This is a genomic window from Vibrio campbellii CAIM 519 = NBRC 15631 = ATCC 25920 (genome assembly GCF_002163755.1).
Taxonomy (GTDB): domain Bacteria; phylum Pseudomonadota; class Gammaproteobacteria; order Enterobacterales; family Vibrionaceae; genus Vibrio; species Vibrio campbellii.
This window is the reverse complement of the sequence record NZ_CP015863.1, coordinates 57,672-173,014: the sequence shown is the minus strand read 5'-3', so window position 1 is coordinate 173,014 and position 115,343 is coordinate 57,672. Positions and strand designations below refer to the sequence as shown.

At 47.0% G+C, this 115,343-nt stretch carries 96 protein-coding genes, 9 tRNA genes, 3 rRNA genes and 3 pseudogenes (2 of these 111 cut by a window edge); 46 read left to right on the top strand and 65 right to left on the bottom strand.

The window, feature by feature from the left end:
* Together uspA and A8140_RS00870 are read left to right on the top strand one after the other, a co-directional pair.
* Nucleotides 1–194 carry the 3' end of a universal stress protein UspA gene (uspA, locus tag A8140_RS00875; protein WP_005430021.1) on the top strand. It extends 232 nt beyond the left edge of the window, so 194 of the gene's 426 nt are visible here — the last part of the coding sequence; its start codon lies beyond the left edge, outside the window; the stop codon is at nucleotides 192–194.
* Between the two features lie 70 nt (nucleotides 195–264).
* On the top strand, nucleotides 265–1,143 hold the full coding sequence (locus A8140_RS00870) for a carboxylate/amino acid/amine transporter (RefSeq protein WP_005434580.1): 879 nt from the start codon (nucleotides 265–267) through the stop codon (nucleotides 1,141–1,143).
* A 66-nt stretch (nucleotides 1,144–1,209) separates the two neighbouring features.
* Here A8140_RS00870 and A8140_RS00865 read toward each other — a convergent pair whose 3' ends face one another.
* From A8140_RS00865 to A8140_RS00855, 3 genes are all read right to left on the bottom strand, one after another.
* On the bottom strand, nucleotides 1,210–1,809 hold the full coding sequence (locus tag A8140_RS00865) for a hypothetical protein (protein WP_005533531.1): 600 nt from the start codon (nucleotides 1,807–1,809) through the stop codon (nucleotides 1,210–1,212).
* A 206-nt stretch (nucleotides 1,810–2,015) separates the two neighbouring features.
* Nucleotides 2,016–2,795: a class I SAM-dependent methyltransferase gene (locus A8140_RS00860; RefSeq protein ID WP_005533528.1), complete on the bottom strand. Its 780-nt coding sequence runs from the start codon at nucleotides 2,793–2,795 to the stop codon at nucleotides 2,016–2,018.
* A gap of 64 nt (nucleotides 2,796–2,859) precedes the next feature.
* Nucleotides 2,860–6,024 carry an EAL domain-containing protein gene (locus A8140_RS00855; RefSeq protein ID WP_005533527.1) on the bottom strand — a complete coding sequence of 1,055 codons (3,165 nt, stop codon included), beginning with the start codon at nucleotides 6,022–6,024 and terminating at the stop codon, nucleotides 2,860–2,862.
* A 115-nt stretch (nucleotides 6,025–6,139) separates the two neighbouring features.
* Here A8140_RS00855 and asnC point away from each other — a divergent pair, with 115 nt between their 5' ends.
* Nucleotides 6,140–6,604, top strand: a complete 465-nt coding sequence (gene asnC, locus A8140_RS00850) for a transcriptional regulator AsnC (protein ID WP_005430014.1) — start codon at nucleotides 6,140–6,142, stop codon at nucleotides 6,602–6,604.
* Nucleotides 6,605–6,688: 84 nt separating this feature from the next.
* Here the strand turns inward: asnC and prlC are convergent, their stop codons facing one another.
* Entirely contained in the window at nucleotides 6,689–8,731 is a 2,043-nt protein-coding gene (prlC, locus tag A8140_RS00845; RefSeq protein ID WP_005533524.1) for an oligopeptidase A, read from the bottom strand.
* 424 nt (nucleotides 8,732–9,155) lie between these two features.
* Between prlC and A8140_RS00835 the strand changes: the two genes are divergently transcribed.
* The 3 genes and pseudogenes from A8140_RS00835 to gorA all read left to right on the top strand — a co-directional run bounded on the left by A8140_RS00835 (nucleotide 9,156) and on the right by gorA (nucleotide 11,994).
* Nucleotides 9,156–9,995, top strand: coding sequence for a 23S rRNA (adenine(2030)-N(6))-methyltransferase RlmJ (locus A8140_RS00835; RefSeq protein WP_005533522.1), 840 nt, complete (start codon nucleotides 9,156–9,158; stop codon nucleotides 9,993–9,995).
* Between the two features lie 189 nt (nucleotides 9,996–10,184).
* Nucleotides 10,185–10,397, top strand: a pseudogene (locus tag A8140_RS00830) (glutathione S-transferase family protein); the annotation flags it as partial.
* A 241-nt stretch (nucleotides 10,398–10,638) separates the two neighbouring features.
* Nucleotides 10,639–11,994 carry a glutathione-disulfide reductase gene (gorA, locus tag A8140_RS00825; RefSeq protein ID WP_005429991.1) on the top strand — a complete coding sequence of 452 codons (1,356 nt, stop codon included), beginning with the start codon at nucleotides 10,639–10,641 and terminating at the stop codon, nucleotides 11,992–11,994.
* Between the two features lie 122 nt (nucleotides 11,995–12,116).
* Here the strand turns inward: gorA and A8140_RS00820 are convergent, their stop codons facing one another.
* The 3 genes and pseudogenes from A8140_RS00820 to A8140_RS25490 form a co-directional block, all read right to left on the bottom strand.
* Nucleotides 12,117–12,728 (bottom strand): bifunctional 4-hydroxy-2-oxoglutarate aldolase/2-dehydro-3-deoxy-phosphogluconate aldolase, encoded by a 612-nt coding sequence (locus A8140_RS00820; protein WP_005533518.1) that lies wholly within the window; start codon nucleotides 12,726–12,728, stop codon nucleotides 12,117–12,119.
* Between the two features lie 9 nt (nucleotides 12,729–12,737).
* Nucleotides 12,738–13,379, bottom strand: a pseudogene (locus tag A8140_RS00815) (GntP family permease); the annotation flags it as partial.
* Nucleotides 13,380–13,741: 362 nt separating this feature from the next.
* A pseudogene (locus tag A8140_RS25490) lies at nucleotides 13,742–14,008 on the bottom strand (transcriptional regulator); the annotation flags it as partial.
* Between the two features lie 171 nt (nucleotides 14,009–14,179).
* On the opposite strand from A8140_RS25490, the gene A8140_RS00805 reads away from it, so the two are divergent.
* From A8140_RS00805 to A8140_RS00785, 5 genes are all read left to right on the top strand, one after another.
* A complete protein-coding gene (locus tag A8140_RS00805) occupies nucleotides 14,180–15,532 on the top strand; it encodes a serine/threonine-protein kinase (RefSeq protein ID WP_005533512.1) in 1,353 nt (450 codons plus the stop codon).
* Nucleotides 15,533–15,563: 31 nt separating this feature from the next.
* On the top strand, nucleotides 15,564–17,039 hold the full coding sequence (locus tag A8140_RS00800) for a hypothetical protein (RefSeq protein ID WP_005533507.1): 1,476 nt from the start codon (nucleotides 15,564–15,566) through the stop codon (nucleotides 17,037–17,039).
* A 2-nt stretch (nucleotides 17,040–17,041) separates the two neighbouring features.
* Complete coding sequence (locus A8140_RS00795) at nucleotides 17,042–17,614, top strand: sigma-70 family RNA polymerase sigma factor (protein ID WP_005533505.1); 573 nt, start codon at nucleotides 17,042–17,044, stop codon at nucleotides 17,612–17,614.
* A gap of 4 nt (nucleotides 17,615–17,618) precedes the next feature.
* A complete protein-coding gene (locus A8140_RS25345) occupies nucleotides 17,619–19,163 on the top strand; it encodes a hypothetical protein (RefSeq protein WP_005533503.1) in 1,545 nt (514 codons plus the stop codon).
* Nucleotides 19,164–19,407: 244 nt separating this feature from the next.
* Nucleotides 19,408–21,732 carry a hypothetical protein gene (locus tag A8140_RS00785; RefSeq protein WP_005533500.1) on the top strand — a complete coding sequence of 775 codons (2,325 nt, stop codon included), beginning with the start codon at nucleotides 19,408–19,410 and terminating at the stop codon, nucleotides 21,730–21,732.
* Nucleotides 21,733–21,939: 207 nt separating this feature from the next.
* Here the strand turns inward: A8140_RS00785 and A8140_RS00780 are convergent, their stop codons facing one another.
* From A8140_RS00780 to A8140_RS00760, 5 genes are all read right to left on the bottom strand, one after another.
* On the bottom strand, nucleotides 21,940–22,929 hold the full coding sequence (locus A8140_RS00780; RefSeq protein WP_005533499.1) for an SPOR domain-containing protein: 990 nt from the start codon (nucleotides 22,927–22,929) through the stop codon (nucleotides 21,940–21,942).
* Nucleotides 22,930–23,091: 162 nt separating this feature from the next.
* Nucleotides 23,092–24,048, bottom strand: coding sequence for an ABC transporter permease (locus A8140_RS00775; protein WP_005533496.1), 957 nt, complete (start codon nucleotides 24,046–24,048; stop codon nucleotides 23,092–23,094).
* Nucleotides 24,049–24,050: 2 nt separating this feature from the next.
* Nucleotides 24,051–25,028: an ABC transporter permease gene (locus tag A8140_RS00770; protein ID WP_005533495.1), complete on the bottom strand. Its 978-nt coding sequence runs from the start codon at nucleotides 25,026–25,028 to the stop codon at nucleotides 24,051–24,053.
* A 146-nt stretch (nucleotides 25,029–25,174) separates the two neighbouring features.
* On the bottom strand, nucleotides 25,175–26,728 hold the full coding sequence (locus A8140_RS00765) for an ABC transporter substrate-binding protein (RefSeq protein WP_005533493.1): 1,554 nt from the start codon (nucleotides 26,726–26,728) through the stop codon (nucleotides 25,175–25,177).
* Between the two features lie 105 nt (nucleotides 26,729–26,833).
* Complete coding sequence (locus A8140_RS00760) at nucleotides 26,834–28,549, bottom strand: ABC transporter ATP-binding protein (protein ID WP_005533491.1); 1,716 nt, start codon at nucleotides 28,547–28,549, stop codon at nucleotides 26,834–26,836.
* A gap of 685 nt (nucleotides 28,550–29,234) precedes the next feature.
* Here A8140_RS00760 and A8140_RS00750 point away from each other — a divergent pair.
* Nucleotides 29,235–29,960, top strand: coding sequence for an HAD family hydrolase (locus A8140_RS00750; RefSeq protein ID WP_005537301.1), 726 nt, complete (start codon nucleotides 29,235–29,237; stop codon nucleotides 29,958–29,960).
* Nucleotides 29,961–30,412: 452 nt separating this feature from the next.
* Here A8140_RS00750 and A8140_RS00745 read toward each other — a convergent pair.
* The 5 genes from A8140_RS00745 to A8140_RS00725 all read right to left on the bottom strand — a co-directional run bounded on the left by A8140_RS00745 (nucleotide 30,413) and on the right by A8140_RS00725 (nucleotide 31,016).
* Nucleotides 30,413–30,489: transfer RNA gene (locus tag A8140_RS00745), tRNA-Pro, on the bottom strand.
* A 64-nt stretch (nucleotides 30,490–30,553) separates the two neighbouring features.
* Nucleotides 30,554–30,629, bottom strand: a tRNA-His gene (locus tag A8140_RS00740).
* A gap of 46 nt (nucleotides 30,630–30,675) precedes the next feature.
* Nucleotides 30,676–30,752 (bottom strand) — tRNA-Pro (locus A8140_RS00735).
* 76 nt (nucleotides 30,753–30,828) lie between these two features.
* Nucleotides 30,829–30,904, bottom strand: a tRNA-His gene (locus tag A8140_RS00730).
* 35 nt (nucleotides 30,905–30,939) lie between these two features.
* Nucleotides 30,940–31,016 (bottom strand) — tRNA-Arg (locus tag A8140_RS00725).
* Between the two features lie 361 nt (nucleotides 31,017–31,377).
* On the opposite strand from A8140_RS00725, the gene A8140_RS00720 reads away from it, so the two are divergent.
* Complete coding sequence (locus tag A8140_RS00720) at nucleotides 31,378–31,791, top strand: c-type cytochrome (RefSeq protein WP_005536481.1); 414 nt, start codon at nucleotides 31,378–31,380, stop codon at nucleotides 31,789–31,791.
* A gap of 72 nt (nucleotides 31,792–31,863) precedes the next feature.
* Here A8140_RS00720 and rep read toward each other — a convergent pair whose 3' ends face one another.
* Nucleotides 31,864–33,879, bottom strand: a complete 2,016-nt coding sequence (gene rep, locus A8140_RS00715) for a DNA helicase Rep (RefSeq protein ID WP_005536480.1) — start codon at nucleotides 33,877–33,879, stop codon at nucleotides 31,864–31,866.
* Between the two features lie 170 nt (nucleotides 33,880–34,049).
* Here rep and A8140_RS00710 point away from each other — a divergent pair, with 170 nt between their 5' ends.
* From A8140_RS00710 to ubiK, 4 genes are all read left to right on the top strand, one after another.
* On the top strand, nucleotides 34,050–34,634 hold the full coding sequence (locus A8140_RS00710; protein WP_005536479.1) for a TetR/AcrR family transcriptional regulator: 585 nt from the start codon (nucleotides 34,050–34,052) through the stop codon (nucleotides 34,632–34,634).
* Between the two features lie 18 nt (nucleotides 34,635–34,652).
* A complete protein-coding gene (locus tag A8140_RS00705; protein ID WP_010650398.1) occupies nucleotides 34,653–35,759 on the top strand; it encodes an efflux RND transporter periplasmic adaptor subunit in 1,107 nt (368 codons plus the stop codon).
* An 11-nt stretch (nucleotides 35,760–35,770) separates the two neighbouring features.
* Entirely contained in the window at nucleotides 35,771–38,893 is a 3,123-nt protein-coding gene (vmeD, locus tag A8140_RS00700; RefSeq protein ID WP_005536477.1) for a multidrug efflux RND transporter permease subunit VmeD, read from the top strand.
* Nucleotides 38,894–39,024: 131 nt separating this feature from the next.
* Nucleotides 39,025–39,276 carry a ubiquinone biosynthesis accessory factor UbiK gene (gene ubiK, locus A8140_RS00690; protein ID WP_005427244.1) on the top strand — a complete coding sequence of 84 codons (252 nt, stop codon included), beginning with the start codon at nucleotides 39,025–39,027 and terminating at the stop codon, nucleotides 39,274–39,276.
* Nucleotides 39,277–39,739: 463 nt separating this feature from the next.
* Here ubiK and ilvC read toward each other — a convergent pair whose 3' ends face one another.
* Nucleotides 39,740–41,224 carry a ketol-acid reductoisomerase gene (ilvC, locus tag A8140_RS00685; protein WP_038863995.1) on the bottom strand — a complete coding sequence of 495 codons (1,485 nt, stop codon included), beginning with the start codon at nucleotides 41,222–41,224 and terminating at the stop codon, nucleotides 39,740–39,742.
* A gap of 142 nt (nucleotides 41,225–41,366) precedes the next feature.
* Between ilvC and ilvY the strand changes: the two genes are divergently transcribed.
* Nucleotides 41,367–42,257: an HTH-type transcriptional activator IlvY gene (gene ilvY / locus A8140_RS00680; RefSeq protein WP_005537245.1), complete on the top strand. Its 891-nt coding sequence runs from the start codon at nucleotides 41,367–41,369 to the stop codon at nucleotides 42,255–42,257.
* Nucleotides 42,258–42,684: 427 nt separating this feature from the next.
* Here the strand turns inward: ilvY and A8140_RS00675 are convergent.
* The 7 genes from A8140_RS00675 to A8140_RS00640 all read right to left on the bottom strand — a co-directional run bounded on the left by A8140_RS00675 (nucleotide 42,685) and on the right by A8140_RS00640 (nucleotide 48,105).
* A tRNA-Asp gene (locus A8140_RS00675) sits at nucleotides 42,685–42,761 on the bottom strand.
* Nucleotides 42,762–42,792: 31 nt separating this feature from the next.
* Nucleotides 42,793–42,909: ribosomal RNA gene (rrf, locus tag A8140_RS00670) — 5S ribosomal RNA — on the bottom strand.
* Between the two features lie 87 nt (nucleotides 42,910–42,996).
* Nucleotides 42,997–45,886 (bottom strand): 23S ribosomal RNA (locus A8140_RS00665).
* Nucleotides 45,887–46,201: 315 nt separating this feature from the next.
* Nucleotides 46,202–46,277, bottom strand: a tRNA-Val gene (locus tag A8140_RS00655).
* Nucleotides 46,278–46,307: 30 nt separating this feature from the next.
* Nucleotides 46,308–46,383, bottom strand: a tRNA-Lys gene (locus tag A8140_RS00650).
* A gap of 2 nt (nucleotides 46,384–46,385) precedes the next feature.
* Nucleotides 46,386–46,461: transfer RNA gene (locus tag A8140_RS00645), tRNA-Glu, on the bottom strand.
* 91 nt (nucleotides 46,462–46,552) lie between these two features.
* Nucleotides 46,553–48,105 (bottom strand): 16S ribosomal RNA (locus A8140_RS00640).
* Together the 16S, 23S and 5S rRNA genes with 4 tRNA genes alongside form the textbook arrangement of a ribosomal RNA operon.
* A 492-nt stretch (nucleotides 48,106–48,597) precedes the next feature.
* Here A8140_RS00640 and A8140_RS00630 point away from each other — a divergent pair.
* Nucleotides 48,598–49,149 carry a gamma carbonic anhydrase family protein gene (locus tag A8140_RS00630; protein ID WP_005535485.1) on the top strand — a complete coding sequence of 184 codons (552 nt, stop codon included), beginning with the start codon at nucleotides 48,598–48,600 and terminating at the stop codon, nucleotides 49,147–49,149.
* A 14-nt stretch (nucleotides 49,150–49,163) separates the two neighbouring features.
* Here A8140_RS00630 and A8140_RS00625 read toward each other — a convergent pair whose 3' ends face one another.
* From A8140_RS00625 to tsaC, 4 genes are all read right to left on the bottom strand, one after another.
* Entirely contained in the window at nucleotides 49,164–49,427 is a 264-nt protein-coding gene (locus A8140_RS00625) for a DUF1488 family protein (protein WP_005535487.1), read from the bottom strand.
* Between the two features lie 3 nt (nucleotides 49,428–49,430).
* Nucleotides 49,431–50,264, bottom strand: coding sequence for a shikimate dehydrogenase (gene aroE, locus A8140_RS00620; protein ID WP_005535489.1), 834 nt, complete (start codon nucleotides 50,262–50,264; stop codon nucleotides 49,431–49,433).
* A 98-nt stretch (nucleotides 50,265–50,362) separates the two neighbouring features.
* Nucleotides 50,363–51,280 carry an oxygen-dependent coproporphyrinogen oxidase gene (gene hemF, locus A8140_RS00615; RefSeq protein ID WP_005535491.1) on the bottom strand — a complete coding sequence of 306 codons (918 nt, stop codon included), beginning with the start codon at nucleotides 51,278–51,280 and terminating at the stop codon, nucleotides 50,363–50,365.
* A 34-nt stretch (nucleotides 51,281–51,314) separates the two neighbouring features.
* On the bottom strand, nucleotides 51,315–51,872 hold the full coding sequence (gene tsaC / locus A8140_RS00610; protein WP_005535492.1) for an L-threonylcarbamoyladenylate synthase type 1 TsaC: 558 nt from the start codon (nucleotides 51,870–51,872) through the stop codon (nucleotides 51,315–51,317).
* A 199-nt stretch (nucleotides 51,873–52,071) separates the two neighbouring features.
* Here tsaC and purE point away from each other — a divergent pair, with 199 nt between their 5' ends.
* Nucleotides 52,072–52,563: a 5-(carboxyamino)imidazole ribonucleotide mutase gene (gene purE / locus A8140_RS00605; protein ID WP_005535494.1), complete on the top strand. Its 492-nt coding sequence runs from the start codon at nucleotides 52,072–52,074 to the stop codon at nucleotides 52,561–52,563.
* Nucleotides 52,564–52,567: 4 nt separating this feature from the next.
* Nucleotides 52,568–53,701, top strand: coding sequence for a 5-(carboxyamino)imidazole ribonucleotide synthase (locus tag A8140_RS00600; protein ID WP_005535497.1), 1,134 nt, complete (start codon nucleotides 52,568–52,570; stop codon nucleotides 53,699–53,701).
* Between the two features lie 64 nt (nucleotides 53,702–53,765).
* Here the strand turns inward: A8140_RS00600 and A8140_RS00595 are convergent, their stop codons facing one another.
* The 4 genes from A8140_RS00595 to A8140_RS00580 are packed head-to-tail and all read right to left on the bottom strand — an operon-like array spanning nucleotide 53,766 to nucleotide 57,027.
* Nucleotides 53,766–54,335, bottom strand: coding sequence for a DNA topoisomerase family protein (locus tag A8140_RS00595; protein WP_005535498.1), 570 nt, complete (start codon nucleotides 54,333–54,335; stop codon nucleotides 53,766–53,768).
* 22 nt (nucleotides 54,336–54,357) lie between these two features.
* Nucleotides 54,358–54,837 carry a DUF494 family protein gene (locus A8140_RS00590; protein WP_005429833.1) on the bottom strand — a complete coding sequence of 160 codons (480 nt, stop codon included), beginning with the start codon at nucleotides 54,835–54,837 and terminating at the stop codon, nucleotides 54,358–54,360.
* Between the two features lie 2 nt (nucleotides 54,838–54,839).
* Nucleotides 54,840–55,949 (bottom strand): DNA-processing protein DprA, encoded by a 1,110-nt coding sequence (dprA, locus tag A8140_RS00585; RefSeq protein ID WP_005535500.1) that lies wholly within the window; start codon nucleotides 55,947–55,949, stop codon nucleotides 54,840–54,842.
* Nucleotides 55,933–57,027, bottom strand: a complete 1,095-nt coding sequence (locus tag A8140_RS00580; protein WP_005535502.1) for a LysM peptidoglycan-binding domain-containing protein — start codon at nucleotides 57,025–57,027, stop codon at nucleotides 55,933–55,935. The genes dprA and A8140_RS00580 overlap by 17 nt, the downstream gene beginning before the upstream one ends.
* A gap of 138 nt (nucleotides 57,028–57,165) precedes the next feature.
* On the opposite strand from A8140_RS00580, the gene def reads away from it, so the two are divergent.
* From def to A8140_RS00550, 6 genes are all read left to right on the top strand, one after another.
* Nucleotides 57,166–57,684 (top strand): peptide deformylase, encoded by a 519-nt coding sequence (gene def, locus A8140_RS00575; RefSeq protein ID WP_005535504.1) that lies wholly within the window; start codon nucleotides 57,166–57,168, stop codon nucleotides 57,682–57,684.
* Between the two features lie 33 nt (nucleotides 57,685–57,717).
* Complete coding sequence (fmt, locus tag A8140_RS00570) at nucleotides 57,718–58,665, top strand: methionyl-tRNA formyltransferase (RefSeq protein ID WP_005535506.1); 948 nt, start codon at nucleotides 57,718–57,720, stop codon at nucleotides 58,663–58,665.
* An 81-nt stretch (nucleotides 58,666–58,746) separates the two neighbouring features.
* Complete coding sequence (rsmB, locus tag A8140_RS00565; RefSeq protein WP_005535508.1) at nucleotides 58,747–60,030, top strand: 16S rRNA (cytosine(967)-C(5))-methyltransferase RsmB; 1,284 nt, start codon at nucleotides 58,747–58,749, stop codon at nucleotides 60,028–60,030.
* Nucleotides 60,031–60,094: 64 nt separating this feature from the next.
* On the top strand, nucleotides 60,095–61,471 hold the full coding sequence (gene trkA / locus A8140_RS00560; protein WP_005535511.1) for a Trk system potassium transporter TrkA: 1,377 nt from the start codon (nucleotides 60,095–60,097) through the stop codon (nucleotides 61,469–61,471).
* A gap of 9 nt (nucleotides 61,472–61,480) precedes the next feature.
* A complete protein-coding gene (locus A8140_RS00555) occupies nucleotides 61,481–62,926 on the top strand; it encodes a TrkH family potassium uptake protein (protein WP_005535512.1) in 1,446 nt (481 codons plus the stop codon).
* Nucleotides 62,927–62,951: 25 nt separating this feature from the next.
* On the top strand, nucleotides 62,952–63,587 hold the full coding sequence (locus tag A8140_RS00550; protein WP_005535515.1) for a DUF3157 family protein: 636 nt from the start codon (nucleotides 62,952–62,954) through the stop codon (nucleotides 63,585–63,587).
* Nucleotides 63,588–63,625: 38 nt separating this feature from the next.
* On the opposite strand, the gene trhA is transcribed toward A8140_RS00550, so the two are convergent.
* Both trhA and A8140_RS00540 read right to left on the bottom strand, forming a co-directional pair.
* Nucleotides 63,626–64,279, bottom strand: coding sequence for a PAQR family membrane homeostasis protein TrhA (gene trhA / locus A8140_RS00545; RefSeq protein WP_005535516.1), 654 nt, complete (start codon nucleotides 64,277–64,279; stop codon nucleotides 63,626–63,628).
* Nucleotides 64,280–64,351: 72 nt separating this feature from the next.
* Nucleotides 64,352–65,158 (bottom strand): sporulation protein, encoded by an 807-nt coding sequence (locus tag A8140_RS00540; protein ID WP_038863570.1) that lies wholly within the window; start codon nucleotides 65,156–65,158, stop codon nucleotides 64,352–64,354.
* Between the two features lie 295 nt (nucleotides 65,159–65,453).
* Between A8140_RS00540 and A8140_RS00535 the strand changes: the two genes are divergently transcribed.
* The 5 genes from A8140_RS00535 (at nucleotide 65,454) to A8140_RS00515 (ending at nucleotide 69,416) form a co-directional block, all read left to right on the top strand.
* Nucleotides 65,454–65,621, top strand: a complete 168-nt coding sequence (locus A8140_RS00535; protein ID WP_005536917.1) for a hypothetical protein — start codon at nucleotides 65,454–65,456, stop codon at nucleotides 65,619–65,621.
* Between the two features lie 123 nt (nucleotides 65,622–65,744).
* Entirely contained in the window at nucleotides 65,745–66,011 is a 267-nt protein-coding gene (locus tag A8140_RS00530) for a YihD family protein (protein WP_005429763.1), read from the top strand.
* Between the two features lie 311 nt (nucleotides 66,012–66,322).
* Entirely contained in the window at nucleotides 66,323–67,744 is a 1,422-nt protein-coding gene (gene ccoG, locus A8140_RS00525) for a cytochrome c oxidase accessory protein CcoG (RefSeq protein ID WP_005536914.1), read from the top strand.
* Between the two features lie 48 nt (nucleotides 67,745–67,792).
* Entirely contained in the window at nucleotides 67,793–68,779 is a 987-nt protein-coding gene (locus A8140_RS00520) for a serine/threonine protein kinase (protein WP_005536913.1), read from the top strand.
* Nucleotides 68,780–68,813: 34 nt separating this feature from the next.
* Nucleotides 68,814–69,416 carry a thiol:disulfide interchange protein DsbA/DsbL gene (locus A8140_RS00515; protein WP_005429765.1) on the top strand — a complete coding sequence of 201 codons (603 nt, stop codon included), beginning with the start codon at nucleotides 68,814–68,816 and terminating at the stop codon, nucleotides 69,414–69,416.
* Between the two features lie 335 nt (nucleotides 69,417–69,751).
* Here A8140_RS00515 and A8140_RS00510 read toward each other — a convergent pair whose 3' ends face one another.
* Complete coding sequence (locus A8140_RS00510) at nucleotides 69,752–70,630, bottom strand: acyltransferase (RefSeq protein ID WP_005429796.1); 879 nt, start codon at nucleotides 70,628–70,630, stop codon at nucleotides 69,752–69,754.
* A gap of 169 nt (nucleotides 70,631–70,799) precedes the next feature.
* On the opposite strand from A8140_RS00510, the gene A8140_RS00505 reads away from it, so the two are divergent.
* Entirely contained in the window at nucleotides 70,800–71,756 is a 957-nt protein-coding gene (locus A8140_RS00505) for a DUF2860 domain-containing protein (protein ID WP_005535581.1), read from the top strand.
* 134 nt (nucleotides 71,757–71,890) lie between these two features.
* A complete protein-coding gene (locus A8140_RS00500) occupies nucleotides 71,891–72,724 on the top strand; it encodes a sensor domain-containing diguanylate cyclase (RefSeq protein ID WP_005535580.1) in 834 nt (277 codons plus the stop codon).
* Between the two features lie 10 nt (nucleotides 72,725–72,734).
* Here the strand turns inward: A8140_RS00500 and A8140_RS00495 are convergent, their stop codons facing one another.
* Nucleotides 72,735–74,258, bottom strand: coding sequence for a YifB family Mg chelatase-like AAA ATPase (locus tag A8140_RS00495; protein WP_005535577.1), 1,524 nt, complete (start codon nucleotides 74,256–74,258; stop codon nucleotides 72,735–72,737).
* A gap of 462 nt (nucleotides 74,259–74,720) precedes the next feature.
* Between A8140_RS00495 and ilvG the strand changes: the two genes are divergently transcribed.
* The 5 genes from ilvG to ilvA are packed head-to-tail and all read left to right on the top strand — an operon-like array spanning nucleotide 74,721 to nucleotide 81,021.
* Nucleotides 74,721–76,367, top strand: coding sequence for an acetolactate synthase 2 catalytic subunit (ilvG, locus tag A8140_RS00490; RefSeq protein ID WP_005535574.1), 1,647 nt, complete (start codon nucleotides 74,721–74,723; stop codon nucleotides 76,365–76,367).
* An 11-nt stretch (nucleotides 76,368–76,378) separates the two neighbouring features.
* Entirely contained in the window at nucleotides 76,379–76,663 is a 285-nt protein-coding gene (ilvM, locus tag A8140_RS00485) for an acetolactate synthase 2 small subunit (RefSeq protein WP_005429819.1), read from the top strand.
* A gap of 12 nt (nucleotides 76,664–76,675) precedes the next feature.
* Nucleotides 76,676–77,614, top strand: coding sequence for a branched-chain-amino-acid transaminase (ilvE, locus tag A8140_RS00480; RefSeq protein ID WP_005429790.1), 939 nt, complete (start codon nucleotides 76,676–76,678; stop codon nucleotides 77,612–77,614).
* A gap of 13 nt (nucleotides 77,615–77,627) precedes the next feature.
* Entirely contained in the window at nucleotides 77,628–79,469 is a 1,842-nt protein-coding gene (ilvD, locus tag A8140_RS00475) for a dihydroxy-acid dehydratase (protein WP_005535572.1), read from the top strand.
* 4 nt (nucleotides 79,470–79,473) lie between these two features.
* Complete coding sequence (ilvA, locus tag A8140_RS00470; RefSeq protein ID WP_005535570.1) at nucleotides 79,474–81,021, top strand: threonine ammonia-lyase, biosynthetic; 1,548 nt, start codon at nucleotides 79,474–79,476, stop codon at nucleotides 81,019–81,021.
* 37 nt (nucleotides 81,022–81,058) lie between these two features.
* On the opposite strand, the gene punR is transcribed toward ilvA, so the two are convergent.
* The gene (gene punR / locus A8140_RS00465) at nucleotides 81,059–81,961 is read right to left on the bottom strand and encodes a DNA-binding transcriptional activator PunR (protein ID WP_005535569.1); all 903 of its coding nucleotides are present in this window, start codon (nucleotides 81,959–81,961) and stop codon (nucleotides 81,059–81,061) included.
* A 153-nt stretch (nucleotides 81,962–82,114) separates the two neighbouring features.
* On the opposite strand from punR, the gene punC reads away from it, so the two are divergent.
* Nucleotides 82,115–83,320, top strand: a complete 1,206-nt coding sequence (gene punC, locus A8140_RS00460; protein ID WP_005535567.1) for a purine nucleoside transporter PunC — start codon at nucleotides 82,115–82,117, stop codon at nucleotides 83,318–83,320.
* 91 nt (nucleotides 83,321–83,411) lie between these two features.
* On the opposite strand, the gene A8140_RS00455 is transcribed toward punC, so the two are convergent.
* The gene (locus tag A8140_RS00455; RefSeq protein ID WP_005535566.1) at nucleotides 83,412–84,188 is read right to left on the bottom strand and encodes a transporter substrate-binding domain-containing protein; all 777 of its coding nucleotides are present in this window, start codon (nucleotides 84,186–84,188) and stop codon (nucleotides 83,412–83,414) included.
* A gap of 121 nt (nucleotides 84,189–84,309) precedes the next feature.
* Between A8140_RS00455 and A8140_RS00450 the strand changes: the two genes are divergently transcribed.
* Complete coding sequence (locus A8140_RS00450) at nucleotides 84,310–85,050, top strand: amino acid ABC transporter permease (protein WP_005535564.1); 741 nt, start codon at nucleotides 84,310–84,312, stop codon at nucleotides 85,048–85,050.
* A gap of 85 nt (nucleotides 85,051–85,135) precedes the next feature.
* Here A8140_RS00450 and glmU read toward each other — a convergent pair whose 3' ends face one another.
* From glmU to A8140_RS00335, 23 genes are all read right to left on the bottom strand, one after another.
* Entirely contained in the window at nucleotides 85,136–86,497 is a 1,362-nt protein-coding gene (glmU, locus tag A8140_RS00445; protein WP_010648453.1) for a bifunctional UDP-N-acetylglucosamine diphosphorylase/glucosamine-1-phosphate N-acetyltransferase GlmU, read from the bottom strand.
* Nucleotides 86,498–86,646: 149 nt separating this feature from the next.
* Complete coding sequence (locus tag A8140_RS00440; protein WP_005429758.1) at nucleotides 86,647–87,069, bottom strand: F0F1 ATP synthase subunit epsilon; 423 nt, start codon at nucleotides 87,067–87,069, stop codon at nucleotides 86,647–86,649.
* Nucleotides 87,070–87,087: 18 nt separating this feature from the next.
* A complete protein-coding gene (gene atpD, locus A8140_RS00435; protein ID WP_005532839.1) occupies nucleotides 87,088–88,491 on the bottom strand; it encodes a F0F1 ATP synthase subunit beta in 1,404 nt (467 codons plus the stop codon).
* 35 nt (nucleotides 88,492–88,526) lie between these two features.
* Complete coding sequence (gene atpG, locus A8140_RS00430) at nucleotides 88,527–89,393, bottom strand: F0F1 ATP synthase subunit gamma (RefSeq protein ID WP_005429827.1); 867 nt, start codon at nucleotides 89,391–89,393, stop codon at nucleotides 88,527–88,529.
* A 44-nt stretch (nucleotides 89,394–89,437) separates the two neighbouring features.
* On the bottom strand, nucleotides 89,438–90,979 hold the full coding sequence (atpA, locus tag A8140_RS00425; protein ID WP_005532840.1) for a F0F1 ATP synthase subunit alpha: 1,542 nt from the start codon (nucleotides 90,977–90,979) through the stop codon (nucleotides 89,438–89,440).
* Nucleotides 90,980–90,992: 13 nt separating this feature from the next.
* Nucleotides 90,993–91,526 carry a F0F1 ATP synthase subunit delta gene (gene atpH, locus A8140_RS00420; RefSeq protein WP_005429777.1) on the bottom strand — a complete coding sequence of 178 codons (534 nt, stop codon included), beginning with the start codon at nucleotides 91,524–91,526 and terminating at the stop codon, nucleotides 90,993–90,995.
* A gap of 14 nt (nucleotides 91,527–91,540) precedes the next feature.
* Entirely contained in the window at nucleotides 91,541–92,011 is a 471-nt protein-coding gene (atpF, locus tag A8140_RS00415) for a F0F1 ATP synthase subunit B (RefSeq protein WP_005429802.1), read from the bottom strand.
* Between the two features lie 71 nt (nucleotides 92,012–92,082).
* Nucleotides 92,083–92,337, bottom strand: a complete 255-nt coding sequence (gene atpE, locus A8140_RS00410; protein WP_002540812.1) for a F0F1 ATP synthase subunit C — start codon at nucleotides 92,335–92,337, stop codon at nucleotides 92,083–92,085.
* A 56-nt stretch (nucleotides 92,338–92,393) separates the two neighbouring features.
* Nucleotides 92,394–93,206, bottom strand: a complete 813-nt coding sequence (gene atpB / locus A8140_RS00405; protein ID WP_005429781.1) for a F0F1 ATP synthase subunit A — start codon at nucleotides 93,204–93,206, stop codon at nucleotides 92,394–92,396.
* Between the two features lie 8 nt (nucleotides 93,207–93,214).
* Complete coding sequence (locus A8140_RS00400; RefSeq protein ID WP_005532841.1) at nucleotides 93,215–93,604, bottom strand: F0F1 ATP synthase subunit I; 390 nt, start codon at nucleotides 93,602–93,604, stop codon at nucleotides 93,215–93,217.
* A 189-nt stretch (nucleotides 93,605–93,793) separates the two neighbouring features.
* Nucleotides 93,794–94,675: a ParB/RepB/Spo0J family partition protein gene (locus tag A8140_RS00395; protein WP_012126658.1), complete on the bottom strand. Its 882-nt coding sequence runs from the start codon at nucleotides 94,673–94,675 to the stop codon at nucleotides 93,794–93,796.
* 23 nt (nucleotides 94,676–94,698) lie between these two features.
* Nucleotides 94,699–95,454 (bottom strand): ParA family protein, encoded by a 756-nt coding sequence (locus A8140_RS00390; RefSeq protein ID WP_033000241.1) that lies wholly within the window; start codon nucleotides 95,452–95,454, stop codon nucleotides 94,699–94,701.
* Between the two features lie 27 nt (nucleotides 95,455–95,481).
* On the bottom strand, nucleotides 95,482–96,117 hold the full coding sequence (gene rsmG / locus A8140_RS00385) for a 16S rRNA (guanine(527)-N(7))-methyltransferase RsmG (RefSeq protein WP_005532843.1): 636 nt from the start codon (nucleotides 96,115–96,117) through the stop codon (nucleotides 95,482–95,484).
* Complete coding sequence (gene mnmG, locus A8140_RS00380; protein WP_005532845.1) at nucleotides 96,117–98,012, bottom strand: tRNA uridine-5-carboxymethylaminomethyl(34) synthesis enzyme MnmG; 1,896 nt, start codon at nucleotides 98,010–98,012, stop codon at nucleotides 96,117–96,119. The genes rsmG and mnmG overlap by 1 nt, the downstream gene beginning before the upstream one ends.
* A gap of 469 nt (nucleotides 98,013–98,481) precedes the next feature.
* Nucleotides 98,482–98,922 (bottom strand): FMN-binding protein MioC, encoded by a 441-nt coding sequence (mioC, locus tag A8140_RS00375; RefSeq protein WP_005532846.1) that lies wholly within the window; start codon nucleotides 98,920–98,922, stop codon nucleotides 98,482–98,484.
* A gap of 100 nt (nucleotides 98,923–99,022) precedes the next feature.
* Entirely contained in the window at nucleotides 99,023–100,384 is a 1,362-nt protein-coding gene (mnmE, locus tag A8140_RS00370) for a tRNA uridine-5-carboxymethylaminomethyl(34) synthesis GTPase MnmE (protein ID WP_005532847.1), read from the bottom strand.
* Between the two features lie 132 nt (nucleotides 100,385–100,516).
* On the bottom strand, nucleotides 100,517–102,139 hold the full coding sequence (gene yidC / locus A8140_RS00365) for a membrane protein insertase YidC (protein ID WP_005532848.1): 1,623 nt from the start codon (nucleotides 102,137–102,139) through the stop codon (nucleotides 100,517–100,519).
* A gap of 2 nt (nucleotides 102,140–102,141) precedes the next feature.
* Nucleotides 102,142–102,399: a membrane protein insertion efficiency factor YidD gene (gene yidD / locus A8140_RS00360; protein ID WP_005451046.1), complete on the bottom strand. Its 258-nt coding sequence runs from the start codon at nucleotides 102,397–102,399 to the stop codon at nucleotides 102,142–102,144.
* Entirely contained in the window at nucleotides 102,366–102,689 is a 324-nt protein-coding gene (gene rnpA / locus A8140_RS00355) for a ribonuclease P protein component (RefSeq protein WP_009699098.1), read from the bottom strand. Before rnpA ends, yidD begins: the two co-directional genes overlap by 34 nt.
* Nucleotides 102,690–102,735: 46 nt before the next feature.
* Nucleotides 102,736–102,870, bottom strand: a complete 135-nt coding sequence (gene rpmH / locus A8140_RS00350; protein WP_005378825.1) for a 50S ribosomal protein L34 — start codon at nucleotides 102,868–102,870, stop codon at nucleotides 102,736–102,738.
* Nucleotides 102,871–103,112: 242 nt separating this feature from the next.
* Entirely contained in the window at nucleotides 103,113–103,850 is a 738-nt protein-coding gene (locus A8140_RS00345; protein WP_005532849.1) for an amino acid ABC transporter ATP-binding protein, read from the bottom strand.
* A complete protein-coding gene (locus A8140_RS00340) occupies nucleotides 103,847–104,518 on the bottom strand; it encodes an amino acid ABC transporter permease (RefSeq protein ID WP_005440833.1) in 672 nt (223 codons plus the stop codon). The genes A8140_RS00345 and A8140_RS00340 overlap by 4 nt, the downstream gene beginning before the upstream one ends.
* Nucleotides 104,519–104,623: 105 nt before the next feature.
* Nucleotides 104,624–105,385: an amino acid ABC transporter substrate-binding protein gene (locus A8140_RS00335; RefSeq protein ID WP_005532850.1), complete on the bottom strand. Its 762-nt coding sequence runs from the start codon at nucleotides 105,383–105,385 to the stop codon at nucleotides 104,624–104,626.
* A gap of 430 nt (nucleotides 105,386–105,815) precedes the next feature.
* On the opposite strand from A8140_RS00335, the gene dnaA reads away from it, so the two are divergent.
* The 5 genes from dnaA to A8140_RS00305 all read left to right on the top strand — a co-directional run bounded on the left by dnaA (nucleotide 105,816) and on the right by A8140_RS00305 (nucleotide 112,812).
* Entirely contained in the window at nucleotides 105,816–107,222 is a 1,407-nt protein-coding gene (dnaA, locus tag A8140_RS00325; protein WP_005532851.1) for a chromosomal replication initiator protein DnaA, read from the top strand.
* Between the two features lie 63 nt (nucleotides 107,223–107,285).
* Nucleotides 107,286–108,386, top strand: coding sequence for a DNA polymerase III subunit beta (dnaN, locus tag A8140_RS00320; protein WP_005532852.1), 1,101 nt, complete (start codon nucleotides 107,286–107,288; stop codon nucleotides 108,384–108,386).
* A 9-nt stretch (nucleotides 108,387–108,395) separates the two neighbouring features.
* Nucleotides 108,396–109,475 carry a DNA replication/repair protein RecF gene (recF, locus tag A8140_RS00315; RefSeq protein WP_005532853.1) on the top strand — a complete coding sequence of 360 codons (1,080 nt, stop codon included), beginning with the start codon at nucleotides 108,396–108,398 and terminating at the stop codon, nucleotides 109,473–109,475.
* Between the two features lie 13 nt (nucleotides 109,476–109,488).
* The gene (gene gyrB, locus A8140_RS00310) at nucleotides 109,489–111,906 is read left to right on the top strand and encodes a DNA topoisomerase (ATP-hydrolyzing) subunit B (protein WP_005532855.1); all 2,418 of its coding nucleotides are present in this window, start codon (nucleotides 109,489–109,491) and stop codon (nucleotides 111,904–111,906) included.
* A gap of 468 nt (nucleotides 111,907–112,374) precedes the next feature.
* Nucleotides 112,375–112,812, top strand: coding sequence for an Hsp20 family protein (locus A8140_RS00305; protein WP_005426066.1), 438 nt, complete (start codon nucleotides 112,375–112,377; stop codon nucleotides 112,810–112,812).
* 140 nt (nucleotides 112,813–112,952) lie between these two features.
* On the opposite strand, the gene A8140_RS00300 is transcribed toward A8140_RS00305, so the two are convergent.
* Complete coding sequence (locus A8140_RS00300) at nucleotides 112,953–114,206, bottom strand: valine--pyruvate transaminase (protein WP_005532858.1); 1,254 nt, start codon at nucleotides 114,204–114,206, stop codon at nucleotides 112,953–112,955.
* Between the two features lie 244 nt (nucleotides 114,207–114,450).
* On the bottom strand, nucleotides 114,451–115,343 hold the 3' end of the coding sequence (gene glyS / locus A8140_RS00295; protein WP_005532861.1) for a glycine--tRNA ligase subunit beta. 1,174 nt of this gene lie beyond the right edge of the window; 893 of the gene's 2,067 nt are visible here — the last part of the coding sequence; the start codon falls outside the window, past its right edge — the gene reads right to left on this strand; its stop codon occupies nucleotides 114,451–114,453.

Genomic DNA, 115,343 nt, shown 5'->3' with positions numbered 1-115,343 from the left:
AGTACCCAATCACGCATACGTTAGTCGGTAGCGGTGATTTGAGTAACGAGCTGTGCGATACCATTCAGGACTACAACATTGATTTGGTGGTTTGTGGTCATCACCAAGATTTCTGGAGCAAGATTCTTTCTTCGACGCGTCAGCTTATTAACTGCTCACCTGTCGACATGCTGGTCGTACCGCTAAAAGACTGATTTGCGTTGGCTCGACCTTAAAACTTGGTTAGACTGCGGGCACATTTGTTGTTGATAAAGATTCTCATCCATGGCTTATCTATCCGCAGTTACCCTACTTTGGGCATTCTCATTTAGCCTGATCGGCGTTTACCTTGCCGGTCAGGTAGATTCTTGGTTTTCAGTTTTCATGCGCGTTGCGCTGGCAAGCTTGGTCTTCATTCCTTTCTTAAAATTCCGTGGCGTAAGCAAATCGCTGATCGCGAAATTGATGATCGTGGGCGGCTTCCAACTCGGCTTAATGTATTGCTTCTACTACCAGTCTTTCCTACTCCTTTCTGTACCAGAAGTACTGCTGTTCACCGTATTTACCCCTATTTACGTCACCTTGATTTATGACTTCTTGAAAGGTCGATTCTCGCCTTGGTATTTGGTTACGGCGGCAATTGCGGTACTGGGCGCGGCGTGGATTAAGTTTGCGGGCATCAATGAGAACTTCTTGATGGGCTTTTTGGTCGTGCAAGGGGCGAACCTGTGTTTTGCCATCGGTCAGGTCGGCTACAAGTACATTATGGAAACCGAATCGGTTGAGCTGCCACAGCACACAGTATTTGGTTACTTCTACTTAGGTGCACTGTGTGTGGCAACCGTTGCTTTTGCTCTGATGGGGAACCTAGATAAGATGCCAACCACAGCAACGCAATGGGGCATTCTGACTTACCTTGGTTTGATCGCATCGGGTTTTGGTTATTTCGCGTGGAACAAAGGCGCAACCATGGTGAATGCTGGTGCACTTGCGGTAATGAACAACGCACTCGTCCCTGCTGGTTTGATTGTGAATATCGTGATTTGGAACCGCGATGTCGATGTGACGCGACTTGCCATTGGTGGTGCAATCATCATGCTATCGCTGTGGATCAACGAAACTTGGGTGAAAAAACGCGTAGAGATGAGTTACGCCAACAAGTAGCCAGATTCAGTCCCGAAAAATAAAAAACGCTCTCCAACTGGAGAGCGTTTTTTTGATGTGATTCGATTAATGCACTTTGGCTTGCGAGCTTGTGCTCATCAACGTGTTTGGTGGCGTTGGCAGTAACACCTCTAGTTTGGCATTTCGCGCTTCAAGCTTGCGTTGGCGTTTTAGCAATTTTTGCTGCTTTTTGGCTAACTTAAGCAACTTTTTCTGCTGTTTATAATGTTTCTTAACCGCTTTTTTCGCCTTCTTCAGCGCTTTCTTATCTGATAAATCAAACATTGCTGGCGCCTCTAGCTTAGTTGTTGAGGTTACGGCTGCGACTTTTGCTGCCAATTTTTTCTCTTTCACTCGTTCCACTACACGCTTCACGATCGCGGCTTTCTCTGCGCTTTGTTCTGGCGCCATAATAATTGGCGAATCTTGAGTCAAGGACGAGGTTGGCAGCGCTTCCACCAACAAACCACAAGCCTGTTGCTCGGACAGCGGCTTGTCTTGGCATTTTTGAGGAGGAATCGCAGCAGGCTTACACAAGGTATCTTTCGAGGCAGAAGAACGGGCACACGAACGACAGACAAACTTAGGCGCCACCACTAGACGGTGAATATCACCCAGACTTTCAGCAATCTGTTTGCGGCTCATCTTACATAATCGTTTCGCCATGCTACTACTCCAGCTTCCCAATTCTCGACAGTCTTACTCTACGACATCACACAAGTGTAATAATAATAATTCTTAGTTAGATATACAGTCAGTGTGCCGAATTAGCAAGAGAAAAGTATCAATAAGCGGAGTAAACGCCAGATACAAACACAGCGCCAAATCAGGCGCTGTGAGGAGAAGCTTTTGTCGTCAGGCGTTTAGGCGAGTTACGCCATTGGTGCCTTCACATACACATCGAAACGGTTCTTTTTGGTTTCGATTGCCATGCTTGGCTTTTGCTCATCAAGCCAGTCTGCGTAATCTGGGCGCTTGACCACTACACGCTTACTCGCCAATGCCATTGCTGGAGCCAGCAAACCATCTGCATCAAGATCTGCACCAACCAAAGATTGGAAGACACGCATCTCTTTCTTCACTAATGCCGATTTCTTTTTGTTTTCAGGGTGCGGGTACATTGGATCGAGGTAAACCACATCGGGCTGGATAAAGTCTTTATCTTGCGCCAATTGCTCCAGTGCATCATGGCTAGAAGCGTGAATCAAAGACAGGCGCTCTGATACCCAAGTCCCGATTTCTGGATCGTGTTTCGCACGTGCCAAGCCGTCATCCAACAATGCAGCGACCACCGAATGACGCTCTACCATTTGCACTTTACAGCCTAGCGACGCCAATACGAACGCATCCCGCCCTAAACCCGCTGTGCCATCCAGTACGGTTGGAGTTGCGCCTTTGTTCAAACCCGCGGCTTTCGCAATCGCCTGACCTTTACCGCCGCCGAACTTGCGACGATGCCCGACTGCACCACCAATCAAATCAACAAAGATCGCACCCAGTTTTGGCTCGTCCACTTTACGCAGCTCTAAGCGCTCAGTCGTTAGGACTAGGGCAAAGTCACTGTCGTCAGTGTGAGAGAGCTGCCAACGCGCAGCGAGTTCATCAAGGTGAGACTGTTGAGAAGGGTCTTCACAAATCAATTGCAGTTGCAAAAGGAGGCTCCAGTAAAAATCGGTTTAACTGGCGCTGAGTGTATACCCAACCCACCTCTAATTGCTAGGCTGGGGATAAGTTAGATGACTTTCTACTCTTCGGCTCAAGTTGTTGGAGTTCGTTGACTAGCTCAGCCAGAGGCTTAGGATGACCGATGCCATAACCTTGGCCATAGTCGACGCCAAGATCGACCAAACACGCTCTAACTTGGTCATTCTCAACAAACTCTGCCACCGTGACTTTACCCATTTGCTTGGCTAAATCGTTAATTGACCGCACCATCACGCGATCCATCTCGTTTACGTTGACATCTCGCACGAAAAGGCCATCAATTTTCACGATATCGACAGGAAGTTTCTTTAAGTAGCCAAAAGACGATAAACCGGAGCCAAAATCGTCCAACGCAATCAAGCATCCCAGCGCTTTAACACGAGTGAAGAAGTCGAGCGCTTGATCGATGTTGCTCATCGCTGCCGTTTCAGTGATTTCTAAACAGATTTTTTCACAAGGAATCGAAGACGACTGCAAACGTGCTAGAAGGAAGTCGATAAACTCTTGGTTACCCATTGATTGACCAGACAAGTTAATCGCACAGCGACCGAGCTGCTCCACGACTTCTGGACGCGCTTCAAACCACTCTAAAGTTTGGCTAATCACTTGTTTATCAATCCAGTGAGCAATGTTGTAACGCTCAGCGGCAGGGACAAAGACGCCGGGGGATAAGTAATTGCCTTGAGCATCGCGAATACGCACTAAAATCTCAAAGCACAACGGTGAACCTTCCCCACTCAAATTCAAAATACGCTGAGCAAACAGTTCAAGACGCTTACTTGATAGCGCCTCATGCACCAGATTAACGCTTTGCATCTCCAGCTGGCGATGTCGCAACTCTTCGTTGTCCAAGCTAAACAAGTTATAGCGGTTACGCCCCTGCTCTTTAGCCGCATGGCAAGCCGAGTCCGCCTGAGCATGGACCATTTGTGGCGTTTCTGCCGTATGGTCGATGATGCGAACGCCCACCGAGCAGCTCATAAACAGTTGCGTGTCTTCCCAACGGAAAATCTGCTCACCCAACGTAGTGATGATCTGCTTAGCAATGTTAATCGCGCCGTGCTCATCGCAGTCTTTCAATAACACCGCAAATTCATCACCGCCCATGCGCGCCAATACCGCATTGTACGGCAAGACTTCCTCTAACATGCTGGCACAGAACTGGATCGCGGCATCACCCGCATCGTGGCCCACGGTGTCGTTGAGTACTTTGAGTTGATCAAGATCGAGGTACAACATCGCATGCACTCGACGGTGGCTTTCTACTTCTCTCAGCGCCGTTTGCAGCTCTAGCTCGAAGTAGTTGCGATTGTAGGTATCGGTCAGTAAGTCGTAGCGCGCTTGATATTCGAGCTGCTTGGCGAGCTTCTTTGTCTCAGTGATGTCTTCCCCAACGATCAACAATTGGTCGGAATCTCGTAATGGGCGAATGTTTTCACGTACCCATACGCTATGACCATCGGCGTGACGATATTCGATTTCTCGACGCCAAACCCCGTTCATCACCTGCTGTGGCTGCAACAAGACTTGGCGCGGGTAGAGTGCTTTTTCATCACAATAGAATGAACATAAGTATTGCCCTAGCATATCCAACGGTTGATAGCCTAAAAGCTGCTGCGCAAAACGATTCACCTCTTGCACGCGGTTATTGCTATCGAGCGTCACCATCATCACAGGCTGCTGCTCATAGTAATTACGCAGACTTGATTCGCGATGATAGAGCTTGTCTTCCATCGCTTTACGGCTGGTGATATCGCGAGCTTCAAATAGATATTGCTCTTGGTTCGCCACTTGTTGTGAAAACGGTTTGAGAGACACTTCCAGCACCATGGCACCGTGTTCCTTGCTCCAGATTTCAGCCTCAAAAGTGGCCACTTGGCGATGACTAGAGTGAAAATAGCTGGCGAGTAATTGGCGCGCTTCCTCACTCCAGTTTTTGTGATGCCAAAGTGGACGATCGACACGTATTTCCTGACGATTAAATAAAGATTGCAGACGATCGTTACCTGATTTGAGCAAACCGTGTTGGTCGAGAATACCCATGTACTGCATACTCTGATCAAAAACCGACTCTAAAATCGCTTGGCTTTCACGGGCGATGCTCTCGCTGCGACGAATTCGCTGTAAATAGTAGCTGAGCAGCAAAATAATGATGGTCATCGCCACCAAAACACTGCCAAACAGTTTAATTTCTCGTGCGTACCGCTCAGTAAAGTCTGCCGGCTTATTGAAGAACACCGATGAAGCTTCTTGCTCTGCTCCTAAGCCCCAACGCACCACCGATTGATAATCGAGTTTGATGTCCGACTCTGCACTCACCACCGCAGGCAAAGGCTGCGCTGGGTTATCGAGGACTTGCGTCAGCAACTTCGCCGCCTCAAAACCTTGGCGGTAACCGCTTTGAATAACGCCACCAACCGCGCCATGCCCTAGTCCAACATCATGCACCATAAATACAGGAGCATTGGAGGCTTGGTTGATATCACGCCAATCCTTATCGGTCGCGATATTGCCATGGATATCTCGATAGTAAGTCCAGAACAACACCACGTTATCGATGTTCATTTTCGACACTTTTTGCTTTAGAGTTTCAACACTGTCAGGAACGAAGTGGCGAACTTTGTCGCGATATATGGGGTTATTATCGAGAAAATTCTCGATCTGGGCACGAAGTGCCGATCCCGTTACCGAATGGTCACTGACGACAAGAATCTGTTTGTGCTTGGGGTGTAATCGTTCGATAAGAGCAAGATTAGCAAGCAGGTCGACATCTTCAATCACGCCTGTGGCTTTCAATCCCCGATGCAAAGAGGGATCGTAATTGTTGATGCCACTGAAAATGACAGGAGTATTTTCTAGCACGTCCGACAGACGCTGCATTAAAGAAAGTGCGTTGTTATCACTGACGACGATCGCGTCGAAATGCTCTTCACTCAGTTTGGTACGATAAAGGGATTCCAGCTGATTGAAGAATTGCTGGCTCTGACTGCGCTTAGAATCAAGATACAGAATACGGATATCAAGCGGGTGCCCCTCAAGTTGTTGGGCGAAACCACGTTGAATAGAGTCGGTCCAAAAAAAACCTTGATGGTAAGAGTGAACAACGAGGACTTTTTGTTCTTGCGCCGTAGCGACAGCACTGAAAATAAGCGCTATGAAAAACAGAAAAAGTGGCACATCAACTCCATGACTTCAGAGCTACCTCGCGGTTATCCCTGCGTAAACCTTGTGAATCCTGTCCGCTGTGGGTATAAAATGAACTCCAAACCTCATACCCAACGGAAATAATTGTATGAATGCGAGCCTGCCTAAACTCGACGACCTCGATCGCGCTATTCTCAAAACTCTGATGGCGGATGCGCGTAAGCCTTACGCGGAAATGGCAAAACAATTTAATGTAAGCCCAGCGACCATCCACGTTCGTATCGAGAAAATGAAAGCGGCAGACATCATCGAAGGTACTGAGGTAATCGTCAATACTAAAAAGCTAGGATATGACGTATGTTGCTTTATTGGCATCAACTTGAATGCCGCGCGTGACTATCATTCAGCGCTAGAAAAGCTCAATGCCCTCGATGAAGTGGTGGAAGCTTACTACACCACGGGCGCGTACAACATATTCGTCAAATTGATGTGCAAATCGATTGAAGAACTGCAATTTGTCTTGATTGATAAGCTTCAAGCGATCGATGAAGTGCAGTCCACTGAAACGCTAATTTCACTGCAAAACCCGATCAATCGCAGCGTAAATCCATAATGCCCTGAATCAAATACTAAAAGTTGAATCTAAGAACAAAAAATGGGCAGCCACTTGGCTGCCCATTTTCATTCTCAATCGAGATTACGCTGCGATACCAGAATGGCGCAGTAGCGCATCGATTTCTGGCTCACGACCACGGAAGCGCTTAAACAGCTCCATTGGTTCTTCACTGCCACCCATTTCTAGGATGTTGTTCAAGAAACTCAGACCGGTTTCTTTGTTGAAGATGCCTTCTTCTTCAAAGCGAGAGAACGCATCAGAAGACAACACCTCTGCCCATAGGTAGCTGTAGTAACCTGCGCTATAACCACCAGCGAAGATGTGACCAAAGCTGTGTGAGAAACGCGCCCACTCAACCGCTGGTACAACTGCCACTTTCTCTTTCACTTCTGCCAAGGTTTCAAGTACACGAGCACCCACTTCTGGGTCATATTCTGTGTGCAGAGTGAAATCGAACAAGCCGAACTCTAGCTGACGTAGAATGCCCATCGCCGACTGGAAGTTCTTCGCTGCTAGCATTTTGTCTAGCATCGCTTTTGGTAGCGGCTCACCAGTCTCGTAGTGACCAGAAATAAACGCCAGCGCGTCTTCTTCCCAGCACCAATTTTCTAGGAACTGACTTGGTAGCTCAACCGCATCCCAAGGCACACCGTTGATGCCCGATACCGCGCCTGTTTCTACTTGCGTCAACATGTGGTGGATACCATGACCAAACTCGTGGAACAGAGTCACGACTTCATCGTGCGTAAACAGTGCAGGCTTGTCGCCCACAGGACGGTTGAAGTTACACGTTAGGTAAGCAACTGGTGTTTGTAGCTCGCCTGATAGCGTTACGCGACGACCACGGCAATCGTCCATCCACGCACCGCCACGTTTGTGTTCACGTGCGTATAGATCTAGGTAGAAGCTGCCGCGCAGTGTGCCTTCGCCATCGAAGATATCAAAGAAACGCACTGATTCGTGCCAAGTATCCACGCCTTCACGCTCTGTCACTGTCATACCAAACACGCGGTTTAGTACTTCAAACAGACCACTTACTGCTTTTGATTCAGGGAAGTAAGGACGAAGTTCTTCATCCGAAATTTGGAATAAGTGCTGCTTTTGCTTCTCGCTGTAGTACGCAATGTCCCAGACATTTAGCTCGCTAACACCAAATTCTGCGTTAGCAAACTGGCGTAGCTCTTCGATTTCGCGCTCACCTTGTGGTTTCGCTTTGGTTGCCAAATCGTTCAAGAAGCCAAGAACTTGCGCTGGATTCTCTGCCATTTTAGTTGCCAGAGATTTCTCACTGTAAGTGTTGAAACCCAACATGCGAGAGATTTCATGACGCAGTTTTAGCTGCTCAGTGATGATTTCTGAGTTGTCCCATTTGCCTGCATTTGGACCACGGTCAGAAGCACGCGTTACGTACGCTTCGTACACTTCTTTACGTAGGTCTTGGTTATCACAGTACGTCATCACCGGTAGGTAAGACGGGATATCTAGCGTGATTAGGTAGCCATCCAGCTCTTTTGCTTCTGCTGCCGCTTTTGCTGCTGCAAGTGCAGATTCTGGCATACCCGCTAGGTCTTTTTCGTCGGCAACGTGCTTCGTCCAACCCATGGTTGCATCCAGCACATTGTTAGAGAATTTTGAGCTCAGCTCAGACATGCGCTTGCTGATTTCGCCGTAGCGATGTTGCTCATCTGATGGTAGACCGATGCCCGAAAGCTCGAAGTCGCGTAGTGAATCCGAAATGGTCTTTTGCTGTGCACGCGTCAGCGTCGCGTACTCTTCGCTTGCTTTGATCGCTTTGTACGCTTCGTAAAGACCTTTGTGCTGGCCAACCCAAGTACCGTACTCAGACAGGATTGGTAGGCAGCTTTCGTAAGCTTCGCGAAGTTCTTCGCTGTTTAGTACTGAGTTCATGTGACCCACTGGTGACCAAATGCGGCTCAAGCGGTCATCCGCTTCTTCAATAGGCGCGATCACACTGGTCCAGCTTGGGTTTGCGTTGTCTTTTAGTACCTCGTCAATCTTGACACGACAATCCGCAATCGCCTGCTCCACTGCAGGTTTAATGTGTTCTGGTTTGATTTGCGAAAACGGAGGAAGATCCGTAAACGTAAGAAGTGGATTAGACATGAATAATTCCTTTTGTGTTTTGGCTCTGTATTTGCCTATTCGCATTTGCAAAGAATCTATTGGTATTTGCAAAACAGTAGGCGAACTCAATGCACAGGCAAGCCGACAACATGGATGGGGGGATTTCCGTTCCCTTTCTCGATGCAGCAATGACCGAATGGGTCAAAGAGCGCTTACTCTGTCCTTGAGTCTTGTTCTGCCTAAGTTCGGTTTGGCACTCTATTGGAGCGGCGCAATCCCACTTAGGTTCAATTTGTTTACTCATACTAAGTATGGGTGACTTAAAGAAATTTCAATAGCGAATCCCTATCAGTGATACTGATTTGAATCGAAGTTCTACTTCTTTAAGTTACTTGAGTATAATACCGCCATATCGCGAAAATCACAGACCACACTCAGTCAAAGAGTGTTTCGAGAGTTTAATTTGTTAAGTTACCGCCACAGCTTCCACGCTGGCAACCATGCTGACGTGGTAAAACACATCGTTCAAAGCCTCATTCTTGATGCACTAAAGCAGAAAGATAAGCCGTTTGTTTATCACGATACCCACTCGGGTGTGGGACGCTACGATCTGACTCACGAATGGTCTGAGAAAACGGGCGAATACAAACAAGGCATCGCGCGCATTTGGGACAACCCAAACATTCCTGAAGACATCGCAAGCTACATCGATTCAATCAAAACGTTGAACAACGGTGAGAAGCTGCGTTACTACCCAGGCTCACCGCGCGTTGCACGTGCGCAAATCCGCCCGCAAGACCGTATGGTTCTGACTGAGCTGCACCCAGCCGATCACCCGCTACTAGAGCAAGAGTTCCACCGCGATCGCCAAGTGAGCATCTACAAAGAAGATGGCTTCAAGCGTCTGAAAGGCAGCCTGCCACCGCAAGAACGTCGTGGTTTGGTGCTGATTGACCCACCATACGAGCTAGCGAAAGAATACCGCGACGTCGTGCAAGCGATTTTCCAAAGCCACAAGCGTTGGGCAACTGGCATCTACGCGATTTGGTACCCAGTGGTAAACCGCTGTGATATCGAAGATATGATTGAAGGCTTGGAAGGACTGGGCATTCGCAAAATCCTGCAAATCGAATTGGGCGTCTCTCCAGACACCAACGAGCGTGGCATGACGGCATCAGGCATGATCGTGATTAACCCACCGTGGAAACTGGAAAGCCAGATGAAAGAAATTCTGCCATTCCTGCAAGAAGCGATCGCGCCAGCAACAGGTCACTGGAAAGTCGACTGGATCGTTCCAGAATAAAAAACACCGAATTTCAGAATATTAAAGCGTAACGATGACCTCGTTGCGCTTTTTTTATTTATTTTTTCAAAAATTATCGACTGCGCTTCGTCTTTTCTTTTTTGCCTGCGTCTTAGGGATGTAAACAAGCTAAACCATAGAGAGAAATGACCATGCTTAAAGTTATCAGTTTTAAAATTTGCCCATTTGTTCAACGCGCACTCTGGTTACGACTTCTTCTGTGGTCTACCAAAAATGCAGGCATGGCAAAAACACATCCTAGAATCAGGATTAGCAGAGAAGACGGTATCGGAAGACTTCGTGCAGCTGTTTAGCGATTTCTACCTAACCAACACTTACCTAGCGGATGGTAAAGACGTGCAAGCCCAGTCAGGCTGTGGCACATCAAGCTGCTGCGGTTAATGATTTCCCCCTACCCTGAGCATGAAAAACACTAAGCGGAATAGCGCCTTATTCCGCTTTGCTACCCTTTCATCGCTATTTGTCATAAGCAATGTCACTTTTTCCCATTTAGGAAATTGCTAGACTCGATTTATGATAGGGACATGGAATTAACAACAATTCCGTTGGGCTGTTGAGTTCATCACCCACCACCCCAATGTAGTTGTTGTCAGACAAAATTAATAAGCTCTTGGAGAAAGTAATGGCGACTCATTTTGATTATATCTGTATCGGCGGCGGCAGCGGCGGTATCGCATCAGCAAACCGTGCGGCAATGTACGGTGCTAAAGTAGCGCTTATCGAAGCTCAAGACCTTGGCGGTACCTGTGTAAACGTTGGTTGTGTGCCTAAGAAAGTGATGTGGCACGGTGCGCAAGTTGCAGAAGCAATGAACCTGTACGCAGAAGACTACGGCTTCGATGTAGATGTAAAAGGTTTCGACTGGAGCAAACTGGTTGAGAGTCGTCAGGCTTACATTGGTCGTATCCACCAATCTTACGACCGCGTTCTTGGCAACAACAAAGTAAACGTTATCAAAGGCTTTGCTAAGTTTGTTGACGAGAAAACGGTTGAAGTAAACGGTGAACACTACACAGCAGATCACATCCTGATCGCAGTAGGTGGTCGTCCAACGATTCCAAACATCCCAGGCGCAGAATACGGCATCGATTCAAACGGCTTCTTCGAGCTTGCTGAGCAACCAAAACGCGTTGCAGTGATCGGTGCAGGTTACATCGCGGTAGAAATCGCTGGCGTACTGCATGCACTTGGCACAGAAACACACCTATTCGTTCGTAAAGAATCACCACTACGTAGCTTCGATCCAATGATCATCGAAACGCTAGTAGAAGTGATGGACGCAGAAGGTCCAACTCTGCACACCCACTCTGTTCCAAAAGAAGTGGTAAAAGAAGCAGACGGAAGCCTAACTCTGCACCTAGAAAACGGTGAGAGCCAAAACGTTGATACCCTAATCTGGGCAATCGGTCGTCACCCAGCAACTGACGCTATCAACCTAGCATCAACTGGCGTTGCAACGAACGATCGTGGCTACATCAAGGTAGACGAGTACCAAGAAACGAACGTGAAAGGTATCTACTGTGTAGGTGACATCATGGAAGGCGGTATCGAGCTAACACCAGTGGCTGTTAAAGCGGGTCGTCAACTTTCTGAGCGTCTGTTCAACAACAAACCAAACGCGAAGATGGACTACGATTTGGTACCAACTGTGGTATTTAGCCACCCACCAATCGGCACTATCGGTCTAACGACTCAAGAAGCAGAGGAGAAGTACGGCAAAGACAACATCAAAGTCTACACCTCTGGCTTCACTGCGATGTACACAGCGGTTACTAAGCACCGTCAACCATGTAAGATGAAGCTAGTGTGTGCTGGCGAAGAAGAAACGGTTGTTGGTCTACACGGCATCGGCTTTACCGTTGATGAAATGATTCAAGGCTTCGGTGTAGCAATGAAGATGGGCGCAACCAAAGCAGACTTCGACTCTGTTGTGGCTATCCACCCAACAGGCTCAGAAGAGTTCGTGACGATGCGTTAATCACGCGTGAATCGCTTTGCTGATTTAAGCAGATAAACAAAAAGGGTCATCAATTACTTGATGACCCTTTTTCTATTCACGTTTTAAAACGTTCGGGGGTATTTCGGAGCCGTTTGCGCGTTTTACTTAACTGCGCGAACCAATTCAGCAATACCTTCCCAATCGCCGTTGTCCATCATTGCGGTTGGCACTATCCAAGTACCACCACAAGCGACAACTGATTTCAGCGCTAGGTAATCTTCCACGTTAGATGGGCTTACACCACCTGTTGGCATGAATTCCACTGGGTAAACCGCCGTTAGTGCTTTAAGCATGTTTACGCCGCCAGATGGCTCAGCAGGGAAGAACTTCAGGGTACGTAGACCCATTTCCATCGCTTGCTCAACCAAGCTTGGGTTGTTCACACCCGGTACGATTGTCACGTTGCGTTGCTGACAGTATTTCACTGTCGTTGGGTTGAAGCCAGGGCTCACGATAAAGTCCACACCGGCTTCAATCGCGATGTCCACTTGCTCTGTTGTCAGTACTGTACCAGCACCGATCAGCAGCTCTGGGTACGCTTCACGCATGATGCGGATCGACTCAGCCGCCGCTTCAGTACGGAATGTTACTTCCGCACATGGTAAACCGTTTTCTACCAACACTTTTGCCAGTGGCAGAGCGTGTGCTACATCGTTGATTGCGATAACTGGGACGATTTTGATTTCTCTTAATCGTTGTTCAAGTGTTGTCATGGGGAACCTCTAAAGAATAAAGCTTAATGTTGCTACGATAATAAACGCGATACCACCAAGTAAAGTTTCCATTACCGTCCAGGTTTTTAGCGTTGTTTTCTCATCCATCTCTAGTAGACGAGATACTAGCCAGAAACCAGAGTCGTTGAAGTGAGAAAGCACTGTTGCACCACCTGCAATCGCGATAACGATAAAGCATAGGTCTAGCTCGCTCAAACCAGTTGATGCTGCCACTACTGGCGCGATAAGTGCTGCAGTTGTCGTTAGTGCCATGGTTGCTGAGCCTTGAGCAACACGCAGACTGGTAGAGATAACAAACGCTGCTACGATCACTGGCATACCTGTGTCAGTTAATACGTCTGCTAGTGCATCACCGATACCACTTGCGCGCAATACGCCACCAAACATGCCGCCCGCACCGGTTACGAGGATAACGCAACAGATCGGAGCCAATGAGTCGCCACACAGCTTCTCAAGTTTTGTCATGCCGTAGTCTTTCGCGAATACCGCAAGAGATACTAGCAGAGTAATCAGAAGTGCTACCGGTGTTTTACCTAGCATACGTAGGAACTCAACCAGAGCTGTTTTGCCATCAATCACACCTGCAACCGCTAGCGTGTTCAGTTCTGTGTCTAAACAGATTAGCAGTACTTGCGCACCGCCAGTTACTCCCAAAATCTTACCGATCACATTTCACCAAGGCTAACCAGCAATACGACAGAAGCCAAACATCAGACTTGGGGACGTAGTTTTTTAGCGTGATTCGTCAAAGCGTTTCGAGCGCAGAAGAAGGCGCCAGCTGTATTGTTGGGAGAAAGCCCTCGTCATTCCTACGAGCCTAAGCGAGATGAGGAATCTAATATGAGAGTGCTATGAAGCGAGAGGAAAGCACTCTACTACGCACTCTTTGTTGGAAGCTCTAAAGCTTTTTATGCTGTCCTCATCACCATAACTACAGCAATCACGACAAAAATACCAAACCAGCCAATTGGCTTAAGTTTTTATTTGAACTGCAAAGCACCTTCAATCGCAGTAATACTCCATCTCTTGTGCTTAAAGCCTTTAGAGCGAGTCAGCGCCATATCTATCGGCAGCTCTGGCAGTTCCATGGTTTCGACCACAAGCACACCTGCGTTCTTAATCTTCTGCAAAGAGCGTTGAGTATGGTGACTTTCGATCAAGATTAAGCCGTCAACTTGATAAAAAAGCAGCGACGCGAATTTACGTTCTTCCTCCAGTTCGTTATAACTAAAATGCGCATGTAACGCGAGATGGTCATTTTTGTCACGCCAACTTTTTCTGCTAAAAAATTTATAAAATCATAACCTTAACGCTCAAATAGCCATCAAATTGCAATGCTAACATTGTGATTTAGAGCTTAATAAATAAATGACATTAATATTGAGTTTCTTATAAAATACCGTACCTAAAACAATAAGATACGAAGCACAGTGCCGTTAATCTCCAGCGAAACCCAGATTTACTATCACCTGCTTGATCTGGACGACTCTCAGAAGCAGCAATACCTCGACGAATTGCAGCAGAGTCAACCTGAGCTGTATCTCCAAGTCGCCCCTCTTTTAGCCAGCGAAAGTGAAGAAGAACAACTGACACAGTTGCTCGGCTTCGGTGCTAGCTTGGCGACCACAAAAGAGGTCGATCTCACGGGGGAAGTGATCAGCAAGTACCGTCTTACCCACGAGTTAGGTCGTGGAGGCATGGGGGTGGTATATGCGGCATTGCGCGCTGACGAGACGTTTGAACAAGATCTGGCGATCAAGTTCATCCAAGCCAATCTCAGTAATGTTTTGGGCAAACGCGCGCTGTTTGATGAAGCCCAGCTCCTGGCTCGTTTGAACCACCCTTACATTGCCAAAGTGTTTGATGGCGGCTTGCACGGCGGCTCGGTTTATATCGTGATGGAGCGCGTTTTTGGTCAGACTCTAGACTCCTATTTGTTGCTCACGCCAATGAAAGAGAACGACAAATTGTTGCTGTTCAAGCAGATTTGTTTGGCAATGGAACACGCCCACCAGCATCAAGTTCTACATGCGGACCTCAAACCAGAAAACATCCTGATTGATCGCAATAAACGACCAAAACTGCTCGATTTCAACCTGACACAAAAGGTGCAATCAAGCAGTGATGATGCGTCTCCAGCATTGATCGCCTTCAGTGAGAAATACGCCAGCCCAGAACAACAAGCCGGAGCATTTTTGACTGAGCAAAGTGATGTGTATTCACTGGGTAAGATTCTGGCGCTGATGTTTCCTGATCAGCCAATGTGGTCAGATATTTATTGGGTGGTGAGACGCGCGACGCGGACCAAAGCGAAACAGCGCTACCTCAATGTTCGCGCGCTGCGCCAAGATATTGAATGCATTTTGGAGCGACGCCCAATTGAGCAAAAGAAGCACTGGCCGCTGTACAGCACGCTTCGTTTAGTACAACGCCGACCGCTGCCATCGGTGTTGTCCGCAATCTTAGTGTTATCTGGCTTGCTGTTTGGTAATACGCTGATTCAAAAGAACATACAACTGAAGCAAGAGAAGAAGATTGCAGAAGACATCATGTACGAAGTCACGCGCCTTGTCTTTCATGCCAAGGGGCAAAACGTCGAGCAAATGTCCGTCAGTGCCATGATGGAGCTGACACGCAGGCGAATTCTGTCTAACCCAGATATTCCCAAACACATAAAACAAAAAATGTTGTTGGCGATGATGACGCCGGTGCCAGAGAAGCACCTCACTAAATCAATAAGTTGTCAGCCAAATTGTGCTCCAAAGGACCGCACTCAACAGTAAGGCTAAACAAGAAAAAGGCTTAAAAACATAGATGTACACACGTTCCGTTGCGATCTGGCTGTCTGCTTTAGCGATAGCGCCAGCATGGGCGAGCTCAACTTCTGCGACTCCCTCGTTAGAAGCAACAACGCCTACCATAAAGCAAGGTTTCTTCATCGATTCACCGGTGACTGGTCTGTATTACAAAACCAGCTCCAACCTCTTTGGCCACACCGATAAAGGCGCGTTTCAGTATCGCCCTGGCGATGTCATCAGCTTCTTCCTCGGCAATGACGACAAAGGCTACCTACTCACTACGATGTCGAGCCAAAAAGTGCTCACGCCAACCATGGCGACCACCAAGCCAAGTCGCAGCATCAACATGACCCGCTTATTGCTCTCTCTCGATAGCACCCCAGAAAACCGCCAAGAGATAGTACTGGCCAATAAAGTACTCTCCGACCCCACTTTCCAAGCGCAGCTCAAGCGCCTCGACCTCAACTTTCTAGATGACGCTAAACAACAACTCAATTTGGATTGGGTTTCGGTACAAGAAGCGGTCGAACACCTTAATGAAAGCCAACGCTACATCGAGAAAAACTTTGCCTCAGATGAAATCATTTTTGAGCCTCGTGATGTGCGCTTTAAGAATATCATCATCAAGAAGAAGGATTGGCAAGGTCGCGCCTGTGCATTCGATGTCCGTTATCAGCACCATCCCCGCTATCGCCCACCAATCGGTGAGGTCAACTTCACCATCACTGAAGAAAACCTGATCCAGCACCCAAGCGTGGGGGACTACTTCCAAGGCTGTTTCTTAGCACTTAATCAAAGCGTCACCGAAGACATTATCGAACCAATTGAAAAGTTCTCAGATTGGGAAAGCTTTTTCGGCTGCGCGGATACAGGTTGCACCCGCAATGATCTAAATGGCTTCTCGCTGGAAGATTATGATGATGAAGGCGACTGGAAATATCGCTCGGTCGCACTCAACTTCGATCCAAATACCCAACTGTTGATGGAAAAAGTGCAAGGTTTGGGGCCAAATGAACACGTTAAACACCACAACCGCACTGAAATGCTGTGGTTTACCTACCCTGATTCGGTTGATAACCAAATTGCCTACCAAGGCGTGTGGCAGCAAACTCAATACCTACAAGACTCGATGAAACAATCGTGTCTTCTAATGCGCCATAACCAAGTATTGCGTTTACCTGTCGATGCCGTTACCTGCCCTACAGATATCAGCCTATACACCCAAGACGTCACTAACGAATACTTAGATATGTGGTGGGTTAACAACGAGCAGGAAAACGCCGAATTAGCACAGATGAACGTGATGGTTCGCTGGTCACCCGCCCCTTCAGAAATCAACTACACCACGTGGGAATACCTGCCAGCAGGTAAAACGTGGGAGCAAGGCATTTTGTATCGTTACCAGCAAGACATCAGTCGTAATCGCGATGGCTCTGATCGTATCGAAACCCATTCTATCTCTGAGTTTGTAAAAGTAAGTGAGGACGTATAGCCATGGCTTCTAAATCTACCCTGACGCAAATTATCCAGCAGTGGCAAGCCGGCGATAAAAAAGCGGAAAGTGAGTTGTACCAATTCGCTTACCTACAATTGCGTAAGATTGCTCAGCAAGAACGTGAACGCAACGCAGAGAAATACGGCACCGACAACAAGGTACTGGCCGATAGCGTAAACAGCACCACGGCGCTCATTCATGATGCTTATTTGAAAATGTCTAACTGCGACATGAGTGAGATTGAAACCAAGCGCGACTTCTTCTTAATGGCAGCCAAAGTGATGCGCCAAATCTTGATCGACAACGCACGCGCCCATCAAGCGCAGAAGCGCCAACACATCACCTTGATGAAGGAGGAAGAAGATCGCTTCGAGCAACTCATCATCATGGATAAAGCGCTCGACAACTTCAGTGTGCGTTATCCGCGCCAGTCTAACGCTTTGAAGCTCAAGTACCTGATGGGTATGAAAAACCAAGAGATCTGTGAACTGCTGGAATGCAGCGCCAGTTTGATTGAAAAAGACTTAAAGTTTTCACGCAGTTGGCTGCACTCAAGAATGGCGCACGCGTAACATCATGACAAAAAAATACTGGATTGCAGGCGCACTTGGTATCTGCTTGATGGCAAGCTATTGGCTTTCAGATGAACAAACGACAGCTGTCGCTGCCAATATCAAACCTGCACAAAATAGTACTGATAAGAAAGACACCGCTCATGGTGAGCGCACTTCTTTGATTGAAGTAAAACAAGCTTTAACCTCGTCATCACTAGAGCGGAGCAACGATCTCGCCTTTGAAAAAGCTCTCGAATCAACCTTGTCAGAGCATCCTGAACAGGTTCCAGATGCTTTTGGATCATCGGTGGTCAATTACTCCGGAAATCTGACTCAAACCTACGTTAGCAACAACCCAAACCATGATTCGACAGACAACGGCAAACCGATCATTAACCTTGCGGTGGAACAGCAGCTTCAAACCATCATCTTTGGTTGGGAGCTAGCACAGAACAACCCGATCAACTATTCGTTGGGGTTGGAGCAGCTGTTTGAAGATCCAGAAGGCAACCTTCTCACCACCCGAATTTGGTTGGAAAACGCCAATGGGTTAAGTGTCCTTAATCAAGGACAAATCATGCTGCAAGGCGCACCAAAGTCCTTCAACCAAACGACCTTTCTGGCTGTATCAGCTCGTGATGACCACCACGGCATAGAAGACCATGCTTGGGTAACGACACGCTTTGAACTGCCAGCAGTAACCGAAGAACAAAATGATACTGAACACCCTCTGATCGATGGCATTGTGTATCGTCTTGAATCCACAACATTGCTTGGTGGAAAGAAATACGCCTATGAAGTGGTGTACTGTGAGGCGTTTAAATTTGTCGAAGAAGAGGTCTTTTATGCGGCTTCCAACAACAAAACTCGTTGCCCTGAAGAGCATGAATTAAAGAAAGTCGGTCAGTATCAGATCAGCGATGAATCATTAATAGTGCAAACAAGCGACTCACAACAAATCTGGACCACCAAAAAGGTCTACACCTCACGCGTTCACAAAGAAACCGAAAACTACTTCATCACTGTTTTCGATAATAATCGCTTCGAAAGCTACACCATGCAGAAGAACAAACGATCAATGGAGGAGCGTTTGAACGTCAACACAGGAGAGAAGCTGTATCAATCCGCCCGATTTGATCTGCTCATTCCGACTGCCGGTGGTTATCGCCATGCGCTTGCTGGTAACTATATTTTTGACCGACGCTTCGCTCAAGGTAATGAGTATTACGACGGTTTCGACTCAGATCTCAACATAGTCGCGTCTAATAACGACTTATTTGCTCATGAATTCTGTCAGTTTTGGGACACCTCAATCATCGCTGGTGAAGGGATGTTTAGCGATGTGATTTCTTATTCCAACAATACCTATTGCGCGACTGCTCCTAAACCGTCGGCATACGCTTATGTCTATTTCAACAATGACTACCATGCCAATGACGTTTTTCTTCAGGGTGAAGCTTATAGCTACATCTTGCGCCCACTTCCTCAATACGCAAATAGCGTAGAGGAGTTGAAGATAAATATGATTTATTACGATCCTATTGGTTCAAAAACCACTCACAAATGAGCAAAGAATCAAAATAAGTATCTTTATTAAATGACAGCCACCTCAAGCCGCCATTCACACTACTAATCAACGCCACAAAAAATATTCAAAGTTTTTTTACGGTTTTTTTGTGGCTTTTCGTATCTTGAAGCTGCTTCCAAAACCGATCCAAAATGCGCTACTTTTTCAATCTCACTAGTGAGATTGGAAGATAAAACAATAAAAAGCGACTTTCTCATTCGGAAACGAAACAAGGATTAAAACAATGAATAAGGTGAGTTTACTAGCAGCGTCAGTGGCTATCGCGCTAACAGGTTGTGGTGGTTCAGATGGTGGTTCAAACGGTGGCAACTCTGGTGTAGTGATCACTGGCTTCGATGGCTACTTCAAAAATGCTGTGGTATTTGAAGATCTGAACAACAATGGTCAATGGGACGCTAATGATACATTCCTTGGCCTAACCGATGAGAAAGGTCAGCTTAAAATCAAAGCAAAACCAGAAAGCACTCTGGCACTGCAAACTATCACGCCAAACGGCGCAAAACAGAAACAGCTTATCGCTTTAGATCCGACTTACGCAGGTACTTACACTGTAGACATGGATCACCCAAGCCAAGCGATGGCACACGAACTCGTTTTCCGCGCACCAAACTCTTCTAACGTTATCTCACCAATCACTGACCTTGTTGCAATTGAAATGGCAAACGACAGTGCGCTAACGGAAGAAGAAGCAGTAGCAAAAGTAAACCAAGCACTTGGTGGTACGGAAGAAGCACCTATCGACCTATACAGCGATTTCGTTTCGGGTGTAGATAAAAGTGCCGAACTACATAAAACCGCTCAGATTCTGACTGAATCTAAAGCGCAAAACCCGGCGAACTACGAGAAAAAAGCGACTGAATTCGCGCAAGCAGCTGATCAAGAAGTAGACCGTCTGGTGGAGTCTGGTGCAGATATCAATGATCCAAACCTACGCCCAGTGATCACTGACAGCACACCAGAAAGCGAAAACCTAGCGCCAGAAACCATAGTCAACAACAAGCTTGTTGTTAACGAAGACGTTGAAGAAGCAGCCGAAGAGAAGCTAGATAACCTACCTGAAACCGTAAAAGGCGCGAGCTTCGATGGTGTAGAGCTGAACATCGAAGGTCTATTCAAAGACAAAGACCAAAACCTGGTGACGCCTAAACTGTCTCACAATCTAGGTGGAACTGGCATCGACATTCGCATTGAAGGCAACCAATTGATTCTTTTGCCAGCTGCTGAAGTCACCAAAGCAGGTGAGTTCGAAATCATCCTAACAGCGGAAGATAAAGACTCTGCAGGCAAAGCGCTTTCTACTGTAAGCACTGTATTTGAGCTGGACATCGAAACAGCAAACCAAGCACCAATCGTCATTGAAGAAGAGCAAAAACGCCTTCAAAGTATCGTTGATGGCTGGCAGCTACAACGAGGTGAAGCTTTTGAGCAAACTCTTGATATCTCTGGTCTATTTAAAGACGAAGATGGCCAACTAGAAGAGTATTCAGCGGAATCGATCTCTATCGACGGCTTGTCTATCGATGAAAACGACAACGCAATCATCACTATCGAAGGTACACCAGAAAAAGCTTACGCTGCAGGCCAAACTTTTATCGTTAACGTAGAAGATAACGAAGATGGCAAAACTCGCGTAACCTTTAAACTACCAGAAGTGAAAGAAGGCGCTACACCGCCGCCAGTTGTACCATCGCTAGGCTTCACTATCGACCACTTTAACGGCAAAGTGGCAAAAATGGGCAGCTTCGCACGCAACGATGGTGAAATCGGCCATACGATTCTGATGAAAGATAACGAAGGCCTACTATGGTGTTGGGGGTCAAACGATGATGAGCAAGGCGAAGAGTACTCGGCAAACATCAGTGATAACCTAAGTAACTCTTGGGAATCAAAGTACGACCCATACGCGATTTTGGCAAAACTGGACAAGCTACCAAACTACGCGGCTTACCAAAACAAAGATTGTTGGGACGTAGAGATCAAAGACGGCAAATTGTACGACGATGAAGGTTCTGAGTACGAAATGCTTTACCAAAACAAAACCACACAAGGCGAATACCAAATCCTTGTGAAAATCGATGGTGATGAGTTGTTCTGGTTTGATTCAACCGATGCACCTTTCGCACAAGCACTACCGGTGAGCGCAAAGGTCGCAAACGGTAAGGTTGAATTTGATATGATGGTAGAAAGCGAGACCGTTGCTCAGGACGGGACCGAACTATTCTATGCTGCAGGTAAGTTTGAGTACGCTAACGGTGTTTACGAATACGAGTCTATCAAACCAGAAGGCTTCTACACTCCAGGTAACTGGACTATCTCTCTAGATAACGAAACAAATCGCGAAACTTTGATTCTAGAAGAAACAGGCTCAGAGTCTGATTACAAAACTCGTCACCGTAATGTAAACCGCGAGTTTGGCGATTTCTACATCGGCATCAACTCAAGCGTTGAACAAAACGGTTGGGTATCAGCCCCAGAGTTCGGTCTGTACTCACACTCTCAAGAAGCAATAGAAAAAGTGATGGAATCACTGCCTTTAATTGAAGATTAATGAGTAAATACGGTTCAATTCGAGCAAAACCTTGTTGCAATCATATTCACTTACAACGCCGACGCAGAACCTTTTGGGAAAAATGCAAAGGCATCAAAGAAGTGTATTGCTGCTCTAATTGCCACGGGGAAACCTATCTCAAATAACTTTTCTATTTGATGCTACTGAAAAGCCCCGCACTTGCGGGGCTCTTTTGTATCCGTTTAATTACTTAACGCAAACCACGTTAAGTAACGAAGTGCCCGTGAGCTGATTAGGTTCTCGGTCGGCAAACAAGCCCTTCTTATCTTTACCCCAGTAAGGCAACTGCAGCGGCCAGTTATTTTTCTCCATCACCCCAGACGCACGCAGCGTTTTGAATTCCGAGACACTCGCTAACTCCATACTTAATTGCTGACATACCTTTTGTGAGCTCGCATAGTTTAAGCGGTTCCAAGGCTTTCCATGTTCCATATAGAACTGGTTGTTGTTCTCGACCAAGTACGGCACCACAAACGATTTACCTTGCAGAATCGTCTTCAATCGTACCTGCACTGTATCGTTACTGATAATAGGCTGAGCAGGCTTAGGCGCTTGGGTAGGTTTCGCCACTGGTTGAGAAGCTTGCTTCGATACTGCCTTAGCTGGCGCCTCTTTAGTTTTGAAAGCATCCGTATTCGGACGAGTCGCGGCTACTGGAGCAACGGGTGTCACAGGCTTTGCCTTCGCGGCAGGCTTCGGCATCGGCTTAGTTTGCTTCACTGGCTCTGACGTACCTTTGCCAACCACACGAATAAACGCTTCTTTATAGGTCGACAAAGTTTTAACTCGCTGCAAGTCCTGCGAGGCTTTGGCAAATTCAGTATAAGGACCGATAAGGCAACGATAACCTTTTTGCTCTGGCTTCATCCAAACATCGGTGGTGATTTTGCCGTAGATCGGCTTGGCTTTGGCTAAAGACATCGGCTTTGGCAACAAACCACACTGGATCCAGAAAAAGTCATTGCCTCCTTGCGGCATTTTCTTTCCCCACAGCCCTTTCCCGATCGGACAAGATTGCTCTAGAACTGGCAGCTCTTTGTTGCTGGCTTGAGAGGCCTGACAAAGAAAATCGTCCGCCAATACAGGACTCGCAAATTGGGCGCACGCCACCAGCAACCCAAGGCTCAAGCCGGATTGGACGATACGAGAGGAGTAGTGTGCCTTTTTCATTTCCATACGCTTCACTCTAAACAGTAGGTGATGAAATTATCGCGACAAAGCGTCAATAAAATATGCATAAAACTGATAAGCAAAAAAAGAGCCGGAATTGCATCCGGCTCTCAGTTTAGGAAGAAATTTATTAAATTGGCAACCTATACAGCCCAATTTATTTGATGACTAACCTTTGTAGATTTTCGGGTTAAATACATCACGTAGCCAGTCACCCAGTAGGTTAATCACCAATACCAATGTCACTAGTACGATACCTGGGAAGGCAGTAATCCACCATGCACCAGAGAAGATGTAGTTAAAGCCGATGCTGATCAAGGCACCCAGTGACGGCTGGTCGACTGGTAGACCTAAGCCTAGGAATGACAGTGCTGCTTCCGACATGATCGCGTTCGCTACCTGTACTGTCGAGATAACCAAGATTGGCGATAGACAGTTCGGCAGAATATGACGGAACATGATGCGAGGCGCTTTAAAGCCCATCACACGCGCCGCTTCGACGTATTCTTTCTTCTTCTCTGCCAATACCGAGGCGCGAATGGTACGTGCGTATTGCGGCCATTCTGCCACGCCGATAATCACCACCAGCATGACCACTGCATATTGACTGTAAAAATCACTGCCAAAGCTGGCTTTGAAGATTGCCGAGACGATGATCGCCACCATCATGGTCGAGAACGACAACTGCACATCAGCAAAACGCATCAAGAAGCTATCAATACGGCCACCGAAGTAACCTGCAGACAAGCCAATGATGATGCCCAGTACCAACTGAAGACCAACCGCAAGGAAGCCAATGGTCAAAGACAGGCGAGAGCCATAAAGAATGGTCGATAAAATATCGCGACCTTGCTCATCAGTACCTAACACAAAGCGCTCATCGCCATCTTCCATCCAAGACGGTGGCAACTCAGAATCCATGATGTCAATGGACGTCAGATCATACGGATCTGTCGGTGCCAGAATTGGCGCAGCCAACGCCAACACTAAGAACATCATAAAGACGGTAAAACTTGCCATCGCAACTTTGTCGCGCTTGAAGTAATACAAGAAATCCGACTCTTTGAAACGCTGCCACGCTGACGGTGCGGCTGCAGGAGCTGGTGTTACATTTGATTGGCTCATGATTAAGCTCCTTTTCCGGTTAAGTTCACAGTTGGGTTGATGATGCCGTACAGCAAGTCAACGATGGTATTGGTTACCACGAAGATCAGACCAACAAAGATAACGTAGGCAGTGATCAGCGGTGTATCTACACGGTTGATTGCCTCTAGGAAAAGGAAGCCAGTGCCCGGCCATTGGAACACGGTTTCAGTAAGAATAGTGTAAGCCACCATAGTACCAATCTGCACACCACCAACCGTCAGTACAGGTAGCATGGTGTTTTTAAGTGCATGTTGGTAATAAATCTTTTGTAAGTTCAGGCCTTTTGCTTTGGCGAACTTAATGTATTCCGAGCTCAGTACTTCCAGCATTTCTGAACGTACCAGACGGATGAACAACGGCAGCATGATAGACGCTAGCGCAATACACGGCAGGATAAGGTGCTTGATACCATCAATGGTAAAGAAACCAGATTCCCAACCTAGCACATTAGCGGTCTCACCCCGCCCGTAGGAAGGTAACCAGCCGAGTTCTATGGAGAAGACATACATCAGCATGATTGCGGTTAAGAACACCGGAATCGAGATACCGACACTACTCATCGCCATGACGAATTTCGTAAAAATACTCTTAGGATGGATCGCGGAATACACCCCAAGCAGTATAGAAAAAACAATAATGATGAGCGTCGCACCAAACACGAGCTCTAGCGTAGCCACCAGCTTATCGAGAATCACCTCAACCGCAGGTCGCTTGAAGAAGTAAGATGTACCTAAATCACCTTGCAGTGCATTGCCCACAAAGCGAGTGTACTTTGTGATAAAGGGATCGTTCAGGCCCAGTTCGTCACGCAGCGCTTGGCGCTCCGATTCTGAAACCGACTGACCTACAAGCTCACGCAGCGGGTCACCCAGGTTATCCTGAATGGCAAACGCCACCAAACTGATCACAAACATCACTATCAGTGCCTGAAACAGGCGCTTGACCAGAAACGAAAACATTCCTTGCCCCTTAACTATCCATAGATCTCTATTCAGAGAGAAAATTCAGTCTGTAAAACCAACTCAGTCCGACTGAAACAAAACTGAGTCGAGTGCTTTAAGTTGAGGAGGGACATCCATCCCTCCTCAAGGTCGACTAACCGTGATTATTCAACCACTAGGTCACCGAAGTAAGGCATTACCATTGGGTTAACGATGTCTGCCGCTTTCACGTTAGACTTCGCGCCCCACGCTTCACTTTGCCAGTGTAGCGGTACGAATGCTGCGTCGTTGTATAGCGTTGCTTCTACACCTTTCAGCATTGCTGCACGTTTCGCTGGATCCGTTTCTACGTTCGCTGCTTCAACCACTTTGTCCATTTCTGGGTTTGAGTAGTAACCACAGTTGTACTGACCACGGCCCGTTTCTTCGTTACGAGTCATAGTTAGGAACTCGTTGAAGTTCGCTGAATCTTCCGTATCTGAGTGCCAACCGATCATCAGCATGTCTGCCGCACACTTGTCGAACTCTGGCCAGTATTGCGCTTTTGGCATCGTCTTCAGATCAACCTTGATGCCGATCTTAGACAGCATTGCCGCCGCCGCTTGCGCGACTTTCGCATCGTTCACGTAACGGTTGTTTGGCGCGATCATCGTTAGCGTTAGGCCATCTTCGTAGCCCGCTTCTTTCATCAGCGCTTTCGCTTTCTTCAGATCGTAGCGAGGAACCAACTTGTCATCGTGACCCACGTAACCTGAAGGGCTTTGTTGACCAGCTGCCGTTGCGAAGCCTTTCATGATTTTCTTCACGATGCCTTCGTTATTGATTGCGTGAACAATCGCTTGGCGAACGCGAACATCTTTCAGTGCTTCGTTGCTGTTTTGGTTTAGTTGGAACGTGATGATACGCGTACCTGGTAGCGTTACTAGGTCGATGCCGTCTGCATCTTTCACGCGTTTGTGATCGTTTGGCGCAACAGGGTGAATCATGTCAACGCCGCCAGAAAGTAGTGCAGCTACACGAGTCGCGTCTTCTTTGATTGGTACAAGCGTTAGCTTATCAACGTTACCTTTCGACTCTTTGTCCCAGTAATCTTTAAAGCGTTCGAATTCCACTTTTACGCCCTGTTCACGTGAAGTCACAATGAATGGCCCCGTGCCAGATACGTTAGTCGATGCAAATGAGTTACCGTGCTTCACTAGCTCAGACTTGTCTTTGCCGTCTTCTGTCTTACCAGAGTAGAACTTGCTGTCCATTGGGAAGATGTAAGTCGCTGTTTGCAGCACAAGTGGGTAAGGACCTTTAGTCACGAGATCCACTGTGTAGTCGTCAACCTTCACGATTTTTTCGTACGGGTCGAAGATCGCTTTGAAATCTGGAGAGCTTTGTAGACGTTCGAAAGTCCATACTACGTCGTCCGCCGTCATGTCATTTCCAGAGTGGAACTTAACACCTTGGCGTAGCTTGAAACGTACCGTTGTATCGTTCACACGTTCCCAGCTTTCAGCTAGACGAGGTTCAAAGTCCATGTCTTGTGTGAAACGAACTAGTGGATCAAATACCATGTGTGACATTTGCAGTGTACCGCCTGATAGCTGCTCATGCGGGTCTAGCGATACTGGGTCAGCTGCGTAGCCAACTTTGATATCTGCTGCCAATGCGTTAAAGCTTAGGCCCGCTGCCATTAGCGCCACTGCTAATTTGCTTTTCATGGTTTTCATTTGCATAACTCCTTCATGCGGGAATTCGAATCCCTTGTTGTGTTTGCGTCTTTGTTATGACTAAGGTTTGTTGACCTTGATGGTCAGCCAAGCGAAAAACTTGGTTTATGCCGTTTTGATTTCTTCTCTCAAGCCTGTGAACTCAGGCATCAGAGAAATCAGTTTCTTGCTGTATTCATGCTGAGGAGCGGTAAATAACTGCTCAGTTGGCGCCACTTCCAGTAGCGTACCCATCTGCATAACACCCACTCGATCACACATTTGGCGAATAACCGGTAAGTCGTGGCTGATAAACAGCATGGTGAGGTTGAGCTCACTTTGCAGATCTTTTAGCAAGTTCAGAATTTGTGCCTGTACCGATACATCCAACGCTGATGTCGGTTCATCACAAATCAGTAGTCGAGGACGAGTCGCCAGTGCACGCGCAATAGAAATACGCTGACGCTGACCACCGGAGAATTCATGAGGGTATTTCACGCCCGCCATTTTGCCCAAACCGACGTGATCAAGTAAGTCATTCACAATCTGACGCGTTTCCGCTTCATTCTTGGTCAGTTTATGGAAACGAATTGGCTCCGCGATGATGTCGAAAATCTTCATACGCGGGTTCATCGACGTGTACGGGTTTTGGAAGACCATCTGCATTTGACGACGCAGTGGACGACGCTCTTTTTCTGATTTCAGCGCTGTTAGGTCAATGCCTTCAAAGCTGACTTGCCCTGAGTTTGGTTCATACAGGCCAGCAATCACGCGTGCGATGGTCGATTTACCTGAGCCAGATTCACCCACCAAGCCAAACGTCTCGCCTTCGTGCACTTCAAAGCTGACATTGTTCGAGGCCTGCACGTATTCACGGCGGCTTTCAAACAGTGAATCTTTGGTCACAAAGCGCAGATTCACGTTCTTCACGTCCAAAAGTGGGCCCGTGTACTCACGCTGATCTTGGCTTTGACCTAGCCAGTGGTTCTTAATGTCCAGTTCTTGTAGCTCTGTCGCTTCTTCGATATAGCTGACCAACGGGAAGCGATCGAGTTTTACATCAGAGCGCGGAACGGCTGAAATTAGGCTGCGTGTGTATGGGTGATCAGGATCGCCCAACACCTTAGCGGTTGGACCAAACTCCACTAAATCACCGCGGTACATAACTGCCACACGGTCAGTCACGTTTGAAACCACACCCATGTCGTGCGTCACCAACATACAACCTACGTTGTTCTTGATACACAGTTCACGGATAAGGTTTAGGATTTGGTCTTGGATTGATACGTCGAGTGCCGTAGTTGGCTCATCGGCAATGATCAGGTCTGGCTCCCCAGCCAGTGCGATAGCAATAACCACGCGCTGACGCATACCGCCAGAGAATTGGTGCGGGTACTGTTTAAGACGGTTTTCAGGTTGAGGAATACCAACCTGCTGCATAAGAGAAAGCGCGCGTTGATACGCCTCTTCATCCGACACCTTCATATTGGCGTGGATGGTCTCTTTTAGTTGCTGCTCAACCGTAAACAGAGGGTTAAGCGAGGTCATTGGGTCTTGGAAGATAAAGCCAATCTTAGAGCCGCGAACCTTACGCATCGCTTCTGGTGTTAAACCAGATATTTTTTCGCCATCAAGGTACACATCGCCACTGGCAACACGACCCGGAGGGCTAAGCAAATCAATAACGGCGTTACCAACGGTGGATTTACCCGCACCTGATTCGCCAACAACACCCACAATTTCGCCACGATCAATATGAAAAGAAAGCGATTTCACGGCCGCATGGACACCGTGACGGGATGGATATTCAATACGAAGGTTTTTCACCTCTAATAGTGACATTTCAGACCTCTACTGCCTTGTCTGTGGTATCGAATCGCGCAAAAAAAGCGCCATTCATCACCTGAATGAATCCGTTCAAATTCAGAATAATACTCTGAAATCTTAATGCGGAGACAATTTGGCAAAAATTACACAAAAAAGCAACAATTAAAGTATATTTCGCCGGAAAAACATTATTTACACGCACTATTAGCGAATAAAAATGCATTAACAAGTATTTAACCATTTTCATAACACACCACTTTTGTGCGCTATGCACCAATAAAAACAGAAAAATGCTCTAAGTTAATGCATAAAGCCACTATTGACAGTATCCCTATTATTCACGTAATACCATTAACATTTACCAAACAATACTCCGTTCCAATTGGTAATGTTCGACATAAAATGCTACTAACAAAATAGTCTGCATACATAAAAAGCCAAAATCTCCACACAACTAAAGCGATGAAAACGTGAGCAGCTCAGCAAAAAAATGGAATCCGTCACTTAATCTTGGTTATGCGTCAGTTATGCGATTTCATGATTAAGTCACTTCGGGCAGGAGAAAAAATACATGGCTGTTCATCTTCTTTTAGGCATTAAAAACGATGTGGAAGCATTGATTTTGCGCTTTCCACTGTCATTTTGAGTGAGATAAGAGATAATCAAACTCTAACGTTGAGCAGTGAATAAAGGAGCCCCTATGCTTAAAGCGATATTTTTTGATATGGACGAGACTTTATGTGGCACATCTCAAGCCGATAAAATAGCAGGACAAGAGTTTGCGGACTGGATTGCTCAAACTTACCCTCAGATCACTGACTCCACAGCCTTTGTGCAACGCTACTTACAAGGTGTGTATAAGAAGCTAAACGACGAATTCCCTCAGCTTATTGCTCTATTGCCAGACGAAAATGCGTTCCGCTGCGGTTTAATCCAAAGCATCTTGGCAGAACAAGGTATCGAGATCGATGCAGAACAAGCGCAGCAGGCACAAAGCTTCTTCGATTCAGCTCGAATGGGGGCTTTTACCTTCTTCCCAGGCGTGAAGGAAATGCTGACTAAGCTACGCCAACACTACAAATTGGTGGTAATCACTAACGGCCCTATCTTCTCGCAGCATCCAAAGCTCAAAGCGACACAAATGAGTGAATGGGTGGATCACATCATCGTGGGTGGCGAAGAGCCAGAAGAGAAGCCTGCGGCAAGCATCTTCCACAAAGCACTCAACCTTGCAGATGTAAAACCAGAAGAGGCGATTCATATTGGCGACTCTCTACCAGCAGATATCGCGGGTGCCAACAATATGGGCATTCTGAGTGTATGGGTTAACGAGGCAGGCGCAGCGAATCCAACCGATATCAAACCAAGCTATGAAGTGAAAGAGACGGTTGAGCTCAAAGAAATTCTAAAAACGCTCGCTCAATAAAGCGCTCAACTCAAGAAATACAAAGCCCCAGCCATCGTGCTGGGGTTTCTTTTATCAGCTCGAAAAGCATTTGGATCATGGGTGGTCAAAAGCTCCCAGAACTGTACATTGTTGGCAGAATTGAAAATAGAGTGAAGATTTTTGAGAAGAAAAAATGGAAAAAGCCCCAGTCTTTCGACTGAGGCTTTAAATAGCGGTCGATGAAGAGCCATATTCTAACTTCAGGCGAACCCACTTGGGTTCAAACCCATTGAAATACTGCCGACTCATCTAGTCCAAGCGATATCACTAGCTCTAAAACGACGAAAGCCTGCTAAGAAGCAGGCTTTCTAATAGTGGTCGGTGAAGAGAGATTCGATCGGACTGGCGCTCCAGCCCACGACCCTCTGGTCCCAACATTCTAAATTTCAAACGTAAAAAAGCCCCAGTCTTTCGACTGAGGCTTTAAATAGTGGTCGGTGAAGAGGGATTCGAACCCCCGACCCTCTGGTCCCAAACCAGATGCGCTACCAAGCTGCGCTATTCACCGAACTGTATTTTCTGATTCTCTCAAATCAGACTGGATACTTCAACTAAGAAGTCACCCAAATTAATGGGGTGGCTAACGAGATTCGAACTCGCGACCACCGGAATCACAATCCAGGGCTCTACCAACTGAGCTATAGCCACCATCAATTTTTATGTTTACCGCTTATTATAGCCATAAACTAAATAGTGGTCGGTGAAGAGGGATTCGAACCCCCGACCCTCTGGTCCCAAACCAGATGCGCTACCAAGCTGCGCTATTCACCGACGAATTTTGTTTCGATTCTTGGGATATTTGAATCAAAACTGGAAACTTCATTAATTTAATGGGTTACCAAAATAATGGGGTGGCTAACGAGATTCGAACTCGCGACCACCGGAATCACAATCCAGGGCTCTACCAACTGAGCTATAGCCACCACTATTGTTTGTGCCGTTAATTTGTATTCCGGAATGGCACGCCCGAAAGGATTCGAACCTTCGACCTTTGGCTCCGGAGGCCAACGCTCTATCCAACTGAGCTACGGGCGCATGCCCCATCGGCGGAGAGGAATAATACGGATATCACACTATGCCGTCTAGTACTTTTTTTACTTTTTTTCTCGTTTGGTCTCTTTTTCGACAGTTATCTGCCTTTAAAGTGCATTTTTGATGTGATTCACGCCCTGTCATGGATAACTTGTTGTTTATTGCAACAAGTTATCGGGATATAATTACCCATTATTTACATTGATTTAACAGCTGCAACCTGGTTGTTCGATCACTCTAGACTGTTAGATAAGGTTTTCTGCTCACTATAGAAGCAATCGCGCACAACTTTCTCCAACGGCTCTAAATACTCTAACTATATAAATAGGTAAGTCACTTACCTCGGGAATGTGAAGTGGGTTTAATGGATATGTCTCGACGAATGATTAGCGTTTTGTTCGCTGCCTTAACTTTTTCTACGGCAGCTTTAGCTTCTGACATCAGCCAAACTGAATACGATGCGATCGCAGAACGCATCAAACCTGTCGGTGATGTTTATCTTGCAGGTGCAGAACCGGTAAAAGCAGAGCCAACTGGTCCGCGTGATGGTGCGGCAGTTTATGGTACTTTCTGTATTGCTTGTCACGCATCAGGCGTAAACGGCGCACCAAAAACTGGTGATGCGGGCGATTGGGCACCACGTATTGCACAAGGCAAAGACGTGCTGACTAACCACGCAATCCAAGGCTTCAACGCGATGCCAGCAAAAGGCACGTGTATGGACTGTTCTGATGACGAAATCATCGCAGCCATCGACCACATGATTAAAGGTCTATAATAAAGATATCAACGAAAAAGGCTTACCACTTGGCAAGCCTTTTTGTTTTTAGCAAGTTAGAACCACGTTGTTCTATTTCTTAAACATTGCTCGAATATTGGCGATATGTGCTTGTCCTTTTGCCATACGCTCTTCTGCCGATACTGGCTTTTTGTTTGCTTCCCATTCAACGTCATCAAATGGTAGTTCATCCAAGAAGCGGCTTTGCGTCGGCTTGATCAATTCACCAAACTGTCGGCGCTCCTTACACATGGTAAACGTCAGCTCACGCTGCGCACGAGTAATACCCACGTACATTAGGCGACGTTCTTCTTCAACGTTATCTTCATCAATACTGGTCTGGTGCGGCAGAATGCCCTCTTCCGAACCGATCAAGTACACGAACGGGAACTCAAGACCTTTTGAAGCATGCAGGGTCATCAATTGAACCGCATCACTGTCCTCATCTTCTTCACCGCGCTCCATCATGTCACGTAGAGTAAGACGTTGAACTACCTCTTTTAACGTCTTCTCTTCTTGGTCGTAGTTATCACCTTCTAGGTCGGCCACAATCCAAGAGTAAAGGTCAGAAACGTTCTTCATGCGCATTTCAGCCGCTTTCGGGCTTGCTGACGTTTCGTATAGCCAGTCCTCATAATGAATATCACGTACAAGTGAGCGTACCGCTTCAACCGTATCACCACGCTCGGCTTGATCGGCAATCGCCACCAACCATTGAGTAAAACGGCGTAGGTTCTCTAAGCCACGGCCGGTTAGGTGCTGCTCCAATCCCATTTCAAAGCTGACTTCAAACAAGCTCTTACCACGCATGTTGGCGTAGCTACCTAGCTTCTCTAGAGTCACGGGACCAATTTCACGACGCGGCGTATTCACAATGCGTAGGAACGCGTTGTCATCGTCTGGATTCACCAATACGCGCAGGTAAGCCATGATGTCTTTGATCTCTGCTCGAGCGAAGAAAGACGTGCCGCCAGACAGTTTGTATGGCACACGGTTTTGCATCAGTGACTTTTCAATCAAACGAGATTGGTGGTTACCACGATACAAAATCGCATAATCTTTATATTCGGTGCGGTTTAGGAACTTATGCGCAATCAATTCTCCCGTTACGCGTTCTGCTTCGTGTTCCTCATTCTTCGCCAACAACACTTTGAGTTTTTCGCCATCAGGAATTTCCGAAAAAAGCGATTTCTCATATACGTGTGGGTTGTTCGCAATCAAGATGTTTGCCGCACGAAGAATACGACTGGTCGAGCGGTAATTCTGCTCCAACTTAATCAAGCGCAAATTTGGGTAATCTTCACCAAGCAAAACTAAGTTTTGCGGTTTAGCACCACGCCATGAATAGATAGATTGGTCATCGTCACCTACGACGGTCAAACGACCACGCTCGCCAACGATGAGCTTCACCAAGTCATATTGGCTAGTGTTGGTATCTTGATATTCGTCCACCAATAGGTAACGAATGCGGTTCTGCCAACGTTGACGCACTTCTTCATTGTTACGTAGCAATTGCACTGGCAGAGAAATCAGGTCATCAAAGTCGAGCGCGTTGTATGCCTTCATCTGCTTCTGATACATCTCAAAACAGAAAGCAAACAGTTGTTGTTGCTCACCTTGAGCCAACGCTTTGGCTTGCTCTGGTGTCAGCATGTCGTTCTTCCAGTTGGAAATACAACTTAACAACTGACGCAACAAATCTTTATCGCCGTCTAGCTGCTTTTCTGTCAGCTCTTTAAGAAGCGCAAGCTGGTCTTGATCATCAAACAGTGAGAAGCCCGCTTTCAAGCCAAGATATTTGTACTCACGCTTGATGATGTTGAGCCCTAAGGTATGGAAGGTCGAGACCATCAGACCTTTCGATTCAGCTTTACCTAGTGTCTGACCAACACGCTCTTTCATCTCACGCGCAGCTTTATTGGTAAAGGTTACCGCAGCAATATTACGTGCCTTGTAGCCACACTGCTGAACCAAATAAGCGATTTTATTGGTAATTACACGAGTTTTACCCGAGCCCGCCCCAGCAAGTACCAAGCATGGGCCTGATACGTACTTAACGGCTTCGTCTTGTCTAGGGTTCAGCTTCATAAAAATTCTCTGCGGGTGGAAATAGTGGCGCCTATGATAAAGGGGTGACCGTGGGAAAGCTACGCTGATTTTCACCTAACTTTTACACAAAGAGTTTAATATTACATAGCGTAAATGCCCAAAATCTACGCTATAATGAATGAACGTTCATTCATTCCACTGATAAGACTATGGCTACCAATCAAATTCGCAAAGATAAACGAGAGCAAATCGTTATCGCTGCTGAACGTCTAATTGCAGAATCAGGGTTTCAGGGACTCTCAATGCAAAAGCTTGCCGATGAAGCAGGTGTCGCTGCTGGTACGATATATCGTTATTTCTCAGACAAAGAACACTTACTCAAAGAAGTGCGTCTTATAGTCACGACACGAATAGCAGAGGCAGTACAGTGCAATGTGGATGATAGTATGCCTTTGAAACAACGCTTTAGAACAATGTGGATGAATATCTGGCACTTTGCCGGAGCTAATGTAAATACCTTGAGCAACCGTCTTCAATACGACGCATTACCCTGCCCAACACAAGCTTGTACGAGAGAACATGAGAGGAAACTATTCATTCACGTAGATCGTCTCTTTGATCAAGGAAAAGCAGAAGGGCTTTTTAAACCTCTCGCAAATGAGGTGCTATCTGGGCTTAGTTTCGAAGCAAGCGTGGCACTTGCAAGGAAACATGCCTTGGGGATCTATCAACTGGATAAGCATGCAGTAGACGCGGCAATTGAAGCCAGTTGGGACGCAATTATTAAACACTAATTTGGAGTTCTAAATAGAATGAAAAAGTGGACTTTCTTTATGGTGCTAATCGCAATTCTCCTATTTGGGAGTGTGATAGGCTTCAACTTATTCAAACAGCAAAAAATTGCCGAATACATGGCAAACCGTCCAGAGCCTGAATTCCCTGTAACCGTGACCGAAGTACAAGCGGTAGATTGGGTTCCCGTTATTGAAGCGATCGGCTTTATTGAACCTAATCAAGGTGTGACTGTCGCCAACGAAACTAGTGGAGTAATCGATAAGATTTCGTTTGAGTCAGGAACTCAAGTGGATACTGGTCAGTCTTTAATACACCTAGACTCCGATGTTGAAAAGGCAAACCTTCAGAGCTCACAAGCCAGACTGCCTGCCGCAAAAGCCAAATATAAACGCTACCAGGGTCTCTTCAAAAAAGGCTCTGTATCCAAGGAAGCGTACGACGAGGCTGAAGCAAACTACTTCTCGCTGAAAGCGGATATTGAAAGCCTTAAAGCAACCATAGACCGCCGTGAAATAAAAGCACCATTTACTGGTGTAGTTGGTATTCGTAATGTTTATCTTGGACAGTACCTACAAGCTGGTACCGATATCGTGCGCCTTGAAGACACCAGCGTGATGCGTCTACGTTTCACTGTTTCCCAAACAGATATCTCTCGCATCAAGCTAGACCAAGAGGTAGACATCTTTGTTGATGCTTACCCTGACAAGCCATTCAAAGGCTCTATCTCGGCGATTGAACCAGCAGTTAACGTTCAAAGCGGTCTGATCCAAGTGCAGGCAGACATTCCAAACAGCGATGGCAAACTTCGCAGTGGTATGTTCGCTCGTGCCAATATCATTCTACCAAAGCTAGAGAACCAAGTAACGCTGCCGCAAACGGCTATCACGTTTACGCTGTACGGCGATAACGTCTACATTGTTACTGAAGAAGACGGTGAAAAACGGGTAAAACAGCACGTTGTGAAAGTGGGTGAACGAACAAAAGACATCGCGCATATCCTAAATGGCGTGAAACCGGGTGACCTCGTAGTAACCTCTGGGCAAGTTCGCCTTAGTAACCATGCAAAAGTGACCATCGTTGAAGATGCCGCACTTACACCACCTGCTGAAACACCAATGCTTTAATTGGAGGCATAATGCGCTTTACTGATGTTTTTATTAAACGTCCAGTTTTAGCGGTATCGATCAGCTTTTTGATTGCGTTGCTTGGTTTGCAAGCCGTATTCAAGATGCAAGTTCGTGAATACCCTGAAATGACAAACACGGTGGTTACCGTAACCACCAGTTATTACGGTGCGAGTGCCGACCTTATCCAAGGCTTTATTACCCAGCCTTTGGAGCAAGCCGTCGCTCAGGCCGATAACATCGACTATATGACTTCATCCTCGGTGCTTGGTACATCTACCATCACTGTAAACATGAAGCTGAACACTGACCCAAATGCAGCGCTGTCTGATATCTTGGCGAAAACCAACTCGGTTCGTTCACAGCTTCCAAAAGAAGCGGAAGACCCAACAGTAACCATGTCGACTGGCTCGACTACCGCGGTACTGTACATCGGTTTCACCAGTGACGAGTTGTCTTCTAGCCAGATCACTGACTACCTTGAGCGTGTAATTAACCCTCAGCTATTTACGGTAAACGGTGTGTCGAAGGTGGACTTATACGGTGGTATGAAATACGCGCTCCGCGTATGGCTAGATCCAGCGAAAATGGGCGCACTTAAGCTGACAGCAACCGACGTGATGACGGTACTAAACGCCAACAACTATCAGTCGGCAACTGGCCAGGCGACAGGTGAATTCGTACTTTACAACGGTAGCGCAGATACTCAGGTATCCAACGTTGCTGAACTCGAGGCACTAGTTGTTAAAACAGGTGAAGGTGACGTAATTCGTCTTGGCGACATTGCAAAGGTCACATTAGAAAAGAGCCACGACATTTACCGTGCGAATGCGAACGGTCAGGAGGCAGTAGTTGCTGCAATCAACGCGGCACCAAGCGCTAACCCAATCAACATTTCGGCAGATGTACTGAAGCTTTTGCCTCAATTAGAGCGTAACTTGCCAAGTAACATCAAAATGAACGTGATGTACGACTCAACGATCGCCATCAATGAATCTATTCACGAAGTTGTGAAAACCATTCTTGAGGCGGCAGTGATCGTACTTGTTGTGATCACTTTGTTCCTTGGTTCATTCCGTGCGGTAATTATCCCTATCGTTACTATCCCGCTTTCATTGATTGGTGTTGCGATGGTGATGCAGGCAATGGGCTTCTCATGGAACTTGATGACACTTCTGGCAATGGTACTCGCCATCGGTCTGGTAGTGGATGATGCGATCGTGGTTCTTGAGAACGTCGACCGCCACATCAAAGAAGGGGAATCGCCGTTCCGTGCAGCCATCATAGGTACTCGTGAAATCGCCGTACCAGTAATCGCAATGACGCTAACCCTAGGTGCAGTGTACGCGCCGATCGCGCTGATGGGCGGTATCACGGGCTCTCTATTTAAAGAGTTCGCATTAACCCTAGCTGGTGCAGTATTTGTGTCCGGTATCATCGCGCTAACTCTGTCACCGATGATGTGTTCAAAAATGCTTAGGGCAAACGAAGAGCCAAGCAAGTTTGAACAAAAAGTACACCACGTATTGGATGGCATGACCAACCGCTACGCAAAAATGCTGACCGCTGTTATGGCACACCGCCCAGTGATCATTGCTTTCGCTATCATCGTGTTCGCAACGCTACCAATCCTGTTTAAGTTTATTCCAAGTGAATTGGCTCCTTCAGAGGACAAAGGCGTAGTGGTACTGATGGGAACAGCACCATCGAATGCAAACTTGGACTACATTGAACATACCATGAGAGACGTGAATAAGATTCTGTCTAATCAGCCGGAAGTGGAATATGCTCAAGTGTTTAATGGTGTACCAAACTCAAACCAAGCGTTCGGTCTAGCGACTCTAAAACCTTGGAGTGAGCGTGAGGCAAGCCAGGCAGATATTACCAAGCGTGTAGGTGAGTTGGTTTCTCACGTACCGGGCATGTCTGTAACCGCATTCCAGATGCCAGAGCTTCCTGGTGCCGGTTCAGGTCTACCGATTCAGTTCGTTATCACTACGCCAAACAGCTTCGAGAGCTTGTTTACTATCGCAAGTGACATCCTAGCTGATGTATCTACTAGCCCACTATTTGTCTACTCAGATCTGGATCTAAACTACGATTCAGCAACGATGAAGATCAGCATCGACAAAGACAAGGCTGGTGCGTACGGCGTGACCATGCAAGACATTGGTGTAACACTAAGTACCATGATGGCGGACGGTTACGTGAACCGTATCGACCTAAACGGTCGTTCATACGAGGTTATCCCTCAAGTTGAACGTAAATGGCGCCTTAACCCAGAGTCGATGAAGAACTACTACGTTCGCTCAGTTGACGGTAAAGCAGTTCCACTGGGTAGCTTGATCACGATTGATGTTGTAGCAGAGCCTCGCTCACTGCCTCACTTCAACCAGCTAAACTCAGCAACCGTTGGTGCAGTACCTTCACCAGGTGTTGCAATGGGTGATGCGATCAACTGGTTCGAAGACGTGGCACAAAACAAACTGCCATCGGGCTACAACCATGACTACATGGGTGAAGCTCGTCAGTTTGTAACGGAAGGTAGCGCACTATACGCCACATTCGGCTTGGCTTTGGCGATCATCTTCCTAGTACTGGCGATTCAGTTTGAATCTATCCGCGATCCAATCGTAATCATGGTATCTGTGCCGCTAGCGGTATGTGGTGCATTGATTGCTCTGGCGTGGGGTACGGCATCGATGAACATCTACTCGCAGGTTGGTTTAATTACTCTGGTTGGTCTGATCACCAAGCACGGTATCCTGATCTGTGAAGTAGCGAAAGAAGAGCAGTTACACAACAAACTGTCTCGTATCGATGCAGTAATGGAAGCGGCGAAAGTTCGTCTACGTCCAATCCTGATGACAACAGCGGCGATGATTGCAGGTCTGATCCCACTGATGTACGCAACAGGCGCAGGTGCGGCTCAGCGCTTCAGTATCGGTATCGTAATCGTTGCTGGTCTAGCGATCGGTACACTGTTTACGCTATTCGTATTGCCTGTGATTTACAGCTACCTAGCTGAGAAACACAAGCCACTACCAGTGTTTGTTGAAGACAAAGACTTGGAAAAGCTCGCTCGAGTCGATGAAGCAAAAGCTGCTCATCGCGAATTAGCTGATAACAAGTAAGCATAAAGCACTAAGAAAAAGGTCACCTCGGTGACCTTTTTTATTGCTGCTCTCTTTTTTGCCATCTAAATGGCGACTTTCCCGTATCATTTACATAGAATGTGGGCAAATCAAAAGGAGTTTTAGCCACTATGTTTGACCCAAAGAAATTAGAGCAAATCGCTAAACAAATTCACGAATCAATGCCACAGCCAGTAAAAGAGCTAGGCGCGGATGTTGATCAAAAAGTTCGCCAAGTAATCCAAGGTCAGCTAAACAAGCTAGACGTAGTTAGCCGCGAAGAATTCGACGTACAAACTCAAGTTCTGCTGCGTACTCGTCAAAAGCTGACAGAAATGGAAAAGAAATTGGCAGAGCTTGAAGAAAAGCTAGCTGATAAATAAGCGAGAAGCGAGAAGCGAGAAGCGAGAAGCGAGAAGCGAGAAAATTCTTAAGGGTTGGCGTGTGCACGTCAACCCTTTTTGTTTTTCGGGATTCGGGATTCGGGATTCGGGATTCGGGATTCGGGATTCGGGATTCGGGATTCGGGATTCGGGATTCGGGATTCGGGATTCGGGATTCGGGATTCGGGATTCGGGATTCGGGATTCGGGATTCACATCTATTTTGTCTTCTTAAGGACAAATTCAGTCAACACTTACGATACCTTTACTTCTATCAATTCTATCCCAACGAACATATCTCGACTCCAACAGCGAAGGTGTCCCACAGTTCGAAGAAAAAATCGTTTCCATAAAAACAAAAAGGCTTGGTCAACGGCGACCAAGCCTTTTGATTAGATGTTGTGTTTTATTTTGTATTTATTGACCCCAGTCTATCTAGAGTTCTTTACTAACTTGGATAGGAGTTAGCCGCCTACTGCAATGTTCTTCATATCAGTCATGTAACCACGTAGCTCTTCACCAATGTACTCCACTGGGTGGTTACGGATAGCATCATTTACAGCGATAAGAGTCGCGTTATCTACTTGGTTAGAAGTTTCACCTAGCCCTTTACCAATTACGTCAGTATTTACTGCTGGCATAAACTTCTCACGTAGAAGCGGTGTTGCTACGTTAGCGAACAGGTAGTTACCATATTCCGCAGTGTCTGAGATAACCACGTTCATCTCGTATAGGCGCTTACGTGCGATAGTGTTCGCAATCAGTGGTAGCTCGTGCAGAGACTCGTAGTAAGCAGACTCATCGATGATGCCAGATGCCGTCATTGCTTCAAACGCTAGCTCAACACCCGCACGAACCATAGCAACCATCAGGATACCGTTGTCGAAGTACTCTTGCTCAGAGATTTCTACGTCAGTTTCTGGGTAGTTTTCGAAAGCAGTTTCACCCGTTTCTGCACGCCAGCCTAGTAGGTTAACATCGTCGTTCGCCCAGTCAGCCATCATAGTGCTAGAGAAGTGACCTGTGATGATGTCATCCATGTGCTTGTTGTATAGCGGACGCATCAGCTGTTTTAGCTCTTCAGAAAGCTCAAATGCTTTTACTTTTGCTGGGTTTGATAGACGATCCATCATGTGAGTGATACCACCAAACTTCAGTGCTTCAGTGATGGTTTCCCAACCATATTGAAGAAGCTTACCTGCATAGCCTGGATCGATACCGTCAGCAATCATCTTCTCGTAACATACGATAGAACCAGCCTGTAGCATGCCACAAAGGATTGTTTGCTCACCCATTAGGTCAGATTTCACCTCAGCAACAAAAGAAGACTCTAGACAGCCAGCACGGTGACCACCTGTTGCTGCAGCCCAGGCTTTCGCGATATCCCAACCTTCGCCTTTAGGGTCGTTCTCTGGGTGAACAGCGATAAGAGTCGGTACACCAAAACCACGCTTGTATTCTTCACGAACTTCCGTACCCGGACACTTAGGTGCAACCATTACTACCGTTAGGTCTTTACGGATTTGCATACCTTCTTCAACAACATTGAAACCGTGTGAGTAACCTAGTGCTGCGCCTTCTTTCATTAGCGGCATTACTGTCTCAACAACGTTTGTGTGCTGCTTATCTGGAGTAAGGTTTACAACTAGGTCAGCTTGTGGAATTAGCGTTTCGTAGCTACCTACTTCAAAACCGTTGTCTTTTGCGTTTTTGAATGACTGGCGCTGCTCATCGATAGCTGCCTGGCGAAGTGCATAAGCAACGTCTAGACCAGAGTCACGCATGTTCAGACCTTGGTTAAGGCCTTGAGCACCACAACCTACGATGACCACTTTCTTACCTTTTAGGTAATCTGCTTCTGATGCGAATTCTTCGCGGTCCATAAAGCGACAACGACCAAGTTGGTCCAATTGCTCACGCAAGTTTAGGGTATTGAAATAGTTAGCCATCTGGGTGCTCCTTAACATTCTTCCATAGAGGTAGGTATTTATGTTACCGAATGAGTTCATACTAAAACAGACATTCTGTTGCTGAAAGTGATATATTCACAATTACTTATTGCAATTAATGCAACATGGACGTGAAGATTTAATGAACATCAAAAGCCTGCAATTATTCATTCATCTATGTGATAGCAAGAGCTTTGCTAAGACAGCAGCAGCAATGCACATCAGCCCTTCCGCACTGAGTCGGCAGATCCAGAAATTGGAAGAAGAAACACATCAACAGCTGTTCTTGCGTGATAACCGAAGTGTCGAATTAACGGTTCAAGGTAAGAAGCTATTACCCGTAGCACTGAAGATCTTAGGTGAGTGGCAGCAGTACCAAAGTTATGTCAAAGGGACAGAAGACGAGTTAAAGGGTGAGATACGTTTATTTTGCTCGGTAACCGCAAGTTACAGCCACCTCCCAGAGCTAATTTCTGAATTCCGCATTCAGCATCCATTTATCGAATTCAAACTCTCTACTGGCGATCCAGCGCAAGCCATCGATAAAATATTGGCAGATGAGGCTGATATCGCGATCTCTGCTAAGCCAGACCAACTGCCCGCTAAGGTCTCCTTTGAACCAATCAGTGAGATTCCCCTGTCGGTGATAGCGCCAGTTGGAGTCAGCAGCTTTGCAGAAGAACTGCAGAAAGAAAGTCCGGATTGGTCAACGATCCCTTTCATTGTCCCAGAAGCAGGCACAGCAAGAGAAAGAGCGAATGTTTGGTTCAAGCAAATGAAGATTAAACCAAATATCTACGCACAGGTGGCAGGACATGAAGCCATTGTCAGTATGGTGGCCTTGGGCTGCGGAGTCGGTATTGCACCAGATGTGGTAATCAACAACAGCCCTGTCAGAGAGAAGATAAATAGGCTTAAAGTTTTACCTATCAAACCATTCGAGCTCGGTGTTTGCTGCATTAGAAGCCAGCTGGAAAACCCTTTGGTTAAAGCATTATGGGAAGTAGCAGAAAGTAAATATATCTCACTGTAGGCATACATCATTCAAATAAGTATTCGAAGCCCGTTACACAAGTAACGGGCTTTTTAGTTACAGTAAACGTCGAATGCAAAATATAGAGCGCAACACCAGTACTCATATAAGAAAGGCAGTATTAGAAATGTGTTTAGAACAAGTAAGCACTTACATTTAGCTACTTTTAAGATTTAGAAAATAAGCTCTATCGAAGAGAAATATGATCTTTACCTGACTGAATGAGCTCTTCAGCACAGTACAAAGATTTGAGAATATCAGATACGAAAAAGCCCTAGCATTTCTGCCGGGACGCGCAGTTCAAGGCTTTGTCTAAATAAGTGGCGGACGGTCGGGGTTGCGGGCAACCGGGACTCGTTCCCTGAAAGGGAAATTATTATGCTCTAAAACGACAAAACCCAGTCCGAAGACTGGGTTTCTAAATAAGTGGCGGAGCGGACGGGACTCGAACCCGCGACCCCCGGCGTGACAGGCCGGTATTCTAACCAACTGAACTACCGCTCCGCACTGGTTAGACCTTAAGTCTAAATTTAAAGCCTGGCGATGTCCTACTCTCACATGGGGAAGCCCCACACTACCATCGGCGCTAATTCGTTTCACTTCTGAGTTCGGAATGGAAATCAGGTGGGTCCAAATCGCTATGGTCGCCAAGCAAATTCTTTAATTCGGAAAGCTGTTTCAGTTCTTACACATTCAATTCGTTCTTGCTTTGAGTCCATCAAAACCCCTTGGGTGTTGTATGGTTAAGCCTCACGGGCAATTAGTACAGGTTAGCTCAACGCCTCACAACGCTTACACACCCTGCCTATCAACGTTCTAGTCTCGAACAACCCTTTAGGATACTTAAAGTATCAGGGAAGACTCATCTCAGGGCTCGCTTCCCGCTTAGATGCTTTCAGCGGTTATCGATTCCGAACTTAGCTACCGGGCAATGCGTCTGGCGACACAACCCGAACACCAGAGGTTCGTCCACTCCGGTCCTCTCGTACTAGGAGCAGCCCCCTTCAATCTTCCAACGCCCACGGCAGATAGGGACCGAACTGTCTCACGACGTTCTAAACCCAGCTCGCGTACCACTTTAAATGGCGAACAGCCATACCCTTGGGACCGACTTCAGCCCCAGGATGTGATGAGCCGACATCGAGGTGCCAAACACCGCCGTCGATATGAACTCTTGGGCGGTATCAGCCTGTTATCCCCGGAGTACCTTTTATCCGTTGAGCGATGGCCCTTCCATTCAGAACCACCGGATCACTATGACCTGCTTTCGCACCTGCTCGAATTGTCATTCTCGCAGTCAAGCGGGCTTATGCCATTGCACTAACCTCACGATGTCCAACCGTGATTAGCCCACCTTCGTGCTCCTCCGTTACGCTTTGGGAGGAGACCGCCCCAGTCAAACTACCCACCAGGCACTGTCCGCAACCCCGATAAGGGGTCGACGTTAGAACATCAACACTACAAGGGTGGTATTTCAAGGACGGCTCCACTAATACTGGCGTACTAGTTTCAAAGCCTCCCACCTATCCTACACATGTAGGGTCAATGTTCAGTGCCAAGCTGTAGTAAAGGTTCACGGGGTCTTTCCGTCTAGCCGCGGGTACACTGCATCTTCACAGCGATTTCAATTTCACTGAGTCTCGGGTGGAGACAGCGTGGCCATCATTACGCCATTCGTGCAGGTCGGAACTTACCCGACAAGGAATTTCGCTACCTTAGGACCGTTATAGTTACGGCCGCCGTTTACCGGGGCTTCGATCAAGAGCTTCGACCGAAGTCTAACCCCATCAATTAACCTTCCGGCACCGGGCAGGCGTCACACCGTATACGTCATCTTACGATTTTGCACAGTGCTGTGTTTTTAATAAACAGTTGCAGCCACCTGGTATCTGCGACTCTCAATAGCTCCATCCGCAAGGGACTTCACCGTCGAGAGCGTACCTTCTCCCGAAGTTACGGTACCATTTTGCCTAGTTCCTTCACCCGAGTTCTCTCAAGCGCCTTGGTATTCTCTACCCGACCACCTGTGTCGGTTTGGGGTACGATTCCTTACAATCTGAAGCTTAGAGGCTTTTCCTGGAAGCATGGCATCAATGACTTCACTACCGTAGTAGCTCGACGTCGTGTCTCAGCCTTAAGAGAAACCGGATTTACCTAATCTCTCAGCCTACGCACTTGAACCTGGACAACCGTCGCCAGGCCCACCTAGCCTTCTCCGTCCCCCCATCGCAATTGTAAGAAGTACGGGAATATTAACCCGTTTCCCATCGACTACGCCTTTCGGCCTCGCCTTAGGGGTCGACTTACCCTGCCCCGATTAACGTTGGACAGGAACCCTTGGTCTTCCGGCGAGGGGGTTTTTCACCCCCTTTATCGTTACTCATGTCAGCATTCGCACTTCTGATACGTCCAGCATGCGTTACCACACACCTTCAACCGCTTACAGAACGCTCCCCTACCCAATGCACTAAAGTGCATTGCCGCAGCTTCGGTTTACTACTTAGCCCCGTTACATCTTCCGCGCAGGCCGACTCGACCAGTGAGCTATTACGCTTTCTTTAAATGATGGCTGCTTCTAAGCCAACATCCTGGCTGTCTGAGCCTTCCCACATCGTTTCCCACTTAGTAGTAATTTGGGACCTTAGCTGGCGGTCTGGGTTGTTTCCCTCTCCACGACGGACGTTAGCACCCGCCGTGTGTCTCCCGGATAGTACTTACTGGTATTCGGAGTTTGCAAAGGGTTGGTAAGTCGGGATGACCCCCTAGCCTTAACAGTGCTCTACCCCCAGTAGTATTCGTCCGAGGCGCTACCTAAATAGCTTTCGGGGAGAACCAGCTATCTCCAGGTTTGATTGGCCTTTCACCCCTAGCCACAAGTCATCCGCTAATTTTTCAACATTAGTCGGTTCGGTCCTCCAGTTGATGTTACTCAACCTTCAACCTGCCCATGGCTAGATCACCTGGTTTCGGGTCTATATCCAGAGACTGAACGCCCAGTTAAGACTCGGTTTCCCTACGGCTCCCCTAGATGGTTAACCTTGCCACTGAATATAAGTCGCTGACCCATTATACAAAAGGTACGCAGTCACACCACGAAGGTGCTCCTACTGCTTGTACGTACACGGTTTCAGGTTCTATTTCACTCCCCTCACAGGGGTTCTTTTCGCCTTTCCCTCACGGTACTGGTTCACTATCGGTCAGTCAGTAGTATTTAGCCTTGGAGGATGGTCCCCCCATATTCAGACAGGATATCACGTGTCCCGCCCTACTCGATTTCACTTTAAATGCGTTGCCGGTTACGGGGCTATCACCCTGTATCGCACAACTTTCCAGAAGTTTCACCTGACGCATAAAAAGCTTAAGGGCTAGTCCAATTTCGCTCGCCGCTACTTTCGGAATCTCGGTTGATTTCTTTTCCTCGGGGTACTTAGATGTTTCAGTTCCCCCGGTTCGCCTCGCTGCGCTATGTATTCACGCAGCGATACTAGCTTATGCTAGTGGGTTTCCCCATTCGGAAATCCCAGACTCAAATGGTTTTTACTACCTAATCTGGGCTTATCGCAAGTTAATACGTCCTTCATCGCCTCTGACTGCCAAGGCATCCACCGTGTACGCTTAGTCACTTAACCATACAACCCGAAGGAGTTTCGAGTTGAAGTCAAATCACCAAAGTTGTCTGCAATTTTTATACATGATGCAGACTCGATTTTGCCGGACTCAAATTCCAAGAACACTTGAATGTGTTGTTTGGAGTATTCAATTAAGAATACTTTGAGAACTTTACAAACAATCTTAAAGATTGTTTTGTCAGCTTTCCAAATTGTTAAAGAGCTATGTTTCTTCACAAGGAAGTACATTTTCTAAATACTTTCAGAGACGAAAATTCTAACCACGTACGTTTTACTGAAGTGGTTTGGAATTCCTATCCAAAAATACTTAGAGAATGGTGGGCGATACCGGGCTCGAACCAGTGACCCCCTGCTTGTAAGGCAGGTGCTCTCCCAACTGAGCTAATCGCCCACATAAGTTTTAATTCTTCGTGGAGAAGAATGGTGGGTCGTGCAGGATTCGAACCTGCGACCAATTGATTAAAAGTCAACTGCTCTACCAACTGAGCTAACGACCCAATGGTATCCCGTAGGGGAGTCGAACCCCTGTTACCGCCGTGAAAGGGCGGTGTCCTAGGCCTCTAGACGAACGGGACACTAAGTTGAACATCTTGGGAGATGTTCTATCTCTTTTACTTTATAAACCGTATCAATCTGTGTGGACACTCATCGTGAGTAATCATCGTATAAGGAGGTGATCCAGCGCCAGGTTCCCCTAGCGCTACCTTGTTACGACTTCACCCCAGTCATGAACCACAAAGTGGTAAGCGTCCCCCCGAAGGTTAAACTACCTACTTCTTTTGCAGCCCACTCCCATGGTGTGACGGGCGGTGTGTACAAGGCCCGGGAACGTATTCACCGTGGCATTCTGATCCACGATTACTAGCGATTCCGACTTCACGGAGTCGAGTTGCAGACTCCGATCCGGACTACGACGCACTTTTTGGGATTCGCTCACTCTCGCAAGTTGGCTGCCCTCTGTATGCGCCATTGTAGCACGTGTGTAGCCCTACTCGTAAGGGCCATGATGACTTGACGTCGTCCCCACCTTCCTCCGGTTTATCACCGGCAGTCTCCCTGGAGTTCCCGACATTACTCGCTGGCAAACAAGGATAAGGGTTGCGCTCGTTGCGGGACTTAACCCAACATTTCACAACACGAGCTGACGACAGCCATGCAGCACCTGTCTCAGAGTTCCCGAAGGCACCAATCCATCTCTGGAAAGTTCTCTGGATGTCAAGAGTAGGTAAGGTTCTTCGCGTTGCATCGAATTAAACCACATGCTCCACCGCTTGTGCGGGCCCCCGTCAATTCATTTGAGTTTTAATCTTGCGACCGTACTCCCCAGGCGGTCTACTTAACGCGTTAGCTCCGAAAGCCACGGCTCAAGGCCACAACCTCCAAGTAGACATCGTTTACGGCGTGGACTACCAGGGTATCTAATCCTGTTTGCTCCCCACGCTTTCGCATCTGAGTGTCAGTATCTGTCCAGGGGGCCGCCTTCGCCACCGGTATTCCTTCAGATCTCTACGCATTTCACCGCTACACCTGAAATTCTACCCCCCTCTACAGTACTCTAGTCTGCCAGTTTCAAATGCAATTCCGAGGTTGAGCCCCGGGCTTTCACATCTGACTTAACAAACCACCTGCATGCGCTTTACGCCCAGTAATTCCGATTAACGCTCGCACCCTCCGTATTACCGCGGCTGCTGGCACGGAGTTAGCCGGTGCTTCTTCTGTCGCTAACGTCAAATAATGCAGCTATTAACTACACTACCTTCCTCACGACTGAAAGTGCTTTACAACCCGAAGGCCTTCTTCACACACGCGGCATGGCTGCATCAGGCTTGCGCCCATTGTGCAATATTCCCCACTGCTGCCTCCCGTAGGAGTCTGGACCGTGTCTCAGTTCCAGTGTGGCTGATCATCCTCTCAGACCAGCTAGGGATCGTCGCCTTGGTGAGCCCTTACCTCACCAACTAGCTAATCCCACCTAGGCATATCCTGACGCGAGAGGCCCGAAGGTCCCCCTCTTTGGCCCGTAGGCGTTATGCGGTATTAGCCATCGTTTCCAATGGTTATCCCCCACATCAGGGCAATTTCCTAGGCATTACTCACCCGTCCGCCGCTCGACGCCGTTATCGTTCCCCGAAGGTTCAGATAACTCGTTTCCGCTCGACTTGCATGTGTTAGGCCTGCCGCCAGCGTTCAATCTGAGCCATGATCAAACTCTTCAATTTAAGATTTTGTTCGGCTCAATGAATACTGAACATTACATAAAGTAATGTTTTAATTGACTGTGCTGAATCTTTCGATTCAATGGTCACTTCGTTTCATTGAAACCTAATTTGAAGCCGAAGCTTCTAATTGGATTATCATCAACGAGTGCCCACACAGATTGATAGGTCTATATTGTTAAAGAACTTTCCTATTGAGCTTTGCTCAAATCGGACGGCCATTTTAGCGAGTTAAAGTTTAGTGTCAATCACTTTTTTCAAACTTTTTTCAAGCGTTTCCGCTTGGCTAATTGGCTTGCCAACTCAACCTCGTTTCTTTCGAAGCGTTGCCGTGTCAGCGAGGTGGCATTATAGAGATTGCGATCACATTGGCAAGCCCTTTTTCTCGTTTTTTTTGATTTTTTTGCCGTTTGAGTGTTTTTTATTCTAAAAGGCGAGTTTTTACTATTCTTCTTATCAAATATCACCGTTATTAGCGCTTTATAAGGAATAAAGATGAGTTCAATTAGAAGTTATAAAGGTATACGTCCTCAGTTGGGAAAGCGTGTCTACGTCGACTCAACCTCTGTTTTAGTCGGTGATATCCGAATTGGTGATGATTCTAGTATCTGGCCATTGGTTGCAGCTCGTGGCGATGTAAACCACATTCATATCGGTGACCGTACCAACGTTCAAGATGGCAGCGTGCTTCATGTGACACATAAGAATGCGGATAACCCACTCGGCTATCCTCTCATCATAGGTAATGATGTCACCATTGGTCACAAAGTAATGTTGCATGGCTGCGAGATACACGACCGCGTATTAGTAGGTATGGGTGCGATAGTTTTGGATAATGTGGTTGTAGAATCTGACGTAATGATAGGTGCAGGCAGTTTAGTCCCACCAGGGAAGAGGTTAGAAAGCGGCTATCTATATGTGGGAAGCCCAGTAAAACAAGCTCGCCCATTATCAGAACAAGAGCAAGCTTTCCTACAAAAGTCTGCCAACAATTATGTACAAAACAAAAACGACTACATTAATGAGGTGGAAGACATCAATAAGTAGTCTGGCAGAGTCAGCTAGTCGATGATGATGTGGCCTTCTTCATTGAAGGCTTCATCTTCTATTAACTCTTCTGCTATTTCTTCTAGATCAAAGCGATTATCAACGAAAGCCTCAATAGCAGCTTGCTCATTAGCTATGATTAAGCCACTCAACTTTTCTAACTTTTGTTTGGTTACGTAGCATTCAATCAATGCGCCAGCCTGTTGGGCTGCGAAATTGATTGATTGTGATGCTTCATCCCATAATTGCATGTCTGGGAATAGAATGGATTGATTCATCTCTTATTGACCTTCGAGGTTCTTTCTTAATTCTCTGAGTATTTGCTTCGCGCCAGGACGCAAACCACGCCATAACATAAAGCTTTCAGCCGCCTGTCCGACCAACATTCCAAGGCCATCATAAGCATGAGCCGCTCCGTGTTCTTTCGCCCACTGGTTAAAGCTTGTTAACCCCTTGCCATACATCATGTCGTAGCTAGTGCTATTGGTGGAAAAGATAGCAGAAGAGACCGCTGGCAACTCGCCGTTTAATGAAGCAGAGGTTGAGTTAATAATCACGTCGTACGCTTCTTCTATTGTAGTCATCTCCTTCGCTACAATAGGACCGTGTGAGACAAATAAGTCTGCAAGCTGTTGTGCTTTACTAAAAGTACGGTTAGTAATCGTTAAAGAAGCAGGTTTCTGATCAAGGAGTGGTTTAATCACACCACGAGCAGCACCACCAGCGCCAATGACCAGAATTCTCGCGCCTTCCAATACGACTTGATGCTGGAGTAGGTCTTGTACCAAGCCCTCTCCATCGGTGTTGTCACCAATTATTTCTCCGTCGTCTAACTTCTTCAGTGTGTTCACAGCACCGGCTAGCTCTGCTCGCTCAGTAAGACGATTGGCAAATCGATAAGCATCTTCTTTAAAAGGAACTGTCACGTTACACCCTTTCCCATCGTCAGCGAAAAAAGCTTTTGCTGCTTCTACAAAGCCATCAACAGGGGCAGTTTCTGCGGTATACACCAATGACTGATTGGTTTGACGAGCAAACAAGGTGTGAATGAATGGTGACTTGCTGTGTCCGATAGGATTACCAAACACGGCATAACGATCAATTTGCAGAGTCATTTCCTTACCTTTATTCCTTACCCATATATAAAAATAGGGCCATCTGAGTACCGATGACCCTATCACTATCTATCTATGTAGAAAAGGAGATTCAACGCTTACCACTCTCGTGGAGTTAGGTATCGCTCGTAAAGTTCAGCTTCTGGAGAGCCAGTCTGTGGCTCGTAGCTGTATTCCCAACGTGCAAGTGGTGGCATCGACATAAGAATTGACTCTGTACGACCGCCACTTTGCAGACCAAATAGCGTGCCGCGATCGTACACTAGGTTGAACTCAACGTAGCGACCACGACGATAAAGCTGGAATTCACGCTCGCGCTCACCGAACTCGATGTCTTTACGACGAGAAACAATCGGTAGGTACGCTTGGCAGTATCCCTCACCAACCGCTTTGATGTAGTCAAAACACTTGTCGAATTCCCACTGGTTTAAGTCATCAAAGAACAGGCCACCAACACCACGAGTTTCATTTCGGTGTGGAAGGAAGAAGTATTTGTCACACCACGCTTTGTGCTCTGGGTAAACTTCGTCACCAAATGGCGCACAAAGCTGTTTTGCTGTGTCGTGCCATGATTGGCAATCTTCGTCAAAAGGATAGAAAGGCGTAAGGTCAAAACCACCACCAAACCACCAGATTGGGTCTTCGCCATCTTTCTCTGCAATAAAGAAGCGGACATTGGCGTGCGAAGTCGGTACATAAGGGTTTTTAGGGTGAATAACCAAGGAGACACCCATTGCTTCAAAACGGCGACCCGCTAACTCTGGACGATGTGCCGTCGCTGATGCTGGCATTTCATTACCTTCTACATGAGAGAAGTTCACTCCTCCTTGCTCGAAGATATGACCATCACGCAATACGCGAGTACGGCCACCGCCACCAAGACGCTCTCCTTTTTCACGTTGCCATGCATCTTCGACAAAGACGGCCTTTCCATCTTCTTGTTCTAACTGCTGACAAATGGAATCTTGAAGGGACATCAAGAACTGCTTTACGGCGTGCTTATCGATTGCTGACATACGTGTAGTACCTATTAATTGCTGACTAGCAGGGTTAGCCCTGTCTTAATATTTGCGAGGTTTTAGCATCACGAATTTCACTCGGCTTGTCACGACCGCTGGTTTCACCACGTAAGATCGCCACAAGTCTATCGCCTAACTGCTCTTCAACTTCTTCCGTCGTCATACAAGGAGGCTGACCTGTAAGATTCGCGCTGGTAGAGGTTAGCGGCTTTCCGAACGCATTACACATCTTTTGTACTAAAGGATGATCCGTCACACGCACTGCGATTGAATCAAATTGTCCCGATACCCAGTGAGAAACTTTGTCACTTGCAGGCATGATCCACGTGTATGGCCCAGGCCAAGTTGCATGGACTTGATCTAATTGCTCTTGAGTCAGCTGAGATTCATCAATATAAGGCAGAAGCTGCTCATAGCTCGCAGCAATAAGGATTAAACCTTTCTCTACTGGACGCTGTTTTAGCTCTAGCAGTTTTTGAATCGCTTCCGGGTTATCTGGGTCACATCCAACACCAAACACCCCCTCTGTTGGGTAGGCAATCACTTCACCTGTTTGTAGTGCTTTTAGCACCTGTTCAAAGTTCTCCACCGATACTTCCTGATAATCTTTTCTGTTGTGTTTGTACTAAGTGTACAAATATTCATTCTCAGAGACTAAAGCAATTTGTTTATAAAATGTATCAATAGCATTTACAAACACACGCAAACGTTTGCTTGAGGTAAAAATCCCCGTATAATGCGCACAAATTTATCAGCTCACCTAATTTTGCAGCTTGAAGGAGTTTGAGATGAAAGTCGGTATCATCATGGGTTCTAAATCAGATTGGCCAACCATGAAACTAGCAGCGGACATGCTGGATCAATTTGGCGTGTCTTACGAAACAAAGGTGGTGTCAGCTCACCGTACTCCTCAATTGTTGGCTGATTACGCAAGCAGCGCGAAAGAACGTGGCATTAAAGTCATCATCGCAGGGGCTGGCGGTGCTGCTCACCTACCAGGTATGGCGGCGGCGTTTACTAGCGTTCCGGTACTTGGCGTCCCTGTTCAGTCTCGTGCTCTGAAAGGCATGGACTCACTGCTTTCTATCGTACAGATGCCAAAAGGTATTGCGGTTGGTACATTGGCGATTGGTGAAGCAGGCGCAGCAAACGCTGGCATCCTGGCAGCTCAAATCCTTGGTACACATGATGAAACGATCATGGCAAAAGTCGAAGCGTTCCGTAACGAACAAACGGAAACCGTATTGGCAAACCCAAACCCAAACCCTGCTGAGGACTAATCAGATGCATGTACTGGTTCTTGGTGCGGGTCAGTTGGCTCGTATGATGTCTCTGGCTGGTGCGCCACTGAATATTCAAATCTCAGCTTACGACGTGGGCAGCGGTAATATCGTTCACCCACTGACTCAGCACGTACTAGGCAGCGGCTTAGAGAATGCAATTGAACAAGTCGACGTCATTACTGCTGAGTTCGAGCATATCCCACATGATGTGCTCGATGTTTGCGAGGCGAGCGGCAAGTTCCTACCAAGTACGCAAGCCATCAAAGCAGGTGGGGATCGCCGCATTGAAAAGGCATTACTTGATGCTGCTGGCGTGCGTAACGCGAAATACTACGTCATCGAAACTCGCGAAGACTTTGACCGCGCAATTGAACATGTTGGAATGCCAATGGTTCTGAAAAGTGCCTTGGGTGGTTACGATGGTAAAGGCCAGTGGCGCTTAAAAGAAGCTTCTCAAGTCGAAAACATTTGGACAGAGATGGCAGAGTGCATCGCGGCAACACCAACTCAAGCGATTGTTGCTGAGGAATTTGTCCCTTTTAACCGCGAAGTTTCACTGGTTGGTGCTCGCGGTAAAGATGGCAGCATTGAAGTGTACCCACTTGCAGAGAACGTCCATACCAATGGTGTATTGAGCCTTTCTACTGCGATTGATGCGCCAGAGTTGCAAGAGCAAGCAAAACAGATGTTAACAGCTGTTGCCAACAACTTGAATTACGTTGGCGTGTTAACTTTGGAGTTCTTTGACGTTGACGGCACTTTGCTGGTTAACGAAATCGCACCACGCGTGCACAACTCTGGCCACTGGACTCAACAGGGTGCAGAAACTTGTCAGTTTGAGAACCATCTACGCGCCGTGTGTGGCATGCCTTTGGGTAGCACGAAACTGGTTCGTGAAACCTCGATGATTAATATTCTTGGTGAAGACACACTACCAGAAGCATTGTTAGCGATGAATGGTTGCCACATTCATTGGTACGGCAAAGAAAAACGTGCGGGTCGCAAGATGGGTCACATCAACGTATGTGGTGACTATACTGGCGAACTTAATCGCAAACTTTGTGCATTAGCAGATGTTTTGGGTGAACAGGCTTTCCCTGCTGTGCATGAATTTGCCAAGCAGTGGCAAGCCTAGAAAAGCATCGGAATAAATAGCAAAAGGGTCGCATGATGCGACCCTTTTTAATTCGTACTGAAAGTTATTGTGATTGAGTATGCTGGCACTTACGGCTCGCGCATTGCAGTTTAACCCCGCTGGCAAGTTTCTTTTCGACCAACAAGGTAAATCCACACTCCTCACAGCGGCCTCTTACAGGCGGCAAGTTTACCGCAAACTTGCACTTCGGATAGTTATCACACGCGTAGAATGTTTTACCAAATCGGGTCTTACGCTCAACCAAATGCCCTTTACCACATTCAGGGCAAGCATGTTGCTCTTTTGCCTGCTGCTGTGGTTCAGGTTGGTTAATCGACTCAATATGATGGCATGCTGGGTAATGGCTACAACCAACGAACATGCCGTAGCGCCCTTGGCGGAGTACCAGCTCGTTGCCACACTCAGGACAAGGCACACCCAACTCTTTCACAATGTGACCATCATTGCTGTGTAGCGGCTTAATGTAATCGCAACTTGGGTATTGGCTACAACCTAGAAAAGGGCCGTGTTTACCGTGCTTAAGCGAAACTTCCCCACCGCATTTAGGGCAAGGTTCGCGCTCAAGCGCATGCTCGTGTGCCGAGAAAAGGTTGTGATCGATTTTACTACTCATACTCACCGCTCAAGCGAAGATATTAATGAAGAATACCTTGTTCCTTGGTGTACAGCAGCTCTTCCATCAGCGTGTAGGCGTTTTCGTTGCCTGGAACATTAAACAGCACCATAAGGATGATCCATTTAAGGTCCTCAAGCTCAAACTCATTGGTTTCAAGACCCATCACACGGTCGATGACCATCTCACGCGTTTCTGTGGTCAGAACATTGATTTGTTCTAAGAACAACAAGAAACCACGACATTCGAGGTCTAGTCGCTGCATCTCAGATGCGGTATAGATACGTGTCGATGCCGATGCAATGCAGGTTGAAATGGCTGAATGTTCATCGCTTTGTTGCAATGCCGCCAGCTCTTCTAACCAGACAAGGGCTTTGTAGATGTCTTTTTGCTGGAAGCCTGCACGAAGCAATTCATCTTCCAACTCGTCTTGTTCGACCTGTAACTCTGCATCGCTATGGATGTAGGTTTCGAATAGATACATAAGTATATCCATCATCATAGCTAGCCCCTCCCCTTTCGAATATAGCCACCGGATACTGCAACAACATGCCCTGAAAGCTCAAGCTCTAAGAGCTGCATCATGACTTCTTGGACAGGTATATTGGTCCTGCTTGCAAGAATATCAACTGGTGTAGCCTCATTTCCTACGTTAGCTAACAGCTGAGGAAATGGCAATTCTTCTTCATCAATTGGCGCAGAAAATAAATCTAAGCTCTGATTAATAGACCAGTCGAGCAAAGACTGTATTTCATTCAGCACCTCTTGAGTATTTTGTACGAGACAAGCCCCGTTCTGAATCAATTGATTACCGCCACTGGCGTTGGGTGCGTTAATCGAAGCTGGCAGAGCGAAAACTTCTCGACCTTGTTCTAAAGCATAACGCGCCGTAATCAGGGAGCCACTTTTTTCAGCCGCTTCCACCACCAAAACACCCAGTGACAAACCACTGATGATTCGATTACGACGTGGAAAGTTTTCTGCGCGAGGCTTAGCATCTGGACGAAACTCTGAAACAAGCGCTCCAGTTTCAGCCACTCGCTGCGCCAAGCCGCGGTGTCTTGCTGGGTACACTTGTTCTAATCCCGAGCCAAGCACTGCGATGGTTTTACCTCCAGCTAACAGCGCACCATCATGAGCATGGCCATCAATACCCAATGCTAAGCCACTAGTGACGATCAGATCGTGTTGCACCAAGTCAGATGCAAAAGTTCTTGCGTGTTGTAGCCCATCCACACTGGCATTACGGCTGCCAACCATAGCTATTTGAGGTTGAGACAAACAGCTCGCCTCTCCTTTTACAAAGAGTAAAGGAGGCGGTGCGACGGTTTGTTTGAGAAGTGGCGGATACAAAGCATCCGCCAACGTAAGAATATGATGATGAGAAGAAGCTGCAACCCAAGTCAGACAAGCATCGACTTCTTTATCGACCTGCGACCATGCTTGCAACTGTTTTGCCGCTAAGCCCAAAAGCTGAAGCTGCTCTGTCGAGTATTGGACAATATTGCTCGGCGTATCTTTGCTGAGCAGCTTATTCATCTTGACCCCACCGATGCCCGGTAAACAACTAAGCTTTAACCAGGCAGCGAGATCAATATCATTTTGTGGTGTCATTGGTGGTTGATTCCTCAGCCAGAGGAGAAACCACAGACACCTCTTGATTAATTGGCTTGGTGCTATTAGTAACCAGCGCGAGGCTAAAGTATTCATAAGGACGAATGACAAGCAGCTCACCTACTTTGCTTTTTGGCAAAGTAATCTCAGTATCGAGTACACCGTTATCTTTAGCAAAGTCGTCTCCATTCTTGAATACTGGATGCGAGTCCTCTTTTAAGTCAAACACGCTGCCTTGGCGAAGTTCATCCGATGTACCTTTATCAATCACCACCACTTGGTTGGTTGAGCTATAACGAATACCTTCAATGTTACCCAATAGTTTGGCAGAGGTGCCTTGTGGGGATGGGAGAGGATAGAACGTCGCCGTGAAGTCGCCGTTATCTAACGCTTGTACCGGCAAAGCAATATCATTACGGATAATCTCTTGCAGCTGCGTGGTGATCTTCAAACCAGAAAACTCACTGGATGCTTCAACAAGCTCTCCTTTCGCAATCAAACGCAGAGCCGTAATTTTTTGTGATACATCCTCGCGAGAAAAGGTCTCCACCGGTCGATAGATGGCCCACCCAGTCGAAGTTTGCTGACCACTGATGTACAGCGTTTCTTCTGCAGTAAGGAACTTATTGCCTTTGCTGCTACCTATCACTTTCACTGCATTATCTAGTGTCTCATCATCAACTAAACGATCAGACTTCAGATATGGCATCACCAACCCTTCCGCCACAGTCGGTACTGCTTTCTTTTCCGTGATACGGGCTTTTGGGCTGAGCTTTTTGACCGGTTTTAAGCTTAAAACTGGCTGGCCATTAATCCACACTAACGACAACTTATCGCCAGGGTAAATCAGATGTGGGTTATCAATTTCTGGGTTTACCTGCCATAGACGAGGCCACAACCAAGGGCTATCCAGATACATCGCCGAAATATCCCACAACGTGTCACCTTTAACCACAACGTAAGTTTTGGGTGCATCATCTTTAACGGTAAGTGGTTGGGAATCCGTGTTTGCTACGGCACTGAAAGAGAAAAGTAACGGCAACGTAATACGAGAAACGTTGCGGAAAATTCGATTCATGACCCTCGTCCTTGGTCTGTTAGGCAGTTACCAGAATGGAAATTGGTATCAGGATGCTGTCATTTAGGTCATAAAATGTCTAGAATTGAGCCAACAAGGTTTGTGCTGTTACGGCACAGTTCAATATTTCGAGTGAATATGTCTGTATTACAAGTATTAACATTCCCAGATGATCGCCTGCGTACCGTTGCAAAACCTGTAGAAGAGGTGACACCTGAGATTCAAAAAATCGTCGATGACATGATTGAAACCATGTACGACGAAGAAGGTATTGGCCTGGCTGCAACGCAGGTTGATATCCACGAACGTATCGTAGTGATTGATATTTCTGAAACTCGTGATGAGCCTATGGTGCTTATCAACCCTGAGATTCTAGAAAAGCGTGGCGAAGATGGCATCGAAGAAGGCTGTCTATCGGTACCAGGTGCGCGTGCACTTGTGCCTCGCGCTGCTGAAGTTACGGTTAAAGCGCTAGATCGCGATGGCAAAGAATACACCTTTGAAGCCGACGATCTGCTAGCAATCTGTGTTCAACACGAACTAGACCACCTAATGGGCAAACTGTTCGTGGATTACCTATCGCCACTGAAGCGTAAGCGTATTCAAGACAAGCTTGCGAAAATCAAACGCTTTAACGAGAAACAGCAAAACGCTTAATCTCGATACAATTTAATTAGAAGGAAGCCTACCTTGAGTCAGTCTTTACGTATTGTCTTTGCAGGTACTCCGGATTTCGCCGCCCGTCACTTGGCGGCGTTGTTGTCTTCGGAGCACGAAGTAATTGCGGTTTACACTCAACCAGACCGCCCAGCAGGTCGTGGTAAGAAGCTTACTGCAAGCCCAGTAAAAACCATCGCGCTTGAGCACGACATTCCGGTATATCAACCAGAAAACTTCAAATCAGACGAAGCAAAGCAAGAGCTTGCCGATCTGAACGCCGACATCATGGTAGTTGTTGCTTACGGCTTATTACTTCCACAAGTTGTACTAGACACACCTAAACTAGGTTGTATCAACGTACACGGTTCGATTCTTCCTCGCTGGCGCGGCGCGGCCCCTATCCAACGTTCAATTTGGGCAGGTGATGCAGAAACTGGCGTAACCATCATGCAGATGGATATCGGTCTGGACACGGGTGACATGCTAAAAATCGCGACATTGCCGATTGAAGCAAGTGACACCAGTGCGTCGATGTACGAGAAACTGGCTGGCTTAGGCCCAGATGCACTGATCGACTGTCTAGCAGATATCGCCGCTGGCAAAGCAAAGCCAGTGAAGCAAGATGACGAGCTAGCAAACTACGCGAAGAAGCTGAGCAAAGAAGAAGCACGTATCGATTGGAATGACGACGCGGCACATATTGAACGCTGTGTTCGCGCATTCAACCCATGGCCAATGAGCCACTTTGAAGCCGCTGAAAACAGCATCAAGGTATGGCAAAGCCGTGTTGAAGAGCAAACCAGCGACAAACCTGCGGGCACCATCTTGCAAGCAGATAAGACCGGTATCTATGTTGTGACAGGCAACGGCGTATTGGTACTGGAACAACTGCAAGTTCCGGGTAAAAAAGCCATGTCAGTTCAAGATATTCTGAACTCACGTGCATCTTGGTTTGAAGTTGGCACTCAACTGGTTTAAAAAACCAACCATAGTGTCAAACACCAATAATACGAACTTTTAGAGGGCAGAGATGCCCTCCTTTACTTTAAGGTACTCATCATGAATGTTCGCGCTGCGGCTGCCAACGTCTTGTATCTTGTCGTCGACAAGGGCCACTCACTTTCAAGCGCTCTTCCAGCGGCTCAACAAAACGTACGACCACGTGACCACGCTCTTCTGCAAGAGATCTGTTACGGCGCTCTACGTTACCTCCCTCGCCTAGAAATGATTGCAAACCAGTTGATGGATAAGCCGTTAAAAGGCAAACAACGCGTTTTCCATCACCTGATTTTGGTTGGTATTTACCAGCTAAGCTTCATGCGTATTCCTGCGCACGCTGCAGTCGGTGAAACGGTTGAAGGCACGAAAGAGCTGAAAGGCCCTCGCTTGCGTGGTCTTATCAACGCTGTATTGCGTAACTACCAGCGCAACCAAGAAGAACTAGACCAAATGGCGGTCAGCAACAATGCGGGCAAGTATGGCCACCCAAGCTGGTTACTAAAGCTGCTGCAAGAAGCTTACCCAGAGCAGTGGGAAAGCATTGTTGAAGCCAACAACCAGAAAGCGCCAATGTGGCTGCGTGTAAACCACCAGCACCACACTCGTGATGAATACCTTGCGCTACTCAAAAATGAAAACATTGATAGCACGCCACACACACAAGCAATGGACGCCCTAAAATTGGCGGCGCCATGCGATGTGATGAAACTGCCGGGCTTTGAAAAAGGTTGGGTATCGGTGCAAGATGCGGCAGCGCAGCTGTCGATTAACTATCTTGAACCAAAAGATGGCGAGCTGATCCTAGACTGCTGTGCAGCACCTGGTGGTAAGACGGCACACATTCTTGAGCGTACGTCTGGCAGCGAAGTGGTTGCCATTGACTGCGACGACACACGTCTTAAACGTGTGCACGAAAACCTGAAACGTCTCAACCTTCAGGCAAAAGTGGTTTGCGGCGATGCACGTCATCCTCAAGAATGGTGGCAAGGCGAACAATTTGATCGCATTTTGCTGGACGCACCATGTTCTGCAACGGGCGTAATTCGTCGTCACCCAGACATCAAATGGCTACGTCGTGCTGATGATATTGCCGCACTTGCGGAACTACAGAGCGAAATTTTTGATGCAATGTGGACGCAACTGAAACCTGGCGGCACCATGGTTTACGCAACTTGTTCAATCACACCACAAGAAAACGTGGAACAAGTAAAAGCGTTCTTAGCGCGCACTGCAAACGCGCAATTAGTGGACTCCGATCCAAAGCAACCTGGTCGTCAGATTCTGCCAGGTGAAGAAGATATGGATGGTTTCTACTACGCAGTGCTAACAAAAAAACACGCGTAACAGCATGCTAAATAGGGCGATTGAAGTGAATTCAATCGCCTTTTTCAGATAACGAGTAAAGAGTATGAAAATCATTATTCTTGGTGCTGGTCAGGTTGGCGGCACACTGGCGGAAAACCTAGTTGGTGAGAATAACGACATCACCATCGTCGACAAAAATGGCGACCGACTGCGTGAGTTGCAAGACAAGTACGACCTACGAGTGGTCAACGGTCACGCAAGCCACCCAGACGTTCTGCATGAAGCAGGAGCGCAAGACGCTGATATGCTTGTCGCAGTAACCAACACCGACGAGACCAACATGGCAGCCTGTCAGGTTGCGTTCACTCTGTTCAATACCCCCAACCGTGTTGCACGTATTCGTTCTCCAGAATATCTGGCAGAAAAAGAAGCCCTATTTAAGTCTGGTGCTATTCCTGTCGATCACCTTATCGCACCAGAAGAGTTGGTAACCAGCTACATCGAGCGCCTCATTCAATACCCAGGCGCGCTGCAAGTAGTAAGCTTTGCCGAGCAAAAAGTCAGCCTAGTAGCCGTTAAAGCCTATTACGGTGGTCCGCTTGTGGGCAACGCTCTGTCTGCTCTGCGTGAGCACATGCCACACATCGATACTCATGTTGCTGCGATTTTCCGTCAGGGACGTCCTATTCGCCCGCAAGGCACTACCATCATTGAAGCTGATGATGAGGTGTTCTTCGTTGCTGCAAGTAACCACATTCGCTCGGTAATGAGTGAGCTTCAGCGACTTGAGAAGCCTTACCGCCGCATCATGATTGTTGGCGGTGGTAACATCGGTGCGAGTTTAGCCAAACGCCTTGAGCAAACTTACAGTGTTAAACTGATTGAGCGTAACTATCAGCGTGCAGAAAAGCTGTCTGAGCAACTAGAAAATACCATCGTTTTCTGTGGCGATGCGGCAGACCAAGAACTGCTGACCGAAGAAAACATCGACCAAGTAGACGTGTTCATTGCGCTGACTAACGAAGATGAAACCAACATCATGTCAGCGATGTTGGCAAAACGCATGGGCGCAAAGAAAGTGATGGTGCTGATCCAACGCGGCGCTTATGTCGACCTTGTACAAGGCGGCGTGATTGATGTAGCGATCTCCCCACAGCAAGCGACGATTTCTGCCCTACTCACGCACGTTCGTCGTGCTGACATCGTTAACGTTTCTTCTCTGCGTCGTGGCGCAGCAGAAGCCATCGAAGCCGTTGCGCACGGTGACGAAACCACATCTAAAGTGGTCGGTCGCGCAATTGGCGATATCAAACTCCCACCAGGAACCACCATTGGTGCCATCGTTCGTGGCGAAGAAGTACTTATCGCACACGATCGTACCGTCATCGAGCAAGATGACCACGTCGTGATGTTCCTGGTCGACAAAAAGTACGTACCAGACGTCGAAGCGCTGTTCCAGCCGAGCCCATTCTTCCTCTAGGATTTTCCTATGGTCAACTTACGTCCCGTACTGTTTGTTATCGGGCTGGTTCTATCCAAACTGGCCCTTTTTATGTACGTGCCGACTTTGGTCGCATTTTTCACCGGTACGGGCGGATTCCTCGATTTCGCCCAAGCCGTAGTGATCACCCACCTTGCCGCATTCATCTGTTTGACGATTGGTCGAACCGCCAAATTCAAACTCAGCGTGCGTGATATGTTCCTCATCACCAGTCTGGTATGGACCATCGCCAGTGCGTTTGCTGCATTGCCGTTTGTGTTTATCAACCACATTAGCTTTACCGACGCCTACTTCGAAACCATGTCAGGTATCACTACTACGGGTTCGACCGTGTTAAGTGGCTTAGATAATATGGCGCCAAGCATCTTATTGTGGCGCTCTATTTTGCAATGGTTGGGTGGTATTGGCTTTATCGTAATGGCAGTAGCTATCCTACCGATGCTTAACGTTGGTGGTATGAAGCTGTTCCAAACTGAATCCTCCGATTGGTCAGACAAAAGCAGCCCTAGAGCCAAAACCGTCGCGAAGAACATCGTATTGGTGTACTTGATGCTGACAGGCTTGTGTATCGTCGGCTATTTGCTGACTGGCATGAACCTTTTTGAAGCGATCAACCACGCCTTCACAACCCTCTCAACAGGCGGTTACTCAACGTCAGATGGTTCGATGAACCATTTCTCCAATGGTGCACATTGGGTTGCTACTACTTTTATGTTCCTTGGTGGTCTGCCATTCCTACTGTTTGTCGCAGCATTACGTAAACGCAGCCTCGAGGTGTTAATTAGAGACGCCCAAGTTCGTGGCTTTGCCTACTTATTCTTGTTCTCTAGCTTAGTGATATCAGCTTGGCTGGTGCTCCGCGATGGTTACACCATTTTGGATGCTTTGCGCGTTTCAATGTTCAACATCGTGTCGGTCGTCACCACAACGGGCTTTGGTCTAGAAGACTTCACCGCATGGGGCGCTTTGCCCACCACACTGTTTGCCTTCTTAATGATGGCGGGCGCGTGTTCAGGCTCGACCTCTGGCGGGATTAAAATCTTCCGTTTCCAGATCGCGATGACGCTGCTTAACAAGCAAATCATGAAGCTGATTCACCCATCAGGCGTGTTCGTTCAGCGCTACAACCAACGCCCAGTAAATGACGATATCGTTCGCTCAGTAGTGGCATTTGGTTTGATGTTCTTTATCACCATCATCTTTATTGCAGGCTGCTTAAGTGCACTTGGCCTAGACCCTGTGACCAGTATTTCTGGTTCGATTACCGCGGTAGCGAACGTAGGTCCGGGCATGGGCAGCGTGATTGGCCCAAAAGGTAACTTTGCGCCTTTACCAGACGCTGCTAAGTGGCTGCTAAGCTTTGGTATGTTAATGGGCCGTTTGGAAATTCTGACCATTCTTGTACTGTTCTTCCCTGCGTTTTGGCGCCGTTAAACAGACTCAAATAAAAGGTATAACAATGAAAACATGGATCACTCTGGCGACCCTACTCGCCTCTTCATCGGTTTACGCAGCCGAAGTTGTGAAACTGGCGGATGGACGCGAAGTAAAACTGAACGACGACTTCACGTGGGAATATATCGTGAAAAAGGCCACGCCAAAAGCCACAGAGACCACGCTAGAAAAAGTTGAAGCAGTAGAAGCGGCGGCTGTCGTAGCCTCAACCACCGCCGTTGAAGCCGTGGCAACACCAACCCCTACAACAGAGGTTGCGACGATTCCGGTTGTGAATAAGAAAGTCGGAACTACAGTAGTGGTAAACGCGAAGAAGCCAACCATGCAGCTGTCTGATTCAGGTGTGGATGTATTGATTGGCTCGGCAAGATACGAAGATGGTGAACTGATCTTCCCTACTTCTCTCACCAACCAAAGCTCACAATCGGTGATTCAGGTAGAAGTGGAAGTACAGGTATTCGATATGGCTGGCAAACCATTGACGAAACAAAGCGTCGCAGTTTGGCAATCTATCAAACGTTTGGCAGATACCTACCTTCGCCCACAACAGGCCGAGCAAGGTAAAGCGATCAAATTGGCAGTGCCACAATCGCAGCAATACCAGTTCTCAGCAGAAGTATTAGAAGTCAAAACACGCTAATACGACAAGACATGCTTTGTCGGGTTTATCTCTATCAGCTAGATAGGCTCGACAAAGTAATAAATCGCGAAGAAGTGACACACACAACCCGCCAACACAAAGCCGTGCCAAATTGCGTGATTAAATGGGATTCGCTTGGCAACGTAGAAAATCACCCCTATCGAATACACCAACCCACCCACGGCTAAAAGCGTCAAACCACCAATATCCAGATTTATCGCCAGTTGGTAAATCACAATCAATGATAACCAGCCCATCACCAGATACGTCATCAAAGACAATTTTTTGAATCGATAGACAAACGCGACTTTCATGATGATGCCGATCAGCGCGATGGTCCAAATCACAATCATCAACCCAATCGCCAACGGTGTGCGCAGACTTACTAACAAGAATGGTGTGTAGCTACCCGCAATCAAAAGATAGATGGCGCAGTGGTCGAAGGTTTTCAGCCAACGCTTGGCTTTAGGGTATGGGATAGCATGGTAGAGCGTGGATGCCAGAAATAGCACAATCATGCTAGAACCATAGATCGCCATACTGGTAATGGTCAGTGTGTCTGCTTGATGATCGACGGCTTTGATAAGAAGCAGAACCAAACCGACAATACCGAAGATCATTCCAATACCATGAGTAATGGAGTTGGCTAGCTCTTCGCCCTGACTGTATTGTGCTTTCTGTGGTGAGGACATGAACGCGCCTTTACTAGAGTTTTGAATATTAACCCTAGTATGGCACATTAAGCGTACACGTGTAAGCTTAAATTAAGACTCGTGGGCAGCCGTGGTTCGTTCGAGGTAATTGAGGATCAGCGAGCCAACTTCGTCCAGTTTGGTGTTTACCGGAATGCTCAGCTCACGTTTGAGTTTTCCGCTTCCCAATAAACTTGCCAGCATGCCACTTGCACCAGTACGAGTACGGTCAACTTCAAACCACAGTTTGAGATTTTGCTCGTCACGATGAGCAACAAATTCCAACTCTCGCCATACGCCATGATATGGGCCATCGGTTGGCACCATTTCAAACTCTTGCACAAATGGTAGATCGAAGCCTTTGACTTCTTCGCACTCTACTTGGCGAATGCGTAAACCTTGTGATTCAAAAGCAGACAAAACGGCATCCATGAGTGGATCGGGTCTAACGGTAAGAATGTCTTTGTCGGTTGGGTCGAGCGCCATCGCAACGTCTAAGCCGGTTTCTAACCAAACTTTGGCATCACCGATGGTGACAGGGGTGTTCCAAGGCACATCGAGTTTGACCGCAAAGGTGCGATCTTCACCCGGATGGATGGTAAATGCGTACGGGAGGTTCCACTTGGCCAGCACATGCGTTTGCGGTTCACGACGCATACTGTGTCCTTCTCGCGCCCCACGATCATCTGGTGCTTCTGCGATGTAACGACAGCAAAGCTTAAGATCGATGTTATCGATCGCTTGTTCCGTTGCGCCGCCATAAACATGGATTGAAACATCCACGCTTTGACCCGGATACAGCACGTCTTGGTTCAGGATCGAGTCAACCTTCGCACTGCCAATCCCAAAGCTCGCAAGTGTCTTCTTCAAAAATGACATATGCACCTCCTTTGTAGAAATCTCATACTACTACTGCTGATCACCGGATCAAAACAAAATTCGTCTCGATTTCGCACTAAAAACCATAAAATCCATACAATTCAACTGCTCAACTATCGACCAATTATGGCAGGAATGCTAACCTATACATGATATGCATGCATATCGTTATTCCTGATTCATTATTTGGATTGGCGAAAGCCAGCAGAGCCACCCTTCAAGCAGTTGAAGCTCAACTCATAGTGACTCAGGCCATTACATCGGCAATGGATATGCCTGGCAGTTAGGTATCTAAATGCGCCCAACAACAGTCAGGTTCGCACATACAAATCGTAGTGCAATGCGCCGTCGCAGTGGTTTCACTGCTGCGCCAAAGGCAAAACAAGTTGCGCCAGCAATGACTCTGGTTGAGAAAACAGCGATTATGCCAAGTGTTCCAAACAAAGTTATCAAAGCAGCTTAATTAAAAAGCGCGGCAACCACCGCGCTTTTTTCTTTTCTCTCTACCCTTTTCCTATTTGGTGTTCGCCGAGCAATTTGATACCTTTAGTAGCAAATAACACCTATAAATTATGTGGAGAAAGAAATGAAGTGTCATCGTATTGAAGAGCTGCTTGAGCTACTCGAGCCTGAGTGGCACAAAGACCAAGAAATGAACTTGCTACAATTCATCATGAAGCTGGCGAACGAAGCAGGTTATGAAGGTAAATTGGAAGATCTGACCGATGACGTGCTGATCTACCACCTAAAAATGCGCAACAGCGGTAAAGACGAAATGATCCCGGGTCTAAAGAAAGATCAAGAAGACGACTTTAAGACCGCGATTCTACGCGCGCGCGGTATCATCAAGTAAACAGCTCAACACCTAGCATTGATAAGCGACTCATTTGAGTCGCTTTTTTTATAACTAAATCAAACAGTTCAAACGGCAGTTATAACTGTTCAGTCATTTATCTGGTTAACTGTACTGGCTTTTGTTGTTAAACATTGACTGCGTTAAAGAAACGGAATTGTTATTGATTGTATAATCGCCGTTCATCAGTATTTACTAAAATAATTATGTTCAACCATGTGTCATGGTTTGGACCAAACAGCAATGTCTTCGAGCGACATCATTAGAAGTGCCGCCGTACATTATAAGAAAGCCTAAAGAAGGATGAGTGCATGAGTCAGGATAAGATTGATATCAAAGATGTGACTCCAAAGACCTTTAACCCCAAGACCCACAAAGGCAACAGGGATCGTTTCAACCCAAGCAATCGAATCTATGTTCGCGAAAGCAAAGGTACGTTCCAAAAACTGCGTCGCTATGGCGGTTGGTTTTTGTTGCTGTTTTTTGCCCTGATTCCTTGGATTCCGTACGGCGAGCGCCAAGCCATTTTGCTGGACATCGGTAACCAGCAGTTCAACTTTTTCGGCACCACGCTGTACCCACAAGACCTCACCCTACTCGCTCTGCTATTTGTGATAGCCGCGTTTGGACTGTTCTTCATCACTACCTTCTTAGGCCGGGTTTGGTGTGGCTATCTGTGTCCGCAAACCGTGTGGACCTTTATGTATATATGGTTTGAGGAAAAACTAGAAGGCAGTGCCAATAAGCGTCGTAAACAGGATTCCAACAAGCTAACCGCTAACTTAGCGATGCGTAAAGCCCTCAAACACATAGCGTGGTTTTCGATAGCCCTCGCAACTGGCTTTACCTTTGTCGGTTACTTTGTGCCAATGAAGCAACTGGTTATCGACTTTTTCACCTTTAATGCTAACTTCTGGCCAGTATTTTGGGTGATGTTCTTTGCCATTTGTACTTACGGCAACGCTGGGTGGATGCGTTCTATTATGTGTATTCACATGTGTCCTTACGCGCGCTTCCAATCGGCGATGTTCGATAAAGACACCTTTATCGTGGGCTACGATTCCAAACGTGGTGAAAAACGCGGCCCTCGCTCACGCAAAGCCGATCCAAAACAACTTGGTTTGGGCGACTGTATCGACTGTGATTTGTGTGTTCAGGTATGCCCAACTGGTATCGATATCCGTGATGGTTTGCAGTATGAGTGTATCAACTGTGGTGCATGTATTGATGCGTGTGACAACACCATGGAACGCATGGGTTACGAGAAAGGTCTGATCAATTACACCACAGAGCATCGTCTCTCAGGTAAGAGTACCAAGGTCATGCGTCCAAAACTGCTTGGCTATGGTGCGGTACTACTAGTGATGATTGGTTTGTTCTTCCTCCAAGTCGCATCGGTTGATCCTGCAGGCATGAGCGTACTGCGTGACCGTAACCAATTATTCCGAGTGAACAGCTCTGGCGAAGTGGAAAACACCTACACGCTGAAAGTCATCAACAAAACTCAACAAGTTCAAGAATACGATTTGAATGTAGAAGGACTAAGTGATGTCAGCTGGTATGGCAAACAAACCATTCAAGTTGAACCGGGTGAAGTATTGAACTTACCAATGAGCCTCGGCGCAGATCCTGACAAGCTAGACTCTGCGATCACGACAATTCAGTTTATACTCACCGATCAGAGCAACGAATTCACTATCGAAGTAGAAAGCCGATTTATAAAGAAGCTATAACTTCGATGACTAATGGAAAAAGGCTCAGCAATGAGCCTTTTTATTTATATGTCCCAAGGTACTTTCAACTTTGATGCCCTCACGCCCGACTTTATGTGGTATGCGCTAGAGAGCATCGGCATTCGAGCAGAATCAGGCTTTCTTGCTCTCAACAGCTATGAAAACCGCGTTTACCAGTTTACTGACGAAGAACGCCAGCGCTACGTAGTGAAGTTCTACCGTCCAGAACGCTGGAGCAATGAGCAGATTCAAGAAGAACACGACTTCACCCTTGAACTGATCGACAACGAAATCCCTGTCGTACCACCTGTACTTATCAACGGTGAAACACTGCATCATTATCAAGGTTATGGCTTTGCTTTGTTTGAAAGTGTCGGCGGTCGTCAATACGAAGTCGACAACTTAGATCAGCTCGAAGGTGTAGGTCGTTTCCTCGGCCGCATCCATAAAGTTGGTAGCCGAAAAGCCTTCCAACATAGACCAACCATTGGCTTACAAGAATACCTCTACCAACCGAGAGAAATTCTGCAAAATGCCAACATGATTCCGATGCATTTGGAGAACAGCTTCTTCAATGACTTGGATATGCTGATCAAGTCGATTGAAAACTACTGGCAAGAAGGCTTCAACGCCATTCGGCTGCATGGCGATTGCCATCCAGGTAACATCTTATGGCGTGATGGCCCAATGTTTGTCGATTTGGATGACTCACGTAATGGCCCAGCGGTCCAAGATTTATGGATGCTGCTCAACGGCGAACGCCAAGACAAACTGATGCAATTAGATATTGTCTTAGAAGGTTACCAAGAGTTTTGCGATTTTAACTCGGCAGAATTGAAACTAATCGAGCCTCTTCGCGGTCTACGAATGGTGCACTATATGGCATGGCTAGCAAAACGTTGGCATGACCCGGCATTTCCGCTCGCTTTTCCATGGTTCAATGAGCCAAAATACTGGGAAGGTCAGGTCCTTGCATTTAAAGAGCAGATTGCCAGCTTAGAAGAAGCACCACTGTCTTTAATGCCTCAATGGTAAGTCAGGCCGAACAATTCGAAATGGAGATTATTAAATGAAAAAACTGTTCGCACTGTTTTCTATGCTGATGCTCAGCCTGTCGGCACATGCAGCGCAATTCAAAGAAGGTGAGCACTACAAAGTATTGGATTTAGAGGCGTCGAAAAAGCCTGTAGTGACTGAGTTCTTCTCTTTCTACTGTCCACACTGTAATACGTTTGAACCAATCATCCAGCAACTTAAGAAGCAGCTACCTGAAGGCGCGAAGCTACAAAAGAACCACGTTTCTTTCATGGGCGGCAATATGGGCCCTTCAATGAGCAAAGCCTACGCGACTATGGTTGCACTTAAAGTTGAGGATAAGATGGTGCCAGTAATGTTTAACCGCATTCACAACATGCGTAAAGCACCCCGTGATGACGCAGAGCTTCGTCAAATCTTCCTTGATGAAGGCGTAGACGCGAAGAAATTCGATGCAGCATTCAAAGGTTTTGCGGTTGATTCAATGGTTCGTCGTATGGACAAGCAATTTGAAAATAGTGGTCTAACTGGCGTTCCTGCTGTTATCGTCAACAACAAGTACCTAGTTCAAGCACAAGGTATTAAATCCACTGAGGAATACTTTGCCTTGGTTGATTACCTACTGACGCTTAAGTAACTCGAGTCGAACATCAAACAAAAGGGGAGCATCTTGCTCCCCTTTTTAATTTGTTATACCCAAGTAACCTCGAGATGCTAGGTTCAGCGAGAATGACTTGGTTTGTAGACGCGGCGGCGATTTAAAGATCTAGTCACTCTAAATCAAGAATCGACAACAAAGTATACAAGCCAAGACAGCTCGCCCTTCGGGAGCGTGTCATTGCCCCGATCTCTGCGTCAAACAACTTGGAAAGAGCTGGCTATTACGCGGCGTCGTTTTCCTTGACCTCGAATCAATAACAACGCTCTGAATCCTGCATTTTGAAGTCACTTGGGTATATCCTTTAGGTCTGGTTACTTATGAATATCTTGCAGTAACTGATCTTTCTCTTGCCACACATCACCCAGCCATTGTTGGAATTGGCGCTTGTATGGCTTGTCATTGAAGTAATCACCCAACACGCGTTCATCGACTGGTAAAACATTTACGCGCACGACAATCTTCGTCATACGTCCCATCATCATGTCTTTAAATGGCTTATTGGTGTTTTCTGGGTACGCTAAGGTCACATCAATGATGTTTTCAAACTGATCGCCCATGGCCGCTAATGTGTAAGCAATACCACCTGATTTTGGCTGCAGTAAATGTTGATAACCCGCACGACTCTTGCGTTGCTTTTCCTCGGTGAAACGAGTGCCTTCAACGTAATTTACTACCGTAGTTGGCGTGTGTTTGAATTTTGCACAAGAACGGCGCGTAGTTTGCAAATCCTGGCCGCGCTTGTGTGGGTTGCGAATCAAATACTCTCGAGAATAGCGACGCATAAATGGCATATCCAGCGCCCAGCAAGCCATACCAATAAAAGGCACATACAATAATTGCTGTTTTAAGAAAAATTTTGGCATTGGAATGCGATCTTTAAATACACAACACAGTACAACAATATCAGTCCAACTAAGATGGTTACTGATCAGCAGATACCAACCGTCCTTCTTGAGATTTTCGCCACCTTGAATATCCCACTCAACGCGGTTGAACAAGGCAAGAATACCAGCGTTGACCGTGGCCCAAACCCACATCATTTTGTTGGCAGCCTCGGTACCTTTCGCTTTGAGCTTAGCTGTTGGAAGCAACAACTTAAAAATTGCGATGATACAAATTGCGATGGAACAAACCGCAGAGTTTATAATCACAAAGGAAGCGTTAAAAATGAGTAACAAATAGGTCAGCATGGGAATCAATCAGTAACTATATCGCGTGAATAATAAAACAGCGTGTAATTATACGAATCCGTTGTCACATTGGAATATTTGTAAGCATGGTCAGATTTGTTTCACTGTAAAACCAGACCAACGCTCCACTCTAATTACCACTTTCATTCGACAAACAAGGAGAAAGCGAATGAATCCAAGGCTAGCCATACTGCCTTTGGCTTTTATCGTCAGTTCAGCACAAGCTCAACTTGAAGAAACCGCAGGTTTTAGCGGTGAAATTTCGTTAAACGCAGGCTTCTTCTCATCAGAGTCCAACTTCAACACAGATGGAGATAGTACCATTCCATCACTAAATCAACGTGCCGAAAGTGATGAATCTTTTATCGTTGCGCCCCTAGGCAGCGCAGCATATACCTTTGGCAACAAGCTCAATCACCAAGTGTATGCCGGTACCACACGCTCCGATATCGCGATCGGTACCCTCGCCTTCCAGCTCGGTTACAAGTACCAACTCGCTTCAGGCACTGTACTCGATTTTTCCTATCTACCAACCATCCTGAAAGGAGAAACATGGCAAGACCCATACCTAACTGGGCAATCGAGAAAAACCACCGATGAAGGCGGCAATGCGTTTCGTTTCCAAATCAACTGCTTCTTAGACAACAACTTTAATCTTGATTTGGCTTACGCAGATAAAGACGTAGAGAAAGATACCGTGACGGATTCATCACTACTGCGTGATGCAAAGATCTACCACATCAAAGGTGACTACCGTATTCCACTGAGTCGCACGTCAATGCTGCAGCCAGCATTTACCTACATCCACCATGATGCGGATGGTGATGCTGAATCCTATAACTCGTATGGGCTCGACCTTAGCTGGTTCAAGTTTATCCAGCGACACCGCATCGCACTCACAGCAGGCTATGCCGCTAAAGACTTTGACGCAGCCAGCACGACATTTGGCAAAACTCGCAATGATGGCACTCTGAGTTTTTTCACCGCATACGAGTACAAAAATGTCTTTGACTGGCAAAACTGGTCATTCATCTCACTCGCAGGTTACAGCAGTACCAGTTCAAACATCACCTTCTACGATGAAAAAGAATTTCTGCTATCAACTGGTTTAAGCTACAGCTTCTAAGCACGGGGGACTCTCCCCCTTGACTATAAAATGCCCTGAACGTCACAATAAAAACAATTCATAGCTCAAACAATAGCCAAACTTATTTTCATATGGATAATGTTCGACCCGTTAACTATTTAAGAGAGTGATTTGTGCACATTGATCCGAACTACGCTTCAGAGCAAAGCTTAATGAGTGTTCTTTCTCAGAACTTCCCTGGGTTTATCGCTGTGCGTAAGGAAAATGGCAAGCATGTCGCTCTCAACCAACGCTATCGCGCTTTCTTCGAAGAAGACATTCTCGGCGTCAGCATAGATACTATGATCGCAAACTGCCAAAATAATGATTTGTGTGACTTGCTGATGCAATGTAAGCGCAACGATCAGGCATTGCTCGACGGTAACGCACCTATGCGTGTCGATATCGAAACCTTTCAGAATCACCATTTTGAGTCCATGCGCTACCTTACTGATGTGAATGGTGTCCGCCACATTGTACTAATGGCATGGGATATTACAGCCCGCATTGAGGAGCAAAACCGCCTCAAACAAAGCCTTCATTTTGATCACCTCACTGGTGCCATGAACAAAAAAGCCTTGATGTCTGCGGTACAAAAAGGCTGTGATTGTTGCCTCGTGGCGTACCTTGATCTGGATAAATTCAAACAGGTCAATGACACCTATGGGCACGCGATTGGTGACAAAGTCCTAGTAGACTTCGCCACACTGACCATGCAACAGCTGGGAGAAAGTGGCACGCTCTATCGCGTTGGTGGCGATGAATTTGTGATTGTGTTCGATTGCATTCAGGTATCTGATGCAAGAGAAACCTTATTGCAAATCCGCCAAGCCGTGGAAAGCGACATTCACCTCCATGGTATTTCGTTTAGCTTTGGCCTGATGGCCTGCAATGACAATCTAGAGCAGTGTCTAGAAGACGCTGATAAAGCACTGTATCACGACAAGCACGCTCGCAAGCAAGGCTAAACGTTCGGGTTTAAACGGCTTGCGCGGTTAACTGTTTAAGTAACCTATCCATTGCTCGATAGCCCAAAGCTTCTGCAAGATGTGTTCGCTCAATTTGCGGTGAGCCCTCCAGATCGGCAATAGTACGCGCAACTTTGATGATGCGGTGATAAGCACGAATCGACAACCCAAGGCGATGCAGCGCATTTTCCAAAAACTCCGCATCACTTTTTTGCAGCGGGCAGAAGGCTTCAATTTCACGACTGCCCAATAATGCATTCACCTTACCACTGCGAGCCAGCATACAGTCACGTGCTTGATTCACCCGCTCTTTGACGATAGCCGTTGGTTCCCCTCTATCGCCGCCTTCAGAGAGAGTTCCTTTCGGCAATGCAGGAATTTCTAATGACATATCAAAGCGATCAAGAAGTGGGCCTGATAATCGGCCAAGGTAACGCAGGATGGCTTGCGGATTCGTTCTAGCTTGGTTGCCTTCGTAATACCCTGTCGGACTCGGGTTAAGCGCCCCGACAATTTGGAACCGAGCAGGAAAACGCGTCTTACCTTGCGCCCGAGATATAATAATTTCACCAGACTCCAATGGCTCACGTAAAGAGTCGAGCACCTTACGATCAAACTCCGGCATCTCGTCCAAAAACAATAACCCGTTGTGAGCTAGAGATATTTCGCCCGGTCTCGGCACAGATCCACCACCAACTAAAGCCGCCATGGAGCTGGAATGATGCGGGGCACGAAACGGCCGCGTCTTCCAGTTGTGTTCATTGATTTCACTTTGAGTCAGTGACGCCACAGAAGCCGTTTCCATCGCCTCTTCATCACTCATCTCAGGTAACAAATCGCATAATCGAGAGGCCAACATGGTTTTGCCAGTGCCTGGAGGGCCAAGGAAAAGCAGGTTGTGATTGCCAGCAGCCGCAATTTCTAAAGCGCGCTTTCCTTGCTGCTGACCAATGATATCCTGCAAGTCACGACCGTGTGCTTTGAGCTCTTTTTTCTTGGGCGTTTGATACAAGTTCAGTTGATGTTGGCCACACAGCTCAGCACAAACTTCCAATAGTGATTGGGCAGATTTGTGCTGCTCTTTGCCGACAAGTGCCGCCTGATCGCCATTAGCATGAGGCACCACTAAATGGCGCTGTTTTTTGTTCGCAGCCAACGCAGCTGGCAGCACGCCTTTTACCGTTCTCAATCCACCAGAAAGAGCTAATTCACCAACAAATTCGTAGTTTTTGAGCTTATCTGTCGCGATTTGCTCTGAAGCCGCTAAAATTCCCAATGCAATCGGCAGATCGAAGCGCCCGCCTTCTTTGGGCAAATCCGCCGGTGCCAAATTGACCGTGATTCGTTTTGCAGGAAACTGAAAGTTAGAATTGACGATCGCACTTCGTACGCGATCTTTGGATTCTTTTACTGTGGTCTCAGGTAACCCCACCAAGGTAAAGCCCGGCATCCCATTACTGATGTGGACTTCCACGCTTACCGATGGCGCTTGCACACCCACACTTGCTCGACTATGAATGATTGCCAGCCCCATAATTCCCTCAAATTATTGTACGTTATCTAACCAAATGTTTTTTATATGGATATGTTATATAGCCTGTACAGATGGGTACTTAATGTGAAAAAAGAATGACTTTTTGCTTGTCATGCAGCAGATTTGTGTGTTAACACTAGTGACGCAAACATTTTCGTAGAAAATTACACAAGACTTATTAACGAAAACAGAACGACAGACAGATGAACTTATTCGCTCACATCAACTCACTGCTAGCCCTGATTATCGTGGTCATTATTGACACCGCGCGGGGTATTGTGGGCGAAAGGTAACCACAAATTACAAAAAACCCCCGCACTGAGAAGTCCGGGGGTTTTTTTACAACTACAAGTTGTCATCTGTCTAACCCTTAGACAGCTTAACGGGAAGAATGGGAGTGCACATGAAGTGCAAAACACATGGCGATAGCTACGAGCCACAACGTAGCAAAGGAGGTTTACGATGACCGGTGCAGAACTAGTCGTAGCCGCTTTAAGACAACAAGGCATCGAAACGGTGTTTGGGTATCCTGGTGGAGCCATCATGCCAATCTACGATGCGTTGTATGACGGAGGTGTCGAGCACATCTTATGCCGTCATGAACAAGGGGCTGCAATGGCCGCCATCGGGATGGCCCGCGCAACGCAAGATGTTGCAGTTTGTATGGCCACTTCCGGCCCAGGCGCCACCAACCTTGTTACAGGCCTTGCCGACGCCTTCCTCGATTCCGTTCCTCTAGTGGCCATCACAGGTCAGGTTGCTAGCTCTCATATCGGTACCGACGCGTTCCAAGAAATGGATGTGATCGGAATGTCTCTAGCCTGTACCAAACACAGTTATCTAGTGACTGAGATCGAAGACCTTGCCCCAACGCTAGCCGAAGCGTTCGAAGTAGCAAAAGCAGGTCGACCTGGCCCGGTGATTGTTGATATCGCCAAAGACGTTCAGCTTGCTCAAGCGCCAACCGAACTGCTGCCTCCTTTTGTTCCACCAGCTGCACCTTTAGTCACTGATGCTGATATCAAGCGCGCTCAAGAAGTACTAGCCGCTTCAACTCGACCAGTTTTATACGTCGGCGGTGGCGTGCAAATTGCCAAAGCGACAGACTCAGTACGCGAATTCCTACGTTTAAACCCAATGCCTGCAGTAAGCACACTAAAAGGTTTGGGCACCATTGAACGCCACGACCCGCACTACTTAGGCATGCTGGGCATGCATGGCACCAAAGCCGCAAACCTAGTGGTTCAAGAATGTGACCTTTTGATTGTAGTTGGAGCACGTTTTGATGACCGCGTGACAGGCAAGCTCGACACGTTTGCACCGCATGCGAAAGTAATCCATATCGACATCGATGCGGCTGAAATCCATAAGCTTCGCCACGCCAATGCACCACTGCGTGGCGAAATCAGCAAGATTCTTCCTCAATTAGAGCTGACTCAAGACATCACCCCTTGGGTACATCACAGTGAGAGCCTGCGTAGCGGATTTAAATGGCGTTACGACCATCCAGGCGAATTGATCTACGCACCGCTATTGCTTAAACAGCTGTCTGACATGATGCCGGATAGCTCAATTGTGTCGACTGACGTCGGCCAGCATCAGATGTGGGCAGCGCAACACATCCAGCCGCGTGATCCACAAAACTTCATCACCTCTGCTGGTCTTGGCACAATGGGATTCGGCTTGCCAGCTGCTATGGGTGCAGCTGTCGCACGTCCTGATGATCAGTCTATCCTTATTACAGGTGACGGTTCATTTATGATGAACGTGCAGGAATTGGGTACGCTGAAGCGTCGTCAGATTCCAGTAAAGATTGTCCTTCTTAACAACCAACGTCTTGGCATGGTTCGCCAATGGCAGTCATTGTTCTTTGACGGCCGCCACAGCGAAACCATTCTTGATGACAACCCAGACTTCGTGATGCTGGCAAAAGCGTTCGATATCCCGGGTAAAACCATCACCAAGAAAGAAGAAGTCGAACCAGCTCTCAAAGAGATGCTAGAAAGTAAGACTTCTTACATGCTTCACGTTTTAATCGATGAAGAAGAGAACGTGTGGCCACTTGTACCACCTGGTGCATCAAACAGTGATATGTTGGAAAACACTTAGGAGACAATCGCATGGACAGATATTTACTCGACATCAAAGCCGACGATAAACCGGTATTGTTGGAGCGCGTTCTTCGTGTGATTCGTCACCGAGGCTTTGTGATCAAACAAGTCGCTGCTACCCAAAACCACGAAAGCAAAGTAGCCAGCGTAGAGATCATCGTCGACAGCGATCGACCTATCTCGTTTTTGGTCAATCAAATTGAGAAGTTGTGGGATATTCGCACCGTTGAGGTACTCAAAATCCGCAGCGATGAGCTCCCAAATCACAACTTACAACAACACGTGAGTGCATAAGGAAGGCAATAAATGGCAACGAAAACTGCAGATTTCATTTGGTTTAATGGTGAGATGGTTCCATGGGCAGAGGCGAACGTTCACGTTTTGACTCACGCGATGCACTACGGTACCTCTGTATTTGAAGGCGTACGCTGCTACAACACGCCGAAAGGACCAATTGTCTTCCGTCACCGTGAACATGCACAACGTTTAAAAGACTCTGCCAAGATTTACCGCTTCCCGATCCCGTTTTCTGTAGAAGAAATCATGGAAGCGACGCGTGAAACCCTGCGCCAGAACAAACTCGACAGCGCTTACATTCGTCCATTAGGTTTTGTCGGTAATGTTGGCTTGGGCGTGTGCCCACCTGTTGGCACAGAGATGGACCTAATCATTGCCGCTTTCCCTTGGGGCTCTTACTTGGGTGAAGAAGCGCTAGAAGCTGGCGTTGATGCAATGATTTCAAGCTGGAACCGTGCAGCGCCAAACACCATCCCAACTGCGGCTAAAGCAGGCGGTAACTACCTATCTTCGCTACTAGTCGGTGGTGAAGCGCGTCGTCACGGCTATGACGAAGGTATCGCACTGAGCGTAGACGGTTATCTATCGGAAGGTGCTGGTGAAAACATCTTTGTTATCAAAGACGGCGTGATCACCACACCACCAGCAACCAGTGCAATTTTGCCGGGCATCACTCGTGATTCAATTATGACCATCGCACGCGATAAAGGTTATGAAGTGCGCGAAGCGAACATTGCGCGTGAAGCACTTTACCTTGCCGATGAAGTCTTTATGACAGGTACGGCAGCCGAAGTTGTGCCAGTAGCAACCATCGACAAAATTGAAGTGGGCACCGGCAAACGCGGCCCAATCACTAAAGAACTACAAGCGGCCTACTTTGGCCTATTTAACGGCACCACGGAAGATAAGTGGGGCTGGTTAGACTATGTGTACCCAGAACAGAAGTAAGAAGGATTAGGAAATGCCAAAATATAGATCAGCTACCACCACACATGGTCGTAACATGGCGGGCGCTCGCGCACTGTGGCGTGCAACAGGCGTAAAAGATGAAGACTTCGGTAAGCCAATCATCGCTGTCGTAAACTCGTTTACTCAATTTGTTCCGGGCCACGTACACCTAAAAGACATGGGTCAGCTTGTAGCACGTGAAATCGAAAAAGCCGGCGGCATCGCTAAAGAATTCAACACCATCGCGGTTGATGATGGTATCGCAATGGGTCACGGCGGCATGCTGTACTCACTGCCTTCACGCGAACTGATCGCAGACTCAGTAGAATACATGGTTAACGCACACTGTGCCGATGCGATGGTGTGTATCTCTAACTGTGACAAAATCACTCCGGGAATGTTGATGGCATCTATGCGTCTTAACATCCCTGTTATCTTTGTCTCTGGTGGTCCAATGGAAGCGGGTAAAACCAAGCTTTCTGATCAGATCATCAAACTAGACCTTGTTGATGCGATGATCCAAGGCGCGGATCCAAAAGTCTCTGATGAGCAAAGTGAGCAGATCGAACGCAGTGCGTGTCCAACGTGTGGATCGTGTTCAGGCATGTTCACTGCAAACTCAATGAACTGTCTAACGGAAGCCCTGGGTCTTTCTCAACCAGGTAACGGTTCTATGCTGGCAACACACGCTGACCGTGAAAAACTGTTCCTTAATGCAGGTCGTCGTATCGTTGAACTGACTCGTCGTTACTACGAGCAAGATGACGAAGCAGCACTGCCACGCAACATCGCTACGTTTGATGCCTTCGAAAACGCCATGGCACTGGACATCGCAATGGGCGGCTCAACCAACACCATTCTGCATCTACTGGCTGCAGCGCAAGAAGGTGAGGTGGATTTCGATATGGAAGATATCGATCGCCTATCTCGCCAAGTACCACACCTATGTAAAGTGGCACCATCTACCCAGAAATATCACATGGAAGATGTACACCGCGCTGGTGGCGTAATGGCGATTCTTGGTGAGTTAGACCGTGCAGGTCTACTGCATAACCAAGCTCGCACCGTACTTGGCCTTTCAATGAAAGAGCAGCTGGCAAAATACGACATCATCCAGACCGAAGATGAAGAGGTATTAAAGTTCTTCCGCGCAGGTCCTGCTGGTATCCGTACCACTCAGGCATTCTCTCAGGATTGTCGTTGGGATCGCCTTGATGACGACCGCGCAGAAGGCTGTATTCGAACTAAAGAAAATGCCTTTAGCCAAGAAGGTGGCCTAGCGGTTCTATCAGGCAACATTGCATTAGATGGCTGTATCGTTAAGACAGCAGGCGTTGATGAGAGCATCCATAAGTTCACAGGCCCGGCCGTAGTATTTGAAAGCCAAGAAGACGCCGTAGAAGGTATTTTAGGCGGCAAAGTCAAAGCCGGCGACGTGGTTGTTATCCGCTACGAAGGCCCTAAAGGTGGCCCGGGCATGCAAGAAATGCTCTACCCAACCACTTACTTGAAATCGATGGGACTCGGTAAAGAGTGTGCTCTTCTAACTGACGGCCGTTTCTCTGGCGGTACATCTGGCCTGTCTATCGGTCACGCTTCTCCTGAAGCTGCAAACGGCGGTGCCATTGGTTTGGTTAAACAAGGTGATATGATCGCGATTGATATTCCAAACCGTTCAATTTCACTTCAAGTGTCTGAACAAGAACTTGCTGAGCGCCGTGCAAAACAAGACGAGTTAGGCTGGAAACCAGTAGACCGCCAACGTGAAGTTTCATTTGCACTCAAAGCGTACGCAAGTATGGCGACCAGTGCTGACAAAGGTGCAGTACGAGACAAATCTAAGCTCGAGGGCTAGCTTTATGAGTCAACCCTTTCCCTTAAAACAGGAAAACCAATCTGGTGCAGATTATCTGCGCCAGATCTTGCGTGCTCCTGTGTATGAAGTCGCGACAGTGACACCACTGCAAGAGATGCCTCGCCTTGCTGCACGTATTGGTAACAATGTGCAAATAAAGCGTGAGGATCGCCAGCCCGTGCACTCGTTCAAATTACGCGGTGCATACAACATGGTGGCAAGCCTGTCTGAAGCCCAAAAAGCCGCAGGTGTGATTGCCGCCTCTGCGGGTAATCATGCTCAAGGTATGGCGCTCTCTGGCACTAAGCTGGGCATTAAAACCACTATCGTGATGCCAAAAACTACGCCAGACATCAAAGTTGATGCAGTACGTGGTTTCGGTGGCAACGTGGTGCTGCACGGCAGTAACTTTGATGAGGCAAAAGCCGAGGCAGAGCGTCTATCCGAGTTAAACGGGTACACCTTTGTCCCTCCCTTCGATCACCCACTGGTGATTGCAGGTCAAGGCACAATTGGCATGGAAATGCTGCAGCAAAATGGTCACCTTGATTACATCTTCGTTCCTGTCGGCGGCGGCGGTTTGGCTGCCGGTGTTGCGGTGCTTGTGAAGCAGTTAATGCCAGAAATCAAAGTAATCGCAGTTGAGCCAGAAGATTCGTCATGCCTCAAAGCAGCATTGGATGCTGGTGAGCCAGTGGTACTAGACCAAGTCAGCATGTTTGCCGATGGCGTCGCTGTAAAACGCATTGGCGAAGAGACTTTCCGTCTATGCCAAAAGTACATTGATGGCCATATTGCAGTCTCTAGCGATGAAATCTGCGCAGCAGTAAAAGACATCTTTGAAGACACTCGCGCCATTGCTGAGCCTTCAGGGGCGCTTGCTCTGGCAGGTTTGAAGAAGTTTGCTGAGCAAAACAAACTCAAAGGCAAAAATCTAGGCACCGTGCTGTCTGGTGCCAACACTAACTTCCATGGTTTGCGTTATGTTTCTGAGCGTTGCGAGCTTGGTGAGAAACGTGAAGGTTTGCTTGCCGTTACCATTCCTGAGCGTCAAGGTGCATTCTTTGAGTTCTGTAACTTAATTGGTGGCCGCGCCGTAACGGAGTTTAACTACCGCTACAACGATGACGCATTGGCAAATATCTTTGTCGGTGTTCGTTTGCAAGGCGGTCAGGAGGAGCTAGAAAACATCATTCATGATTTACGTGAAGGTGGCTATCCTGTGGTTGACCTGTCTGATGATGAAATGGCGAAGCTACACGTGCGCTACATGATTGGTGGTAAGCCGTCTAAGCCGCTTAAAGAACGTCTCTACAGCTTTGAGTTTCCAGAGTATCCGGGAGCACTACTTAAGTTCTTAAGCACACTCGGTACTCATTGGAATATCAGCTTGTTCAACTACCGTAACCACGGCGCTGACTACGGACGCGTTTTATGTGGTTTCGAGTTAGATGAAAGCGACTTAGCACAGTTTTCTGCGCATTTGCGCGAACTTGGTTATCAATGCAAAGACGAAACAGATAACCCGTCTTACCAGTTTTTCTTGTCATAGAACCAACAAAGCCACTTTCCTTGAAAGTGGCTTTTTGTTAGTACTGCAGCCAATCCTGATGCAGTTGATTTGGTGTACCTAAGTAATCCACCATCCATTGAATCAACTTGTGATTGTCGTCTTTACGCCATACTAAGCAACATTGGCTCAGTGGCTTATCATCCTGCAGAACTTTTTCCACCAGCACGCCTTCATGGATAAGAGGCATCGCAATATGGCGTGGCATGTAGCCTACTCCGACTCCATTTTTCAGACATTCAATCGCGCTATACCAATTTGGTAGGAGCAAACGACGCTGCTTTGCATAATGTCCAGTGTGGCGTTTTGGTAACACGTTCGAGGTATCATCGAGGCAGATCGCCGGAAATTGACTGACAAACTCTTCGGTCAAGACTTGCTGGCGTACGCATGGATGAGCTGGCGACATCACGAATGCCCAATCGAGCACGCCCATGTCTTTGACCTCAAAATCCCCACCAACGGGAATCGCTGACGTTGCTCCAACGACAATATCAGCACGCCCCTGTGCGATGGCTTCCCATGAGCCGTTAAACACTTCCATGTTGATTTGCAGCTCTGCGAATTCAAACTCACGGTAGAAGTCTTCAACCAAAGGTTTGAGCTTATCCAGCTTAACCACATTATCCAGCGTGAGCTTCAATGTTGATTGCCAACCATGTGCCGCGCGACGAGTTTGCGCTTTCACTTCCGCCATTTGTCTGAGCAGTAAGCGCGCCTCTTCGATAAACAACTCACCTGCAGGCGTCAATTCAACCTTTCTCGGTAATCGACGAAACAGAACCACATCTAACTCCTGCTCCACTTGACGCACTCCGTAGCTGATCGCTGAAGGGACTTTATGCAGTACTTCTGCAGCCGCTGTAAAACTGCCTAATCGAGCAACGGTATCGAGCATTTCCAGAGAAGATTTGGAGAACATGACCTCTACCTTTCAAAAAATTTGATTGATAACCAACAATTTTAGCGTTTTATTTTCTCAAAATCGAAAAATAGAATGGTGAGGTAAAGAAATCAGGGTTGGCGCCAACTGATACTGAACAAAAAATGATTAAATAATTTGATTGGTTGAATCATGAAAATCTCAAAACTACAACTCGTTTACCTTGCAGCCCTGTCTATGCTCGGCTTCATTGCCACCGATATGTACTTACCTGCCTTCAAAGCGATGGAAGTCGACTTTGCTACAGGCCCTGAACAGATCGCACTTTCATTGACTGTCTTTCTTGTTGGTATGGCTTTTGGTCAATTGATGTGGGGCTTGGCTTCAGACAAATTCGGTCACCGCAACACGTTAGCAGCTGGTTTGGCGCTGTTCACTGTCGCCTCATTTGGCCTCGCATTCAGTGAGCAAGTTTGGCAACTACTCGCGCTACGCTTCGTTCAAGCGATTGGTGTATGTGCGCCAGCCGTTATTTGGCAAGCGATGGTGATCAAGCGTCACTCTGGCCAGAGCCAACAGATCTTTGCCACTATTATGCCTTTGGTTGCACTCTCGCCAGCACTTGCACCTCAATTAGGTGTACTACTGGCTGACAGCTTTGGTTGGCACAGTATTTTTGTTGCATTGACACTGATGGGTGTACTGCTTGTTGTTGCGACAATGGCGCAAAAAAATGAAAAAGTAGAAGTAAAACAAACCAGTATGTCTTCAGACATCAAATCACTACTGGGTTCTAAAACTTACCTAGGTAATGTTTTTATGTTTGCTACAGCGTCTGCGGCTTTCTTTGCTTACCTAACGGGTATGCCAGAAATCATGTCTCAACTTGGCTATGAAGCAAAGGACATTGGTTTGAGCTTTATTCCACAAACTATCGCCTTCATGGTGGGTGGTTACTTAGGTAAGGTTAGCGTTCGCAAATACGGTGACGAGAAGATTCTGCGTCAGTTGATTGGTTTGTTTAGTGTTGCAGCACTGCTTATCTTCGCTGCATCACAGTGGCAACTGACCTCTATCTGGCCAATCCTGGCGCCATTCTGTTTGATTGCGGTGGCAAATGGTGCTCTTTACCCAATCGTAGTAAACCGTGCATTAGCGAGTGCAAAGCAAAGTCCAGCAACCGCAGCTGGTCTACAGAACAGCCTACAAATTACCGTAAGCAGCCTATCAAGCGCACTGGTTGCGGCGATGGCAAGCCAAGCTCAAATGGTAACGGGTGTAGCGCTTGTGATTTGTATGGGCGGTCTGTGGATAGGTTATATCCTATCTAACCGTGTATTGTCTCAGCACTTCACGACTCCGGACAACGCTCGCGTAGTGAGTGAAGACGAGCTCTAATTCTTCGTCAAACTCAATCCCACTACATAATAAAGAAGAGCCGCTTAATGCGGCTCTTTGTCTTTTATGAGCGAAAGAATAAGGCAAAACCTTACATACTCTTCAGTCCCCATTTCTCGGCGGTTTGCTTAAAGAAGCCTTGAGTTTTCTTCAACTCAACCCAGTGGTTAATATAGTTAATCCAGACTTGGTCGTCTTGGGGCAACAGCATCGCAATAGGCGTTGGCTTGCGAGGCTCTTTGACTGGGACAATCGCTAACTGTTTAAATTTCTCCACCAGCGTTGCCGCTTCAACGTTGGACGTCACGGAGACATCGGCACGACGAGCCAGAAGCTCTTGGAAATCACGCGCCGGCGCTTCAATCACAATGTGCTGTGCAGATGGGAAGAAGTCTTTGACCATCTTTTCTTGCACAGTGCCCAGTGTAGCCGCCACTTTTACATCAGGCTTGTCAAAGTCTGCCCAATCTGAGAATTTCGCTAAGTCTTTCTTTTGCACCACAGGCACAAACGCAAGATAGAAATACGGTTGGCTATAACCTGCTACTTTTGCGCGTGACATGTTCAATGACGCACTACCGGTAATATCGTATTTGTTGGCAGTAATGCCATTGACTAGCGTTTTCCAATCGGTCGCAACATATTCCACCTTAACGCCAAGATCTTTGGCGAGCTCAGTGGTGACATCGATATCAAAACCACGATAACTATCGGTAGCGGGATCTTTCATTGTCATCGGATTCCAATCCCCTGTCGTTCCGACACGCAAAACGCCCTTATCCAACACCTCTTGTAAACGGCTGTTAGCATGAGCGACTTGGGTCATCGCAAGTAAACACATTCCTAGCGCAAGCAACGTTTTTTTCATTTCAATTCCCTTAAAAGAATGATGATGGGAGATATTCCCTTTAATTATTAACTATTAATGCAACTTCATTGATAACATAGCAATAACAAAGGAAGTTTTTTAGTCAGTTCAGGGAGTAAATGTGAACTATAGACATCTATGGCTGATTTCGTTGCTGCTTCTCACTGGTTGCTCCGATTATCAATGGGGTTGGTATGTTCTTGACCCATCAACCGAGCAAGGCCTGACAAACATAAAGTTTCTGGTCGCAGGCTTTAATGACACGATCCAAGTGTCGCTAATCAGTATGCTGTTTGCGATGACCATAGGATTGATCGTTGCCCTTCCCGCCCTGTCAGATTCTCCAGCACTTAAGTGGATCAACCGTGTTTATGTAGAAGTGATCCGCTCTATTCCAGTTTTGGTATTGTTGCTGTGGGTGTATTACGGAATGCCAACGCTACTCGATGTGTCCCTAAACCACTTTTGGGCAGGTGTGATTGCATTAACCATTGCAGAAAGTGCCTTTATGGCGGAAGTGTTTAGAGGAGGAATCCAAGCCATCAGCCGCGGACAACATGAAGCAGCAGAGTCGCTTGGGCTAAACTACAGGCAAAAAATGCGATTGGTAATTCTTCCCCAAGCTTTTCGCCAAATATTACCGCCACTGGGTAATCAATTCGTTTATATCCTCAAGATGAGTTCGTTGGTCAGCGTGATTGGTTTAAGTGACTTAACGAGACGAGCTAATGAATTGGTGGTGAATGAGTACTTACCACTAGAGATCTATACGTTTCTCGTCTTAGAGTATTTGGTGCTGATTCTTTTGGTCTCCCAAGCGGTGCGTTGGCTAGAGAAGCGCATCGCGATACCAAGTCACTAAACTGTCCGTTCACACCACTAGATACAACAAAGCCGCTCATGATGAGCGGCTTTGGTTTATTTCGGTTAAAGAAAGCAGCGAAGGCTTACTTTTGTTTCACTGGGCGTTGCCAACCAGTGATTTTGCGCTCTTTCACGCGAGTGATCACAAGCTCACCTTCAGCAACATCTTTGGTCAATGTCGTGCCGGCACCAATCGTTGCACCATCAGCAATCGTCACTGGCGCAACAAGCTGGCTATCTGAACCAACAAAAACGTCGTTACCGATAACGGTCTTGAACTTGTTCGCACCGTCGTAGTTACAAGTGATAGTACCAGCACCGATGTTAGTACGTTGACCGATCTCTGCATCACCCAGGTAAGTCAGGTGGTTTGCTTTAGAGCCTTCACCGATACGCGCGTTTTTCACTTCAACGAAGTTACCCACGTGAGAGTCGTTACGCATCTCTGCGCCAGGACGCAGGCGTGTGAATGGACCAACTGTACATTCTTCACCAACAGTTGCCCCTTCAATTACACTGTATGGACGCACAACTGTGTTATCGTCGATTTCACAGTCTTTCAGTACACAGCCAGCGCCGATGACAACGTTATCGCCCAGTGATACTTTGCCTTCGATGACCACGTTTGCATCGATTTCGCAATCCATACCACATTGCAGCTCACCGCGTAGGTCGAAACGTGCTGGGTCACGCAACATTACGCCTTGCTCTAGTAGCTTTTGCGCTTGCATTGATTGGAATGCACGCTCAAGACGAGCCAATTGAGCACGATCGTTAACGCCTTCCACTTCAATCGCATTTACTGGGTGCACTGCCTCAACCGCGCGACCTTCATCGTGCGCTGCCGCGATAACGTCTGTTAGGTAGTATTCGCCCTGTGCGTTTTCGTTGTTTAGACCAGCAAGCCAGCGTTTCAGGTCACCACCTGTCGCCACCAGAACACCAGTATTACATTCTTTGATGAGCTTCTGCTCTTCTGTCGCGTCTTTTTGCTCAACGATCGCCACTACAGGACCGTTTTTACGAATGATACGACCATAGCCCATTGGGTTATCTAGCATTACTGTGAGTAGTGCAATACCACCTGTTGGCTGTGCATCTAATAGGTTTTCAATTGTTTCAGGTGAAATCAGTGGAACATCACCGTAAAGCACCAGTACTTTTTCATCGTCTTCAAACTTTGGAGACGCTTGATCAACCGCGTGGCCAGTACCTAATTGCTCCGCTTGCAGTACCCAGTTCACAGGCTCTTCTGCTAGCGTTTGCTGCATTTGATCACCACCGTGACCATATACTAGGTGGATGTTTTGTGCGCCAAGACCTGTACATGTATCGATAACATGCTTTGCCATTGGCTTCCCTGCCAAAGTGTGAAGCACTTTAGGCATGTTCGAGTACATACGGGTACCTTTACCCGCAGCAAGAATCACAGCACTGAATTTCATTGATAACCTGTTGACGTTCTATTTTAATTGGGCGTTATTTTAAACAGCTTGGAAGGAATAGTTAATGGCAGGATGTAAATTTACAACTAAAATTAATCAAAAAGGCGACCAAATGGCCGCCTTTTTTTATGCAACGTTGCTAATTGAGCTTAGCGACGCTTTTTGGTCAGCTCGATAACTCGTAGCTGAGCAATGGCTTTAGCCAGTTCACTGGCCGCTTGTGCGAAGTCCATGTCACCATGCTGATTCTGGATTTGCTCCTCAGCGCGGCGCTTGGCTTCTTCTGCCTTCGCTGCGTCTAGATCTTCACCACGAATCGCTGTATCAGCCAGTACTGTAGCAGTACCAGGCTGAACCTCGACCATACCACCAGAGACATAAATGAACTCTTCGTGGCCGTGCTGTTTCACAATACGCACCATACCAGGCTTAATAGCGGACAGCAGCGGAGTATGGCCGTGGAAAATACCCAGCTCACCTTCGCTACCGGTCACCTGAAACGTTTCTACGCGACCAGAGAAAATACGTTTCTCAGCGCTTACTACGTCTAGGTGAAAGGTTATTGGTGCCATATCGCCTCCTAGTTAGCCTTATAGCTTCTTCGCATTCTCGATAGCATCGTCAATCGTACCGCAGTACATAAACGCTTGCTCTGGAATGTCATCGTATTCACCAGCTAGTAGACCTTTGAAGCCACGTAGTGTCTCTTTAAGAGGTACGTAAACACCTGGGTCACCTGTAAATACTTCCGCTACGTGGTAAGGCTGAGTTAGGAAACGCTCAATCTTACGTGCACGAGATACAACTTGCTTATCTTCTTCAGATAGCTCGTCCATACCTAGAATCGCGATGATATCTTTCAGCTCTTTGTAGCGCTGAAGTGTCTGCTGAACGCCACGAGCTGTGTCGTAGTGATCTTGACCAACTACTAGTGGGTCTAGCTGACGAGAAGTCGAATCTAGTGGGTCGATCGCTGGGTATAGACCCATTGCTGCGATGTTACGGTTAAGTACAACCGTTGCATCCAAGTGCGCGAACGTTGTTGCTGGAGACGGGTCAGTCAAGTCATCCGCAGGTACGTATACCGCCTGTACAGACGTGATAGAACCTTGCTTAGTTGACGTGATACGCTCCTGTAGTACACCCATCTCTTCTGCAAGAGTTGGCTGGTAACCTACCGCAGAAGGCATACGACCTAGAAGTGCTGATACCTCAGTACCTGCAAGCGTGTAACGGTAGATGTTATCAACGAACAGAAGTACGTCACGACCTTCGTCACGGAAACGTTCTGCCATTGTTAGACCAGTCAGTGCAACACGTAGACGGTTGCCTGGTGGCTCGTTCATCTGACCGTAAACCATCGCTACTTTAGATTCTTCAGGATTCTCAACGTTTACAACGCCCGCTTCCTGCATCTCGTAGTAGAAATCGTTACCTTCACGAGTACGTTCACCAACACCAGCAAATACTGATAGACCTGAGTGTTGAAGTGCGATGTTGTTGATAAGTTCCATCATGTTAACGGTCTTACCTACACCTGCACCACCGAATAGACCGATTTTACCACCCTTAGCGAATGGACAAACCAAGTCGATTACTTTAACACCAGTTTCTAGAAGTGCTGTTTCGTTTGATTGCTCTTCGTAGCTTGGTGCTTCACGGTGGATAGAGTAAACCTCTTCTGCACCGATCTCACCACGCTCATCAATCGCGTCACCTAGGACGTTCATGATACGACCTAGAGTTTTAGTACCTACTGGTACTGAAATTGGAGCGCCAGTGTTAACCACTTCAACGCCACGACGTAAACCATCAGAGCTACCCATTACGATACAACGAACTACGCCACCGCCTAGCTGTTGTTGAACTTCAAGAACAAGACGCTCTTTTGAGTCCGTAACGTTTAGAGCGTCATATACACTTGGTACTTCGCTCTGTGGGAACTCTACGTCGACTACCGCACCGATGATCTGTACGATCTTACCTGTAGCCATCGTTAATCCTCTAAACTATTTCGTTTTACCTAAGCTTAAACCGCAGATGCACCACCAACGATTTCTGATAGTTCTTGTGTGATCGCAGCCTGACGGGCTTTGTTGTACACAAGTTCTAAATCTTCAATCAAGTTGGTTGCGTTATCCGTTGCAGCCTTCATCGCAATCATTCGAGCCGCTTGCTCACAAGCAAGGTTCTCTACCACACCTTGGTATACCTGAGACTCTACGTAACGCACTAGAAGTGTGTCCAATAGAGGTTTTGGCTCAGGCTCATAGATGTAGTCCCATGAGTGCTCACGCTGCATCTCTTCGCTGTCCGATTTAGGCAAAGGTAGCAATTGATCGATCGTTGGTTGCTGAACCATAGTGTTCACAAATTTGTTGAACACTACATATAGACGGTCCAGTTCACCTTCATCGTATTTCTTAAGCATTACGCCAACAGAACCGATTAGGTCTTCTAGGCTTGGGTTATCACCCAGACCAGAAACCTGTGCCGCAACTTTTGCGCCACCATTTCTAAAGAAAGCTGTTGCTTTTGAGCCAATTACAGCTAGCTCAACTTCAGCACCTTTCTCTTTCCATGATTGCATGTCTGTAACGGCTTTCTTGAACACATTAATGTTCAAGCCACCACACAGACCACGGTCTGTCGAAACGATGATGTAACCAACACGTTTAGCTTCACGCTCTTCTAGGTACGGATGACGGTACTCTAGGTTTGCGTTAGCCACATGACCGATCACTTTACGCATTGTTTCAGCGTATGGACGAGAAGCTTCCATTGCGTCTTGAGAACGACGCATTTTTGAAGCTGCTACCATTTCCATCGCTTTCGTAATTTTCTGCGTGCTTTTAACACTACCGATTTTATTACGTATCTCTTTTGCGCCGGCCATCGTTACTCTCCGTTAGTTGGTGGCAGAAACTGCCACCGACCTAATTACCAAGTTTGGGTTGCTACGAAGTCGTCAGTCAGTTTCTTCAACTGAGCTTCAACTTCATCGTTGTATGCACCCGTCTTGTCGATCTCAGCTGCAAATTCAGCGTATTGACCGCGAGCGTACGATAGTAGAGCCGCTTCGAAATCTAGCAGTTTGTTTAGTTCAACATCTGCTAAATAGCCGCGCTCTGCCGCGAAGATTACTAGTGCTTGGTCAAATACAGACATTGGAGCGTACTGCTTCTGCTTCATTAGTTCTGTAACTTTTTGACCGTGGTCTAGCTGTTTCTTCGTCGCTTCATCAAGGTCAGACGAGAACTGTGCAAATGCCGCTAGTTCACGGTACTGAGCTAGTGCAGTACGGATACCGCCAGATAGCTTCTTGATGATTTTAGTCTGAGCTGAACCACCTACACGAGATACTGAGATACCTGGGTCAACGGCTGGGCGTACACCTGCGTTAAATAGCTCAGTTTGTAGGAAGATCTGACCATCGGTAATCGAGATTACGTTAGTCGGTACGAATGCTGAAACGTCACCTGCTTGAGTTTCGATGATAGGAAGAGCAGTCAAAGAACCAGTCTTACCTTTCACTTCACCGTTAGTGAAACGCTCTACGTACTCTTCGTTTACACGAGCTGCACGCTCTAGTAGACGCGAGTGTAAGTAGAATACGTCACCTGGGAATGCCTCACGGCCTGGTGGACGTTTTAGTAGTAGAGAGATCTGACGGTAAGCTACCGCTTGCTTAGATAGATCATCGTAAACAATCAGTGCGTCTTCACCGCGATCGCGGAAGTATTCACCCATCGCACAACCTGCGTATGGCGCTAGGTATTGTAGCGCTGCAGATTCAGAAGCAGATGCAACAACAACGATAGTGTTAGCTAGCGCGCCGTGCTCTTCTAGTTTGCGAACTACGTTAGCGATAGTCGATGCTTTCTGACCGATTGCTACGTAGATTGAGAAAATACCAGAGTCTTTCTGGTTGATAATCGCATCGATCGCCATTGCTGTTTTACCAGTTTGACGGTCACCGATTACAAGCTCACGCTGACCACGACCGATTGGGATCATTGAGTCAACTGATTTGTAACCAGTTTGCACAGGTTGGTCTACCGATTTACGGTCGATTACACCTGGTGCGATTACTTCTACAGGCGAAGTCAATTTAGCTTCGATTGGACCTTTACCATCGATAGGCTCACCTAGTGTGTTCACTACGCGACCTAGAAGTTCTGGACCAACTGGCACTTCAAGAATGCGGCCAGTACCTGTAACTTTCATGCCTTCCTTAAGGTCAGCATATGGGCCCATTACTACCGCACCAACCGAGTCACGCTCAAGGTTAAGTGCTAGTGCATAACGGCCACCCGGTAATTCAATCATTTCACCTTGCATCACGTCCGCTAGGCCGTGGATGCGGATGATACCATCGCTTACCGATACGATAGTACCCTCGTTGCGAGCTTCACTAACAACGTCGAAAGATTCGATACGTTGTTTGATCAGATCGCTAATTTCCGTGGAATTAAGTTGCATGCTCCAATCCCCATTAAGACTGCAATGCATCGCTCAGGCGGTTCAAACGACCACGCGCTGAGTCATCGATGACTAGGTCTCCGGCTCGAATAATAACCCCACCAAGTAGGGTCTCATCTACACTGCAATTCAGCTTCACTTTGCGTTCTAGACGCACTTCAAGTTTGCTGCCAATGTTTGCAAGTTGTTCATCAGAAAGTTCGCTTGCTGAAATCACTTCAACATCAATTTCTTTCTCATGCTCTTTCTTCAATAGGAAGAATTGTTCACAAACATCAGGAAGGGCCGTTAGACGACCATTCTCAGCCATTACCTTAATCAGGTTTTGGCCGTGCGTATCAACTTGTTCGCCGCAAACTGCAACAAAAATCTCTGCCATTTTGTCAGCAGAAACCGAACCCGTTAGAAGTTCGCTCATTTGCTCGTTTTTAGCGACTTCAGCAGCAAAAGACAACATTTGGCCCCATTGGTCCAACTGGTCTTTGTCTACAGCAAAGTCGAAGGCTGCTTTAGCATAGGGGCGTGCGATTGTAGTCAAATCAGACATATGCGCCCCCAGACTTAAAGTTTTGCAGTAATGTTGTCGAGAATATCTTTCTGAGCGTCTTTATCGATAGAACGCTCAAGGATTTTCTCAGCACCAGCTACAGCCAGAGTAGCAACTTGTTTGCGCAGCTCATCGCGTGCACGATTGCGTTCAGCTTCAAGTTCTGCTTCTGCTTGCGCTAGGATTTTCTGGCGTTCTGCCTGAGCTTCCTCGCGAGCTTCGTCAATAATTTGAGACTTACGCTTGTTCGCTTGATCGATGATCTCAGTTGCTGTGCGCTTCGCTTCTTTCAACTGATCAGAAGCGTTGGCTTGTGCTAGATCCAAGTCTTTTGCAGCACGTTCCGCTGCTTGAAGACCATCAGCAATTTTCTTCTGACGCTCTTCGATCGCTTGCATCAACGGTGGCCATACATACTTCATGCAGAACCACACAAATAGTGCGAACGAGATTGCTTGACCTAGCAGAGTTGCGTTTATGTTCACAACAGCTACCCCTCTATTTGGACTTAGTGTTAATCAGTGACAAGCCTGAGCTCGTCCCGAGTTAAAGGTGATTAACCTAGTTGACCAACGAATGGGTTTGCGAATGTGAATAGTAGCGCGATTACGATACCGATCATTGGAACCGCATCAAGTAGACCTGCGATGATGAACATCTTAACTTGTAGCATAGGAGCCATTTCTGGTTGACGTGCTGCACCTTCTAGGAATTTACCACCTAGTAGTGCGAAACCAATCGCTGTACCAAGAGAAGCAAGACCGACGATAATACCTACGGCGATTGCAGAAAAGCTCAGTAAAGTTTCCATTACTATCTCCAATTTATAGTTGTTGGCTTATGTGCCCAAATAAAAAGCTTAAAAAATTAATGATCAGAATCTTCGTGTGCCATTGACAGGTAAACAATTGTCAACATCATAAATACGAAGGCTTGAATCGTAATAACCAAGATATGGAAGATTGCCCACGGTAGTGAACCCATCCATTGCAAGTACCATGGTAGCATTGCCGCACAAAGAATGAATACAACCTCACCCGCGAACATGTTACCGAATAGACGCATACCAAGTGATAGAGGCTTCGCTAGTAGCGATACCACTTCAATCAGTAGGTTAAACGGAATCATCAGTGGGTGATTGAATGGATGTAGTGCAAGTTCTTTTGCGAATCCACCTAGACCTTTCACTTTGATGCTGTAGTAGATCATCAATGCGAAAACGCCTAGAGCCATAGCCATGGTGATATTCACATCAGCAGACGGTACAACCTTAAGATAAGGGATACCTAGCCAATGCTCTGCTGGGTACGGTAAGAAGTCGATCGGAACTAAGTCCATCACGTTCATCAAAAATACCCAACAAAAGATAGTCAGTGCTAAAGGCGCGATCAGTGGGTTGCGTCCATGGAACGTGTCTTTGACGTTTTCCGCGACAAATTCAACGATCATTTCTACAGCACACTGAAGCTTACCCGGTACACCCGCTGTTGTTCTCTTTGCTACTTTGTAAAAAATTCCGAGGAAGATTAAACCAGTAAACCAAGAAAAAAACAGGCTATCGATATGTACGTTCCAGAAACTTGCTTCATCCGCTACCAAGCCTAACTTAGCTAAAGATAGGTTTGATAAGTGGTGGGCAATGTAACCGGACGATGTTAGCGCTTCACCTGGCGCAGCCATAACTCATCCTATTTTTTGTTGTTAATGAATAGCACTGGTGCACAGATATTAATACCTAGTACCAGCAAATAGGTTAGTTTGAGGGGAACAAGTTCCACCTGCATATACATGTAGGCTACGTAGAACAACACAACCGTGATGAGGATTTTCAGAACTTCACCTGTGTAGAAGGACGCCGCGATGCGCTTGGCAGCACGAGCCCCACTAAACATAAAAGCACATAGCGCAAAGACAGCATTGGCAACAACAAAAATGCCCCCACCAACCAGCGCTGAAATTCCCCATTCAGGATTCACGGCCATCGCCATTCCTGCAGCCACAAAAATAACCGCGCCAGACTGGATCATTAACAATTGCTTTGCGAGCTCTCGTCCTGGTCTAGCTAACGCAGCTACCATGTATTCGTACCTCTAGTAATATCCACTTTGCACTAAACTCTCTGTGCAGGGAAATTGGCGAAAATTATACGGTGAGAACAATTGAATGCAATTATATTGCATCAAAAACTTACAGTTTTGTTTACAATCCGACAACTTTCACACAAAATTCGATTATTTTGATTAATTGACCTAAATCAATTATCTCATCTAGGCCTCTAGCTTGGCAATCAGTTGATTCAATTTGTGAGGCTCATCAAGACTTATCGTCACTTTCGCTTTGCCGTTTGCAGAACGGACCAAAGAAACCTTGGCATCAAGCAGTTGACTCAATTTATGCGACATTTGCTCCGCTTCGGTATCTTCTTGTTGAGCTTTTTGCTCATTTTGTGGGGCTAAGCACTTTTTTACTAACTGTTCGGTTTGTCGAACCGTCATTTGCTTCTTAGCCACCTGTTGAGCCACTTCGACTTGCTGTTCACCTTCTAGCGCTAACAGAGCTCGAGCATGACCCATTTCTAATTTTTTATCTGCAACCAGACCCTTTACATCAATTTCCAACTGATTTAGACGTAATAGGTTACTTACTGTGGTTCTTGATTTGCCAATCACATCGGCCACTTGCTGATGCGTCAGCGTGAATTCATCCTGCAGGCGCTCAAGCGCTTGCGCTTCTTCAATCACATTCAAATCTTCACGTTGAATGTTTTCGATCAGTGCCATTGCTATCGCTGCACGGTCTTCGACCTTTTTCACTAAACAAGGCACACGTTTAAGACCAGCCTGTTTTGCAGCGCGCCAACGGCGTTCACCAGCGATGATTTCAAACTGACCACCCGCAACTTGGCGAACCACGATCGGCTGGATGATGCCTTGTGATTGAATCGAAGCTGCCAGTTCTTCTAGCGCTTCTGGCGCCATATCTTTACGCGGTTGGTAAACACCCGGCTGCAATTGACCAATCGCCAAATCCGTCAGTTCACCGTCAGCCGACAATGCTTGGCTGTGCGATGCAATGTGCTGTTTTTCACGAGCTAACGAACTGGTCGACAACAACGCATCCAGTCCTTTTCCTAGACCACGCTTAGACATAGGAGGAATTCCTTAGGTTAGAGTTAAACTGGGATTTCTTCGCGGCGGAGCATTTCGCCCGCTAAAGCAAGATACGCTTTGGCGCCAGCAGAGTACTTGTCATAGTACATGGCTGGTTTACCGTGGCTCGGCGCTTCGGCCAAACGCACATTACGTGGGATCACAGTACGGTAAACTTTACTACCAAAGTGTTTTTTAAGTTGATCGGATACTTCATTAGACAGGCGGTTACGTGGATCGTACATGGTACGTAGTAAACCTTCGATTTTGAGGTTCTCATTGACCACGGCCGCTAACTTGCTGATTGTATCCATAAGAGCAGTTAAACCTTCTAGCGCAAAGTATTCACATTGCATCGGCACCAGCACAGAGTCGGCTGCGGCCATAGCATTGATTGTAAGAAGGTTTAGAGAAGGAGGACAATCAATAAAGATGAAATCATAGTTGTCGCGAACTGACGCAAGGGCGTTTTTCAGACGCACCTCACGCGCGAACACTTCCATCAATTTGATTTCTGCAGCGGTAACGTCTCCGTTCGCTGCAATCAGATCGTATTTCCCTGTGGTTTCGGTACAAACCACCTGATCAAACGGGGTATCTTCAACCAGAAGATCATACGCCGTTGCGTCGACCATATATTTGTCGACGCCACTGGCCATCGTAGCGTTGCCTTGAGGGTCGAGATCGATCACCAAAACCTTGCGCTTTGTTGCCGCCATCGAAGCTGCTAAGTTAATGCACGTTGTTGTTTTGCCGACCCCACCTTTCTGGTTGGCGATTGCACAATTTTACCCACGATTACCTCGCTAATTTTCCTTGCGCGATAAGATTACTAGATGACGATCACCTTCCAACTCAGGAACAGCTAAAGATATGATCTCTGTCACACTACACCATTCAGGAAGCAGATCTATTTCATCTTTAGGGTGAAGCCCTTTCAAAGCTAAGAACACCCCGGAATCTTGTTTAGGCAGATGATGACACCATTCCACCATGTCCGTCATTGAAGCAAAAGCTCGGCTCAAAACGCCATCAAATTTTTCTTCCGGCTGGAATTCTTCGACGCGACTTTGAATTGCCGTCACATTTTTCAGCCCTAGCGTGTGCACAACTTGCTTGATAAAGCGGATGCGTTTGCCAAGGCTATCGAGCAAGAAGAAGGTTTTCTCTGGATTCATGATTGCCAATGGAATACCTGGCAAACCTGGTCCTGTGCCAACATCGATAAAACGCTCACCTGGTAAGTGAGTGCTAACGACGATGCTATCAAGGATATGTTTCACTAGCATCTCAAGTGGGTCACGAACCGACGTTAGGTTGTAAGCTTTGTTCCACTTGTCGAGCAGTTCGACGTAACCGACCAACTGCTCACGTTGTTTTTCAGACACTTGCAAATCGGTTTGCGCGATCAGCTCGTCTAATCTGGTACGTAAAGCACTCATTACTCTTCCTCGCCTTTTTTCAGCAAACCGTGCTTCTTCAGGTGAACAAGCAGAATAGAGATCGCTGCCGGCGTGATACCTGAGATACGAGAAGCAATACCAATGCTTTCTGGTTTGGCTTCTGTCAGCTTAGCAACGACTTCGTTAGACAGACCTTTCACGTCTTTGTAATCCAAGTCTGCAGGGAGCTTAGTGTGCTCATGACGCAGCGATTTTTCTATCTCTTCTTGCTGGCGCTTGATGTAGCCATCGTACTTCACTTGAATCTCAACTTGCTCTGACGCTTGCTGATCTTCCAGAGCTGGTGCAAATGCATCAAGCTGAGTGAGATCTGAGTATGAGATCTCAGGGCGACGCAAAAGATCTTCACCACTTGCTTCACGAGCCATTGGTGTTTTCAAGAGCTTGTTCAGCTCATCGATACCCACAGAATTCGGGTTCATCCATGTCGATTTTAGACGTTGGCGCTCGGTTTCCATGTTCTCGATTTTCTCGTTGAAACGTGCCCAACGAGCATCATCAATCAAACCAAGTTCACGCGCTTTTTCCGTCAAACGTAGATCGGCGTTATCTTCACGAAGCAACAAACGGTATTCCGCACGAGAAGTGAACATACGGTATGGCTCTTTGGTACCCATGGTCGACAAATCATCGATTAACACGCCCATGTAAGCTTGGTCACGACGTGGGCTCCAGCCTTCTTTGCCTTGACTGTGCAAACTTGCGTTCAAGCCTGCCATCAAACCTTGTGCTGCAGCTTCTTCGTAGCCAGTCGTACCGTTGATTTGACCAGCAAAGAACAGACCACTGATGAACTTGGTCTCGTAGGTTTGCTTCAAATCACGTGGGTCGAAGAAATCGTACTCGATCGCGTAACCTGGACGAACGATGTGTGCGTTCTCAAAACCTTTCATTGAACGAACGATTTGCACTTGCACGTCAAACGGCAAGCTGGTGGAAATACCGTTAGGGTATAACTCGTGCGTGGTTAGGCCTTCTGGCTCAATGAAGATTTGGTGACTGTTCTTGTCCGCAAAGCGCATCACTTTGTCTTCGATAGAAGGACAGTAGCGCGGGCCAATACCTTCGATCACGCCTGCGTACATTGGGCTACGATCAAGGTTGTTGCGGATCACATCATGAGTTTGCTCATTGGTGTGAGTAATAAAACATGGGATTTGACGCGGCTGATGCTCACGTTTGCCCATGAATGAGAATACAGGTGTTGGGTTATCACCGTGTTGTGCTTCCAACACTGAGAAATCCACGCTGCGTGCATCGATACGTGGTGGTGTACCTGTTTTCAACCGATCGACACGGAATGGCAGTTCACGTAGTCGATCCGCCAGTGCGATCGATGGTGGATCCCCAGCGCGACCACCTGAAGAGCTTTCCATACCGATATGGAGCTTTCCGCCAAGGAAAGTACCTACGGTTAATACCACCGCTTTGGCGTGGAATTTCAGGCCCATTTGCGTTACGACGCCAACCACACGATCTTGGTCCACAATCAGATCATCAACCGATTGTTGGAACAGAGTTAAGTTTGGTGCGTTTTCTAGCACGTTGCGTACGTACGCTTTGTACAATGCACGGTCAGCTTGAGCACGTGTTGCTCGAACCGCTGGACCTTTAGAGGCGTTCAGTGTTCGGAATTGAATACCCGCATGGTCAATGGCTTCAGCCATCAGACCGCCCATAGCATCCACTTCTTTTACTAAGTGACCTTTACCGATACCACCAATCGCCGGATTACAAGACATCTGGCCTAATGTATCGATGTTATGGGTAAGGAGGAGTGTTTTTTGTCCTGTGCGTGCAGATGCGAGCGCGGCTTCCGTTCCTGCGTGTCCGCCACCGACAACAATGACGTCAAAGTTTTCGTGATAAAGCATGAACTGACCTCAGGTATTCAAAGGATTTAATGAACAGATAAAAAAGAGCGGTATTTTACCTTTTTTCTGTGTGAGAGAGAATCGTTTTCTCGCTTTTCAAATTTTAGTCCCTAAGACTATATATATAAGATCTATATATATGATCTTTTATTGGATCTATTATTAGGATCGCACGTTTCTGTGGATAACTAGAAAATGATCAACAAGATCATGGATCTTCTTTGGATCATATCTTGTGATCATGGCTTGATCAGATCGAGGATTTCCTGAGATCAAAATGAGGTTTTATACACAGGGGTAAAAAAAGATCTAAGTTGTTCTTTGGATAACTAAAGGAAAATCACTGGATCTTACCTGACTTATCCACAGATGGTTTGGGCGTTTTTTGAGCGGTTGAACAAGATTTTTTGAGGGGAGTTATTCACAATGGGGAGAAACAGAGCCGCAATGCGACTCTGTTATAGAGAAATTAAGCAGAAAAGCGAGCCAGATTTTCCTTTAACCACACTTCTGCTGCGTCTTCAGGTACGTCGTGGCTAAGTACATCAATCTTCAAGCAGTCTGTGATTGGCGTTGCGCCAATGTCTTCTAACAGGTCGTAAGCATGTTGGCCTGCAGCACAGAACGTATCGTAACTTGAGTCACCAATCGCTATCACAGCAAACTTTACGTCTGCCATCTTAGGCGATGTGTTTTGTAATGCAGCAATGAAAGGCTGAATGTTATCTGGGTATTCACCTGCGCCGTGAGTTGAAGTGATCACCAACCAAGTGCCTTGGTTTTCGATCGCAGACAACTCCGGCTGGTTGTGGATCGTTGTTTCAAAACCGTTCTCATTGAGTAGATCACTTAGGTGATCACCAACGTATTCTGCGCCACCTAACGTACTGCCTGTAATAATGTGGATCATGTGTCTTCCTTTATTGAGCCTCACTGACGCCAACGTGTTATTAGCGCCAGTACAAAAAGAAACGCGGTGTTAAACCTATGCTTAACACCGCGTGTTTTGATTATTTACCGATACAGAATGAGGAGAAGATTCGGCCGAGGAGGTCATCAGAGCTGAACTCTCCGGTAATCTCATTCAAGTGCTGCTGAGTAATGCGCAGCTCTTCTGCCAAGATTTCGCCAGCCATATAGCCTTCAAGCTGTTCTTGGCCGATTTGAAGATGTTGAGCAGCACGTTCTAGCGCATCTAGGTGACGACGACGAGCCATAAAGCCGCCTTCCGTATTGCCTGAGAAGCCCATACACTCTTTTAAGTGAGTACGCAAAGCATCCATACCTGCGCCTGTTTTTGCAGAAAGGCGAATCAGAGTCGGATCGTTTACATGGCAGATCCCCATTTCTTCACCTGTTTGATCCGCTTTGTTACGGATCACCGTCATGCCAATACTGTTTGGCAAGCGATCAACGAAGTCTGGCCAAATGTCTTTTGGATCCGTTGCGTCGGTTGTGGTGCCATCTACCATAAACAGAACACGGTCTGCTTGGGCGATTTCATCCCATGCACGCTCTATCCCGATTTTCTCTACTTCATCAGAAGCATCACGCAGACCAGCGGTATCGATGATGTGTAAAGGCATACCATCGATATGGATGTGTTCACGCAATACATCACGAGTGGTACCGGCGATATCGGTAACGATAGCGGATTCTTTGCCAGATAGGGCATTCAGAAGGCTAGATTTACCCGCATTAGGACGGCCAGCAATCACGACTTTCATGCCTTCACGCATGATCGCACCTTGGTTGGCTTCTTTACGTACCGCATCGAGGTTATCGATGATCGCTTGTAGGTCACCAGATACTTTACCATCGGCCAAAAAGTCGATTTCTTCTTCTGGGAAGTCAATTGCCGCTTCCACGTAGATACGTAAGTGGATCAGAGACTCCACCAGCGTTTGGATGCGTTGTGAGAACTGACCTTGCAGTGATTGTAGTGCTGATTTTGCCGCTTCTTCTGAGCTGGCATCAATCAGGTCGGCAATCGCTTCTGCTTGAGTGAGGTCCATCTTGTCGTTTAGGAAAGCGCGTTCTGAGAACTCACCTGGTCGAGCGGCACGCACACCGTCAATACCCAAGATACGCTTAATCAGCATATCCATTACAACAGGGCCACCATGACCTTGCAGTTCAAGTACGTCTTCGCCTGTAAACGAGTGTGGGTTAGGGAAGTACAGGGCAATGCCTTGGTCTAGCACTGTGCCGTCTTCCGCTTGGAATGGCAGATACTCTGCGTAGCGAGGCTTTAGCGTCTTACCTGTGACTTCTAGCGCCACTTGATTGGCCTTAGGGCCAGAAACACGAATAATGCCGACACCACCACGACCGGGTGCGGTAGCCTGAGCGACAATCGTATCTGTAGTCATAATCTTGCCTTTTGAGCTGGGCTATAGGGTTACACCCCTAGGGAGCCAGAACCAATTAATTAGCTGAATTGTAATCAGCCAAAAACAAAAAGGCGACCTTTTGGCCGCCTTTCTTATGCTTTTCTATCAAGGTTACTTAGTGTGTAAGCCTTTTTTCTCCAGTGCTTTGTAAATCAAAGTTTGCTGGATAAGCGTAACGATGTTCGACACCAACCAGTATAGAACTAGGCCTGATGGGAAGAACAAGAAGAAGAAGGTAAACATAACCGGCATAAAGGTCATGATCTTCTGCTGCATTGGATCCGTTACTGTTGTTGGGCTCATCTTCTGGATTAGGAACATTGACGCACCCATCAGTAGAGGCAGGATGTAGTAAGGGTCCTGCGCTGAAAGGTCATGAATCCAACCGAAGAATGGAGAGTGACGTAGCTCAACCGACTCCATTAGTGCCCAGTATAGTGCGATGAAGATAGGCATCTGTAGGATAAGAGGTAGACAGCCACCCAGTGGGTTAACTTTCTCTTTCTTGTACAGTTCCATCATCTCTTGGCTCATGCGCTGACGGTCATCACCGATGCGCTCACGCATTGCTTGCAGCTTAGGCTGTAGCATACGCATTTTCGCCATAGACGTGTATTGCGCTTTCGTTAGTGGGTACATTGCACCACGAACGATGAAGGTCAAGCAGATGATAGCCACCCCCCAGTTACCCACGAAGCTTTGGATGAAAGCAAGCAGTGAGTGAAGTGGTTTAGCGATGAACCATAGCCAGCCGTAGTCCACTACTAGGTCTAGATTTTCTGCTACTGCTGCCATTTCGTTTTGTAGCTTAGGACCAACCCATAGTGTTGCTTCAAACTTCGCTTGGTCGCCCGTTGCGATAGTTTTGTTTGGCATACGTACGCCGATATCACCTAGGTTACCAATTACGCGAGTGTACAGGTTAGTACCTGGTTCGTTGCGTGGGATCCAAGCTGCAGCGAAGTAGTGTTGGATCATTGCCGCCCAACCTTGGCCATCTGCTAGGTTGATAGACAGGTTACGATCCTGCATGTCTTCAAAGCTGTATTTCTTGTAGCGAACGTCTTCTGTTGAGTAAGCACCGCCGAGGTAAGTAGGCATTGTGATGCTACCACCAGCGTCCATTAGGTTTTGACGCAAGTGAGCGTACATACCAAATGTTGCGTTGTTACCAGAGTTGTTCACGACATCGTATTCTACGTTTAGCGCGTAGCTGCCACGTTTGAATACGTAAGTCTTGATGTATTCGATACCGTTCGCAGTGAATGTCATTGGAACGCGTAGTTCGTCTTGACCGTCAGCTAGAGTAAAGCTGTCTGCGCTCACGTTGTAGTGAGGGCGGTTAGTGCTGCTTAGGTCGATACCTTGAGGGCCCACTAGACCGCTTTGCGCGATGAACTGGTGACCTTTAGTGTCTTTTAGCAGAACGAATGGGTCTGATGAATCAAGTTCAGCAGAGTATTTGTTTAGGTCGGCATGTACCACATCGCCACCAACGGTGTCGATCGACAGAGTTAAAACATCAGTCGTTACTGTGATAGTTTTTGCAGAAGCTTGCTGTTGACCAGGAACTGGGTCTAGCTCGTCAGCAAAAGATGGTGCAGGTAGAGTACTGCTTGATTGAGCCTGTTCAACTGCTTGAGGTGCTGGGTTCTTTGCGACTTGCCACTGTTGGAACAGCAAGAAAGAAACCAGTGCCAGAGCAATGAGCAGGATATTACGTTGAGAATCCATCGTTAGTTATCTCTGTCTTGTTTTTGGACTGGTGGAACGGGGTCATACCCCCCTTCATTCAAAGGGTGGCATTTTAATAGACGTTTGCCTGATAACCAACATCCTTTTACAAAACCGTGAGCTCTCAAAGCTTCTAGCGCGTAAGTGGAACAAGTTGGTGTGAACCGGCAGCGAGGACCAATCAGAGGGCTGATAAACCAGCGATAAAGATTAACGAGCCCAATGGCTATCCACGTGAAGGGCGAGACAGGCGATGCCATAGCTTATCAAACAACTTAAATAATTCCTCATTGCTTAAATCTTGCGCGCTTTTCTTCGCGATCACAACAAAATCTTTATTTGGAAGCTGATGTTGATTGTTACGAAAGCTTTCACGAGCCAAACGCTTAAAACGGTTACGACCGACAGCAGTTTTGATTTGCTTTTTCGGAACAGCTAAACCTAATCGTGGGTGAGAAAGTTTGTTATTGCGAGCAATGATGGTGAAATGAGGCGAGCCAGCTCGATGAGCTTGCTGGAAGACGTTTTGATAATGCTCGGGAGTTAACAAGCGTAACTCCCGATTAAACGCGTACGTGTTCAAAATAAACTAGCGATTATTTTGATAGGCGCGCACGGCCTTTTGCACGACGTGCGTTGATAACTTTACGACCGTTCTTAGTTGCCATGCGAGCACGGAAGCCGTGAGTACGCTTGCGCTTTAGAACTGTAGGTTGAAAAGTGCGTTTCATGATAATTACCTTTACTGATCAGTAGTTTTAGGTTCTTGTTAAACCCGGCGTGGGCATTTTGCTTTCTTTATACAAAGAAGCTCTTTATTAAAGAAGAACAACCGACGCCTCTCAACAAAGAGGCGGAATTGTAATCACACTCACATAATGTGTCAATGACTCATGAGCACGAAATTCCGGCCGGGCGATTATACGTAGTGTGAGTAAAATCTCAAGGATCGATTGATCTTGATGCTTGATCTTTACTCTATTCCCACTTGGTTAAGGAATTTTTTCAAACGAAGATCTTGTGGATTATCGAAGATATCTTGTGGAGAACCTTGTTCAACGATGTTACCTTCGGCCATAAAGATCACTCTGTCAGCCACTTCTTTGGCAAATTGCATCTCGTGTGTAACAACCAACATGGTCTGATGTTGATTGGCTAACTTCTTCATTAATGAGAGAACTTCTCCGACCCATTCCGGATCCAGCGCAGACGTTGGCTCATCAAAAAGCAGCAGTTCCGGTTGCAATGCCATCGCTCGGCCGATACCCACACGTTGTTGTTGTCCACCAGACAGAGCCGCTGGATAACTTTCTCCTTTATCGCCAAGACCGATGTCATCCAGAATTTCTTGAGCACGCTTGAGAGCATCTTCTTTTTTCCAACCGCGTACCGTGATCAAGCCTTCAGCGATGTTCTGACGCGCGTTCATATGAGCAAATAGGGCATAGTTTTGGAAAACAAACCCAGTTCGGCGGCGTAAAGCCAATACTTCGGCTTTGGTATGTTTTTGTGTATCGACCGAAATGTCATCAATGGTAATGCGACCTTCATCCGCTTGCTCTAAGAAGTTAACGGTGCGCAATAGGGTCGATTTACCCGTACCACTTGAGCCAATAATAACGATGATCTCACCTTGCTTGATATCGAGATCAATACCTTTGAGGACTTCTGTTTCGCCAAAGCGTTTGTGGATATTTTCTAATTTGATCATCGTACGTACGCCTTATTCAATTTCGCCTCTGCCCAAATTTGTACTCGAGTCAGAATCACCACCACACCCCAGTAAATCAGAGCAACGGCAAGGAAAGCTTCAAAGAAGCGGAAGCTAGAAGAGGCTTCCATTTGCGCTTTAGCCATGATTTCAGCCACTCCAAGCGTGAAGGCGAGGGAGGTGGACTTAATCATATCGATGAAATAGTTCATAAGAGAAGGCAGTGCGACGCGCGTTGCTTGTGGCAAAATCACCCGACGCATTGCTTGAGGTGTTGTCATCCCTACTGACAAGCTCGCTTCCATCTGACTGCGATCGATACCAATGATGGCGGCACGAATACTCTCTGCCATATAAGCGGCAAAGTGGAGCGTTAAGCCAATCACTGCCGCGGAAAAGGCATCAATACCCACCATGAATGGGAAGATTTGTGGTAAGCCGTAGTAGAGCAAAAACAGTTGTACCAAAAGCGGAGTACCACGGAAGAAGCTGATGTAAAGTTGGCTCAATTGGTCGAGAACTGGCAGCTTAAATACGCGAATGTTCGCTAAAATAACGGCTAGAATCAGTGAAAAGACCAATCCCCATGTGGCCATTTCCATGGTTGTGCCAAGATACTTGAGCAGTATCGGTAGCAGCTCCAGCATGTAATTAAAATCAAATCCCATACGACTTACCTTGAGAAAAGAAAAGGTGGAATACGAAGTTCCACCTTGTCATTGAGTTAAAAAAGGACGCGAGATAAAGCCCTGCGTCCTAAAAGAAGAGAAGTTTTACTTCGTGATGTCGGCACCAAACCATTTCACTGAAATCTTCTCTACTGTTCCGTCGGCACGCATCTCTTCAAGCGCTTTATTCACTTCTGCCTGTAACTTACGACCTTTTTCGTTATCAACGAATGGCCAAGCGTTTTGAATCGTCTCAAATGGTTCGCCCGCAAGTTGTAACGGTAGACCTGTCTTTTTAATCAGTTCTAGAGCAGACAAACGGTCCATGATGAAGGCATCAGCACGACCTAGTGCCACATCATGTTCAATACCTGTATCGTAAGTCTTGATGTTGATCTTACCGTCTTTGTCGTAGCTGCGAAGCAACTGCTCAAAGTTAGAGCCTAGGTTAACTGCAACGGTTTTGCCTGCTAGATCTTCGACACCTTGGATGCTGTCATTGCCTTTACGCACGGTAATTTGCGCACCGTCTACTACGTATGGGTCAGCAAATAGGTATTTCGACTTACGCGCATCTGTCATGGTGATCTGGTTCGAGATGGTATCAATACGGCCCGTTTCTAGTAGGCCAAATAAACCAGAAAAGTTCGCTGTGACGTATTCGATCTTGTAATCGTTACGTTTACCGATCTCATCCCACATATCCACTTCAAAGCCTTGCAGCTTATCTTGCTTCACAAAGGTGAATGGGAAGTAACGGCCAGACATACCTACTTTTACTTCAGTAGCGGCAGTGTCGACTGCCGCTTGAACGGTCGCGGCAGACAAAGCGATGGCTGCAACGGCAACCTTAATCCAGTTTTTCATAATACATCTCCATACTTTTATGGTTGGAAATACTACTGTCAGTTAGCTCAATTAAATAAATAACCAAGTGCAATAACCTAGTCCTGAGAGTAATAAGATCGTATTTGGTATAGAGAGTAAGCAAAAATTAGCAATAAATGATGAAAAAACGATCGAAAAGAGTGGAAATGACGATCGAAAAATATCAGTGAACAGAAATTCATACACAGAGTTATCACCAATCGCTCGATCTGGCCTATTTTGCCCAAATGTGGATCGTTGTGTGGGCAAATTTGGGGCAAGATGTGTTGATCTCTCTAAGTTGAGCGAAAATATTGTGAATAACTTAGATCTTATTCACTGGATCGTCGATCAATTGCTGGCGATCTTGGTTATCAACAGGTAAAATTGCCAGTCTTTTCCGATAATTCAAATACTCAGTGGGGGCACCGTGTCATCTTCGCTTTGGTTGCAATGTTTGCAGCAGCTTCAAGAAGAGCTACCAGCTACAGAATTCAGCATGTGGGTTCGTCCGTTACAAGCGGAGCTCAATGACAATACTCTCACTCTGTTCGCACCTAACCGCTTCGTGTTGGATTGGGTTCGCGACAAGTACCTGAACAGCATCAATCGTTTACTGCAAGAATACTGCGGTAACGACGTACCTAGCCTGCGCTTTGAAGTGGGCAGTCGCCCAGTTGCAGCACCAAAACCGGCACCGACACGTACGCCGGCAGACGTGGCTGCAGAATCTTCAGCGCCTGCTCAACTGCAAGCACGTAAGCCTGTGCATAAAACGTGGGATGACGACGCGCAAGCGATCGCTGACATCAACCACCGTTCAAACGTGAACCCAAAACACAAGTTCAACAACTTCGTAGAAGGTAAGTCGAACCAATTGGGTCTTGCTGCTGCTCGTCAAGTTTCGGATAACCCAGGCGCAGCCTATAACCCACTATTCTTATACGGTGGTACAGGTTTGGGTAAAACCCACCTTTTGCACGCAGTAGGTAACGCGATTGTGGATAACAATCCCAACGCAAAAGTGGTGTACATGCACTCTGAGCGTTTTGTGCAAGATATGGTGAAAGCACTGCAAAACAACGCGATTGAAGAATTCAAACGCTACTACCGCAGTGTTGATGCGCTACTTATCGATGACATCCAATTCTTTGCTAATAAAGAGCGCTCACAAGAAGAATTCTTCCATACCTTCAATGCACTATTAGAAGGTAACCAACAGATCATCCTGACATCTGACCGTTATCCAAAAGAGATCAGCGGTGTAGAAGATCGTCTGAAATCACGTTTCGGTTGGGGTCTAACCGTCGCGATCGAGCCGCCTGAGTTAGAAACTCGTGTGGCGATCTTGATGAAGAAAGCGGAAGACCACCAAATCCACTTAGCGGATGAAGTGGCGTTCTTTATTGCTAAGCGCCTACGCTCTAACGTTCGTGAACTGGAAGGTGCACTGAACCGCGTAATCGCAAACGCAAACTTCACTGGTCGTCCAATTACGATTGATTTTGTTCGTGAAGCGCTGCGCGATCTGCTTGCTCTACAAGAGAAGCTCGTAACGATCGATAACATTCAAAAGACAGTCGCTGAATATTACAAGATTAAGGTTGCTGACCTACTATCTAAACGCCGCTCTCGCTCGGTTGCTCGTCCTCGTCAGTTGGCGATGGCGTTGGCAAAAGAGTTGACCAATCACAGCTTGCCAGAAATTGGTGATGCGTTTGGTGGTCGTGACCACACCACGGTACTGCATGCATGTCGCAAGATTGAGCAGCTGCGTGAAGAGAGCCACGATATTAAAGAAGATTACTCTAACTTGATTCGCACCCTGTCTTCGTAATCGGTTAGAATGACAGTATTCTAAGCAAATCATTAATTGAGCTGACAGCGTAAAGAGCCAAGCATGAAATTTACCATTGAACGTAGTCATTTAATCAAACCGCTACAACAGGTTTCGGGCGCACTAGGTGGCCGACCAACCCTACCAATTCTGGGTAACCTACTGCTTAAAGTAGAAGAGAACGTGTTATCCATGACCGCGACCGATTTGGAAGTGGAATTGGTGAGCAAAGTGACTCTAGAAGGGGATTTCGAAGCGGGCAGCATTACCGTTCCTTCTCGTAAGTTTCTTGATATCTGTCGTGGTTTGCCGGATGACTCTATCATCACCTTCGTACTAGAAGGCGATCGCGTGCAAGTTCGTTCTGGCCGTAGCCGTTTCTCATTGGCAACACTTCCAGCGAACGATTTCCCGAACATCGAAGATTGGCAGAGTGAAGTGGAAGTTTCACTGACTCAGTCTGATCTGCGTACGCTGATCGAAAAAACGCAATTCTCAATGGCGAACCAAGACGTTCGTTACTACCTAAACGGCATGTTGTTTGAAATCGACGGTACGACGCTACGCAGTGTGGCAACCGATGGCCACCGTATGGCGGTATCTCAAACTCAGCTCGGTGCGGATTTTGCACAGAAGCAAATCATCGTGCCACGTAAAGGTGTACAAGAGTTGGTTAAACTGATGGACGCACCAGAGCAACCTGTTGTACTACAAATCGGTAGCTCAAATGTGCGTGCAGAAGTGAACAACTTTATTTTCACTTCTAAGCTTGTTGATGGTCGTTTCCCTGACTATCGCCGCGTATTGCCACAAAGTACCAACAAAACGTTGGAAACCGGTTGTGATGAACTGCGTCAGGCTTTCTCACGTGCCGCGATTCTTTCTAACGAAAAATTCCGTGGTGTTCGTGTAAATCTTGCGGGCAGTGAAATGCGCATTACTGCTAACAACCCAGAGCAAGAAGAAGCGGAAGAAATGCTCGACGTGACCTTTGAAGGTGACGCTATCGAGATCGGCTTCAACGTAAGCTACGTGCTTGATGTACTTAATACCCTGCGTTGCGACAACGTGCGTGTGTCGATGTCGGATGCCAACGCCAGTGCGTTGATTGAAAACGCAGACGACAACAGTGCAATGTATGTGGTGATGCCAATCCGTCTATAAGTTATCTGAATGCCACTTTCTCGCCTCATCATTCAGCAGTTTCGAAATATTAAAGCCTGTGATATTGACCTATCAGCAGGCTTTAACTTTCTTATTGGGCCGAACGGCAGCGGTAAAACCAGTGTTCTAGAAGCAATTTATTTGCTTGGACACGGGCGCTCTTTCAAAAGTTCGTTGACGGGTCGAGTTATCCAAAATGAGTGTGACGAACTGTTTGTTCATGGTCGTTTTTTGAACTCGGATCAATTTGAGCTACCTATCGGCATTAATAAGCAGCGTGATGGCTCAACAGAGGTTAAAATAGGCGGTCAATCTGGACAAAAACTGGCGCAACTTGCACAAGTTTTGCCTTTGCAGTTGATACATCCAGAAGGATTTGATCTACTGACCGATGGTCCAAAACATCGTCGTGCATTCATCGACTGGGGTGTGTTTCACACTGAGCCTGCTTTCTATGATGCATGGGGACGTTTCAAGCGTCTTAACAAGCAACGCAATGCTCTGCTTAAAACCGCCAGAAGTTATCGTGAACTCAGTTATTGGGATCAAGAGATGGCACATTTGGCTGAAAACATCAGTCAATGGCGAGCATTGTACATCGAACAGTTGAAAACCGTAGCGGAAACTATCTGCCAGACGTTTTTGCCAGAATTTGAGATCCAATTAAAGTATTATCGTGGCTGGGACAAAGATACCCCTTATCATGAGATACTAGAAAAAAATTTCGAGCGTGATCAGTCGTTGGGCTACACCTTTAGCGGTCCGAACAAGGCTGATCTGCGCATTAAAGTGAACGGAACGCCCGTTGAGGACGTTTTGTCACGCGGTCAATTAAAACTCATGGTGTGTGCATTGCGTGTCGCGCAGGGACAACACCTTACCGAAATGACCGGCAAACAATGTATTTACCTAATTGACGACTTTGCGTCGGAATTAGACAGCCAACGTCGCAAGCGTCTAGCGGACTGCTTGAAAGAGACGGGCGCACAAGTATTTGTAAGCTCTATCACTGAAAGCCAAATCGCCGATATGTTGGACGATAATGGCAAATTGTTTCATGTGGAACATGGCAGGATAGAGTCAAACTAGAAGAGAGAAACTCATGTCTGAAAATTACGATTCATCGAGTATTAAGGTACTGAAGGGTCTGGATGCGGTACGTAAGCGTCCAGGTATGTACATCGGCGACACGGACGACGGCACTGGTCTTCACCACATGGTCTTCGAGGTGGTGGATAACTCAATTGATGAAGCGTTGGCAGGTCACTGTAAAGACATCGTTGTGACAATTCATGAGGACAACTCGGTTTCAGTTACGGATGATGGACGTGGCATTCCAACAGAAATGCACCCAGAAGAAAACGTATCTGCTGCAGAAGTTATCATGACGGTACTTCACGCTGGTGGTAAGTTCGATGATAATTCATACAAAGTATCAGGCGGTCTACACGGCGTAGGTGTTTCAGTAGTAAACGCACTGTCTGAGAAAGTGGTTCTGACTATCCACCGCGGCGGTCATATCCATACGCAAACTTACCATCATGGTGAGCCTCAAGCGCCACTAGCAGTAATTGGTGATACTGAAAAAACGGGTACACAAATCCGTTTCTGGCCAAGTGCAGAAACATTCTCGAACACAGAATTTCACTACGACATCCTAGCGAAGCGTCTACGTGAACTTTCCTTCCTGAACTCTGGTGTTTCAATCAAACTGGTTGATGAGCGCGAAGCAGACAAGAGCGACCACTTCATGTTTGAAGGTGGTATCCAAGCGTTCGTTGAGCACCTAAACACTAACAAAACACCAATCATCGAGAAAATCTTCCACTTCGACTTTGAGCGCGAAGATGGCATCTCGGTAGAAGTTGCGATGCAGTGGAATGACGGTTTCCAAGAGAACATCTACTGTTTTACTAACAACATCCCACAACGTGACGGTGGTACTCACCTTGCCGGTTTCCGTGCGGCGCTAACGCGTACACTGAACTCTTTCATGGACAAAGAAGGCTTCTCTAAGAAAGCGAAAACAGCAACGTCTGGTGATGACGCGCGTGAAGGTCTAACTGCGGTTGTTTCAGTTAAAGTGCCAGATCCGAAGTTCTCTAGCCAAACGAAAGACAAACTGGTTTCTTCTGAAGTGAAGTCAGCGGTTGAATCAGCAATGGGTGAGAAACTGTCTGAGTTCCTGATTGAGAACCCGACAGAAGCGAAGATGGTTTGTTCGAAAATCATCGACGCAGCTCGTGCTCGTGAAGCTGCGCGTAAAGCTCGTGAAATGACTCGTCGTAAAGGCGCTCTAGACCTAGCAGGTCTACCAGGCAAACTTGCAGACTGTCAGGAAAAAGATCCTGCACTCTCTGAACTGTACATAGTGGAGGGTGATTCGGCAGGCGGCTCCGCAAAACAAGGCCGTAACCGTAAGAACCAAGCAATCCTACCGCTAAAAGGTAAGATTCTTAACGTAGAAAAAGCGCGATTCGACAAGATGCTTTCTTCTCAAGAGGTAGCAACGCTGATTACTGCACTAGGTTGTGGTATCGGTCGTGACGAGTACAACCCGGACAAACTGCGTTACCACAACATCATCATCATGACCGATGCTGACGTCGATGGTTCGCACATCCGTACGCTACTGTTGACCTTCTTCTACCGTCAAATGCCAGAGCTTATTGAGCGTGGCTACGTGTACATCGCTCAGCCACCGCTTTACAAAGTGAAGAAAGGTAAGCAAGAGCAGTACATCAAAGATGAAGACGCGATGAACCAATACCAAGTTGCTTTGGCACTTGATAACGCATCGCTACACGTAAACGCAGAAGCGCCAGCATTGGCAGGCGAAGCACTAGAGAAGCTAGTTCAGCAATACAACGCAGGTATCAAGCTAGCGGTTCGCATGAGCCGCCGTTACCCAAGCGCGCTAGTTCATGAGCTAATCTACACGCCGCGTCTAACGGCAGAGCAATGTCACGATGCTGCAGCAGTAGAAGCGTGGACAAAACAGCTAGTTGAACAGCTAAACGCGAAAGAAGTAGGCGCAAGCCAATACAGTTTCGAAGTTGAGCAACACGAAGAGCTAGGTCTAAACCTACCTAAGATCATCGTACGTACTCACGGTGTGACTCACGACTACGCACTGAGCATCGACCTACTGAACTCGAAAGAGTACGGCAAGCTAGCGGATCTATCTGAAGCGTTAGACGGCCTGCTAGAAGAAGGCGCTTACATCAAGCGTGGTGAGCGTACTCAGTCGGTATCAAGCTTTGCATCGGCACTTGAGTGGCTAATCAAAGAGTCGCGTCGTGGTCTAAGCCTACAGCGCTACAAAGGTCTAGGTGAGATGAACCCAGATCAGCTTTGGGAAACCACAATGGACCCAGAGACACGTCGCATGATGCAAGTAACTATTGAGGATGCGGTAGGCGCAGACCAATTGTTCACAACGTTAATGGGTGACCAAGTTGAGCCGCGTCGTAACTTCATCGAAGAAAACGCGCTGAAAGTAGCAAACCTAGACGTGTAGTCGGACAGACTCAGTCAAATCATACTAAAAACGCCATCTCGCAAGAGGTGGCGTTTTTTTATTGGGCTAGAAACGAGATAAAAGAGTCGAGATACGAGAACGACTGCGCCTATGAATATGGGAACGCTTCGAGAGGGAGGGGTGATCGAGTCGGGGAGCTAAAAATATTTTCACTGGAGCCCTTGAAAGCCCATTTTTCGACCTTATATCTAGTTATGAAGAGAGATGGCTAGCTTGCTCAACAAGAGAAGAACAGCGCCTCTGGAATCGCTAAACGAGGTCGCTCAGGAGAGGATGCTCAGTATTAGTACACAACTTGACCCTAGATTCGACATCATGTCCCCGCACCTAAAGAGTAGGTCAGAGGAATGAATCATCGGATCCCTTAGCTCGGCGTTTTCTTGCATAAATACGCCACGTGGATGACCTTCATCTGGGCTAAGACTATTGCTTAAAAGAGGATAGATTATGCGTAATGTAGATTTCTCACCACTATACCGTAATGCAATTGGCTTCGACCGTCTGTTTAACCTGATGGAAGCAAGCTCTGCGAAGAACACTTCTGGCGGCTACCCTCCATACAACATCGAGCAAAAAGACGAGCATAACTACCGTATTACTATGGCAGTCGCTGGTTTTGCTGAAGATCAGCTCGATTTGACTCAAAACGAAAACATGTTGATCGTGAAGGGCGAGCGTAAAGCCGAAGAAGGTAAAAACTACGTTTACCAAGGTATTGCGGAGCGCGATTTTGAACGTAAATTCCAACTTGCGGATTACGTAAAAGTCGTTGGTGCATCAATGGAAAACGGTCTACTTCATATCGATTTAGTTCGTGAAATTCCAGAAGCGATGCAACCGCGTAAGATTGCTATCGGTGGCAACAATCTGATTGAAAACAGCTAATCAGCTGATGACATTTCAGTTAACCACCCGGTTATAGAATGAGAAAGAGCGCCATATGGGCGCTCTTTTTAGTTTGGGGCTTTCAAAGCTGCTATTTCAAAGCCGTAATTTCAAAGAGAACAACGGCTGAGTTAACAAGTCTATTTACCTTCGCGGTAAGCCTTTTCCACTTCTTCTGCGATAATCGCAATGCCTTTTTGCATCATCTCATCATCTTGAACGTAGTTCATACGCAAACATTGGTGCGCATGATCCCACTCGTCCTTCTGACCAATAAAGAAGTATTCACCCGGAACAATCAAGACCCCACGCGCTTTCAAGCGTTGGTACAGTTCCATTGTCGTAATTGGCAGTTCATCGAACCATAACCACAAGAAGATAGCGCCTTCCGGTTTGTGAATACGAAAGCGCTCATCGGTAATCGCTTCTTGGAGCAGTTCAACCGCACGTTGCGACTTCTGCTTGTAAAACGGCTTAATCACCTCTGAGCTCAGTTTAAGCAGATCGCCTTTACCAATGATGTGGTTTGCCAGCGCTGGACCAACACTGCCTGGAGCTAAGCTGATGATGCCGTTCATATTGGTCAACGCTTGCGTGATTTCCTCACTCGCAATCACAATGCCACAACGCACGCCCGGCAAGCCAAGTTTAGATAGGCTCATGCAAAGGATGGTGTTTTCATTCCAGAACGATTCGACATCTTCAAAAATGATATTCGGGAACGGCAGACCGTAGGCATTATCAATGATCAGCGGAATGTTGTTCTCACGTGCTAGCTTGTCCAGCTTACGTACTTCTTCATCTGTCAGTACGTTACCCGTAGGGTTGGTTGGGCGAGACGCGCAGATTGCCGCAACAGAGTCATCGACGGTGAGCTGCTCAAAGTCGACGTGGTATTTAAACAGACCGTTATCCAACAGCTCGATTTCTGGGTGGTAAGAGACAAAGATATCTTCATCAATGCCCGCATCACCATAACCGATGTACTCAGGCGCGATAGGCAGTAGCACTTTCTTGTGCGAACCGTCTGGCTGCTGACCTGCTAGTAAGTTGAACAAGTAGAAGAAGCCACTTTGGCTGCCGTTAGTTAGGCTGATGTTTTTCTCGGAAATATCCCAGCCGTAAGTTTCACGGAATAACTGAGCCAACGCTTTAACGAACGCGTCTTTACCCTGCGGACCATCATAGTTGGCGAGGGCGGCGACAAGCTCCCCACTGGCGAGCATTTCCTTACTGGCTTGGCGAAAGTAATCGAGCATGGCAGGAATGGCGGCTGGGTTGCCTCCACCGAGCATGATGGCACCCGGTGTGCGCAGACCATCATTCAAATCGTCCATTAACTGCGTGATACCTGAATACTGATTAAATTTTTCACCAAACTTTGAGAACTGCATTTGTCGTTATACCTAATTCATTGTGATTGCTTTATGTGTCTTAACGCCAGTCTTTGACTGGTCAATAGGATAATCCTTGACCTTACCTTAATGTCTATACGACGCAAAGTGTGAATTAAGCCGAAAAAGAAAAAACTCTGTCATCAAACCAGAGGTACGAGATAAAAAGGAAAAAAGAGCAACAAAAAAGGGAAGCAGATGCTTCCCTTTTACTTATTTCTTAATCACTTCGAAGAGCAATGAATTACTTTTGAAGCAAAGAAATGTCTGCGATCTGTAGGAACAGGTTACGCAGGTTGTTCAGTAGTGTCAGACGGTTCTTCTTAAGTGCTTCGTCGTCTGCCATTACCATTACGTTATCAAAGAACGCATCAACTGGTTCACGTAGGTCAGCTAGCTTACTTAGGGCTTCTTGATAGTTACCTGTAGCAAATGCTGGCTCTAGCGCTTCTGTCATTACTTCAACGCTTTCTGCTAGTGCTTTCTCTGCGTCTTCTTGTAGAAGTGCTAGGTCGATGTCTGCTGCTAGCTCGCCGTCGAATTTCGCTAGGATGTTACCTACACGTTTGTTCGCTGCTGCTAGAGACTCTGCTGCTTCTAGTTCACGGAAGTGTGAAACCGCTTTAACTCGTTGGTCGAAGTCTGCTGGTTTCGTCGGACGACGAGCTAGAACCGCTTGGATGATGTCTACGCTGAACCCTTCGTCTTGGTACCAAGCACGGAAACGACCAAGCATGAACTCGATAACGTCTTGTTCAACGTTGTCGTTGGTTAGGCGGTCGCCAAACAGTGACTTCGCTTTCGCTACTAGGTCAACAAGATCTAGGTTGTAGCCGTATTCAACGATGATACGTAGTACACCTAGAGATGCGCGGCGTAGTGCGAATGGGTCGCTGCCTTTAGGTGCTTGACCAATACCGAAGATACCTACGATAGTGTCTAGCTTGTCTGCCATTGCAACTGCAGTTGAAACGCCGTTAGATGGCAGTTCATCACCTGCGAAACGAGGCATGTATTGCTCGTTCAGTGCTACTGCAACTTCTTCTGCTTCACCGTCGTGACGAGCGTAGTGCATCCCCATAACACCTTGAGTATCCGTGAATTCGAATACCATTGAGGTCATTAGGTCACATTTTG

Bases quoted from the DNA above. Each gene is read 5' to 3' on its own strand.
- A8140_RS00870 (WP_005434580.1), top strand. From the start codon at position 265: ATGGCTTATCTATCCGCAGTTACCCTACTTTGGGCATTCTCATTTAGC.
- A8140_RS00865 (WP_005533531.1), bottom strand. From the start codon at position 1,809: ATGGCGAAACGATTATGTAAGATGAGCCGCAAACAGATTGCTGAAAGT.
- asnC (WP_005430014.1), top strand. From the start codon at position 6,140: ATGAATGCGAGCCTGCCTAAACTCGACGACCTCGATCGCGCTATTCTC.
- prlC (WP_005533524.1), bottom strand. From the start codon at position 8,731: ATGTCTAATCCACTTCTTACGTTTACGGATCTTCCTCCGTTTTCGCAA.
- gorA (WP_005429991.1), top strand. From the start codon at position 10,639: ATGGCGACTCATTTTGATTATATCTGTATCGGCGGCGGCAGCGGCGGT.
- A8140_RS00820 (WP_005533518.1), bottom strand. From the start codon at position 12,728: ATGACAACACTTGAACAACGATTAAGAGAAATCAAAATCGTCCCAGTT.
- A8140_RS00800 (WP_005533507.1), top strand. From the start codon at position 15,564: ATGTACACACGTTCCGTTGCGATCTGGCTGTCTGCTTTAGCGATAGCG.
- A8140_RS00795 (WP_005533505.1), top strand. From the start codon at position 17,042: ATGGCTTCTAAATCTACCCTGACGCAAATTATCCAGCAGTGGCAAGCC.
- A8140_RS25345 (WP_005533503.1), top strand. From the start codon at position 17,619: ATGACAAAAAAATACTGGATTGCAGGCGCACTTGGTATCTGCTTGATG.
- A8140_RS00785 (WP_005533500.1), top strand. From the start codon at position 19,408: ATGAATAAGGTGAGTTTACTAGCAGCGTCAGTGGCTATCGCGCTAACA.
- A8140_RS00780 (WP_005533499.1), bottom strand. From the start codon at position 22,929: ATGGAAATGAAAAAGGCACACTACTCCTCTCGTATCGTCCAATCCGGC.
- A8140_RS00775 (WP_005533496.1), bottom strand. From the start codon at position 24,048: ATGAGCCAATCAAATGTAACACCAGCTCCTGCAGCCGCACCGTCAGCG.
- A8140_RS00770 (WP_005533495.1), bottom strand. From the start codon at position 25,028: ATGTTTTCGTTTCTGGTCAAGCGCCTGTTTCAGGCACTGATAGTGATG.
- A8140_RS00765 (WP_005533493.1), bottom strand. From the start codon at position 26,728: ATGAAAACCATGAAAAGCAAATTAGCAGTGGCGCTAATGGCAGCGGGC.
- A8140_RS00760 (WP_005533491.1), bottom strand. From the start codon at position 28,549: ATGTCACTATTAGAGGTGAAAAACCTTCGTATTGAATATCCATCCCGT.
- A8140_RS00750 (WP_005537301.1), top strand. From the start codon at position 29,235: ATGCTTAAAGCGATATTTTTTGATATGGACGAGACTTTATGTGGCACA.
- A8140_RS00720 (WP_005536481.1), top strand. From the start codon at position 31,378: ATGGATATGTCTCGACGAATGATTAGCGTTTTGTTCGCTGCCTTAACT.
- rep (WP_005536480.1), bottom strand. From the start codon at position 33,879: ATGAAGCTGAACCCTAGACAAGACGAAGCCGTTAAGTACGTATCAGGC.
- A8140_RS00710 (WP_005536479.1), top strand. From the start codon at position 34,050: ATGGCTACCAATCAAATTCGCAAAGATAAACGAGAGCAAATCGTTATC.
- A8140_RS00705 (WP_010650398.1), top strand. From the start codon at position 34,653: ATGAAAAAGTGGACTTTCTTTATGGTGCTAATCGCAATTCTCCTATTT.
- vmeD (WP_005536477.1), top strand. From the start codon at position 35,771: ATGCGCTTTACTGATGTTTTTATTAAACGTCCAGTTTTAGCGGTATCG.
- ubiK (WP_005427244.1), top strand. From the start codon at position 39,025: ATGTTTGACCCAAAGAAATTAGAGCAAATCGCTAAACAAATTCACGAA.
- ilvC (WP_038863995.1), bottom strand. From the start codon at position 41,224: ATGGCTAACTATTTCAATACCCTAAACTTGCGTGAGCAATTGGACCAA.
- ilvY (WP_005537245.1), top strand. From the start codon at position 41,367: ATGAACATCAAAAGCCTGCAATTATTCATTCATCTATGTGATAGCAAG.
- A8140_RS00630 (WP_005535485.1), top strand. From the start codon at position 48,598: ATGAGTTCAATTAGAAGTTATAAAGGTATACGTCCTCAGTTGGGAAAG.
- A8140_RS00625 (WP_005535487.1), bottom strand. From the start codon at position 49,427: ATGAATCAATCCATTCTATTCCCAGACATGCAATTATGGGATGAAGCA.
- aroE (WP_005535489.1), bottom strand. From the start codon at position 50,264: ATGACTCTGCAAATTGATCGTTATGCCGTGTTTGGTAATCCTATCGGA.
- hemF (WP_005535491.1), bottom strand. From the start codon at position 51,280: ATGTCAGCAATCGATAAGCACGCCGTAAAGCAGTTCTTGATGTCCCTT.
- purE (WP_005535494.1), top strand. From the start codon at position 52,072: ATGAAAGTCGGTATCATCATGGGTTCTAAATCAGATTGGCCAACCATG.
- A8140_RS00600 (WP_005535497.1), top strand. From the start codon at position 52,568: ATGCATGTACTGGTTCTTGGTGCGGGTCAGTTGGCTCGTATGATGTCT.
- A8140_RS00595 (WP_005535498.1), bottom strand. From the start codon at position 54,335: ATGAGTAGTAAAATCGATCACAACCTTTTCTCGGCACACGAGCATGCG.
- A8140_RS00590 (WP_005429833.1), bottom strand. From the start codon at position 54,837: ATGATGATGGATATACTTATGTATCTATTCGAAACCTACATCCATAGC.
- dprA (WP_005535500.1), bottom strand. From the start codon at position 55,949: ATGACACCACAAAATGATATTGATCTCGCTGCCTGGTTAAAGCTTAGT.
- A8140_RS00580 (WP_005535502.1), bottom strand. From the start codon at position 57,027: ATGAATCGAATTTTCCGCAACGTTTCTCGTATTACGTTGCCGTTACTT.
- def (WP_005535504.1), top strand. From the start codon at position 57,166: ATGTCTGTATTACAAGTATTAACATTCCCAGATGATCGCCTGCGTACC.
- rsmB (WP_005535508.1), top strand. From the start codon at position 58,747: ATGAATGTTCGCGCTGCGGCTGCCAACGTCTTGTATCTTGTCGTCGAC.
- trkA (WP_005535511.1), top strand. From the start codon at position 60,095: ATGAAAATCATTATTCTTGGTGCTGGTCAGGTTGGCGGCACACTGGCG.
- A8140_RS00555 (WP_005535512.1), top strand. From the start codon at position 61,481: ATGGTCAACTTACGTCCCGTACTGTTTGTTATCGGGCTGGTTCTATCC.
- A8140_RS00550 (WP_005535515.1), top strand. From the start codon at position 62,952: ATGAAAACATGGATCACTCTGGCGACCCTACTCGCCTCTTCATCGGTT.
- trhA (WP_005535516.1), bottom strand. From the start codon at position 64,279: ATGTCCTCACCACAGAAAGCACAATACAGTCAGGGCGAAGAGCTAGCC.
- A8140_RS00540 (WP_038863570.1), bottom strand. From the start codon at position 65,158: ATGTCATTTTTGAAGAAGACACTTGCGAGCTTTGGGATTGGCAGTGCG.
- A8140_RS00535 (WP_005536917.1), top strand. From the start codon at position 65,454: ATGCGCCCAACAACAGTCAGGTTCGCACATACAAATCGTAGTGCAATG.
- A8140_RS00530 (WP_005429763.1), top strand. From the start codon at position 65,745: ATGAAGTGTCATCGTATTGAAGAGCTGCTTGAGCTACTCGAGCCTGAG.
- ccoG (WP_005536914.1), top strand. From the start codon at position 66,323: ATGAGTCAGGATAAGATTGATATCAAAGATGTGACTCCAAAGACCTTT.
- A8140_RS00520 (WP_005536913.1), top strand. From the start codon at position 67,793: ATGTCCCAAGGTACTTTCAACTTTGATGCCCTCACGCCCGACTTTATG.
- A8140_RS00515 (WP_005429765.1), top strand. From the start codon at position 68,814: ATGAAAAAACTGTTCGCACTGTTTTCTATGCTGATGCTCAGCCTGTCG.
- A8140_RS00510 (WP_005429796.1), bottom strand. From the start codon at position 70,630: ATGCTGACCTATTTGTTACTCATTTTTAACGCTTCCTTTGTGATTATA.
- A8140_RS00505 (WP_005535581.1), top strand. From the start codon at position 70,800: ATGAATCCAAGGCTAGCCATACTGCCTTTGGCTTTTATCGTCAGTTCA.
- A8140_RS00495 (WP_005535577.1), bottom strand. From the start codon at position 74,258: ATGGGGCTGGCAATCATTCATAGTCGAGCAAGTGTGGGTGTGCAAGCG.
- ilvG (WP_005535574.1), top strand. From the start codon at position 74,721: ATGACCGGTGCAGAACTAGTCGTAGCCGCTTTAAGACAACAAGGCATC.
- ilvM (WP_005429819.1), top strand. From the start codon at position 76,379: ATGGACAGATATTTACTCGACATCAAAGCCGACGATAAACCGGTATTG.
- ilvE (WP_005429790.1), top strand. From the start codon at position 76,676: ATGGCAACGAAAACTGCAGATTTCATTTGGTTTAATGGTGAGATGGTT.
- ilvD (WP_005535572.1), top strand. From the start codon at position 77,628: ATGCCAAAATATAGATCAGCTACCACCACACATGGTCGTAACATGGCG.
- ilvA (WP_005535570.1), top strand. From the start codon at position 79,474: ATGAGTCAACCCTTTCCCTTAAAACAGGAAAACCAATCTGGTGCAGAT.
- punR (WP_005535569.1), bottom strand. From the start codon at position 81,961: ATGTTCTCCAAATCTTCTCTGGAAATGCTCGATACCGTTGCTCGATTA.
- punC (WP_005535567.1), top strand. From the start codon at position 82,115: ATGAAAATCTCAAAACTACAACTCGTTTACCTTGCAGCCCTGTCTATG.
- A8140_RS00455 (WP_005535566.1), bottom strand. From the start codon at position 84,188: ATGAAAAAAACGTTGCTTGCGCTAGGAATGTGTTTACTTGCGATGACC.
- glmU (WP_010648453.1), bottom strand. From the start codon at position 86,497: ATGAAATTCAGTGCTGTGATTCTTGCTGCGGGTAAAGGTACCCGTATG.
- A8140_RS00440 (WP_005429758.1), bottom strand. From the start codon at position 87,069: ATGGCACCAATAACCTTTCACCTAGACGTAGTAAGCGCTGAGAAACGT.
- atpD (WP_005532839.1), bottom strand. From the start codon at position 88,491: ATGGCTACAGGTAAGATCGTACAGATCATCGGTGCGGTAGTCGACGTA.
- atpG (WP_005429827.1), bottom strand. From the start codon at position 89,393: ATGGCCGGCGCAAAAGAGATACGTAATAAAATCGGTAGTGTTAAAAGC.
- atpA (WP_005532840.1), bottom strand. From the start codon at position 90,979: ATGCAACTTAATTCCACGGAAATTAGCGATCTGATCAAACAACGTATC.
- atpH (WP_005429777.1), bottom strand. From the start codon at position 91,526: ATGTCTGATTTGACTACAATCGCACGCCCCTATGCTAAAGCAGCCTTC.
- atpE (WP_002540812.1), bottom strand. From the start codon at position 92,337: ATGGAAACTTTACTGAGCTTTTCTGCAATCGCCGTAGGTATTATCGTC.
- atpB (WP_005429781.1), bottom strand. From the start codon at position 93,206: ATGGCTGCGCCAGGTGAAGCGCTAACATCGTCCGGTTACATTGCCCAC.
- A8140_RS00400 (WP_005532841.1), bottom strand. From the start codon at position 93,604: ATGGTAGCTGCGTTAGCTAGACCAGGACGAGAGCTCGCAAAGCAATTG.
- A8140_RS00395 (WP_012126658.1), bottom strand. From the start codon at position 94,675: ATGTCTAAGCGTGGTCTAGGAAAAGGACTGGATGCGTTGTTGTCGACC.
- rsmG (WP_005532843.1), bottom strand. From the start codon at position 96,117: ATGAGTGCTTTACGTACCAGATTAGACGAGCTGATCGCGCAAACCGAT.
- mnmG (WP_005532845.1), bottom strand. From the start codon at position 98,012: ATGCTTTATCACGAAAACTTTGACGTCATTGTTGTCGGTGGCGGACAC.
- mioC (WP_005532846.1), bottom strand. From the start codon at position 98,922: ATGATCCACATTATTACAGGCAGTACGTTAGGTGGCGCAGAATACGTT.
- mnmE (WP_005532847.1), bottom strand. From the start codon at position 100,384: ATGACTACAGATACGATTGTCGCTCAGGCTACCGCACCCGGTCGTGGT.
- yidC (WP_005532848.1), bottom strand. From the start codon at position 102,139: ATGGATTCTCAACGTAATATCCTGCTCATTGCTCTGGCACTGGTTTCT.
- yidD (WP_005451046.1), bottom strand. From the start codon at position 102,399: ATGGCATCGCCTGTCTCGCCCTTCACGTGGATAGCCATTGGGCTCGTT.
- rpmH (WP_005378825.1), bottom strand. From the start codon at position 102,870: ATGAAACGCACTTTTCAACCTACAGTTCTAAAGCGCAAGCGTACTCAC.
- A8140_RS00345 (WP_005532849.1), bottom strand. From the start codon at position 103,850: ATGATCAAATTAGAAAATATCCACAAACGCTTTGGCGAAACAGAAGTC.
- A8140_RS00340 (WP_005440833.1), bottom strand. From the start codon at position 104,518: ATGGGATTTGATTTTAATTACATGCTGGAGCTGCTACCGATACTGCTC.
- A8140_RS00335 (WP_005532850.1), bottom strand. From the start codon at position 105,385: ATGAAAAACTGGATTAAGGTTGCCGTTGCAGCCATCGCTTTGTCTGCC.
- dnaN (WP_005532852.1), top strand. From the start codon at position 107,286: ATGAAATTTACCATTGAACGTAGTCATTTAATCAAACCGCTACAACAG.
- recF (WP_005532853.1), top strand. From the start codon at position 108,396: ATGCCACTTTCTCGCCTCATCATTCAGCAGTTTCGAAATATTAAAGCC.
- gyrB (WP_005532855.1), top strand. From the start codon at position 109,489: ATGTCTGAAAATTACGATTCATCGAGTATTAAGGTACTGAAGGGTCTG.
- A8140_RS00305 (WP_005426066.1), top strand. From the start codon at position 112,375: ATGCGTAATGTAGATTTCTCACCACTATACCGTAATGCAATTGGCTTC.
- A8140_RS00300 (WP_005532858.1), bottom strand. From the start codon at position 114,206: ATGCAGTTCTCAAAGTTTGGTGAAAAATTTAATCAGTATTCAGGTATC.